The sequence below is a fragment of the Bacillus daqingensis genome, from assembly GCF_042654445.1.
GTDB classification, from domain to species: Bacteria; Bacillota; Bacilli; order Bacillales; family Salisediminibacteriaceae; genus Alkalicoccus; species Alkalicoccus luteus.
On record NZ_JBHSGK010000021.1, the window covers coordinates 114,757 to 226,748 of the forward strand.

117 protein-coding genes, 3 tRNA genes, 1 other RNA gene and 1 riboswitch (2 of these 122 only partly in view) are annotated in these 111,992 nt (G+C 47.6%); of the genes, 26 read left to right on the plus strand and 95 right to left on the minus strand.

From position 1 onward, the window contains the following. Positions 1-979, minus strand: the start of a protein-coding gene (locus ACFO4L_RS16070) for a vitamin B12-dependent ribonucleotide reductase (RefSeq protein WP_377910952.1). 1,577 nt of this gene lie to the left of the window's left edge; only the first 979 of its 2,556 coding nucleotides appear in the window; its start codon is at positions 977-979; its stop codon lies beyond the left edge, outside the window. Positions 980-1,255: 276 nt separating this feature from the next. Beyond that, positions 1,256-2,086: a lipoate--protein ligase family protein gene (locus ACFO4L_RS16075; RefSeq protein ID WP_377910677.1), complete on the minus strand. Its 831-nt coding sequence runs from the start codon at positions 2,084-2,086 to the stop codon at positions 1,256-1,258. A gap of 132 nt (positions 2,087-2,218) precedes the next feature. Here ACFO4L_RS16075 and ACFO4L_RS16080 point away from each other — a divergent pair, with 132 nt between their 5' ends. Further along, positions 2,219-2,593, plus strand: coding sequence for a rhodanese-like domain-containing protein (locus ACFO4L_RS16080; protein ID WP_377910678.1), 375 nt, complete (start codon positions 2,219-2,221; stop codon positions 2,591-2,593). 60 nt (positions 2,594-2,653) lie between these two features. Here the strand turns inward: ACFO4L_RS16080 and gcvPB are convergent, their stop codons facing one another. The 11 genes from gcvPB to ACFO4L_RS16135 all read right to left on the minus strand — a co-directional run bounded on the left by gcvPB (position 2,654) and on the right by ACFO4L_RS16135 (position 12,100). Further along, entirely contained in the window at positions 2,654-4,129 is a 1,476-nt protein-coding gene (gene gcvPB, locus ACFO4L_RS16085) for an aminomethyl-transferring glycine dehydrogenase subunit GcvPB (protein ID WP_377910679.1), read from the minus strand. Further along, positions 4,126-5,472, minus strand: coding sequence for an aminomethyl-transferring glycine dehydrogenase subunit GcvPA (gene gcvPA, locus ACFO4L_RS16090; RefSeq protein ID WP_377910681.1), 1,347 nt, complete (start codon positions 5,470-5,472; stop codon positions 4,126-4,128). Before gcvPA ends, gcvPB begins: the two co-directional genes overlap by 4 nt. Position 5,473: 1 nt before the next feature. Next, positions 5,474-6,562 (minus strand): glycine cleavage system aminomethyltransferase GcvT, encoded by a 1,089-nt coding sequence (gene gcvT, locus ACFO4L_RS16095; protein ID WP_377910683.1) that lies wholly within the window; start codon positions 6,560-6,562, stop codon positions 5,474-5,476. Positions 6,563-6,762: 200 nt separating this feature from the next. Then, a riboswitch (glycine riboswitch) is annotated at positions 6,763-6,854 on the minus strand. Between the two features lie 103 nt (positions 6,855-6,957). Further along, complete coding sequence (locus ACFO4L_RS16100) at positions 6,958-7,470, minus strand: shikimate kinase (protein WP_377910685.1); 513 nt, start codon at positions 7,468-7,470, stop codon at positions 6,958-6,960. Next, entirely contained in the window at positions 7,463-7,831 is a 369-nt protein-coding gene (locus ACFO4L_RS16105) for a hypothetical protein (RefSeq protein ID WP_377910686.1), read from the minus strand. Before ACFO4L_RS16105 ends, ACFO4L_RS16100 begins: the two co-directional genes overlap by 8 nt. Further along, the gene (locus tag ACFO4L_RS16110; protein WP_377910687.1) at positions 7,828-8,352 is read right to left on the minus strand and encodes a competence type IV pilus minor pilin ComGF; all 525 of its coding nucleotides are present in this window, start codon (positions 8,350-8,352) and stop codon (positions 7,828-7,830) included. The genes ACFO4L_RS16105 and ACFO4L_RS16110 overlap by 4 nt, the downstream gene beginning before the upstream one ends. Positions 8,353-8,675: 323 nt before the next feature. Then, positions 8,676-9,113: a competence type IV pilus minor pilin ComGD gene (gene comGD, locus ACFO4L_RS16115; protein WP_377910688.1), complete on the minus strand. Its 438-nt coding sequence runs from the start codon at positions 9,111-9,113 to the stop codon at positions 8,676-8,678. Then, entirely contained in the window at positions 9,097-9,402 is a 306-nt protein-coding gene (gene comGC, locus ACFO4L_RS16120) for a competence type IV pilus major pilin ComGC (protein ID WP_377910689.1), read from the minus strand. The genes comGD and comGC overlap by 17 nt, the downstream gene beginning before the upstream one ends. A gap of 16 nt (positions 9,403-9,418) precedes the next feature. Continuing rightward, a complete protein-coding gene (gene comGB, locus ACFO4L_RS16125) occupies positions 9,419-10,447 on the minus strand; it encodes a competence type IV pilus assembly protein ComGB (protein ID WP_377910690.1) in 1,029 nt (342 codons plus the stop codon). Next, positions 10,444-11,511 (minus strand): competence type IV pilus ATPase ComGA, encoded by a 1,068-nt coding sequence (gene comGA / locus ACFO4L_RS16130; protein ID WP_377910691.1) that lies wholly within the window; start codon positions 11,509-11,511, stop codon positions 10,444-10,446. The genes comGB and comGA overlap by 4 nt, the downstream gene beginning before the upstream one ends. 130 nt (positions 11,512-11,641) lie before the next feature. Next, positions 11,642-12,100 carry a YtxH domain-containing protein gene (locus ACFO4L_RS16135; protein ID WP_377910692.1) on the minus strand — a complete coding sequence of 153 codons (459 nt, stop codon included), beginning with the start codon at positions 12,098-12,100 and terminating at the stop codon, positions 11,642-11,644. A 228-nt stretch (positions 12,101-12,328) separates the two neighbouring features. On the opposite strand from ACFO4L_RS16135, the gene ACFO4L_RS16140 reads away from it, so the two are divergent. Further along, positions 12,329-12,571, plus strand: a complete 243-nt coding sequence (locus tag ACFO4L_RS16140) for a DUF2626 domain-containing protein (protein ID WP_168006401.1) — start codon at positions 12,329-12,331, stop codon at positions 12,569-12,571. A gap of 53 nt (positions 12,572-12,624) precedes the next feature. On the opposite strand, the gene ACFO4L_RS16145 is transcribed toward ACFO4L_RS16140, so the two are convergent. After that, the gene (locus ACFO4L_RS16145) at positions 12,625-13,263 is read right to left on the minus strand and encodes an MBL fold metallo-hydrolase (protein ID WP_377910693.1); all 639 of its coding nucleotides are present in this window, start codon (positions 13,261-13,263) and stop codon (positions 12,625-12,627) included. Between the two features lie 175 nt (positions 13,264-13,438). Here ACFO4L_RS16145 and ACFO4L_RS16150 point away from each other — a divergent pair, with 175 nt between their 5' ends. Further along, on the plus strand, positions 13,439-13,624 hold the full coding sequence (locus ACFO4L_RS16150; protein WP_377910694.1) for a DUF2759 domain-containing protein: 186 nt from the start codon (positions 13,439-13,441) through the stop codon (positions 13,622-13,624). Between the two features lie 18 nt (positions 13,625-13,642). Here the strand turns inward: ACFO4L_RS16150 and ACFO4L_RS16155 are convergent, their stop codons facing one another. From ACFO4L_RS16155 to ACFO4L_RS16170, 4 genes are all read right to left on the minus strand, one after another. Further along, positions 13,643-14,323, minus strand: coding sequence for a hypothetical protein (locus tag ACFO4L_RS16155; RefSeq protein WP_377910695.1), 681 nt, complete (start codon positions 14,321-14,323; stop codon positions 13,643-13,645). Further along, positions 14,320-14,859 (minus strand): hypothetical protein, encoded by a 540-nt coding sequence (locus ACFO4L_RS16160; RefSeq protein WP_377910696.1) that lies wholly within the window; start codon positions 14,857-14,859, stop codon positions 14,320-14,322. Before ACFO4L_RS16160 ends, ACFO4L_RS16155 begins: the two co-directional genes overlap by 4 nt. 7 nt (positions 14,860-14,866) lie before the next feature. After that, positions 14,867-15,838: an ROK family glucokinase gene (locus ACFO4L_RS16165; RefSeq protein ID WP_377910697.1), complete on the minus strand. Its 972-nt coding sequence runs from the start codon at positions 15,836-15,838 to the stop codon at positions 14,867-14,869. Between the two features lie 76 nt (positions 15,839-15,914). Next, positions 15,915-16,109, minus strand: a complete 195-nt coding sequence (locus ACFO4L_RS16170; RefSeq protein WP_377910698.1) for a YqgQ family protein — start codon at positions 16,107-16,109, stop codon at positions 15,915-15,917. A gap of 143 nt (positions 16,110-16,252) precedes the next feature. Here ACFO4L_RS16170 and ACFO4L_RS16175 point away from each other — a divergent pair, with 143 nt between their 5' ends. Next, positions 16,253-16,657, plus strand: coding sequence for a YueI family protein (locus ACFO4L_RS16175; RefSeq protein WP_377910699.1), 405 nt, complete (start codon positions 16,253-16,255; stop codon positions 16,655-16,657). Positions 16,658-16,689: 32 nt separating this feature from the next. Here ACFO4L_RS16175 and ACFO4L_RS16180 read toward each other — a convergent pair whose 3' ends face one another. The 15 genes from ACFO4L_RS16180 to ACFO4L_RS16250 all read right to left on the minus strand — a co-directional run bounded on the left by ACFO4L_RS16180 (position 16,690) and on the right by ACFO4L_RS16250 (position 27,945). After that, positions 16,690-18,279: a rhomboid family intramembrane serine protease gene (locus ACFO4L_RS16180; RefSeq protein ID WP_377910700.1), complete on the minus strand. Its 1,590-nt coding sequence runs from the start codon at positions 18,277-18,279 to the stop codon at positions 16,690-16,692. A gap of 105 nt (positions 18,280-18,384) precedes the next feature. Then, complete coding sequence (locus tag ACFO4L_RS16185) at positions 18,385-19,344, minus strand: L-lactate dehydrogenase (RefSeq protein WP_377910701.1); 960 nt, start codon at positions 19,342-19,344, stop codon at positions 18,385-18,387. Positions 19,345-19,439: 95 nt separating this feature from the next. Continuing rightward, complete coding sequence (locus ACFO4L_RS16190) at positions 19,440-20,204, minus strand: DUF92 domain-containing protein (protein ID WP_377910702.1); 765 nt, start codon at positions 20,202-20,204, stop codon at positions 19,440-19,442. Continuing rightward, positions 20,201-20,746, minus strand: a complete 546-nt coding sequence (locus ACFO4L_RS16195; RefSeq protein ID WP_377910703.1) for a 5-formyltetrahydrofolate cyclo-ligase — start codon at positions 20,744-20,746, stop codon at positions 20,201-20,203. Before ACFO4L_RS16195 ends, ACFO4L_RS16190 begins: the two co-directional genes overlap by 4 nt. A 99-nt stretch (positions 20,747-20,845) precedes the next feature. Beyond that, complete coding sequence (rpmG, locus tag ACFO4L_RS16200) at positions 20,846-20,995, minus strand: 50S ribosomal protein L33 (protein ID WP_168006422.1); 150 nt, start codon at positions 20,993-20,995, stop codon at positions 20,846-20,848. Positions 20,996-21,105: 110 nt separating this feature from the next. Continuing rightward, a complete protein-coding gene (locus ACFO4L_RS16205) occupies positions 21,106-21,597 on the minus strand; it encodes a hypothetical protein (protein ID WP_377910704.1) in 492 nt (163 codons plus the stop codon). Positions 21,598-21,629: 32 nt separating this feature from the next. Further along, the gene (locus tag ACFO4L_RS16210) at positions 21,630-21,923 is read right to left on the minus strand and encodes a hypothetical protein (RefSeq protein ID WP_377910705.1); all 294 of its coding nucleotides are present in this window, start codon (positions 21,921-21,923) and stop codon (positions 21,630-21,632) included. A 216-nt stretch (positions 21,924-22,139) separates the two neighbouring features. After that, positions 22,140-24,194 carry a peptidoglycan D,D-transpeptidase FtsI family protein gene (locus ACFO4L_RS16215; RefSeq protein ID WP_377910706.1) on the minus strand — a complete coding sequence of 685 codons (2,055 nt, stop codon included), beginning with the start codon at positions 24,192-24,194 and terminating at the stop codon, positions 22,140-22,142. 91 nt (positions 24,195-24,285) lie between these two features. Continuing rightward, positions 24,286-24,471, minus strand: a non-coding RNA gene (ssrS, locus tag ACFO4L_RS16220) — 6S RNA. 190 nt (positions 24,472-24,661) lie between these two features. Then, positions 24,662-25,270: a superoxide dismutase gene (locus ACFO4L_RS16225; RefSeq protein ID WP_168006427.1), complete on the minus strand. Its 609-nt coding sequence runs from the start codon at positions 25,268-25,270 to the stop codon at positions 24,662-24,664. A gap of 115 nt (positions 25,271-25,385) precedes the next feature. Continuing rightward, positions 25,386-25,607: an iron-sulfur cluster biosynthesis family protein gene (locus tag ACFO4L_RS16230; RefSeq protein ID WP_377910707.1), complete on the minus strand. Its 222-nt coding sequence runs from the start codon at positions 25,605-25,607 to the stop codon at positions 25,386-25,388. Between the two features lie 297 nt (positions 25,608-25,904). Next, positions 25,905-25,997: transfer RNA gene (locus ACFO4L_RS16235), tRNA-Ser, on the minus strand. Between the two features lie 9 nt (positions 25,998-26,006). Continuing rightward, positions 26,007-26,083: transfer RNA gene (locus ACFO4L_RS16240), tRNA-Ile, on the minus strand. Positions 26,084-26,098: 15 nt separating this feature from the next. Next, positions 26,099-26,175 (minus strand) — tRNA-Met (locus tag ACFO4L_RS16245). 129 nt (positions 26,176-26,304) lie between these two features. Beyond that, a complete protein-coding gene (locus tag ACFO4L_RS16250; RefSeq protein WP_377910708.1) occupies positions 26,305-27,945 on the minus strand; it encodes a Na/Pi cotransporter family protein in 1,641 nt (546 codons plus the stop codon). Positions 27,946-28,476: 531 nt separating this feature from the next. Between ACFO4L_RS16250 and ACFO4L_RS16255 the strand changes: the two genes are divergently transcribed. The 3 genes from ACFO4L_RS16255 (at position 28,477) to ACFO4L_RS16265 (ending at position 30,071) form a co-directional block, all read left to right on the plus strand. After that, the gene (locus ACFO4L_RS16255) at positions 28,477-29,253 is read left to right on the plus strand and encodes a DUF1189 domain-containing protein (protein ID WP_377910709.1); all 777 of its coding nucleotides are present in this window, start codon (positions 28,477-28,479) and stop codon (positions 29,251-29,253) included. Between the two features lie 129 nt (positions 29,254-29,382). Then, positions 29,383-29,718: a helix-turn-helix domain-containing protein gene (locus ACFO4L_RS16260; protein ID WP_377910710.1), complete on the plus strand. Its 336-nt coding sequence runs from the start codon at positions 29,383-29,385 to the stop codon at positions 29,716-29,718. 131 nt (positions 29,719-29,849) lie between these two features. Next, positions 29,850-30,071, plus strand: a complete 222-nt coding sequence (locus ACFO4L_RS16265; RefSeq protein WP_377910711.1) for a helix-turn-helix domain-containing protein — start codon at positions 29,850-29,852, stop codon at positions 30,069-30,071. Positions 30,072-30,210: 139 nt separating this feature from the next. Here ACFO4L_RS16265 and ACFO4L_RS16270 read toward each other — a convergent pair whose 3' ends face one another. Together ACFO4L_RS16270 and ACFO4L_RS16275 are read right to left on the minus strand one after the other, a co-directional pair. Next, positions 30,211-30,879 (minus strand): NfeD family protein, encoded by a 669-nt coding sequence (locus tag ACFO4L_RS16270; protein WP_377910712.1) that lies wholly within the window; start codon positions 30,877-30,879, stop codon positions 30,211-30,213. 360 nt (positions 30,880-31,239) lie between these two features. Continuing rightward, complete coding sequence (locus ACFO4L_RS16275) at positions 31,240-32,139, minus strand: DUF1002 domain-containing protein (RefSeq protein ID WP_377910713.1); 900 nt, start codon at positions 32,137-32,139, stop codon at positions 31,240-31,242. 257 nt (positions 32,140-32,396) lie between these two features. Here ACFO4L_RS16275 and ispG point away from each other — a divergent pair, with 257 nt between their 5' ends. Next, entirely contained in the window at positions 32,397-33,506 is a 1,110-nt protein-coding gene (gene ispG / locus ACFO4L_RS16280; RefSeq protein ID WP_377910714.1) for a flavodoxin-dependent (E)-4-hydroxy-3-methylbut-2-enyl-diphosphate synthase, read from the plus strand. Positions 33,507-33,664: 158 nt separating this feature from the next. After that, complete coding sequence (locus ACFO4L_RS16285) at positions 33,665-34,246, plus strand: hypothetical protein (protein WP_377910715.1); 582 nt, start codon at positions 33,665-33,667, stop codon at positions 34,244-34,246. A gap of 73 nt (positions 34,247-34,319) precedes the next feature. Here ACFO4L_RS16285 and ACFO4L_RS16290 read toward each other — a convergent pair whose 3' ends face one another. The 4 genes from ACFO4L_RS16290 to ACFO4L_RS16305 are packed head-to-tail and all read right to left on the minus strand — an operon-like array spanning position 34,320 to position 37,262. Beyond that, entirely contained in the window at positions 34,320-34,751 is a 432-nt protein-coding gene (locus ACFO4L_RS16290) for a Fur family transcriptional regulator (protein WP_377910716.1), read from the minus strand. After that, complete coding sequence (locus ACFO4L_RS16295; protein ID WP_377910717.1) at positions 34,748-35,602, minus strand: metal ABC transporter permease; 855 nt, start codon at positions 35,600-35,602, stop codon at positions 34,748-34,750. Before ACFO4L_RS16295 ends, ACFO4L_RS16290 begins: the two co-directional genes overlap by 4 nt. Next, entirely contained in the window at positions 35,587-36,447 is an 861-nt protein-coding gene (locus ACFO4L_RS16300) for a metal ABC transporter permease (RefSeq protein ID WP_377910718.1), read from the minus strand. The genes ACFO4L_RS16295 and ACFO4L_RS16300 overlap by 16 nt, the downstream gene beginning before the upstream one ends. After that, the gene (locus tag ACFO4L_RS16305) at positions 36,444-37,262 is read right to left on the minus strand and encodes a metal ABC transporter ATP-binding protein (protein ID WP_377910719.1); all 819 of its coding nucleotides are present in this window, start codon (positions 37,260-37,262) and stop codon (positions 36,444-36,446) included. Before ACFO4L_RS16305 ends, ACFO4L_RS16300 begins: the two co-directional genes overlap by 4 nt. Positions 37,263-37,433: 171 nt before the next feature. On the opposite strand from ACFO4L_RS16305, the gene ACFO4L_RS16310 reads away from it, so the two are divergent. Then, a complete protein-coding gene (locus tag ACFO4L_RS16310) occupies positions 37,434-38,981 on the plus strand; it encodes a Ppx/GppA phosphatase family protein (protein WP_377910721.1) in 1,548 nt (515 codons plus the stop codon). A gap of 110 nt (positions 38,982-39,091) precedes the next feature. Beyond that, positions 39,092-41,155, plus strand: coding sequence for an RNA degradosome polyphosphate kinase (locus ACFO4L_RS16315; protein WP_377910723.1), 2,064 nt, complete (start codon positions 39,092-39,094; stop codon positions 41,153-41,155). Between the two features lie 211 nt (positions 41,156-41,366). Here the strand turns inward: ACFO4L_RS16315 and ACFO4L_RS16320 are convergent, their stop codons facing one another. The 5 genes from ACFO4L_RS16320 to ACFO4L_RS16340 all read right to left on the minus strand — a co-directional run bounded on the left by ACFO4L_RS16320 (position 41,367) and on the right by ACFO4L_RS16340 (position 46,241). After that, entirely contained in the window at positions 41,367-42,074 is a 708-nt protein-coding gene (locus tag ACFO4L_RS16320) for a lytic transglycosylase domain-containing protein (protein WP_377910724.1), read from the minus strand. A gap of 87 nt (positions 42,075-42,161) precedes the next feature. Beyond that, entirely contained in the window at positions 42,162-43,046 is an 885-nt protein-coding gene (locus ACFO4L_RS16325; RefSeq protein WP_377910726.1) for a metal ABC transporter permease, read from the minus strand. Continuing rightward, positions 43,043-43,795, minus strand: a complete 753-nt coding sequence (locus ACFO4L_RS16330) for a metal ABC transporter ATP-binding protein (protein WP_377910727.1) — start codon at positions 43,793-43,795, stop codon at positions 43,043-43,045. The genes ACFO4L_RS16325 and ACFO4L_RS16330 overlap by 4 nt, the downstream gene beginning before the upstream one ends. Positions 43,796-44,022: 227 nt before the next feature. Further along, positions 44,023-44,937 carry a deoxyribonuclease IV gene (locus ACFO4L_RS16335; protein ID WP_377910728.1) on the minus strand — a complete coding sequence of 305 codons (915 nt, stop codon included), beginning with the start codon at positions 44,935-44,937 and terminating at the stop codon, positions 44,023-44,025. Then, entirely contained in the window at positions 44,937-46,241 is a 1,305-nt protein-coding gene (locus ACFO4L_RS16340) for a DEAD/DEAH box helicase (RefSeq protein ID WP_377910729.1), read from the minus strand. Before ACFO4L_RS16340 ends, ACFO4L_RS16335 begins: the two co-directional genes overlap by 1 nt. Before the next feature lie 146 nt (positions 46,242-46,387). Here ACFO4L_RS16340 and ACFO4L_RS16345 point away from each other — a divergent pair, with 146 nt between their 5' ends. Both ACFO4L_RS16345 and ACFO4L_RS16350 read left to right on the plus strand, forming a co-directional pair. Then, positions 46,388-46,882, plus strand: coding sequence for a CarD family transcriptional regulator (locus tag ACFO4L_RS16345; RefSeq protein ID WP_377910730.1), 495 nt, complete (start codon positions 46,388-46,390; stop codon positions 46,880-46,882). Positions 46,883-46,967: 85 nt separating this feature from the next. Next, positions 46,968-47,924, plus strand: coding sequence for a 4-hydroxy-3-methylbut-2-enyl diphosphate reductase (locus tag ACFO4L_RS16350; RefSeq protein WP_377910731.1), 957 nt, complete (start codon positions 46,968-46,970; stop codon positions 47,922-47,924). Between the two features lie 48 nt (positions 47,925-47,972). Here the strand turns inward: ACFO4L_RS16350 and ACFO4L_RS16355 are convergent, their stop codons facing one another. The 34 genes from ACFO4L_RS16355 to lepA all read right to left on the minus strand — a co-directional run bounded on the left by ACFO4L_RS16355 (position 47,973) and on the right by lepA (position 82,092). Then, positions 47,973-49,091 (minus strand): Nif3-like dinuclear metal center hexameric protein, encoded by a 1,119-nt coding sequence (locus ACFO4L_RS16355; RefSeq protein ID WP_377910732.1) that lies wholly within the window; start codon positions 49,089-49,091, stop codon positions 47,973-47,975. Next, the gene (locus tag ACFO4L_RS16360) at positions 49,088-49,792 is read right to left on the minus strand and encodes a tRNA (adenine(22)-N(1))-methyltransferase (protein WP_377910733.1); all 705 of its coding nucleotides are present in this window, start codon (positions 49,790-49,792) and stop codon (positions 49,088-49,090) included. Before ACFO4L_RS16360 ends, ACFO4L_RS16355 begins: the two co-directional genes overlap by 4 nt. Before the next feature lie 308 nt (positions 49,793-50,100). Further along, positions 50,101-50,478 (minus strand): c-type cytochrome, encoded by a 378-nt coding sequence (locus tag ACFO4L_RS16365; protein WP_377910734.1) that lies wholly within the window; start codon positions 50,476-50,478, stop codon positions 50,101-50,103. Positions 50,479-50,633: 155 nt separating this feature from the next. After that, on the minus strand, positions 50,634-51,356 hold the full coding sequence (locus tag ACFO4L_RS16370) for a glycerophosphodiester phosphodiesterase (protein WP_377910735.1): 723 nt from the start codon (positions 51,354-51,356) through the stop codon (positions 50,634-50,636). 26 nt (positions 51,357-51,382) lie between these two features. Then, entirely contained in the window at positions 51,383-51,883 is a 501-nt protein-coding gene (locus ACFO4L_RS16375) for a hypothetical protein (RefSeq protein ID WP_377910736.1), read from the minus strand. 140 nt (positions 51,884-52,023) lie between these two features. Continuing rightward, a complete protein-coding gene (gene rpoD / locus ACFO4L_RS16380) occupies positions 52,024-53,139 on the minus strand; it encodes an RNA polymerase sigma factor RpoD (RefSeq protein WP_377910737.1) in 1,116 nt (371 codons plus the stop codon). 35 nt (positions 53,140-53,174) lie between these two features. Continuing rightward, on the minus strand, positions 53,175-54,974 hold the full coding sequence (gene dnaG, locus ACFO4L_RS16385) for a DNA primase (protein WP_377910738.1): 1,800 nt from the start codon (positions 54,972-54,974) through the stop codon (positions 53,175-53,177). After that, on the minus strand, positions 54,971-55,399 hold the full coding sequence (locus tag ACFO4L_RS16390) for a DUF188 domain-containing protein (protein ID WP_377910739.1): 429 nt from the start codon (positions 55,397-55,399) through the stop codon (positions 54,971-54,973). The genes dnaG and ACFO4L_RS16390 overlap by 4 nt, the downstream gene beginning before the upstream one ends. A 252-nt stretch (positions 55,400-55,651) precedes the next feature. Then, the gene (locus tag ACFO4L_RS16395; protein WP_377910740.1) at positions 55,652-56,470 is read right to left on the minus strand and encodes a pyruvate, water dikinase regulatory protein; all 819 of its coding nucleotides are present in this window, start codon (positions 56,468-56,470) and stop codon (positions 55,652-55,654) included. A gap of 15 nt (positions 56,471-56,485) precedes the next feature. Beyond that, a complete protein-coding gene (locus tag ACFO4L_RS16400) occupies positions 56,486-57,115 on the minus strand; it encodes a helix-turn-helix transcriptional regulator (RefSeq protein WP_377910741.1) in 630 nt (209 codons plus the stop codon). 31 nt (positions 57,116-57,146) lie between these two features. Further along, on the minus strand, positions 57,147-59,228 hold the full coding sequence (glyS, locus tag ACFO4L_RS16405; RefSeq protein WP_377910742.1) for a glycine--tRNA ligase subunit beta: 2,082 nt from the start codon (positions 59,226-59,228) through the stop codon (positions 57,147-57,149). After that, positions 59,221-60,105: a glycine--tRNA ligase subunit alpha gene (gene glyQ, locus ACFO4L_RS16410; protein WP_377910953.1), complete on the minus strand. Its 885-nt coding sequence runs from the start codon at positions 60,103-60,105 to the stop codon at positions 59,221-59,223. The genes glyS and glyQ overlap by 8 nt, the downstream gene beginning before the upstream one ends. A gap of 272 nt (positions 60,106-60,377) precedes the next feature. After that, positions 60,378-61,154, minus strand: coding sequence for a DNA repair protein RecO (gene recO / locus ACFO4L_RS16415; protein WP_377910743.1), 777 nt, complete (start codon positions 61,152-61,154; stop codon positions 60,378-60,380). Between the two features lie 21 nt (positions 61,155-61,175). Then, positions 61,176-62,084, minus strand: coding sequence for a GTPase Era (gene era / locus ACFO4L_RS16420; protein ID WP_377910744.1), 909 nt, complete (start codon positions 62,082-62,084; stop codon positions 61,176-61,178). After that, complete coding sequence (locus ACFO4L_RS16425; protein WP_377910745.1) at positions 62,074-62,475, minus strand: cytidine deaminase; 402 nt, start codon at positions 62,473-62,475, stop codon at positions 62,074-62,076. Before ACFO4L_RS16425 ends, era begins: the two co-directional genes overlap by 11 nt. Positions 62,476-62,485: 10 nt before the next feature. Next, positions 62,486-62,881, minus strand: a complete 396-nt coding sequence (locus tag ACFO4L_RS16430; RefSeq protein WP_377910746.1) for a diacylglycerol kinase family protein — start codon at positions 62,879-62,881, stop codon at positions 62,486-62,488. After that, a complete protein-coding gene (ybeY, locus tag ACFO4L_RS16435; protein ID WP_377910747.1) occupies positions 62,862-63,323 on the minus strand; it encodes an rRNA maturation RNase YbeY in 462 nt (153 codons plus the stop codon). The genes ACFO4L_RS16430 and ybeY overlap by 20 nt, the downstream gene beginning before the upstream one ends. Positions 63,324-63,325: 2 nt before the next feature. Further along, positions 63,326-65,515, minus strand: a complete 2,190-nt coding sequence (locus ACFO4L_RS16440; protein ID WP_377910748.1) for an HD family phosphohydrolase — start codon at positions 65,513-65,515, stop codon at positions 63,326-63,328. Between the two features lie 24 nt (positions 65,516-65,539). Then, positions 65,540-66,508, minus strand: a complete 969-nt coding sequence (locus ACFO4L_RS16445; protein ID WP_377910749.1) for a PhoH family protein — start codon at positions 66,506-66,508, stop codon at positions 65,540-65,542. Between the two features lie 246 nt (positions 66,509-66,754). Next, entirely contained in the window at positions 66,755-67,273 is a 519-nt protein-coding gene (locus ACFO4L_RS16450; RefSeq protein ID WP_377910750.1) for a hypothetical protein, read from the minus strand. 20 nt (positions 67,274-67,293) lie between these two features. Continuing rightward, positions 67,294-68,304, minus strand: a complete 1,011-nt coding sequence (floA, locus tag ACFO4L_RS16455; protein WP_377910751.1) for a flotillin-like protein FloA — start codon at positions 68,302-68,304, stop codon at positions 67,294-67,296. Positions 68,305-68,323: 19 nt separating this feature from the next. Continuing rightward, complete coding sequence (locus ACFO4L_RS16460; protein ID WP_377910752.1) at positions 68,324-69,664, minus strand: NfeD family protein; 1,341 nt, start codon at positions 69,662-69,664, stop codon at positions 68,324-68,326. A gap of 238 nt (positions 69,665-69,902) precedes the next feature. Then, on the minus strand, positions 69,903-70,223 hold the full coding sequence (locus ACFO4L_RS16465) for a hypothetical protein (protein ID WP_377910753.1): 321 nt from the start codon (positions 70,221-70,223) through the stop codon (positions 69,903-69,905). Positions 70,224-70,455: 232 nt separating this feature from the next. Further along, a complete protein-coding gene (locus ACFO4L_RS16470; protein WP_377910754.1) occupies positions 70,456-70,905 on the minus strand; it encodes a GatB/YqeY domain-containing protein in 450 nt (149 codons plus the stop codon). 14 nt (positions 70,906-70,919) lie between these two features. Then, the gene (rpsU, locus tag ACFO4L_RS16475) at positions 70,920-71,093 is read right to left on the minus strand and encodes a 30S ribosomal protein S21 (RefSeq protein WP_377910755.1); all 174 of its coding nucleotides are present in this window, start codon (positions 71,091-71,093) and stop codon (positions 70,920-70,922) included. A gap of 82 nt (positions 71,094-71,175) precedes the next feature. Next, the gene (mtaB, locus tag ACFO4L_RS16480) at positions 71,176-72,531 is read right to left on the minus strand and encodes a tRNA (N(6)-L-threonylcarbamoyladenosine(37)-C(2))-methylthiotransferase MtaB (RefSeq protein WP_377910756.1); all 1,356 of its coding nucleotides are present in this window, start codon (positions 72,529-72,531) and stop codon (positions 71,176-71,178) included. A gap of 5 nt (positions 72,532-72,536) precedes the next feature. Continuing rightward, entirely contained in the window at positions 72,537-73,280 is a 744-nt protein-coding gene (locus tag ACFO4L_RS16485) for a 16S rRNA (uracil(1498)-N(3))-methyltransferase (protein WP_377910757.1), read from the minus strand. Continuing rightward, on the minus strand, positions 73,280-74,227 hold the full coding sequence (prmA, locus tag ACFO4L_RS16490; RefSeq protein WP_377910758.1) for a 50S ribosomal protein L11 methyltransferase: 948 nt from the start codon (positions 74,225-74,227) through the stop codon (positions 73,280-73,282). Before prmA ends, ACFO4L_RS16485 begins: the two co-directional genes overlap by 1 nt. A 28-nt stretch (positions 74,228-74,255) precedes the next feature. After that, a complete protein-coding gene (gene dnaJ, locus ACFO4L_RS16495; protein ID WP_377910759.1) occupies positions 74,256-75,377 on the minus strand; it encodes a molecular chaperone DnaJ in 1,122 nt (373 codons plus the stop codon). 124 nt (positions 75,378-75,501) lie between these two features. Next, on the minus strand, positions 75,502-77,334 hold the full coding sequence (dnaK, locus tag ACFO4L_RS16500) for a molecular chaperone DnaK (protein ID WP_377910760.1): 1,833 nt from the start codon (positions 77,332-77,334) through the stop codon (positions 75,502-75,504). Positions 77,335-77,362: 28 nt separating this feature from the next. Further along, complete coding sequence (gene grpE / locus ACFO4L_RS16505) at positions 77,363-77,917, minus strand: nucleotide exchange factor GrpE (protein WP_377910761.1); 555 nt, start codon at positions 77,915-77,917, stop codon at positions 77,363-77,365. Positions 77,918-77,947: 30 nt separating this feature from the next. Continuing rightward, entirely contained in the window at positions 77,948-78,973 is a 1,026-nt protein-coding gene (gene hrcA, locus ACFO4L_RS16510; RefSeq protein WP_377910762.1) for a heat-inducible transcriptional repressor HrcA, read from the minus strand. 103 nt (positions 78,974-79,076) lie between these two features. Next, positions 79,077-80,210, minus strand: a complete 1,134-nt coding sequence (gene hemW / locus ACFO4L_RS16515; protein ID WP_377910764.1) for a radical SAM family heme chaperone HemW — start codon at positions 80,208-80,210, stop codon at positions 79,077-79,079. Positions 80,211-80,268: 58 nt separating this feature from the next. Next, positions 80,269-82,092, minus strand: coding sequence for a translation elongation factor 4 (gene lepA / locus ACFO4L_RS16520; protein WP_377910765.1), 1,824 nt, complete (start codon positions 82,090-82,092; stop codon positions 80,269-80,271). 621 nt (positions 82,093-82,713) lie between these two features. Here lepA and rpsT point away from each other — a divergent pair. Then, positions 82,714-82,989, plus strand: a complete 276-nt coding sequence (rpsT, locus tag ACFO4L_RS16525; RefSeq protein ID WP_377910766.1) for a 30S ribosomal protein S20 — start codon at positions 82,714-82,716, stop codon at positions 82,987-82,989. 51 nt (positions 82,990-83,040) lie between these two features. Here the strand turns inward: rpsT and holA are convergent, their stop codons facing one another. Then, positions 83,041-84,078, minus strand: coding sequence for a DNA polymerase III subunit delta (holA, locus tag ACFO4L_RS16530; protein WP_377910767.1), 1,038 nt, complete (start codon positions 84,076-84,078; stop codon positions 83,041-83,043). Positions 84,079-84,375: 297 nt separating this feature from the next. Between holA and ACFO4L_RS16535 the strand changes: the two genes are divergently transcribed. Beyond that, positions 84,376-84,507, plus strand: a complete 132-nt coding sequence (locus ACFO4L_RS16535) for a YqzM family protein (protein WP_377910768.1) — start codon at positions 84,376-84,378, stop codon at positions 84,505-84,507. A gap of 137 nt (positions 84,508-84,644) precedes the next feature. Here the strand turns inward: ACFO4L_RS16535 and ACFO4L_RS16540 are convergent, their stop codons facing one another. The 11 genes from ACFO4L_RS16540 to ACFO4L_RS16590 all read right to left on the minus strand — a co-directional run bounded on the left by ACFO4L_RS16540 (position 84,645) and on the right by ACFO4L_RS16590 (position 93,422). Then, the gene (locus ACFO4L_RS16540) at positions 84,645-86,876 is read right to left on the minus strand and encodes a DNA internalization-related competence protein ComEC/Rec2 (RefSeq protein WP_377910769.1); all 2,232 of its coding nucleotides are present in this window, start codon (positions 86,874-86,876) and stop codon (positions 84,645-84,647) included. A gap of 17 nt (positions 86,877-86,893) precedes the next feature. After that, positions 86,894-87,460, minus strand: a complete 567-nt coding sequence (locus ACFO4L_RS16545; RefSeq protein WP_377910770.1) for a ComE operon protein 2 — start codon at positions 87,458-87,460, stop codon at positions 86,894-86,896. A 45-nt stretch (positions 87,461-87,505) separates the two neighbouring features. Then, a complete protein-coding gene (locus ACFO4L_RS16550; RefSeq protein WP_377910771.1) occupies positions 87,506-88,117 on the minus strand; it encodes a helix-hairpin-helix domain-containing protein in 612 nt (203 codons plus the stop codon). 152 nt (positions 88,118-88,269) lie between these two features. Beyond that, entirely contained in the window at positions 88,270-89,001 is a 732-nt protein-coding gene (locus ACFO4L_RS16555; RefSeq protein ID WP_377910772.1) for a class I SAM-dependent DNA methyltransferase, read from the minus strand. A gap of 72 nt (positions 89,002-89,073) precedes the next feature. Further along, positions 89,074-89,430: a ribosome silencing factor gene (rsfS, locus tag ACFO4L_RS16560; protein ID WP_377910773.1), complete on the minus strand. Its 357-nt coding sequence runs from the start codon at positions 89,428-89,430 to the stop codon at positions 89,074-89,076. Between the two features lie 83 nt (positions 89,431-89,513). Then, positions 89,514-90,089 (minus strand): bis(5'-nucleosyl)-tetraphosphatase (symmetrical) YqeK, encoded by a 576-nt coding sequence (yqeK, locus tag ACFO4L_RS16565; RefSeq protein WP_377910774.1) that lies wholly within the window; start codon positions 90,087-90,089, stop codon positions 89,514-89,516. Then, complete coding sequence (gene nadD / locus ACFO4L_RS16570) at positions 90,076-90,660, minus strand: nicotinate-nucleotide adenylyltransferase (RefSeq protein WP_377910775.1); 585 nt, start codon at positions 90,658-90,660, stop codon at positions 90,076-90,078. The genes yqeK and nadD overlap by 14 nt, the downstream gene beginning before the upstream one ends. A 14-nt stretch (positions 90,661-90,674) precedes the next feature. Next, on the minus strand, positions 90,675-90,968 hold the full coding sequence (gene yhbY / locus ACFO4L_RS16575; protein ID WP_377910776.1) for a ribosome assembly RNA-binding protein YhbY: 294 nt from the start codon (positions 90,966-90,968) through the stop codon (positions 90,675-90,677). Positions 90,969-90,970: 2 nt separating this feature from the next. Continuing rightward, entirely contained in the window at positions 90,971-91,798 is an 828-nt protein-coding gene (gene aroE, locus ACFO4L_RS16580; protein ID WP_377910777.1) for a shikimate dehydrogenase, read from the minus strand. Between the two features lie 14 nt (positions 91,799-91,812). Next, entirely contained in the window at positions 91,813-92,919 is a 1,107-nt protein-coding gene (gene yqeH, locus ACFO4L_RS16585; RefSeq protein WP_377910778.1) for a ribosome biogenesis GTPase YqeH, read from the minus strand. After that, positions 92,904-93,422 (minus strand): YqeG family HAD IIIA-type phosphatase, encoded by a 519-nt coding sequence (locus tag ACFO4L_RS16590; RefSeq protein WP_377910779.1) that lies wholly within the window; start codon positions 93,420-93,422, stop codon positions 92,904-92,906. The genes yqeH and ACFO4L_RS16590 overlap by 16 nt, the downstream gene beginning before the upstream one ends. A gap of 355 nt (positions 93,423-93,777) precedes the next feature. Here ACFO4L_RS16590 and ACFO4L_RS16595 point away from each other — a divergent pair, with 355 nt between their 5' ends. The 7 genes from ACFO4L_RS16595 to mnhG are packed head-to-tail and all read left to right on the plus strand — an operon-like array spanning position 93,778 to position 99,542. Then, entirely contained in the window at positions 93,778-96,204 is a 2,427-nt protein-coding gene (locus ACFO4L_RS16595; protein ID WP_377910780.1) for a Na+/H+ antiporter subunit A, read from the plus strand. Then, the gene (locus ACFO4L_RS16600) at positions 96,201-96,626 is read left to right on the plus strand and encodes a Na(+)/H(+) antiporter subunit B (protein WP_377910782.1); all 426 of its coding nucleotides are present in this window, start codon (positions 96,201-96,203) and stop codon (positions 96,624-96,626) included. Before ACFO4L_RS16595 ends, ACFO4L_RS16600 begins: the two co-directional genes overlap by 4 nt. Further along, positions 96,626-96,964: a Na(+)/H(+) antiporter subunit C gene (locus tag ACFO4L_RS16605; protein WP_168004817.1), complete on the plus strand. Its 339-nt coding sequence runs from the start codon at positions 96,626-96,628 to the stop codon at positions 96,962-96,964. Before ACFO4L_RS16600 ends, ACFO4L_RS16605 begins: the two co-directional genes overlap by 1 nt. After that, entirely contained in the window at positions 96,957-98,441 is a 1,485-nt protein-coding gene (locus ACFO4L_RS16610; RefSeq protein WP_377910783.1) for a Na+/H+ antiporter subunit D, read from the plus strand. The genes ACFO4L_RS16605 and ACFO4L_RS16610 overlap by 8 nt, the downstream gene beginning before the upstream one ends. A gap of 3 nt (positions 98,442-98,444) precedes the next feature. Next, positions 98,445-98,921, plus strand: coding sequence for a Na+/H+ antiporter subunit E (locus ACFO4L_RS16615; protein WP_377910784.1), 477 nt, complete (start codon positions 98,445-98,447; stop codon positions 98,919-98,921). After that, complete coding sequence (locus ACFO4L_RS16620) at positions 98,921-99,208, plus strand: Na(+)/H(+) antiporter subunit F1 (protein WP_377910785.1); 288 nt, start codon at positions 98,921-98,923, stop codon at positions 99,206-99,208. Before ACFO4L_RS16615 ends, ACFO4L_RS16620 begins: the two co-directional genes overlap by 1 nt. Then, positions 99,192-99,542 carry a monovalent cation/H(+) antiporter subunit G gene (gene mnhG / locus ACFO4L_RS16625; protein WP_377910954.1) on the plus strand — a complete coding sequence of 117 codons (351 nt, stop codon included), beginning with the start codon at positions 99,192-99,194 and terminating at the stop codon, positions 99,540-99,542. The genes ACFO4L_RS16620 and mnhG overlap by 17 nt, the downstream gene beginning before the upstream one ends. Before the next feature lie 60 nt (positions 99,543-99,602). Here the strand turns inward: mnhG and ACFO4L_RS16630 are convergent, their stop codons facing one another. Beyond that, the gene (locus ACFO4L_RS16630) at positions 99,603-100,382 is read right to left on the minus strand and encodes a phosphatidylserine decarboxylase (RefSeq protein WP_377910786.1); all 780 of its coding nucleotides are present in this window, start codon (positions 100,380-100,382) and stop codon (positions 99,603-99,605) included. Between the two features lie 82 nt (positions 100,383-100,464). Here ACFO4L_RS16630 and ACFO4L_RS16635 point away from each other — a divergent pair, with 82 nt between their 5' ends. Then, positions 100,465-103,029, plus strand: coding sequence for a CBS domain-containing protein (locus tag ACFO4L_RS16635; RefSeq protein WP_377910788.1), 2,565 nt, complete (start codon positions 100,465-100,467; stop codon positions 103,027-103,029). A gap of 72 nt (positions 103,030-103,101) precedes the next feature. Further along, positions 103,102-103,812, plus strand: a complete 711-nt coding sequence (gene deoD, locus ACFO4L_RS16640; protein WP_377910789.1) for a purine-nucleoside phosphorylase — start codon at positions 103,102-103,104, stop codon at positions 103,810-103,812. 75 nt (positions 103,813-103,887) lie between these two features. On the opposite strand, the gene ACFO4L_RS16645 is transcribed toward deoD, so the two are convergent. Continuing rightward, positions 103,888-104,877: a lipoate--protein ligase gene (locus ACFO4L_RS16645; RefSeq protein ID WP_377910790.1), complete on the minus strand. Its 990-nt coding sequence runs from the start codon at positions 104,875-104,877 to the stop codon at positions 103,888-103,890. Positions 104,878-105,004: 127 nt separating this feature from the next. Between ACFO4L_RS16645 and ACFO4L_RS16650 the strand changes: the two genes are divergently transcribed. Beyond that, entirely contained in the window at positions 105,005-105,829 is an 825-nt protein-coding gene (locus ACFO4L_RS16650; RefSeq protein WP_377910791.1) for an aldo/keto reductase, read from the plus strand. Positions 105,830-105,956: 127 nt separating this feature from the next. Here the strand turns inward: ACFO4L_RS16650 and dapF are convergent, their stop codons facing one another. From dapF to ACFO4L_RS16665, 3 genes are all read right to left on the minus strand, one after another. Further along, a complete protein-coding gene (dapF, locus tag ACFO4L_RS16655; protein ID WP_377910792.1) occupies positions 105,957-106,928 on the minus strand; it encodes a diaminopimelate epimerase in 972 nt (323 codons plus the stop codon). A gap of 31 nt (positions 106,929-106,959) precedes the next feature. Next, on the minus strand, positions 106,960-107,934 hold the full coding sequence (locus ACFO4L_RS16660) for an aldo/keto reductase (protein ID WP_377910793.1): 975 nt from the start codon (positions 107,932-107,934) through the stop codon (positions 106,960-106,962). 596 nt (positions 107,935-108,530) lie between these two features. Then, complete coding sequence (locus ACFO4L_RS16665) at positions 108,531-110,201, minus strand: glycoside hydrolase family 13 protein (protein ID WP_377910794.1); 1,671 nt, start codon at positions 110,199-110,201, stop codon at positions 108,531-108,533. 155 nt (positions 110,202-110,356) lie between these two features. On the opposite strand from ACFO4L_RS16665, the gene ACFO4L_RS16670 reads away from it, so the two are divergent. Further along, positions 110,357-111,992, plus strand: the 5' portion of a protein-coding gene (locus tag ACFO4L_RS16670; protein WP_377910795.1) for a prolyl oligopeptidase family serine peptidase. 287 nt of this gene lie beyond the right edge of the window; 1,636 of the gene's 1,923 nt are visible here — the first part of the coding sequence; the start codon lies at positions 110,357-110,359; its stop codon lies beyond the right edge, outside the window.

Sequence of the window (111,992 nt, forward strand, 5' to 3'; positions counted from 1 at the left end):
TATAATTAATGATGCTCTGGTACATTGCCTCTTCCAGCTCTGTGAACGGCGTGAATTTCAGTTTGTCTTTTATAAGAGATGCAATTTGATCATCCTCTGTCTGCTCGAGCAGATAGCGGAGAATCCGCGGATTCTGCATTTTTGAAATAATAAACTCCAAAATATCCGGGTGCCAGTCTGCGAGCATTATCATCTGTGCTCCTCGCCTGGACCCTCCCTGCTCAACGAGATGCGTCAGCTTAGCGATATCATCGAGCCAGGATACTGAACCGGAAGACTTCCCGTTCACTCCTCTTGCAAGCGCGTTTCTTGGACGAAGCGTAGATCCATTCGTTCCCACACCTCCGCCGCGGCTCATGATTTCCATGACTTGTTTGCGGTGATCGGAAATTCCCTCTCGTGAGTCAGCTACGAAAGGCATGACATAGCAGTTAAAATACGTAACGTCTGTTTCGGAGCCTGCTCCGTAAAGAACCCGTCCTGCAGGAACAAAATTCATGTTCACGAGCTGCTGGTAGAACTTTTCAAACCATTCACTGCGCTTCTCTTCTGTTTTCTCAACGGAGGCAAGACCGCGAGCATTACGCTTAGCAATCTGTTCATAATAAAGCTCAAGCGGTTTATCGATCGTCGCTAGTGAGCGCTCAACGATGCCGGTCTTTTTCTCTTCAGGAGAATCAAGCACACCGAGGAATTCTTCTTCAACCGCAATTTTAGCGGTTCCCGCTTCCCAGTTAATGCTCGTCACAAAACCGTATCCCCGTGCTGGAAACTTTGGATCGTTCTTAACGGTCAGTACGACAAAATCTCCTGCTTTTAACGTTACTTTTTCTGTATCCTTGAACGTATAACGATCCAGCATCACCAATCTGGAAACTCCGCTTTGCTGACGGTGCATATCCGGAGTTACCGGAAATACCTGTGGAAACTGCTCAATGTCCTTATTCAGCTGATCGAGATCAATTCGTTTTTCTGACATATACGTAGTCACTGGCCTCGCTCCTTCTCGTACTTTTGATAATGCTGAGCATCATTGTCCGGGCAAAAAGAAAGGAAGCCCGGCAAGGCTCCTTATGAAATTACGTAAGCATGACGCTATATATAGTGTTTTCAGTGAAATAAGCAACTATATATAGGATATATTGCTATTCTATACCCTGGTCGTCAGCTTGTAAACGCAAAAGTTATGAAATTAATATGCCGTTTTTCGAGGAGCCGGCGGGCGCAAGGCTCTGCTCGAAAAAATAGGTATATACTAGTATTTGTAATTCCACTCATCCGACGCGTATTTACTTATAGCCAGATGGCTGACCTGCTCTTTCAGCTCTTGATTGAGCTCCCACTCTTTAAGCTGAATGCCAAGATCCTCTTCAAACCCGCGCACAAAAGCAGCCCTCATATCTTCTGGAGATGGAATGCGTTCCATGAGCTCCTCCATTGGCGTCGCTTTACTGCGGAAGCCTGCCTGCATTCTCCGGCGAATTCGTTCACTCTTAAATAAAAACATATCAAATAATTTTTCCTCATCAAACCGCCGAATAATTGATCCGTGCTGCAAAATAATTCCTTTTTGTCTCGTTTGGGCACTCCCGGCAATCTTTCGACCGTTTACAACCATCTCATACCAGGATGGTGCGTCAAAACAGACGGCGGATCGCGGTGATTTTAAATCTGCTTTTTCTTCTTCCGTCCGCGGAATGGAAAATCCCGCTTCCAATCCCATGTTTTTAAATCCGAGCAGGAGACCTCCTGAAAGGACTCTGTATGCTTCGGTGATGCCGGCGGGAATACCGGGATGATCTTCCTTTACGATGATGCTGTACGTCAGCTCATCTTCGTGCAGGACAGCTCTGCCGCCTGTCGGCCTCCTGACAAGTCCTGCTTTATGCCGTTTAACAGCCTCTAGATCAATATCCCGTTCCACTCGCTGAAAATAACCGAGTGAAAGCGAGGCCGGATTCCATTCATAAAAGCGGATAACCGGAGGAATTCGCCCTTCCCGGTGCCAATCCATCAGCTTTTCATCAAGCGCCATGTTGTAGGCGGGACCGGCCGGACCTGAATTTATGTAATACCATTGTTCCATACGAGCAACCTCCCAACCATTCTATCATACAGAAAAACAGACTGAAGAACAAAGCAGAAAGAGAAACATTGCACAAAGACCTGATAACGTTTATTATTTAGTATGGTAAACGTCATGTAAAGGGGTGTCAGAATGGAACTGTGGATACTGATTGCAGTAACCGTCTTGCTAATTGTGTTTCTCATTTTCCGTATGAAAAAACCGTCGTACCTGTCGGTTTTGACACAGGAAGAGTTCACTAAAAATTACCGAAAAGCACAGTTGATTGATGTCCGTGAAGAGCGGGAATTTAAAACCGGACATATTCTGGGTGCACGAAATATTCCGCTTTCTCAAATGAGGATGCGAAACTCAGAGATTCGGCCGGATAAGCCTGTTTATTTATACTGTCAAAACGGATCCCGATCTGTACAGGCTGCCAAGATTCTCCGCAAAAAAAGAGATGCCGAAGATCTGAACATGCTTAAAGGCGGCTTTAAAAAGTGGACAGGCAAAGTAAAAAAATAAGATTTCCCTGCAAAAAGCCTTCCGGAGATGGCTCCCCGGAAGGCTTTTTCTTCTTTTAAATTAAACGGTTGCTTCTTCTTTCGCTTGCCAGCGCAAGATTGGCTTACGGGCTGCCTGTGTTTCATCTAAACGGCTTACGACCGTCGTATGAGGAGCCTCCTGAACAATCTCAGGATTCGTTTCTGCTTCTTTAGCAATTTGAATCATCGCATCGCAAAATTCGTCCAGTGTTTCTTTCGATTCTGTTTCAGTCGGTTCAATCATGAGGCATTCCTCGACGTTAATTGGGAAGTAAATCGTCGGCGGATGATAGCCGAAATCAAGCAACCGCTTTGCGATATCCAGCGTTCGGACGCCAAGTTTCTTTTGTCTTTTCCCTGACAATACAAACTCGTGCTTGCAATGCTGCTCATATGGCGTGTCAAAGTACGGCTGCAGCCTGCGCAGCATATAATTTGCATTCAGCACTGCCTGACGGGAAACCTGCCGCAATCCTTCCGGGCCCATCGTTCGAATATACGTATAGGCACGTACATTAATTCCAAAGTTACCGTAGTATGGCTTCACTCGGCCAATCGTATCCGGAAACTCCCAGGCAAACCTGTAGCTGTCGCCCTCTTTTGCAACGATCGGAGCTGGTAGATACGGAACAAGATCCTGCTTAACCCCAACCGGACCAGAACCAGGTCCTCCTCCACCGTGTGGAGTTGTAAACGTTTTGTGCAGATTTAAGTGTACGACGTCAAATCCCATATCACCGGGACGAGTCATGCCTAAAATTGCATTGGAGTTAGCTCCGTCATAGTATAATTTCCCGCCCGCTTCATGAATAATGGAAGCCATTTCAACAATATCGCGTTCAAACAGCCCCAGCGTATTTGGATTCGTCAGCATCAGCGCCGCTGTGTCCTCGCCTGCCAGCTCACGCAGGTGCTCGAGATCTACCAGTCCTTCTTCATTGGAGCGAACCGTAACAGCGTCAAATCCAGCTACGACAGCAGAGGCAGGGTTCGTGCCGTGTGCCGAGTCTGGAACAATGACCTTCGTACGGCCGTAATCGCCGTTCGCCTCATGATAAGCGCGAATCAGCATAAGCCCGGTCCACTCACCGTGCGCCCCCGCTGCAGGCTGAAGCGTCACTTGATCCATACCTGTTACAGCTTCAAGAGACCGCTGCAGTTCGTACATTAATTCAAGCGCACCCTGAATCTGTGACTCCGGCTGATACGGATGCAAGTGAGCAAAGCCCGGATATCGCGCTACATCTTCATTGATTTTCGGGTTGTATTTCATCGTACACGACCCGAGCGGATAAAAGCCGGAATCTACTCCATGGTTACGGCGTGATAAAGCCGTATAATGTCTGACGAGTTGAAGCTCGGAGACCTGCGGCAGTTCAGCTGGTTCTTTTCTGCGATACTTAGATGGCAGCAGCTCCTGCTCTTCAACCGGATCGATATCCAGTTCCGGGAGGCTGTGACCTATTCGACCTTCTCTGCTCAGCTCGAAAATGAGCGCCTGTTCTTCCGTTCTCATTTTAATCCCTCCAGTCCTTCTGCGAGTGCTTCAATTTCTTCCTTCGTACGAAGCTCTGTAACTGCAATCAGCATGTGATGATCGCGTCCTTCGTAAAATCTGCCTAGATCCAGTCCGCCGATGATGCCTTTCTTAAACAGTGCCTCATTTACTCGTTCGCACGGTGCAGGCAGGTTAATCACAAACTCGTTAAAGAACGGGCCATCATGAACCAGTTCAAAACCAGCCTGCTGAAGGCGCTTTTTCGCGTAGTGGGCCTTTTGCATGTTCTGAGAAGCCATTTCCTGAAGACCATATTTTCCGATCGCGCTCATGGCCACAGATGCAGCGAGCGCATTCAGTGCCTGATTGGAACAAATATTGCTGGTAGCTTTGTCGCGACGGATATGCTGCTCCCGAGCCTGAAGCGTTAAAACAAACCCTCGTCTTCCGTCTTCATCCACTGTTTCACCAACAAGTCTGCCCGGTACTTTACGCATCAGCTTTTTCGTCACAGCAAAGTAGCCGCAGTGCGGTCCTCCCAGCTGGGTTGGTATGCCGAACGGCTGAGCGTCCCCTACTACAACATCTGCTCCAAATTCTCCGGGCGGCTGCAGCATGCCCAGGCTCAGCGGATTGGATGAAACAATAAAATGTGCTTTTTTGCTATGAGCAATTTTTTCGATCTCTTCCAAATCTTCAATTTGGCCGAAGAAGTTCGGATACTGCACGATGACACAGGCTGTATCCTCAGAATAGCTGTTTTCCAGCGCAGTCAGGTTTGTTTGCCCATCTTCTGCCTCGACAACGACGACTTCCAGGTTTTGGCCCTTTGCATTCGTTCGCAGTACTTCCACAGCTTCCGGGTGAACGGCCTCCGAAACGAGAATATGCTTCTTCTTAGTCACACCGCAGCTCATCATCGCTGCCTCAGCCAGAGCCGTAGGACCGTCGTACATCGAAGAGTTAGCGAGATCCATGCCGGTGAGCTCAGCAATCATCGTTTGAAATTCAAATATCCCCTGCAGCTCGCCTTGAGAAATCTCAGGCTGATACGGCGTATAGGCTGTGAAAAATTCTGAACGGAGCAGCATATGGTTTACGACCGATGGAATGTAGTGCTCATACACACCAGCCCCCAGAAAGGAAGGTACATCTTTCACGTTCGTATTCTTTTCAGCGAGCCGCTGCATTTCTTTGATTAACGCTGTTTCCTTCAGTGCTTCTGGAACATTCAGTGCCTCTTGAAACCGAACTTCCTCAGGAACGTCTGCAAATAGCTCTCCTAACGAATCAATTCCAATCGTTTCCATCATCGCTTGCTGATCTTGCTCTGTTGACGGCAGATACCGATGACTGCTCATGTTAGTTTCCTCCTTTAGATCGTTTATAAAACGGGGTTTCAACGACAACAGCTTTCAGTTTTTTCTTTCTGACCTGCACCACTACTTCTGTACCAATTGCGGTCCAGTCAGCCGACAGCAAAGCCAGACCGACATTTTTACCCAGGGTGGGGGACTGTGTACCGCTTGTGACAAAACCGATTTCCGTTTCCTCGCCAAACACCTTATAGCCATTCCGCGGAATGCCTTTATCGATCATCTCGATCCCGACAAGCTTTCTCGGGGGCCCATCTGCTTTTTGTTGTTGAAGCGTCGCTTTTCCTAGAAAATCCGACGGTTTATCTGTTTTAACAGCAAACCCGATTCCAGCTTCAATCGGAGTAATGTCCGCAGAAAGCTCCTGACCATAGAGCGCAAGCTTTGCTTCAAAACGCAGCGTGTCTCTTGCGCCAAGACCGATCGGAGCTGCTCCTTGATCAATGAGCGTATCCCAAAGTTCAGCTGCCCGATCTTGATGAAGATAGATTTCAAACCCGTCTTCTCCAGTGTAGCCAGTTCTTGATACAACTGCGTTTACACCGTCAATTTTCACTTCTCGAAAGCGAAAAAAGGAAATATCGGCAAGATTCGTGTCACTGAGCTCCTGCAGCAGTTCTTCTGCTTTAGGACCCTGAAGTGCAAGCTGGGCCGTTTCCTCTGACTCATTTGTTATCGTGACACGATCATCTGCGTGCTTTCGCAGCCACTCTTCATCTTTTTCAATGTTCGCAGCATTTACGACGAGCAGCACATCTTCGGAGTTGAACCGGTAAATTAACAGATCATCGACCGTTCCTCCATCTTCATAGCACATTGCTGTGTACTGACACTGTCCATCAGCCGCCTTTTCCACATTGTTTGTGAGCATTTTCTGCAGAAAATCCAGAGTTCCTTCACCAGTGACACGAATTTCTCCCATATGCGAAACATCAAATAAACCGGCTTTTGTCCTGACAGCTTCATGCTCTTCTTTAATCGAACTAAACTGAACCGGGAGATCCCAGCCTCCAAAATCAATCGTTTTGCCTCCGTATGCTGCATAACGGTCGTAAAGCGGTGTACGTTTCCCCATGTTTTCCACCCCTGATTCTGAATTATGTTATGTATTGACTGGTCGCAAAGAACGAAAAAGGACAGAGTGCATACGGATGCCTCAGCACCTGTACGCCTCTGTCCTGTTGACCTGAGAGTTTACCTTTCCACTGGAGCATGCGGCTCCGGGGAAAGTTTCCCCATCGGTGACCCATTCCTGCACGGGTCTTTCCAGAGATGCGTCCAACAAGAGTCTGCTTTGCCTGAGAGATTCACGATAATTCGCTTGCTCCTTCGGCGACGGTGATTCCGTTCTCTCCCCTTGCTGTCATTCGCATTATATCTTTCTCACATGTCGTTCCTGCGTCTTTATCGTACCACTATTCTCTTTTTTCAGGCAAGTCATTCCTTTAGAAACAGGCGCATTTACAGCCATTACATGGGATCGCGTTTATGAAGCATCCCGGCAAGCTTTTCACACAGCTCTTCAGGTGTCAGTTTCTCGGAATCAATGCAGTACCCACACTCTTCATATAGCGGCACCCGCTTATCGTATCGTTCCTGAAGTTTCGGTTTTTCGAGCAGGGCGAGCGGTCTTGAGGCATCCCCTTCGATTCGTTTAAACAGTTCTTCAAAAGGGGCGCTCAAATAAAAACAGCTGTTTTTAGACAGAAGGTTTCGAGCTTCGGGAGTTTCCACTATCCCCCCTCCTGTCGAGACTACTGCAGCTGACCCCGATACCGTCTTCAACGCATCCAGTTCCCGCTTCCGAAAACCAGCTTCTCCCTCTTCAGCAAATATAGCTGGAATTGACTTTTTGTGATGCTTCTGAATCCAGTCATCCAGATCAATAAACGGCAAGCTCAATTTTTCGGCAAGCAGCTTGCCGCACGTGGTTTTACCAGCGCCCATAAATCCGGTTAAATAAACCGTTTCCCTTTTAGTCATGACTCCATACGCGCTCCTTCCAAGCTGAAATCTGTCGGCTTTCCTCATTATAGACAAACTCTGCCTCTCTTGTATAGGAGCCGGATGTGACAGTTATGAAAAAACGATTTTCTTCAAGCGGATCACGCTGCACATGAATTTGATCTTTCCTGTAGCTCCAGGTTAATTCTTCTGAAAATCCTGAATGGATAAGCGATTCTAACGCTGACTGCTGGAGCATTGCTGTGTTTTTTCTTTTCATTTCCTGTTCATGAAGGGCATGCATATTCTGTATGTCAGCAGTGATGACGAGGACAGCCGTGCTCATCATCAGCAGTAATAGCATCGCATAAAGTAAAGCGAACCCTTTCTCGCTGTTCAATTGCTGCTCCTGTCAACCAGGCAGACACCTTGTGTGAGCGAATTCCGATCGGGCAGGCACGATTCATCACGTTTCAAATCGCCAGGCTTGTTAGTATGTTTTATCTGATAAGAACGATGTAATAAACCCCCGGGATACAGCAGAGCTGCGCGATGTGTTCTTCCGGAACCGGTCGCTGCAACAGTTACCGATTCATCACTGACGGTAAAGGTAAAGCTGGATACCTGCTGCAGCATCATCTGATGGCCCGTGTAATTAACACGCCTTCTTATCCCTGATCCATAAGGCTCGTATGTTACAACCGCTCCATCAGCCGTCATCACCAGCCGGTCGCCGCCAGGCGAAACGGATAACGAGTCCGCTTGCTTGATTTCCTGTTCAAGCTGGGAGCTAAACACTGCAAATTCATACGGATGAAAGCCAGGCTCTTCTGTCAGAGTCATCACCAATACCGCATAGCCTGCTGTAAAAAGCAGAATGATTATCATGAGAGCCAGGAACCCCGCGAGGACCTGAATCATAATTCCACCTCTGGCTTTGCGGTCCGCTGAAAAAATATCTGCAGTTCCGAATCTCGCGTTTATGCGTTTTATTATATAAACAGACTTCCGTAAAAGGCTCAGCATTGTAACTGGCAACCTTCCATTGCACCCCCTCCACATCTAGCACTGTTTTAGCTTCAGCATCCGCAAGTGACAACTGGGCAAGGTACGCTGCTGCCGTTTTTTCAAGATGACGGCTATCCCGTTCCATCCCGTAGGCTCCTATTACAGCAGAACAAACAAGAGCCGCAGCTGCGAGAATCAATAAAGCAAGAGAGACTTCCAGCATGATGTAGCCCCGCTCAGACAGCTTCCACATAAAATCTGCCACCTCCGATCATAAACACAATCCGGTAGACTTCGTCCTCTATTTCCATTCGCAGCTGTCCGAATTTCCGAATGTTTCCGTTAGGTAAAAATACAACTTCGTGGAGCCCCAGCGTCAACCGTTGAAACGTAACGTTGGGATGATGTTTCCTCGTAAGTTGACCCGACGACGTTCTTATTTCATATGAGCCGTCAGGAGAAAATCTGACGTTTACCTCTTTACCGGTGTATACTGCGTGATGCTGAGCTTTGAGCAAATCTGTTCGTAATTCGTAAATGATTCGCTCTTTATTCAGCTGAAAAACCGTTTGTTCCACCGCTAATATTCCAATGGAGATAATGATTGAGATCACTGCGAGCCCAACCATCGTTTCCATCAAGGTAAACCCATGCTGCTTAATTGGACGAAACACTGGCCCGGTAACCGTTTATGGTGATAGGTGAACCGTCCGGACACGTATCTGAATCGAGATAGTCACCTTTCAGATCTGCAATGGAGCTTGGCAGTGTTCCATGATCGGCTTTATACGCTAAAATCTGAGCTTCCGTAAGCTCCAGTACTGCTTCACAGCTTTTACTGTTGGCAACCCCCTGGTTTTTAGTCAAGTTTGGAATGAATACTAGCAGCAGAATGGAGATGATGACGAGAACAACCATCACCTCAATCAGCGTAAATCCTTTTTCCGATAATCGCTTTTTCATGTCTTTTTCCTCCTTTTTAAAATGATTCCATAATGGAAAATACTGGCATCATCATTGATAAGAACAAAATCATTACGACCGTCCCTACGAGAATAAACACAGCGGGCTGTATAATACGAATCATGTTTCCTGTCTGCAACTGAATTTGCTGCATCATATAATTAGCAAATGCCTCCAGCTCTTCTCCAAGCTTTCCTCTGGATTCACCAAACGTCCAGACGTTTCCCAGTTGGGGCACATAGTAAGATCGTTCAGCAATCAGCTCCGTCATCGGCCTCCCACTCGTTAACCCCTCTCTCAGCGATGCTGCCTCCCCTTGAAAAAACCGTATTTCTGCGTCTTCCTCAAGCGTCAGAAGAGATTCCTGCAGCGACATCCCTCCGCGCAGGAGCGGCCCTGTCTGGGCACAAAGAAAGTACGTTAGCAGCTGCTTCACATATGTACGCAATCCCGGCAGTTTTAACAGCAATTGAATTTTCCGGCTCACAGGCAGCCGCTGAAACCATATCCCGGTCAGCAGCAAGGCTACGCTGAATACTAAAATGAATGGAATACGCACCCATTCAATTAAAAACAGCAGCACTTTCGTGTAGACAGGCAGTTCACTCCCCATTGCCGCAAAAAATTGTTCGAATTGAGGCAGAATCCCCTCCATTAAAACAATGCCGAGGACAACGACAGCAGCTATGAGTACTATTGGATAATATAGAACATTTCTTACTTCCTTCTGCATTTCCGCCCGCTTCACAAGCAGCCGCCCGCTGTTTTCCATTCCGTTTTGAAAGGACCCGTGAAGCTCCATCATTTTCAGATAACTAACAATTTCACCTGTGAAACCGGCCTCTGAAAGCTGTTCGCTGAAGAGCTCTCCCTGATGCAGCTGTTCTTCAGCATCTTCCAGCCATGCCTTTGCCCGACCGCTTAAGAACGACCCATACAGACCGATCGCATCAGTCAGCATATACCCTTCTCGTAACAGCTCAGAAATGCCGAGCAGCATTCTGCCGCGTTCCATATCGTTTCTAAACCCGCTCCGCTTTTTCAACGAACCGAACCTTTTCGTTTCTGCTTCCAGGCGCTGAATGGAATGTAGCCGAGTGCCGTACCTTTAATAAGGAGTCTCTGCATATCGATGCGTGGGACTGAAGCAGGAACCCCTGTCTCAAGCTGATGAAACGCATCTTGCAGCTCCTGTTCCATAAGAATTTCGAATATCGCTTTCCTTCTGACTTCACGCCTGCTTCTGCAATAAATAGAGCACGAACTGTTGCAATATGGGCAGGCAAGATCTGCAAGCCGCTGCGACACAGTACCATGCAGCACTTCCTGCAAATCAGCCCGGTCAACACCCAGGTCCAGCATCCGCCTGACTGCAGCTGAAGCGGAACTGCAGTGAAGACTGGAGAGAACGAGGTGACCGCTCATCGCAGCTTTCACTGCTACAGCCGCTGTTTCTTCATCTCTGATCTCACCAATGACGATCAGATCGGGATCATGTCGAAGTAAACTGCGCAGACCGGCAGCATACGTAACGCCCGCTTTTTCGTTTATTTCCATTTGCAGCAGTCCTGATTCTTTGCGCTCTACAGGATCTTCAAGTGTCATAATATTTTCTGTTGCATATGTCATTCTGTCTTTCAGTAGGGAGTATAGTGTAGTAGTCTTTCCGGAACCGGTTGGACCGCATATAAGAATGAGTCCGTGCGGGCAATGGATTAATTTCTGAAGGGAGGCTGCCTGACTGGGGAATAGCGTCAGGTTCAGCAGGCCGGCTGAAGATTCGACCGGATAAATACGAAGTACAAGTGTTTCGAGCAGTGCTGATGGAAATGTGGACAGTCTGACAAAAATCGTTTGTCCTTGAAGCGTCACTTCCATTCTCTTATTCTGCGGACGGCGCCGTTCACCAATATCCATACCAGCAATAAACTTCATATGGGAGACAAGCTTTCTTCCTGAAGAGAACGGAATCTGTCTGATGTCCAGCAGAACTCCATCGACGCGGTACCTGATTCTAAGACCATTTTCTGCCGGAATAAGGTGAATATCAGAGGCTTTCAATTTAACAGCATCAGCCAGCAGTTGTTTTAACGCTGCAGGTGCTTCCATAAACCACCATCCTTTTCTATTAGGCTATAGAACATATATTCGACACCCATTCGAAAATTCCTGCTTTTATTTTCCTGTTGATCGGAAAGTAAAAAAGCCGCCTCAAGATCTTTCTTAAGGCGGCTTCTATCTACTGCTTGTTTTTTTCTTCTGTCTTAAGAGCTTCCACGTCGCTGCGCAGACGCTGCTTCGTTTCTTCAATTTCCTGAACAACCTGTTCAGCGAGCTTTTTTCCTTCTGTCTTTTCTGTTTCCATAATGCTCTTTACATCTTCAGCCAGCTCTTCGCCCATATCAGACGCTTTGTCCTTTACTCCAGAAGCTTTCTCTGCTACTCGCTCAAATTGTTCTTTGGCAGCACTAGTCCATTCATCAGACTTTTGCTTGGCAGTTTGAGAATATTCCGCTCCTTTTTCTTTTGCTGTGTTTGTCCATTCGGACGTACGATCAGCTACGCTGGAAGCTTTTTCGTTAATATCCGTACGAAGCTCACGCCCTGATTTTGGCGCATACAGCATCGCTGCCGCTGCACCTACGACTGCACCTGCAAGTGCCCCTATAATAAAGTCTTTCGTGTCCATTTTACTCATTCCTAACATCCTCCTTTTAAAAGTACGTATGTAAGTTTGTTCTACATAATTTGTCTAATTCCTTCTATTTCGGAAAAATAAACATGATTTTCCGTTTGGATGCAACGTAATGTTCACAAACGTTTTCATGACATCAGTTTACAAACCGTATATGAAAGATTTATAATAAGGTGAACTTACTTTCGTTCATACTTATTTGAAGCTACTACATAGAAGGAGGGGAAAAGCATGGAGCGCATGTTTCGGGTTCTCGGTTTCTGGACCGGAATTTTTGCTGTTTTGTTTCTGGTCGGGGACATGCTGGAAGCTGCTATTTTATTCTTTGCTCAAACGGCAGTCTTTATCGCGCTGAGCTATCTTAACCTGTCTGAACGGGCCTATATTTATATTTTCGGAGCATACTTAACGGTCTTTTTCGTCGGCTTTACTTATTACACGACATTCATCATGGTACCAAGCGTCGGACACTGATGCAAAACCACCCGGTTCATGCCGGGTGGTTTTTATTGTTTTATTATTGTCGGCTACCAGCCGAATCCGTTAATAAAAGGGTTCGTGTCCATTTCAATACCAATTACCGTTTCCGGTCCGTGTCCGCTTAAAACCTTCGTGTCCTCCGGCAGGGAAAGCATCGTCTCATGAATGGTCTCCATCAGTAAGTCGTGATCACCTTCATATAAATCTGTCCTGCCTACTCCACCTTTAAACAGAACATCACCTGAAACCGCTGTTTGAAGCTGCGGGAAGTAATACGTTACGCTTCCGGGAGAATGGCCAGGGGTGTGCATGAGAACGAATTTGAAATCTCCTACGCTTTTATCTCCGGTATCTGTCCAGAGCACGTCTGCTTCTGAGGCAGTGACATGAACGATACCTGGAAACTTAGATGAACCGTTTTTATCCGGATCTCCAAGCCACTCCTTCTCAGCTTCGTGCAGATAAACCGGACAATTCCACGTATCTGCGGCTTCCTGTAAAGCACCAATATGATCAAAGTGGGCGTGTGTCAGCAGAATAGCCTGAACAGTGACATCAAGCTCGTGAATCCGGTTATTCAACTGGTCAAAATTACCGCCCGGGTCTACGACGATTGCACTGCTTTTCTCATAGATAATATAACAATTTGTCTGCAGCGCACCGAGTGGCAGCTGTTCAATTTTCATATCGATTCCCTCCATTATTGTCAATGTATTGTCACATTCTCCTTTACGCCCGATGGAAATGCAAGACTTCTCTCGACAAATCTGCAGAAAAAAAGTAAAATAAAATATGGAAGCAGTTTCGTATTTTCAGGCTGCTACATATTTATTGTCAGCTTGCGAGAAGGAGGTTACATGCATGTTTCTTGGACTCATAACTCTTGGTGTTACTATTTTATCTTTACTTGGCATGATTAAAGAGATGAAGCGCAAAAATGTGTTTGGAGCTGGATTTGCCTTTGTTTCAGTAGCCGTATTTGGATGGTTCTCTGTCCGTACACTTTTTGCAGTCATCTTTACAGGCGGCGGCGGCGTTGTTGCCTGACGCTACGACAGACACCGGTTAGCGCGATTTCGCGCTGACCGGTGTTTTTTCGCAGTTTATTAATTTTTCAAGACTTTCCACCGCACACGCCACAGCAGCCTGATTTGGAAGTGCTGTTGTAGCATTCTTCTGCAGGCTGCCTGAGACCCGCGTGAGAAAGAACAAGCGCTCAGGAAAGCGCCTTCGCAGCAGTTCTGTGAGCAGGGCCGCTCCGAGTGCAGCTGCAATGAGCAGAAAACCGTGCATTTCAAGACCGTGCACTGGCAGCAGCACAGCAAGATACAGGCATGCCGTAAAGGCAGGAGCAGTGGAACAGCCGGCGTTTCGTACGTCGGCTTCCATCCATTTTGCCTGCGGCAGCCGCTGTCTGCGAATTGTAAATGCCATATGCTCTGCACCGTGATAGCGCCTCAGCTGCTGAGGAAACCAGAAATGAAACGAGATTAGATAAAGGATCGCAGCATGCAGCCAGAACCATTCCTGCTGCCACACTCCTGCCGCGAGAAAAACAGCTGTCGGCAGCAGGATAGCGGCCTGGAACGGCAGCGAGAGGCTCCGCCATGCCTTCATTAACAGCTCCAACTGCCATAGAGCTGTTTTTTTTACAGGCTCATAGACCGTCGAATCTTTTACCTCCGAGATACTTGTTGGACCAATAAAGAAAATACCTCTGGCGTGTGACAGCCCAGAGATTTTCACAGCTCCTCCCCCGATAGCCGCTTCGTCCAGGAATTAGCTGGAAGCAAATCGGCAAGCTCTGCTTCCAGATCAGGAGTATCTTCGTCTATTTCTGCGTCAGCCCACGTATGATGATAACGAACTTCATCCATCATTTCTGGTTCCATTCCGCCAAACTCTACCTGGCCGAGAGCTCCGATTATCTGTTCACCATCTGTATAGGTTGGAAACGCAACCGCAAAACCATGCTCTGTCTGAAACCAGGAGCTGCTTTCGTACAGCGTTTCATCACCGTGCGTAAGTGTCAGATTGACCGAATCAGGCTCCGATTCAGAGATAATTTCTACATAATCCTGCCCTGCGATTCCATCCTCTGGAAAACTTCCCCATTGCCAGTTCAGCTGAAGCGGCGCCTCCTGGCGAACCGTAAGCTCCAGATTTTCTTCCAGATCGGTGTTTGTAAATCCGCCTGTTCCGCTCATCGACACATAACCAAATACGAAAAGCATAGCCATGACGGCAAGAGGCAGAAAGATAACTGTTTTATTCCCCTTCATAAAGCTGTCATGCCCCTTTCAAGAACGTTTTAGATGCTAACCATGCTGCACCAATCACACCTGCATCATTACCGAGCACGGCAAGGTGTATTTTCGTCTTTTCACCGATTACCGGTATGGCAAACCGCTTAAAATGACGGGAAATAGCATCTGTCAGAAACGTTCCTCCCTTAGATACACCTCCACCGACGACTATCACTTCAGGATTTAATGAGTTACAGAGATTAGCAAGCGCAAAGCCTAAGTGCTCCGCTGCTTCTTCAAAAACACTTTCTGCGTCCGGATCACCTGCACGGGCACCATCCAGTACATCCTTGGCAGAAATCGTTCCCTGTTCGGCTAATCGTTCCTGCAGATACCCGCGGCGTTCTGTTTGCACTTTCTCCAGTCCCAGCCGAGCTATGCCAGTTGCCGAAGAAACCGTTTCAAGACAGCCGTTCTTCCCACAGTTACAGCGTGCTCCGTTTTCCCGGACAGATTGAATGTGTCCGATCTCACCAGCCATGCCGAATTCGCCGTGAATGATTTCTCCGCCGGCAATTATGCCTCCGCCGACGCCCGTTCCAAGCGTGACGGCAAGCAAATTAGACGCCCCGGCGCCGGAGCCTTTCCATTTTTCACCCCCGGCAGCGAGGTTAGCATCGTTATCGACTACGACCGGCACATGCAGGAGCGCTTCAAGCTCCTGTTTTAGTGCATAGTCTTTCCATCCGACATTAACTGCTTCGGTGATGATGCCATGCTCAACATCAATGAAGCCGGGTGCCCCCACGCCAGCTGCAACAATCGACAGATTATCCTGTTTTAATTTCGCCTTAATAGAAGCCGCAGTCTCCTCCATAATATAGGCACCTTGCGCCTGCTGATTCGTAGGAATTTCCCATTTCTGATGAATGGTGCCCTCCTGATCAATCAGGGCTATTTTCACCGTCGTTCCTCCTACATCTATCCCCGCTACCAATGACTCTAACTTTCCCATCCGTATTCCCCTCTCTTTTAAACAAAAAATCTGTATATGTATTGTCGTGTATTTTTTCTTCAGCAGGAAACTGCATCTATGTTGTTGACAGCCGATTTCTCTTCTCGTAGACTGCCTGCATCGCCTCCCGATAAAAATCGCTATCAATAATACCTAGTTGATATTGTTCCTTCAGTTCATCTGCTATCATCTCGAGATCGGCTCTGGCATCGCCAGTATAAACAATCATGTGGTATGTGCGTAGATGGGAAAGCAGTTCCGCATACGTCAACGTTCAACCCTCCTGACCAGTGTCATTATATCAGATTCTGTATTCACGTTCACGGCAGGATTCCTTGAATAGAGCATTGAATAATCTCATAAAGCATGATATGATTAGTTTGTTCAGTATTTCACAAATTGGAGGATTTACTCATGAACGACACTAAATTAGCACAAATCATAAAAGAAGGTATATATGGAAAGCCTGAGCTTCGTCCAGAAGAAAAGCATCTGTTTCTAGGTACGTTTGCAGAACGGGTATATCTGGCATTGACCAACGGCCAGGTTTATAAAGCAGGAATGTATGATGAAGCCGTCGAGCTGATGAAGCGTCACTCCGATATCAGGCTTCTGATCAATGGGAATCTGCCCTACACATCTTACAGCAATTATGTAAAAGAGGCCGGCAGACTTAACGTGCCATTCACCGTTCACAATGACTTTCACTCAACACCGCTGGGAATTGTACTCACGTCCCAATATAAGCCTGTTCATACATCTTCCATTTATATTGAGGATGACATTTTCGATCAGGATATGGAAGAAGCCGACCGGTGATATGTACGATTGACGATGTCAAAAAAGCGGAATCATATCTCGGACGAACCGGTGATTTGATCCCGCAGTTCCACATAGTCTTCCTCGTTTCTCACTTCAATCGCACGATCAATTGATTCCAGTGCCAGTTCATATTCCCCGCGCTCGTACTGGAGCAGCGCCAGGTTGTAAAATGCTTCGTGGAAATCATCGCGGAGCGCGGTCGCCTGCTCCAGATTTTCTTCAGCCTGCTCATATTGCTCTTCCTGAATTTGTGCATACGCTAGCAGAAAATATGCATTTGGCAGCAGCACATCTGCCGGGATTGGTCCGTTTTCCGGAGGATCAAAAGACAGTGCGGTCGTTAAATACTCCTCAGCCTGATCAAACTGCTCTGCCTCTACCGACTCTCTTCCAAGTTCATAGTATACCGCTTGAAGCTGGCTGCCATCTACTTCTTGTCCGAAGCCGACAGCCACGAGGATACTCCCGGCTGCAGCCATCGTGAGCAGACCTGCAGGGCGCAGCCAGCTTCCCTGTCTGTTTGGCAGACCTGCTGCTGAGGCTGCGAGAAACCCGCCTGCCAGTCCGCCAAGGTGGGCACCGTTGTCAATCATAGGCACGCTGAAACCGAATACAATGTTAATGACGAGAATCACCAGAATGCTCGTTCCAAATGTCCTGAAAAAAAGCTTTTTATTTCTGACGCCAAAATAGAGCAGCGCCCCGAACAAGCCGAAAATTGCTCCGCTGGCACCGGCCGATATATTGTCATTAAAGACAAAGCTCGACAGTGACCCGGCAAGGCCGGCCGCAAAATAAATCCAGGCAAACCTGGCTGTGCCAAAAATCCGTTCGACGGCTGTTCCAAGATAAAACAACGCCAATGAGTTCATAAACAGATGGAGCATTCCGATGTGCAGGAACATAGCTGAAAAGAATCGCCACCATTCCCCTTCCAGTATAAGCGGATCAAATTTTGCTCCAAATTCAATCAGCGTAAGGGTACTCATAGAAGACCCTTCCAGCTCCATAAGCAGAAAAACAGCCGCAATGGAGGCAAGCAGGAAAAAGGTTAGTCGCGGCTTTCCATAAAAGAACACTTCTTTCGCTTCGTTTTGACGCGTCTCATATCGTTTCTTCACACGCTGCTTCAGCTGTTTGACATACATCTCGTGATCATCTGCAGCTCCTGCTCCTGAGAAATCAGGCATATGCTCAAGCTTCCATTCAACTGCTAACGGAAACAGCTTCTCTTCGAGCTCAGATGAAGGGATCAGTATGGTTCTCATCTGATTTTTACCACCTGCAGTAAGCGGAAGCGGCTTTGAAACATCTTCTTCATAGCTGTCTACGGGAGTAAATGGAGCGAGGATCACATTAATCACGTTCGCCGAACGCATTTTCAATCGTTTGCGAACCGTTTTCGCTGATTCATAGGTCCGGTTTATATCATTGCGAAGCTGCCTGCTCCAATCGTAGCTTTTTAATTGCAAACGAATCACAGAGCCGGGCTTTTTTCTATCATCTTCCATCCAAACAATCGGACCGTCTTCATTAACATGCACAATGTTTAATCCTTCCGATCCGGAAAGGTGATCAGCCAGCTCCCAAAACTGTATTTCTGCCTGCAGCGCATCCATGCTCAGCCCCCCCTTCACCCTGACTCTTTATCTATCGTGCGAACATCGTATGGAACCCCCACCCGTCCGGGATGGGGGTGCAGCAGGACATCCGCCTTCTATTTATTATTGTACATGAAATACAGGCTTCATTGCCTGCTTCAGGACTTCAGCAGAATGTTTGAGCTGTTTTTCCTCTGTTTCTGAAAGATCAATCTCTACGATCCGTTCGATCCCCTTACGGCTCACGACCGCAGGGACTCCGATATACAAATCATGCAGCCCATATTCCCCTTGCAGAAGCGTGGAAACTGTTAAAATAGAATGCTCATTTCTTAAGATCGTTTTAGTCAACCGAGCAAGGCCCATTGCAATTGCATAATGGGTTGCCCCCTTGCGCTCAATAATGTGATATGCCGCATCTCTGACGTTTATAAATATAGTGTCTAAATCCTCCTGCGTTCCCTCCGGCTTATACTTACTCATGTACCGGTCGATATGTTCGGAGCCTATTCGCGTCTGGCTCCATACCGGAAGTTCAGTATCCCCATGCTCACCCATGATGTAGCCATGCACATTACGAACATCGAGCTGAAAATACTCGCTAAGCATGAAACGGAATCTTGCAGTATCGAGAATCGTTCCAGATCCGATGACGCGTTCCATCGGCAGCCCGGAGTATTTCCAAACTGCGTATGAAAGCACGTCTACCGGGTTAGTTGCAATTAAAAACAGGCCATCGAATGAAGCACCCATCACGTTATCAACAATCGACTTAAATATAGCAGCATTTTTTTCTATCAAATCCAGCCTTGTTTCGCCAGGCTGCTGATTTGCCCCAGCTGTGATCACAACAATATCTGCCTCTTTGCAATCTGCATATGTTCCTGCCCACACTTTTGTAGGAGCGCCAAATGGAACGCCGTGGTTCAGGTCCATAACGTCTCCCTCTGTTTTTTCTTTGTTTAAATCGATCAGTACAAGCTCATCCGTGATATTTTGGTTAATTAACGAAAACGCATAGCTGGAACCTACAAATCCAGTCCCGATCACGACGACGCGGGAAGGTCCTTTTGAAATTGTCATGACGATGACCCCCTTCAGTATTGTGAATTTCTTCACAATTAATTATACCGGATGCTGGTCGTTTTGAGAAGCGGATAAATAGCATTTGCTTTTTCTTATGTGAACAACAAGACACAAAAGCCGGCTAGAAACGCGGCACTGCAGGTAGCAATCATGTTCACAGCGTCATTATTTATACCGCGTATGCCTTTAATCACAAAGGTCGGTTTCCCGCAGTGCTGCTCTTTTTCAGTTGCTTCACCGCAGACGGGGCAGGTATAGAGAAGCTGCAGTTTTTCGCCGACTGCAGAGTCAATCAGCTGGCCTGTGAACCCCGCTGCAGCAATGATTAAAGCGTGCAGGGCGGTTATATCTGCAAACAGCAGATATGCTGCAGCCGCAGTTAATACAGCACCTCCAAAAGCCCAGCTTGAACCTTTCGCAGTGACTGCTCCGGATACTCCAGCCTTTACCCGTTTACGGGAAATGATAAGCACTGCAGTCCCCGCCGTACGTTTACCAGCTGCAGACGCCCACGTATCGGACGTTGCAGCAGCTAACGATGCTGCAAATGCGGCCATGATGAATGCAGCAGGAAAAACACTGTAAACGAGACCTGCGACAGCAGCCGCACCTCCGTTCGCAGCCACTTGGGCGGCATCACGCCTTGACCCTTTGGCCTCCACTTCTTCAGCAGGACGAAACAGCCGCTCCAGCAGGTAGGAGGACCCGAAGAAAAAACCAAGCAAAAATAGACCGTTCCAGCCAACCAGCGACACCGAAATACCGACGGCAAGAGACGCAGCCAGACCGCTTCCTGTAAGCAGCCCGCCTGCAAATGCGCCTGCAGCAGCCAGACACGCTGCGAGGATCGTCATCATGTTTTTTCTTCCGCGGCGATGAGAAGTTTTTCTACCGGTACATCAAACGATTCAACAGGCAGCGACTCTACAAGCTGAAATGGATAAACGAGTGAAACTGTCCATCCTTTATAATCAATCAAATATCGATCAAAATAACCCCCGCCATAGCCAAGCCTGTATCCGCTGTCATTAAAAGCAAGCCCCGGCACGATCAAGAGATCCAGCATATCTTTTGAGACCGCTTCGCCTGCGGCTGGTTCAAGCAAGCCAAAAGAAGCTTTCTTCAGTTCACTTTTGTTCGAAAAGCCGCGGAATACCATCTCGCCCCTTTCGATTACAGGCGCCGCCGTACGCTTTCCTTCCAGCCACGCGCGCTTGAAAATTCCTGCTGTATTCGTCTCCGTCCCGACAGAAATAGTGAGGCCGATAGTCTTCGCCTCAATCCAGCAAGGATGCTGAAAAAGGCTCTGTTGCAGCTGGCGGTCGAATCCCATCCGAGAATCGGCCGGCATTTTCTGGCGCGCTGCCTTCATCTCTTGTCTCAGTTGAGCTTTATCCATATTCTTCACACCTTTCCTCCACTAAAGAACTATGTGAACGATTATCGCATAAAAAAACCCGGATTTCCCTGTCGGGAAAATCCGGGTCCGTTTCAGCCGTTACTTCGTTTCACGGTGAAGCGTGTGGCGCTTAAGACGCGGGCTGTACTTTTTCAGTTCCATACGGTCCGGGTTTGTACGCTTATTTTTTGTGGTAATATAGTTACGGTCACCTGTCTCAGTGCAGGCAAGAGTCACTTGTACACGCATGTTAATACCCCTCCAAACTCATTTTTACTCATACTATAAAATAATAGCAGACTCCTTTTCACTTATCAAGAGAATCCGTAAAGGAATTTTCCTTTATACAAATTTTAAGCTCAGGATGGGGAAGAGGTAAAGGTTTCAATCATTTCTAAGTACTCCATGCTGCTATTCAGTTCAAACCTTCCCTGCTGCAGCAGCTCTTCTCTGCCGCTCTCTCTCCATTGGTCGCGGAACTCGCTCTCCTCTTCGACCAGCCCTGTCTGGACTAAAAAGTCGGTTACGTCACTCGTTGTCATACCTGACTCTACTGTTAAGAAAGCGATGATTCGCTCTTCCCCGGGCTCGTGATCAGCTTCCTGCAGCATGGCATTCGCTTCTTCTGCCTCGGCAAGTTCGTTACGAAGCTGTTCAAGCTCCGCTTCCATAGAAGCTGTTAACTCCTCGTCTGGCGCAGGCTCAGCTGCTAATTCTTCCGTTTCTGTTTCGTCATTTCCCTGTTCTGTTGACGGAGATATCCAATCCGTCGACAAATACATGTTAACCGCTAAAAAAATACCAGCCGCAAAGGTAATAAAGCCAGCACCTTTATAGAAATCGTTCGTCATTAGTAGAAACCCTCTCTGCCTTAAGCGTACATTTATCCTGCAAGAATTCGTTCGATATCCTTTACAGAAACTCCCGTTTTATGCGAAATCGATTCTGGAGAATGACCCTTTTCCTGTAAAGTAAGCAGCTCATCTCTGGAAACATCAGGACCATCAAGACGCGCTTCAAGCTGTTCAATTTTCTTTTTAAGTAAGTATACTTCCTGCATCATTTGAATAGACTGCTGCTCGAGCTGCCGATCCAGCTGTTTGTAAGGATCTTTTTTGAAAAATGCTACCGCGAAAAACAGCGCAGATAGAGAAAAAACGCCAATCAAAATCCACATACATCGGTCATCCTTTACGATTTAATTGTAGGTGTTGTGCAAAACCGTTATCTATTATAGCGAAGAATGCTCTAAAATGCACCACTCATTCTGTACAAACAAGAATAGTACTAGAAGGCATTTCTGGCGAAGCGCTCGTCTCCCGCTGCCAAACAACGAACATGCAGGCTGCCGCCGTTATCTGGTGACAGCCTGCATGAATGCTGGCATTTTCAATTAATCTGCAGGATCATTGTCCGGCTCGTCTACTTCCGAACCGCCCTCTGGTCGAGCCGGGCCGCTGCGTTCTTCTTTAAGCTCATAAAACGCTTCTAATGATTGTTCAGCGATCGTATTCGCGATACCGGAAGCATCAGAGTCTGAGTCCGCACCCGGCACAAGGACGGCGAAGGCAATCTCCGGATCGTCATACGGTGCATAGCCGGCAAAAGTCTGATTGTTCGCATCTTGTCCGTCTACGCGCACTTGCGCCGTACCGGTCTTGCCGGCAACTTCGACATCGAGGTCCTGAAAGTAGGCTCTTGCCGTTCCCTGAGTTCCGTTTACAACCCTGTAAAAGCCTGTCTGAATTCGATCGAAGTACTCCTGATCGACGTTAATCGTATTTAATATCTTTGGCTCAAACTGATGGGCAATTGTACCAAGCCCTCCGCTTTGAGGATCCGGCTCCAAAATCTCACTCACCACTCTTGGCGCTACCCGTACTCCATCGTTTGCAATAACAGACGCATACTGTGCGAGCTGCATAGGTGTATACGTATCAAACTGGCCAAAAGAGAGGTACAGCATATTACCAGGGAATAACGGATTACCCCCGTTAATACCCGCTGATTCACCCGGCAGGTCGATGCCGGTTTCAACACCAAGCCCGAACTGTTGGTAATAAGAACGAAGAATGTCATAGCCCCGCGTAAAGTTGCCCCAGTTTCGACCGGATACTCCCGGTACGTAATCAACAAGTCTCATCGCTACTTCCACCATATAAATGTTGGAAGATCGTTCAAGCGCTGTCAGATCATCTACATAGCCCAAATTGTTTACAGAGCTGATTGTCGGAGAATCGGGCAGATTAAGTGGACGGTCATACACGCCTGACCCGGGAGGCAGCACTCCTGTATCATATCCTGCAAGTACCGTAGCTCCCTTCATAGCTGACCCGACTTCGAAGCTGGCATTAAATGTGCGCAAATCTGCAGAGCCACCGCCAGCTCCTGCCATCGCCAGCACTTCTCCAGTCTCTGGTTCCATCATGACGACATACGCATCCGGGTCACCAACAAAATCTCCGCCACGATCGTCCAAAACATCATCAATGACGCTGCTGACGCGCTGGTAGAGCTCCATATCAACCGTGAGCTTTAAATCCTGACCGCGGCTCCCCGGATTTTCCGAAGGCTGCCGGACTGCACTGCCGCTTCCGTCCAGATAACTTTCACGCTCACCTTTACGGCCGCGCAGCACTGATTCATACTGTGCTTCTAAGTAGCTGTTTCCAACTTCCTCGTTTCGTTCATAGCCCTGAGCGAGATAGGCGCTTAAATCATCCCGTTCGATCGAGCCGACAGAGCCAAATACGTTTCGCAGCTGGTCACCGTAAACATAGCGTCGCACGGAGTCACGAATAATGTCTACACCTTCCAGCTGGTCGATATGTTCCATGATCCTGGCAGCTTCTTCATACTCTACCCCGCGCAATACTTTATGCGGCACATCGTTATACCCCGCGTTCAGCTCTCTCCAGATCATAAATACTTCATAATCCGTTTCACTGAACGTTGCAAGCTCTTCTTCTGTAATGGATTCAATTCGATACTGGTGTGCTTCACCATCTGACAGATCAGCTTCGCTTTGCTCTTCCAAAGACAGCTTCTCAAGAAATGCTTCTTCGTTCAGGAGCGCCCAAAATTCACGGCGGTCTCGGTCGAATCTCGATTCTACGCCTTCTGTGTCAATGGTGATGAATTCGTTCAAGCGTTCGGCAGTATCCAGCAGTGCTTCTTGAGGACGGTTCCGGTTCGTATATGTAACAGTTAACTGGAGTTCGTTGTCCACCAGCTTGTTACCGTAGCGGTCATATATCAGGCCCCTGGGTGCCTCTACTGCTTCACTGGTGCTGACCTCTCCTTCCAATTGTTCCTGAAACCCTTCCCCCTGCACGATCTGTACCACGCCGAGCCGGAGAACAAGCACCGAAAACAACAGAAACACGACGAAGAAAAGAATGTTCAGCCGAATAGACAAATGTGATTTATGAATTAATTTATCGCTCATATAAACCCTCAATTCACTCATAATGTACGCTGGCAGCGATGGAAAAAAACGCTCTAAAAAAGACTGCCGGTTCAGCACCGCAGTCAATTAGGACAGCCCGCATGTGCGGTTATCTTCAAGATTTCACGAACCCGCCCTAGGCAGGTGGGTGCCTGCAGAAAGGCATTCAGCTTCCCTGATGACAGGGCATGCTGGCCGCTTTTCAATGTAAGGCTCCCAATGTGAATTGGTGTTCGGTTCGAATTAAACTGGAAGTTCACCAACACCGCAGGCATGTTTAGTATGTAATTCTATTATACAATAGCGGCCCAGCAGCCGCAATACTGGTTTGATCAGGAAGGATGTACGTTGTTATTGCAGGTATCCTCGCTTTCCTTTGAAGCGCCTGCATCAACCATGCTCTATTTGGCAGAAGTCCAGCCTATTATACAAAAAAACCCGCCGAATAAGCGGCGGGCTTCCATCTATTACTTGGCTTCCTGATAACGTTTTTCAACTTCGTTCCAATCAATAACATTGAAGAATGCTTCCACGTAATCTGGACGCTTGTTCTGATACTTCAAGTAGTAAGCATGCTCCCAAACATCGACACCGAGCAGAGGTGTTTTGCCTTCGCTGATTGGTGTATCCTGGTTTGGTGTGCTTGTAATTTCAAGCTGGCCGCCGTTTACGACTAACCACGCCCAGCCAGAGCCGAAGCGCGTCAAGGCTGCATTTTTGAACTCTTCTTTGAACTTGTCAAAGCTTCCGAATGCAGAATCGATTGCTGAAGCGACATCACCGGATGGAGTTCCACCGCCGTCTGGAGACATCAGCTTCCAGAATAGCGTATGGTTATAGTGACCGCCGCCATTGTTGCGTACCGGGCCGCGAACACTTTCCGGAAGAGAGTTCAGGTCTGTGAGAAGGTCTTCAATGCTCTTGCTCTGAAGATCACTGTGTCCTTCCAGTGCATCGTTCAGCTTGGTAACATACGTGTTGTGGTGCTTGCCGTGATGAATTTTCATTGTTTCTTCATCAATATGCGGTTCAAGCGCATTGTGGGCATAAGGTAGATCTGGTAGTGTAAAAGCCATTCTTATCTCCTCCTGTTTTTCTAATAAAATCGGCGCAGGTACGATGAATCAATTGTACCTGCCTCACATACATTATCAAATATTCCACCCATCATCAAATGTTAAACCTCGCATTTTAATTCCAATTCTGAAGCTTTATGGAAGGGCTTAGCATTTCTGCTGCTGATTTCAGCTGGAACCATTCTTTTTCAGGACGGTAATCTAAAATGAGCTCATTCTCGTAAAGCCAATCCGGCCCTTTCTCAATCGCTGCAGGAAAACCGGTGTTTGTTTCAATCATTTCTGCCTTTTCCGGCAGGTCTGTTACGGCAGCCAGCCTGACTACCCCATTTACCACTCAGCCTGTTCCTTTCGTGTCATACCAGATGTAGAGCGTCTGCTGATCACTCATCTGCCGATGCAGCTGGTTGTCAGCTTCATGTCTGATTACGAGCTTCATATGACCTGTCTCCTCTCCGTTTATCCTACGTTTCTAACAGTATACGCCCATAATAGAAAAAGAGCCAAGAAAGACCGCTCACATCGTTATCCTTAATCCCCAGAAAACAGCAGTACCCATTCTTTATGCTGCCATTCTAAGCTAGATAAACGTAAAAAAAGAGCCCGCATCAGGCGGACTCTTGAACATTATGTATGGAGGAGGAAGAGGGATTCGAACCCCCGCGGGCTTTGACACCCCTGTCGGTTTTCAAGACCGATCCCTTCAGCCAGACTTGGGTATTCCTCCGAAATATGATGGTGGACCCTGCAGGACTCGAACCTGCGACCGGACGGTTATGAGCCGTCAGCTCTAACCAACTGAGCTAAGGGTCCAGCAAATCTATGTATTGGTAGCGGCGGAGGGGATCGAACCCCCGACCTCACGGGTATGAACCGTACGCTCTAGCCAGCTGAGCTACACCGCCATTTGAACAAAGACAAGATATATCTTAGCATGAGAAAAATCATATCGTCAACCGATTTTTTACAAAACGTTTAAGTTCCAGTAATAAGCAGCGCCGTCCCTCGGGACGGCACCGGCTCTTTTTCTTCCATTAATTCTCTTCCTCTGCCACTGCTTCTGCAATGTTCACTGCATGGTCACCGATCCGTTCCAGGTTACTGATCATATCGACGAATACAATTCCTGCAGAACCGTCACAAAGGCCTTCATTCAAACGCATGATGTGTTTTTTGCGAAGCTGACGCTCCATTTTATCAATTTGATCTTCTTTTAAAATAGCAGATCTTGCGACGAGAATATCATCGTTTTCCAGCGCCGCAAAGGACTCTTTTAACGTATCAATCGTTAATTCGAACATTTCCTTCAAGTCATCCATAGCAGCTGAGGATAGCTTTACTTTATTCGTAATCTGATACTCTTTGAGCTCGACCAGGTTTTCCATATGATCCCCGACACGTTCAATATCACGGACCGTATCCATGAGCATGGAATGGTATCTGGAGTCGGCTGCCGTCAGTGAATTCGTCGAGATTCTTGTTAAATAGTCCGTAATCTTGCGGTCAAGGTTATTAATCGCATCTTCAAACTGATACGTAAGCTCAGCATGCCGCTTTTGATTGGTCATGACAAATGAGGAAGCTTCTTGCAGCCCCTGTGCAGACAGTTCACTCATACGCAATGTCTCCTTTTTTGCCTGACCGAGTGCAATGGAAGAAGACTGCGAAATAATGCTCGGGTCCAAATGCTGTGCTTTATATTCAATAACCGTTTCGTTGCCTGGAATCAGCTTTGTCACAATCAGGGCAAGCACCGCTACAAACGGCAGCTGAATCAGTACGTTAGATACGTTAAAGATACCGTGCGCAAATGCAATTGTCATCTCTGGGTTTAAAACCAGAGCCTCCTGAAGGTAAGCAACAAGATTTGTAAACGGTACGAGCAAAATCATAACAATTACCGTGCCGACGACGTTAAAAATAACGTGTGTGAGCGCGGCGCGCTTAGCAGCGATAGAAGCTCCGAGTGCTGCAAGAACTGCTGTGATTGTTGTTCCGATATTATCACCGAACAACACTGGAAGTGCGGCATTCAAATCCATTGCATCCTGGGCAAACAGCTGCTGCAGCAGCCCAATAGCGGCTGAAGAGCTTTGTACACTGACGGTAAAGATTGTCCCGATCAGCACGCCAAGGAACGGATTATCACTCATGCTGACCGTTAAATCAGCAAAAGCCTGGAGTTCACGAAGGGGCCGCAGTCCATCCCCCATCAGATTCAAGCCGTAAAACAGAGCCCCGAATCCGAAAAATACCTGGCCGAAATTGTTCGCTTTTTTATTTTTAAAGAAAAATATTAAAAATGTTCCAACAGCAATTATCGGAAGTGCGTATTCCGATATGTTAAGACCGATGATAAATGCCGTGATCGTCGTTCCGATATTGGCACCCATAATGACTCCTATTGACTGCCTCAGCGTCATAAATCCTGCGTTAACAAGCCCGATCGCCAAGACCGTCGTGCCTGTGCTCGTTTGAAGCAGGACGGTAACAATAATACCGGCAAGCACACCCATAACAGGATTGCTGGTAAACTTATCCAATATATCACGGAGCTTATCGCCTGCAACTTTCTGAAGACCGTCCCCCATATATTTAATTCCAAATAAGAAGATCGCCAGACCCCCGAAAAACATAAACAGTAAATCCCGCAGTTCCAGTTCCAACAACAACATCCCCCTGATTTTCAGTCATTAATCAATTCTGAACCGTTCTACATGCTACGCACTAATTGTTAATTATACGTTAACGTTTTGTAAAGATTTTATTAAGTTTATAAACAAGCTCATCTATATCATTAATGCTGCGTTTTTTAAGTCTCTCGACGATTAACTGGTGTTGATAAACCAGACCGCGGCTTTTTTTCTTCGTTTGCCGCGAAAACATCCTGTTATTATCCCTTCCTTGCGGCGTGAAGAATTTGCACGCGTTCTTTCCTCAAACGTCCGCCCTGCCCTCGATTTGATTAATAGAAAAAAACGGGAATGAGACGATCCCGCTTTTTTCTTTGTAAAACCGGCAGAAGCCTGTTCATGTGCAAGCTGAGAAGATTCCTCAGCACAGCCGCGGAGCTCATTTACAATCATGACGTTCGCTCTTACATTCATGCTGGTTATGTAGAGTTTTCATTAAAGGACGTTTGTTGTAATTACACGCAACGAATTGTAAAATGTATAAGCATGGAAAAAAGCAGGGGGGACAGCAACATGAATATATTCCAACAGCTGATAAAAAGTACATATTCACCGGAAACGATCGCTAAATTTCGCATGGCTAAAATCGGAAGAACCATTCTTTACGTCTTTTTGCTTATGCTTATTGCATCATTGCCGGCTTTTATCGGTTTGTCCATTACAATCAGCAGCTTATTTCAAGCTGGAAACGATTATTTAGATGAAATCCCGGACTTTGATATTGAGAACGGTGTCTTGCAGTCTGACTTAGATGAGCCGTACATCAATGATGAGAATGATATGACACTCGTGTTTGACTCCACAGGAGAACTTGGAGCTGAAGACGCTGATCAGTACGGTAACGTTGTCGCTTTGCTCGAACGGGAGTTGGTTTTTTCTGCTGGAGGCCAAGCTGACCGATTCACATACCAGGAAATCGGACTGGATTTATCCAAGCAGGAAATTGAAGGGTTCTTTACCACGCTTGATGACGTTTCACTGCTGATCATATCTATTGTGCTAGCAGGCTTTTATCTATTCAATACCGCCTTAAAATTCATAGGAATTTTCGCATTATCTGCTGTCGCTCTATTATTAAAACGAAATAAAGCAGATCAACTACGCTATCGTCACTGCTGGGTGCTGGCTGCCTACACCGTGACATTGCCGACTTTGCTGCTGGCACTGCTGGAATTGATTGGATTCCCGCTGCCATTCCCAATTTCCTTTATTGTCTATTGGGCGATTGCCATCATCATGCTGTATAACGTATTCAAATACGTTCCAAGTCCTAAAAAAGCACCTGAATAATCGCCGGCTTCAGCGAAAAATGCGTTATAACGAATTATTTTCCTTATTTCGACGGTTATTAGTTTTCCGTTCGGGATGAATGAGGTATATTATAAAGTACAGGATGAGCAATAATGGAGGTGACCAGATGTGATTGGAGCACGTGTAAGACAGCATCGCACTGCCCGGGGATTTACGATGAGTGAACTTGCGGAGCGTGCAGGAGTAGCAAAATCGTATTTAAGTGCGATCGAACGGGATATTCAGACCAATCCTTCCATTCAATTTTTGGAAAAGATTGCAGCTGTCCTAGATATTGATATGAACGTCCTCTTAAAAGACCCTGCAGATTCGACCGCAGAAGAGACTGCTGCTTTGGATGATGAGTGGCAGAGCTTAATCGCAGAAGCGATGCATTCGGGCGTTTCTAAGGAAGAATTTCGTGATTTTCTGGAATACAACAAATGGAAAATGAAACAAAAATAGCTGCCGCTTATCTCGGCAGCTTTTTTCTTGAACGATCGTTCTTTATTTCGTACATTTTTGAGCAAATCGCTGGACGCCTTAAATATTGTGCGATATAATGAACTTATTCGTCACAGGAAGGTGGGTTTACGATGAGCATTGGCGACTTGATTCGGCACGAGCGCAAGCGTAAAGGCTGGACTCTTTCCCAGCTGTCACGCAGGACTGGCGTCTCCAAATCATATTTGAGTTATCTGGAGCGAAATCAAAAGAAAAATCCTTCTATTACTATTGTTAAACGGCTTTTCGTCGTTTTAGATATTCCTCTCGATAAAATTATGGATGAGGATGAACAGAAAGCCGACCACTCTTGACCGGTCTCCATCCGGGAAGGTTTCAGTTTACATGCTGAGGCCTTTTTTTCATATGTCAAAAATGAAGCTACAAAGAACCGGGGCAGCAGTTGGAAGATCATAAAAAACCGTCCTGCACCTATGGCGCAGAACGGTTTTGTTACGAGCTTTCTGACGTGGACTCTTGTTTCTCGCCAGTCTCTGATACAGGGGTAATGAGGATGCGGGTTCCATCTGCTGAAAGGACCTTCACCCGTGTCCCCTCTTTCACCCAGACATTGTCAGACGTAGCACTGTAGTACTTACTGTCGATCTCAACCGTTCCAGTAGGTCTGAACGGCGTTTTAGCAGTTCCTTCTTTTCCAACGAGCTCTTTGTAGGAATCATTCATGGAGTTGTAGCCATCCTCGCTGGACAAACTGTCTTTTAACATCATTTTGTCCCACATGTTTCTGGCAGGAAAAACTTTTGTAAACAAATATGATGTTGGTGCTGCAAATAAGAATGCCATTGCTACGAGAATACCATACGTTAAATCTGGAGCTGGGAGGGCCAGTCCAAAAACCATCAGCAGTACGCCGACCCCGGCAATCGTTCCATCGGTCGTTACTTTTCCGTCGAAAATAATGAGAGCAAGGCCTGCCGCATAGAGAAGAATCACCCACATGCCGTCCGTCCCATCGAGGTGATACGTGAAGTAAAGCGACATGATTACAATTCCAATGACAGCAAACAGTCCCCGGGCTCTCACCATCACTTCACCAAATAAAAAGAGTGTGGCAAGAAAAACAACGAAAAACCCTATAACCGCCATATCAAGAAATTCCATATTGTGTCACTCCTTTAAGCGTTTCCGCTTTCATAATCTATTCTACCAGATTAGCATGTCTCTTATCACGTACGAGTAACTGGCTGAAAAAGTTTCATTTTCCTGCTATCATTTTAGCACGGTTGAGCAGATATATTCGAAGATCACGTTTGAGCAGTGACAGGAACAACGCTTTAAGAGCGGTCATGTTTCGTCGCCTTGGATAAACACCAGCAATAACCAGTATCCGCGATGGAGCCGGCTTTTATAAAAAGGAAAGAGTAACGCTCGTTTCTTTCAGACTGTGAAACGATAATAAGCCTGCTTATTAACAAATATCGCTACTAAAAAAAGACCGGATCGCTGTCCGGTCTTCTCTTCTTATTCTTGTGATGATTCTTCAGATCGGGATTGGAACCAGCTTGTCACTGTATCGAGCAGCCGGTTGAAAAAATCGAGAATCGATTGAATTATAGACTGCCCTTCATCACTGTCGACGAAATCCCCTATATTAGTGCGGATGCTGTCAATTTGGGTGCGCACTTGATTCCAGTCAATATTTAATCCGCGAATCCGGTCAAACAAGGATACAAGGCCATCAAGCTCATCATCAGTCAGGTTCATTCCCAGTTCCTCTGCAATACGCTGAATCAGGGCACGAAGATCCTCTTCTGATTCGACATCCTCTTCAGCAAGCGCTTCTTTAATGCGGGCCATTAGCTCAGTCGCGTCCTCTACCCCGTATTCTTCACCCAGCTCTGCTGTTTTAACAAGTTCTTCATTCGCTGCCTGCTTCTGTTCTTCAGGAATATCCTCATCTGTTGATTCCTCATACGCCTTAATTAATCCGGTCAAGGCTCCAGTACCTGATACATCGAATGGAGCTGTTACATAAATATCAGCATCTTCTACACCGGCTGTGATTAATGCGTTGGCGTACATCCCTTCAGATACCCACGTTATTCGATTCGTTTCCACGTCAATTCCTGAGCCGGGCTCGCCCATCGTAATTTTCGACGAGGACAGTGCTCTCGTCCCAATCACAGATGCGTCAATATAATCTCCTAAGTACTGATGCTCTTCATCGTTCGACACAGTGACGATATCAACGTTCCCTTCTTCCACGTTCATCTCCTGGAGCAGTTCCTCGCGCTGCTGCGGATTCAGATCTTCCCCAAGTGTCACGATTTCCGCACCGGTAACGGCATCGGCGGATACGACGGATGTCAATCCGAACCAAATTGCAAAGCTTGCTGCTGCTGTTTTCCACAAATACTTCATCTATGACCCCTCATTTCTTTTCGTTCTTCACGTTCCACTTTAGTAGACGCTGCTTCTTGAAGAAAGTTTCACACTCTCCTTTTACATGTGCAAGGTTACCTTTATTCTTTCTTAACGAAACTTTAAGAATACGCGTCTTTATAAAATCTTTACAGAGCCCGGGACGGGAACGCTTGTAGTTTCTCTGGGGCGTTGTTACAATGTAGTGTGAATCAGACGTTTATTCGTTCGATATTGAAGAAGGAGCGATGTTTAACATGACGCAGATCACCCATAGAAAAAATACACGCCCGGTAAAAGTAGGACCGCTGACGATCGGCGGACGGGATGAAGTTATTATGCAAAGTATGACGATGACTAAAACACACGATGTAGAAGCTACTGTAGCGGAAATTCTGCGCCTGGAAGAAGCAGGCTGCCAGCTGGTACGGGTTGCTTGTCCGAATATGGAAGATGCAGAAGCGATTCCTGAAATTAAAAAGCGCATTAACATCCCTCTATGTGTTGATATACACTTCGACTATAAGATGGCGCTTAAGGCAATTGAAGGCGGAGCTGATAAAATCCGCATCAATCCAGGCAACATTGGCCGGCGCGAGAAAGTAGAAGCTGTTGTAAATGCCGCAAAAGAAAAAGGAATTCCTATCCGGATCGGTGTTAACGCAGGTTCACTCGAGAAGCGGATTCTTGATAAATACGGTTATCCAACAGCGGATGGAATGGTCGAAAGTGCGCTGCACCATATCAAGATTCTTGAGGATCTCGATTTCCACGACATTATCGTCTCCATGAAAGCTTCTGACGTTCACCTTGCTATTGAAGCATATGAAAAAGCGGCACAGGCATTTGATTACCCGCTTCATTTAGGTATTACGGAGTCCGGTACGCTTTTCGCAGGAACGATTAAAAGTTCGGCTGGTCTCGGTGTGCTGCTTCATAAAGGAATCGGCAATACGATGCGAATTTCTCTGTCCGCAGATCCAGTCGAAGAAATCAAAGTACAAAAAGAGCTTTTAAAGAGCTTTGGACTGGCTGCTAACGCAGCAACTCTCGTTTCATGCCCGACCTGCGGCAGAATCGAGATTGATTTAATCAGTATCGCGAATGAAGTCGAAGAGTACCTTCAAAACATTCACGCGCCGATTAAAGTATCCGTACTCGGCTGTGCCGTTAACGGTCCGGGAGAAGCAAAGGAAGCAGATATTGGCATCGCCGGGGCACGAGGAGAAGGTCTCCTGTTTATGAAAGGTAAAACGATTCGAAAAGTTCCGGAAGAAACCATGGTGGAAGAACTGAAGAAGGAAATTGATAAGCTCGCTGAGGAGCATTATGAGAAGCAGCGGCTTGAACAGGAACAGAACGCATAATCTATCGAACACGCAAGTCCGGACCGGGCGTAATGCCTGGTCCGGACTTTTCTTGTCAGATGAGCTGATGACAGCCTTCTTAGGTATTGATTTTAGCAGACGAGACGTGCACAATAGACACTAGTAATGAAAAGCTTCGTGCAGAAAGGGCGATCTCATTGGCTCACTATCGGTTTGGAATTGACATCGACGGAACTGTCACTCACCCGGGAACATTCCTTCCCCACCTGAATAAACATTTTAATAAAAACCTGACGCTGGATGATTTAACAGAGTATGATTTAACAGGCGTGCTGGGCGTAACAGAGGCAGAGTTCTGGAAATGGATGCAAAAGCATGAATCAACGCTTTACCGCCAGTCCGTGCTTGCCGACCAAGCGCTGGAAACGTTAAACAACTGGAACCGGCAGGTTGAGCTTTTTTACATCAGCGCTCGTCCTGATTATTTATACCATGTAACAGAAGAATGGTTTGAACGGCTTAACGTGCCCTATGATCATATTGAACTTCTAGGACAGCACGATAAAATCGAAGCGGTTCGGGAGCATCAGGTCGACACTTTTTTTGAGGATAAACACGATAATGCTGTTAATATCGCAGAAGAGTTTGGCATTCCCGTTATTTTAATGGATACCCCCTACAATCAAAAAGCGATTCCTGATAACGTTCATCGGGCGAAAGATTGGACGCACGCGCGAAGCATCGTCAACGGCCTGTTTACGCCAAGCGTCAGCCGCTGAGTGCAGCATGCTTCCTTCACTAAAACGGAGCCAAAGATCGTATGACGATCTTTGGCTCCGTTTCGTATTGAATCTATCCGACCGCTGTATCCTTTTTGGCACTGCACTGTTCACAATAGCCGTAAATTTCAAATTTGTGTCCCGTTACCTGGAAGCCTGGAGCACCAGGGGTATCGTTCATTGGACAGTGGTGTATATGCTTTGTCTTTCCGCAGTCGAGACATATAACGTGGTGGTGGTGGTGATCGGTGGAACAGCTGAATCGAAACCGCTTCTCCCCTTCAAGCTCCGTTGCTTCTAAAATGTTGAGCTCAGTAAACAGAGACAAATTTCTGTAGATCGTATCAAAGCTCATTCCTTCGTACGTTTCCTGCATATGGTCCAATACATCTTTTGCAGCTAAATACCTGCTTTCATCTGAAAACAGCTGAAGCATATCTTTTCGTTTGTCCGTGTATTTATAACCGTTCTCCTTTAATTTATCCATTGCTTCCTGTACATTCATGCGGCATGCTCCTTTCGCTCTGAACGAATCCAGAGATTTTGCAGCTTCTTCACAAAAAATGCTGCTGCCAACAGAAGAACCCCTATCACGACGATGGCTCCTCCTGTAGCAATATTCAAATAGTACGAAGCGGTAATGCCACCAATTACAGCTGCCTCTCCAAATAGGATACCAAGAATAAGAACTTGACGAAAGCTTTTTGCAAAAAGGATAGCTGCTGCAGTAGGAAGTGCAATTAATGCCCCGACCAGAAGAATTCCGACTACCTTCATGGACATCGAAATAACGAGGGCGGTTAACACAGAGAAAAGAAAGTTTATTTTTTTTACGCTAATGCCCGAGCTGGAAGCAAATTCAGGATCAAACGATATCGAGACAAGCTCTTTATAAAACAAAAGAATGACGAGCAGCGCTAAAGCACCTGTCAGGAAGATAAAGCCAAGATCTCCTGTCGTGACCGTTATGATGCTGCCAAATAAGTAGGCATACCACTCTGTATAGCCGGTATCTGCGAGACTGATGAGCAGAGCGCTTACCCCCACTCCGCCGGACAAAATAATCGGGATCGCCAGCTCTTCAAAATGACGATATACCTGCCGCAGCTTTTCGATTAACAGTGAACCTCCAAGTGAGAACAAAAACCCCGCATAGAGAGGGTTAAACCACGGAGCGACTTGTGTTACCAGCACTCCTGCCGTGATCCCTGTCAGCGTAACGTGTGAAAGCCCTTCTGAAATGATGGTCATCCGCCTTACAAGCAAAAAGGCGCCGATGACTGGACTGATGAATCCGATCAGCAGCCCCGCTGCAATGCCACGTTCAAGAAAGGAAAGATTCAAGAAGATATCCATACCGGTTTCTCCTTTCGCGTCAGGAAGCGGTCAGCAACCAAGACCGCCGCAAGTATGAGCAGATTAATCACGACGATCATGCCTCCCGGAGCTGCATCCGCATAAAAGGCAGCTGTCATGCCAGCTACAACCGACAGTTCTCCAAACAGGACTGCATAGAAAAACAACTGCTTAAATGATGCTGCAATTCGCATGGCTGCCGCTACCGGAAGCGTCATCAGCGCAGATACAAGCAGGATACCGACAATCTGCATCGATATCCCGATCACAACAGCCGTGATTACGATAAACATAAAGTGCAGCGGCCGCGCCGGAATGCCGGAGAGAACCGCTTGTTCTTCGTCAAAGCTGAGAAAAAACAGCTCTTTGTAAAATAGCAGCAGGAGCAGCGCCACCGCTGCGGTTAGGACAGCAACGACAGTGAAGTCATCTCTCGAAACTGCAGCGACACTCCCAAATAGATAGTTAAACAAATCTGTAGTAAAGCCATCTGCAAGGGAGATAAACACAACGCCTGTCCCAATGCCTGCTGATAAAATAACCGGAATAGCCAGTTCTTTATAATAAGCATAGGATTTTCTCAGCTGTTCAATCATTAAAGATCCCGCGACCGCAAAGCCCATACCGGTATAAACTGGATTAACAGCTGCAAAAGCCGGATAATAACGGGCCATGAGCATGCTGAATGCGATCCCCGTCAGCGTGATGTGAGACAGCGTATCTGCCAGCAGCGCCAGCCTTCTGACCACAATAAAAACGCCGACTAACGGCGCCAGAATGCCGATCATTAATGATGTGTAAAAAGAATACCGGAGAAAATCATATTGAAAGAACACATCGATCATTTCACTGCCTCCGTATGATCATGATCGTGATGATGATCATGGTGCCCGTGATCGTGATTGTGTTCAATGACCGAAACATCATGACCGTACATAGCCCGCATCATCTCATCTTTATTTGATATAAACTCACGTGTTGCACCGTGAAAATGCAGACATTTATTCAAACAGGCCACATCGGTAACATAGTCGCTCATGGCGCCGATATCATGCGTGACGAGCAGCAGTGTAATTCCTTTCTCCCGGTTCAGCTCTTTTAGCAGCTCGTAAAAGTTTTTAACTGAGTCTGCGTCAACCCCGACCGTCGGTTCATCAAGGATAAGAAGCTCCGGTTCGCTGACAAGCGCTCTCGCAATAAAAACTCGCTGCTGCTGGCCTCCAGAGAGCATGCCGATCTGTCTGCCGCTGTATTCCTCCATGCCCACGAGACGGAGTGCTTCCAGGACTCGCTTTTTATGCTTCTTTTTCATAAACCGGAATAACCCGATTTTTCCATACAGCCCCATCGATACCACTTCAAAAACCGTTGCCGGAAAACCACTGTTAAAGCTGCCTGCTTTTTGCGAAACGAAGCCAATCCGGTTCCAATCGCGAAATGTCTGTACCGGCGTGCCAAACAGCTTTATTGTTCCGTGATCAGCCTCAAGCAGTCCCAGCAGAAGCTTCATGAGCGTCGATTTACCGGACCCGTTAGGACCTACTAATCCCAAAAAACTCCCTGGTGCTACACGTAAATGTATATCTTCCAGTACAGGTCTGCTGCTATAGCCGAATTGGACCCCTTGAAGTTCCAATACGGCTTCATCTTCAGCATTCATGATCATCAGCCTGCCCTTCATTTAGTAATAATTACGATTTATCTTCTGGTAGTATAACGCACAAATCAGGGTAAAGTAAACAAGTAGAGCTGACAGCAGCAGGCGGCACCCGCTATACTGGAGTAAAGAGCTTCCAGGCTAGTCCGCGTTCAACTTGAAGGAGGAGATACTATGAATAGTCAGCAGATCGGTATCATCGATATGGGATCCAACTCAGTGCGGTTCGTTATTTACGAAGTTGACAGATACGCCTGCTTTCGCGAAGTGCAAAATTTAAAAGTTACCGCGAGACTCAGTACATATATTGACGATGAAGGCTCCATGAACGAAGAAGGTATCCAGCTGATTTTGAATATTCTGGAACGCTTTGAAAAAGTGGCAGATAACTACTCACTCACCTCGATCAAGGGAGCTGCTACAGCAGCTGTCAGAAACGCTGCTAACCGCGATGAGATCATGGCCGCTGTAATGGAAGGGTCTTCCTTCCCCTTTGATGTACTCTCTGAAGAGGAAGAAGCTTACTACGGCTACCTCGCTGTCACGAATTCTACGGACATCGAAGAGGGCGTAACGATCGATATTGGCGGCGGAAGCACAGAAATCACCTATTTCAAAGACCGTGAGCTCCAACAGTCCATCAGCTTCCCTTTCGGGGCACTGACGTTGAAAAAGCAGTTTATCGAAAGTGATACACCTGACGAAAAAGAATGGAAAAAGCTAAAGCAGTTTTTGGCGAACTCGTATGAAACACTTGAATGGCTTGCTGACAAAGATGTTCCTGTTATCGGTATCGGCGGATCTGCTCGAAACCTTGCGCTCGTCCATCAGGAGATGATCGGCTACCCGCTTTCCGGCCTCCATCAATACCGCATGTCCAACGATGAAATGAAAGAGACGATTGACAGCCTCCTCGATATGTCGATGAAAAAACGGGAAAAGATCGATGGTTTATCCAAAGATCGGGCCGACATCATTCTTCCTGCAGCAGCAGCCATGCAGATGCTGATGAAGGTCACTGGCGGCGGTCCCTTTATCGTAAGTACAAAAGGTCTTCGGGACGGGATGTTCTTCGAAGAGATGCTTCGTTCAATTGAAGTAACGCACTTCCCCAACGTTAAAGAAGAAAGCTTTTACCAGCTGAGCAACCATTATCGGCTAAACAATGCTCATCAGAGAAGAATAACAATTTTATCCGCCTACCTTCTCAACGAACTGCAAAAGCGCGGCGCAATCGAGGTGAACCCGGAGCAGGCCAGACTTTTACGCTTAAGCGCTTCGATTTTTTATATAGGTGAAAAAATACATCCTGAATCGAAAAGCCAGCACACGTTTTACTTGCTTACAAATCAGTCCATTGATGGAATGACGCATCAGGAACGGCTTGCCGTAGCATTTACTTCTTCCTTTAAATCGAAATCTTATTTAAAGCAGTTCGCGAATCCCTTCCGGGAATGGATCAGCAAAGATGATTTAAAACTGTATGAGCTGCTCGGAGCAATCAACAAATTCAGCTACGCGTTAAATATCTCGGAACAAAGCTCAATAACAAAAGTGGAAGTGGTGAAAATGAACAAGTCATCTCTTACTCTGCAGGTATATTATCAAGGCGATATCTATTTTGAAGCAGAGCAGGCAAACAAATACAAAAAGCATTTGGAACGGCCGCTGAAGCGCAATATCGACCTCGTTTTTACTCAGGAGGACCCACCTGCTTCCTGACAGATCATGTGTCTGTTCCCATGGAGCTCGTAAATCTTTACAAGCACTTTACATTTATTTGATAGGCTTAATAAGAACGCGATCATGACAGGTAAAGGGTGAAGCATTGTATGGCAAAAAAACAAAAATCTTTTCATCAGCCGGAATATTACCTGAATCGGGAATTAAGCTGGCTTCGATTTAATGAACGAGTGCTTGAAGAAGCGCAGGATACGGCAAACCCGCTATTGGAGCAGCTTAAATTTCTTGCTATTTTCAGTTCCAATTTAGACGAGTTTTTCATGGTGCGGGTCGCCGGCTTGAAAGACCAGGTAACGGCCGGTTATAACCGGCCCGATAACAAAACGGCTCTGACACCAAAACAACAGCTTGAGCAAATTGCAGCGGTCAACCGACTGCTGACGGAAAGGCAGTATACTCATTTCAAAAAAACCATTCAGCCTAAGCTGTCAAAAGAGGGTATTGAAGAAAAACGAGCTCAGGATTTAAGTACCGACGAATACCGCAAACTGGAAAAGCATTTCAAAAATTATATTTTGCCTGTACTTACGCCGATGGCAATCGATGCATTTCGTCCTTTCCCGAAGCTGTCTAACAAAAGTCTTAATTTGGCGGTTGTGCTGGAATTCGGATCGGAGCGTAAACTAGCCATCGTTCAGGTGCCTGCTGTGCTGAACCGCACTGTCTTTATCAGGGACTCCTCTTACATCATGCTCGAAGATGTGATCAGTGAGTTTATCGGGATTTTGTTCAGCGGAAGCCGTGTGATCAGTGTCTCCCCTTTTCGAATTACCCGCAACGCCGATCTGACGATACATGAGGAAGGTGCCCGCGACCTGCTTAGGGAAATCGAAAAGGAACTGAAAAAGCGTAAATGGGGCGCTGCTGTCCGTTTTGAATATATGGAGAAGCGTATGGACAGCGACGTATTGTCTTTACTGATGAAAGTGCTTGAGCTTGAGGACCAGGATTTGTATCAGCTCGACGGGCCCCTTGATCTGACGTTTTTGTTTAAACTGTACAAAGAGCTGGAGCAGGAGCATGAACACCTCGTCTTCGAAACCGCTATCCCGCAACCGCCGGCGGATCTGCATAATGACAATGTGATGAATGTCCTGCAGGAACGGGACGTATTTCTGCATCATCCATACGAGTCGTTTCAGCCAGTGGTAGATCTTATGATGCAGGCCGCAGAAGACGAGAATGTGCTGGCAATCAAACAGACGCTTTACCGTGTCAGCGGAGACAGTCCCGTCATTGCAGCGCTGGCCCGTGCTGCAGAAGCCGGAAAGCAAGTTACCGTACTCGTCGAACTGAAGGCTCGTTTCGACGAAGAAAACAATATTCAGTGGGCTAAGCAGCTGGAGAAAGCAGGCTGTCATGTGATTTACGGCATCACCGGTTTAAAAACGCACAGCAAAATTACGCTGATCGTCCGGCACGAAGAGAATCGCATTCAGCGTTTTGTGCACCTTGGCACAGGCAACTATAATGATTCTACGGCAAAGCTGTATACCGATATGGGGATGCTGACAACGAAGGAATCATTTGGAATTGATGCGACAAACTTCTTTAATTACTTAAGCGGCTACAGCGCGAAACCGGAATGGAAGGAAATTGCCACAGTCCCTTTTGAAATACGTGAAGCGTTTTTAAAGCAGATCGACTTAGAAATCAAATCCCATAAAGAACACGGTGATGGACAAATTATTGCTAAGATGAACTCTCTTACAGATAAGCCGCTGATTATGAAGCTGTATGAGGCGAGCTGTGCAGGTGTTCAGATTGATTTGATCATCCGCGGAATCTGCTGCTTAAAACCTGGCGTGAAAGGAGTCAGCGAAAACATTCGCGTGACAAGCATTCTCGGACGCTTTCTGGAACACAGCCGGGTATTTTACTACCGTCAGCATGGCGCAGACAAGATTTATTTGTCCTCTGCCGACTGGATGACACGCAACATGGAGAAGCGGATTGAGATTGTCTTTCCTGTCTATGACGACGACATGAAAGCCCGCATACTCGACGTGCTGCACATTTCTTTACAAGACAATCAGAAGGCGCGCCGAATGCACTCTGACGGTTCCTATCATTATGTGAAAAATGATCATCCTCCTGTTAACAGTCAGGTGCTCCTTCAGGAAATGGCTCAAGGTGAATCAGAGGACAGCTGACCACTGGCGTTCCGATTGTAAAAAAGGACCGGTCAGCCGCAGTATTGCGGTTGACCGGTGAGGTTGTTTAATCATCATGCTTGTTATTTATTCATTTCTGTACATGCTTGCTGCACTTATCCAGCCTGCCGTGGGAACAGGAGGCGGATAAGGAGTACAATCGAACAACTAAACGTTCTACTTGCTCAACAATCCAATTGATCCTGCTGATTTACCTGGAAGCCGTACGCTCTGCTTCTTCCTGAATTTCTACTGCATACCAGCTTGCAGGATCTCCATTTTCCTCCACATAAGCTTCCATTCCACTCATTCCCCGATGGTAAGCGGTCAGTGCATAATCCCAGTCTCCGTATTTCTCATACAAATAATCGAGGTACGTGACTGAAAGCTGAATCGCATAGTGCGGATCAAACAAGAGTTCTCTCTCATACGGCAGTCCCGCTTTCTCCGCGATCCACGGCCCCGTATTTTCCATAAATTGAGCCAGGCCATACGCATGGCCATATTTCGTTTCCGGCCCTACGAGATCAGGATCGAACGTATCACCTGTTTCCACCCGAAGCAGCTCGTACACGAGCAGTGGACTGATGTCATGCTTCTCTGCTTCAAGTGCAAGAAGCAGTCCCCAATCCTTTTGAAACTCTCCGTCGCTGTCTTCATACAAAAGCGCAGCTGTTTCTTCAGCTTCCTGCCAATTTACAGCACCTGATACTTCATACCTTTCAGGCAATTTATTGATTTCTTCTTCTAAAGAAAGAAAATGTTCGTCCAGTTCCGTTTTGCTTTCCCCTGCTTTACGGTCTGCACTCGTCTGCGTAGATACTTCCTGTTTCGATTCTATATATCCGCTTCCAAGTAAAAAAGTCGTTCCAATTAAAAATATAGTCGCAGCAAGCATTGTTAAAAAAGAGCGGTTCAATCTATGTTCCTCCTTCGTTTCGTCAACCATCATCTGGCACAATGCATCATGATAACGAAGGCAGGCACAAATTGCAAGCCATTGTGTTTATGAAGTCATTCCTGCTTCATTCCCGGTACCTGGGCGTCTAAGCAGCCGGACGAGATACCCTCTCTTTGGTGCAAAAAAGAACGCCAGGGCAAAGAAGCAGGAAGCTGCAAGCACAATTGATCCGCCGGAAGCTACGTCGTAGACGACCGAGGCGAAAAGGCCGATGACCGACGATAGAACACCGAACATAGCCGACAAGGCAATCATGACCGGGAAACGGTCAGTGAGCAAATACGCAGTAGCCCCGGGAGTGATCAGCATAGCTACAACCAGTATAATACCGACTGTTTGCAAGGAGGCAACCGTGACGAGTGATAACAGAAACATAAACATGTAGTGGATCCGCTTTACAGGAAATCCTGCTGCCCTCGCCATCGTTTCATCAAACGTGCTTAACAGCAGCGGTCTGTAAAAAATAACAATGCTGACCAGTACGACGGCTCCGATAGCAAGAGTTGTATAGAAATTAGCTGACGATACTGCGAGAACATTACCAAACAGATAGTGCATTAAATCAACAGAAGTGCCCCTCAATGATGTCATGACGACGATTCCGAGTGCGAACATGGCTGTAAATAAAATACCGATAGAGGCATCGTCTTTAATTCGGCTGTTTCTCGAAACGAAACCAATAGCGAGGGCCGTTGCTACCCCTGTAATAAATGCGCCGATAAACATGCTTGTCCCGAGCATGTATGAAAATACCACACCCGGCAGAACGGCATGGGAAATAGCATCTCCCATCAGGGCCATTCCCCTCAAAATGATAAAACATCCTGTTACACCGCAGATGATCCCTACAAGAATCGAGGTAAATAATGCATTCTGGAGGTACGGATATTGAGCAACCTGCTGAATAAACATGCTGATTTCATTGATCATGGTCCAACAACCACCATTTCTTTATCAGACTGCAGAACCGCAGCATGATCTCCATAAGCAGCTTTAATGGTCTCTGCCCGGAAGGATTCACGAACAGGTCCTGCTGCAATTAATCGTTCGTTAAGCAAAATCAGCTCATCGAAATATGTTTCTACTTTACTTAAATCGTGATGAACGACAAAGATCGTTTTTCCTTCATTTTTTAATTTTTTCAAGAGACTGACAATGATCTTTTCTGAATTCATATCGATGCCGACAAACGGTTCATCGAGGAAAAAGTAGTCTGCATTTTGAGCCAGCGCTCTCGCGATAAATACTCGCTGCTGCTGACCGCCGGACAGTTCTCCAATCTGTCTGCCGGCAAACTGCTCCATTCCGACCTGGGCAAGTGCTTCAAGCGCCTTTTTTTTATCTGACTGCGCGAGCCTCCGGTACCACGGCACATGAACGAAACGTCCCATTGTCACCACATCCTTGACAAGTACGGGAAAGTCCCAGTCAATATCTGATCGTTGAGGCACGTAGGCTATATTGCTGCGGTGTTTGTCCACCGCATCTCCGGAAAACTCTACGGTTCCACTGTATTTTTCCAGTCCCAGCATGGATTTCATTAATGTAGATTTGCCAGCTCCGTTTGGTCCGACGATTCCGATAATACGACCTGCGCCGATTTCAAACGAAATGTGATCCAGCGCCTGCTTTCCGTAATAATGAACGGAGAGGTCTTTTACTGAAATTGTGTTTTGCATTTGCAGCACCTCCTGTACGAGTCCCCAAAAGTTGCACTAAGGAAACTTTTTTATCATAACTCAATTATAAGGCAGAAGAGAGCTAGATGCAATCGATCTTTCCCGTTTGAATGCAGCAGTTAATCAGCCTTGATAAGGGTTCCGAATATGTCTGGCTGGACAGCCTTTTTCTTCTGTAACTTTAAAAAATCCGTCTGCTCGTTTGAACAGACGGAACACATTTCCAGTTAAAGCTGTTGAATCTTATCCTTCAGCGAGCTGTCAAACTGACGATTTTTAATCATATCGATTTCATGCTTATACGGAGCTTTTTTATTTTTCTTGTCTTCACCAACGTATGGCGTTTCAAGAATTTTCGGGACAGTGCTGAACACATCGTGATAGATAATCCGTTCCAGCGCATCAAACCCTATATGCCCGAATCCAATGTTTTCGTGACGGTCTTTGCCGGCTCCACGCTCATTTTTACTGTCGTTGACGTGAACGACTTTGATTCTGTCCAGTCCGACGGTGCGGTCAAACTTTTCCAGTACGCCGTCGAGATCATGAACAAGATCATATCCTGCATCATGTACATGGCACGTATCAAAGCATACGGACAGTTTTTCGTTATGCGTGACTCCATCCATAATCGCAGCTAATTCCTCAAAGGTACGGCCGCATTCAGACCCTTTGCCAGCCATCGTTTCAAGTGCAATCTGTACGTCTTGATCCGGATTAATCACTTCATTAAGTCCTTCAATAATTTTCTGAATGCCCGCCTCAGCGCCTGCGCCGACATGCGCTCCCGGGTGAAGCACAATTTGTCGAGAGCCCAGTGCCTCTGTACGGTCAATTTCACTTCGTAAAAAATCGACCCCCAGTTGAAAGGTTTCTGGCTTTACTGTATTTGCAATATTAATAATATAAGGAGCATGCACGACAATGTTGGACATGCCGTTTTCTTCCATATGAAGGCTCCCCGCCTCAATATTTAACTCTTCGATCGGCTTTCGGCGAGTATTTTGCGGTGCTCCGGTATAAATCATAAACGTTGAAGCACCGTAGGAAGCTGCTTCTTCGCTTGCTCCCTGGAGCATTTTCTTCCCATTCATTGATACATGTGATCCAATTAGCAACGTGTTGTCCTCCCTTGCGTTCATTACTTGCGGCCGCGGGATTCTTTCGCTGTACTGCGGCGTTCAATTCTGCGTTTCCGCTTGTGCTCACGCTCTGCTTTAGCACGAGCTTTTTTCTTATAGGCAGGCTTTACCTTCGTACTCTTGCGCTTCATTGGCATCGGCGCCTGCTTGGAAGGCCGGTTATCCGAACGGCGCTCCACCGTAACCCAGCTGCCCTGTTTCCACTCTTTGTACTCAAACGTAATGCCTTTTTGCCTCAGCTTCGCAATTGATGCTTCATCGCTTCTGCTGAAGAGCGTGATACTAAGCCCGTCCCACCCTGCTCTCGCAGTTCGTCCGGATCTGTGAATGTAATAATCAAGTTCTGTAGGAATTTCAGCGTTAATAATATGGCTGACTCCCGTGATATCAATGCCTCTTGCAATGAGGTCTGTTGCTACCAGGTACTGTACATCCGCCTCCTGCAGTCGTTTCAGCACCTTTTTCCGCTTCCTCGGCGCAATTCCGCCGTGCAGAAGGTCGACGTTCAGTCCCTTATCAAGCAGCACGGAGTAAATCGCATCTGCTGTCTCTTTCGTATTACAGAATACAATAGCAAGAAACGGGTTTATCCGCTCTGTAAGCTTAACGATCACCTCTTCTTTTGGACGATCCTTATCGCTGATCAGCCAATGCACAAGGTTTTCCGGGGAAAGCTCTTTCGGCTTCACTTCAATCTGCTTAGGCTGGCTCATGTACTTTTTGAGAAAAGGCATAAGGCTTTCCGGAATGGTTGCAGAAAAGACCATCAGCTGCGTATTCTCATGCAGAGAAGCAGCAATCCCGTTCACTTCTTCTAAAAAGCCAAGTTCGAGCATTTGATCCGCTTCATCGACGACAAATCCCTTCACGGTGTCTGTCTTCAACGCCTGTTCGCGGATCATGTCGAGCACTCTTCCCGGGGTGCCAACGATAATATGCTGACCTCCTGCTACTTTATCCAGCATTCGAACCCGGTCCGTTCCGCCTGTCACCAGCAGGGAAGTCACGTTTTCAGGCGCGAAATCCTGTAATACTCCGTATAACTGGGAAGCGAGTTCACGTGTTGGTGCTGTTATAATATACTGCGTCTTTTTTTCTGCGGGATCGACGTTTGTCAAAATAGGAAGCAGAAAAGCAAGCGTTTTTCCGGTTCCTGTCTGTGATTTTCCGATCACGTCCTGGCCTCGCAGAATAGACGGAATAAGCCGCTCCTGAATTTCTGTTGGCTGAGAAATATCCTTCTTTTTTAATCCATCAATCAGTTCCGCTCTCAGCTGAAACCGTTCGAAATTATGACCTGTCATGTTCTATCATCCTTTGCTTTGTATAGCCGTTTCTAACCTAACAGTTTATTTTAGCACGATTCTCAGCTCGGGACTATAGGTTTTCGTGTGCTTTTTACCATTATATGATAAACTTAAAGCACTATGGAAAGAATGGAGGAACGCTGATGTTTACAGTTGGTGATAACGTTGTCTACCCGGGCCACGGTGCGGGAAAAGTTAAAGACGTATCCAGAAAAACAATTCTCGACGAAGAACAGTTCTACTTTGTCATTTTCTTTCCTCTTCAAAAAATTACGCTCAGTCTTCCGGAGAAAACGATTCAGGAATCCGGACTGCGACCTGCGAATACTCAGACGGAATGCAGCTCCCTGCTCGCTTCTCTTTCAGAACGCGATCCCGTCAACGAATTTCCCAAACCATCAGGACGTCAGGATGAGCGCCTTCGTTCCGGCTCCATGGATGATTGTGCAGACGTTTTCTTCGAATTGACGTGTAAAAAGACAATTCACCAAAAGCTTCATATGCAGGAGAAAAAAAGCTTGGAGCTTTCAAGAAAGCTGTTGATCAGCGAACTGATGCTGGTACACGACGCATCGGAAACAGAAGCAGCTCTTATGCTCGACAGCCCAATGGACACGTTATTGAAAGAGCGGCTGTAATCTCCATCTCGGTGTTTGTCAGGGAAGCCCTCTCGTATTATAATAGGGTGCAGTACGAAGTTATACCGGAGGAGGAGTACCGCCAATGGAAGTTATGAAAATCTCACCTCGAGGTTACTGCTACGGTGTAGTAGATGCGATGGTGATGGCAAAAGAGGCAGCTGCAGACCCAAATCTGCCGCGTCCTATTTATATTTTAGGCATGATCGTGCATAATAAGCACGTGACAGATGCATTTGAAGAAGATGGTGTGATCACGCTCGACGGACCTAACCGTCTTGACATACTTAAAAAGGTCGAAAAGGGAACGGTAATTTTTACCGCTCACGGTGTATCGCCTGAGGTTCGCAAACTTGCTGCCGACAAAGGCCTTAAAACAATTGATGCTACGTGCCCGGATGTAACGGTTACCCACGATTTAATCCGCGGCAGAAAAGACCAGGGATATGAATTTATTTATATCGGCAAGCGCGGCCATCCGGAGCCTGAGGGAGCAATCGGTGTTGCACCTGATATTGTCCACCTGGTGGAAAACATGGATGATGTTGAAACGCTGCAGATTGATTCCGAAAAAATCATTATTACCAACCAGACGACGATGAGTCAGTGGGATGTCCGCCATTTGATCGAAGCCGCTCATAACCGGTATCCGCACGCTGAGATTCATAATGAAATTTGCAACGCGACACAAGTTCGTCAGGAAGCCGTTTCCGAACAAGCAGGAGAAGCTGATCTTCTTCTTGTTGTCGGGGACCCAAAAAGCAATAACTCGAACCGGCTTGCACAAGTATCAAAAGAAGTAGCCGGTACAGAGGCTTACCGGATCAGCAACGTCAACGACATTAATCTGGAATGGCTGAAAGGTATCAATAAAGTCGCAGTCACAGCAGGGGCCAGCACCCCTACTCTGATTACAAAAGAAGTCATCAAATTTTTAGATCAGTTTGATGAAGACGACCCCCATACCTGGGATACGACCAGCACCGTAAAACTTTCTAAAATCCTGCCGAAAATCCGAAAAAAACGGACTGCTGGAAAATAAGAATCCATTTAAGAAAGCCCGAAGACACTTTGTCTTCGGGCTTTTCGACTACATAAACTGGAAAGGATCCGTATTTATTTCTGACACAATGACCTCTGTCGTGCTTTTCTGATCTCTAAGCCAAGACGAAAGCTGTTCAGCAAGCGCCTGTTTCATGATCTGTTCAACATGATGGCCAGGATCAATCATTGTCAGTCCTTCCATCCAGGCATCATGAGCCACGTGGAAATAAAGATCACCTGTTACGTATACGTCTGCTCCTTGACGAAGCGCGTGCATCGTATATTTATTGCCGTCTCCGCCTAACACAGCTGCCTTTGTAATCGTTTTATCTAAATCGCCTACAACCCTGACTCCATTAACCCCAAACGCTTCTTTTACACGCTCTGTAAATTCCCGAAGCGTTACCGATTGATCCAATTTTCCAATCCGGCCTAATCCGTAGGTCCTGCCTGGATTATCAAGTGAATAAATATCGTAGGCTGCTTCTTCGTACGGATGCGCATCCAGCATCGCCCGAATTACCTTCCGTTCTAATGATGCCGGGAAGATCGTTTCGATTCGTTCTTCTTCGGGCCGCTCCATCCTTCCCTTCGTACCAATATATGGATTCGCGCCGCTTCCCGGGATAAAGGCTCCTTTGCCCTCTGTTGAGAACGAACAGTGGCTGTAGTCGCCGATATGACCGGCACCAGCTTGACCAAGTGCATTTCTCACTGCATCCGCGTGATCGTGCGGAACAAAGACGACCATTTTTTTGAATTTCTCTTCGGTTACGGGAGCCAGCGCTGCCGTATCACGTATTCCGAGTGCGTCAGCCATCATGTCATTAACGCCACCCTCTGCCACATCGAGATTCGTGTGAGCAGCAAAAACGGTAATATCGTGCTTAATCAGCTTTTCCACCGCCCTGCCATAGGACGTATCCGTGTTCAGCTGCTTGAGGGGACGGAACAGAAGCGGGTGATGCGCAATAATCATATCTACACCATTTGCTACAGCCTCATCTACAACCGGTTCCAAGACATCTAATGTTATCATGATTTTCGATGCTCTTTTTTTGACAGAGCCAATTTGAAGACCAATTGGATCTCCTTCGACTGCTAATCGTTTTGGAGCATGCTGTTCCATAAACTGCAGTACTGTCTGAACATGTACATCCGTCATCCCAATACCTCCTCCAGCCAGTTTAGCTTCTGTGTCATTTCTTTCTGCCGGTCTTCGGTCCGTGCATTTTCTGCCATCTGCAGCTGTGCCTTAATTCGTTGCAGCTGATCGTATTCTTTTTTCCATTTATTCATAAAGGCTTCATTACGCTGTTTTATTAAATACGGACCCAGCCACATCTGCTTTTCCAGGTCGTCCTTACTGTATGGGTTAACGCCGGACCGGTCCGCACAGAGTACTTCGTAAACATGCCCATCCTCTTCAACAGCTGCTTCTTCGATCAGCGACCAGCCGTTTTTATACAGCCAGCGCCGTACGTGATCTGAGGCAATATTCGGCTGAAGAACAAGCCGCTTTACATCCGGGAGATAGGCTTGGCCGTTTTCCAGAATATCAGCGATTAACGGTCCGCCCATTCCTGCAACTACGACTGTATCTGCTTTGCGCCCCTCTAAAACCTCTAGTCCGTTCCCCAGTCTAGCTTCTACCTTATCCTGAAGCTGATTCTGCATAATCTTTTCTCTCGCAGAAGCAAGAGGGCCTTCGTTCACTTCTCCTGCTATTGCATATTCACAAATCCCGTTTCCTACGAGGTACACAGGCAAGTACGCATGATCTGAACCAATATCTGCAATTGTTCCTTCATGCAGGACATATTCTGCGACTTTCTCCAGCCGCTTGGATAAATGCTGTTCGTTCACCACTGTCACCTTATTTCCTTATCTTTTTTATCGCTTCTATCAAAAGATGATATCATACAATCTTCATGCACGCAGCCGCAGCAGCGGAGAGTCGTTAGTTTGAGCGTAAAAGTGCAACGCATAAGCTGAACCCTATCGTAACAAACATCTTACCTAAAACAAACACCTGACGAAGCGCCTTTTAAACAGCTGGGGCCGGTAGTTGAAAAAAGCCTCAGACTCCATTGCAGTCTGAGGCTTTTGCCACGTTAAGGTAATCATACAGCAGGGCTGCTACCATTGAGGGAGGCAGCCCAAGCCGTTCATGCTTATTCCTGGGACAGAATATACTCTGCCACAGCTTCTGCTTCTTCTCCGTCCTCAACAAGGCCTGCAGGCATTGATCCTGGTCCTTCATTGATCGCAGCTACAATCTCTTCCTCGGAGTAAGCTCCTCCGTCCAGTGCTGGACCTGTGCCGCCCTCCAGATCACCGCCGTGACAGGAAGCGCAGTTTCCTTCATACAGATGCTCTCCGAGTTCAATCGGGTCATCAAATTCTTCTTCCTGGGCATTTTCTTCGTTTTCGTTTCCATTTTCAGCAGCCTCTTCCCCGCCGATGTTAAGTCCGACAAGAGAAAGGAAGAAAACGAGCAGAAGACCCAGCGCAGCAGTTGCTGCGAATGGAAATAATGGTCCACCTCTCATAGCTATGTACCTCCCTTACGTTCCAGTACGATAAATTAAGGCTTTATATAAGTGCCCGAGCTCAGCTCTCTTTTATTGTATATGAAATATGAAAAGATGAAAAGAGATTTCAAAAGAAGCTTTCCAGCTTTTGAAAGCGGTTGTTCACAAAATGCTCATAGTTTTAACAGACTGGTCATAAGGGCAGGGTCATCTGTAATGACCCCTGTCAGGCCGCTCCGCCTGCACCTGGAAAAATCCGCTTTGGTTTTGCAGTTATACGCTCTCACAGTAAGCCCCTGCTTCATCCAGGGCCGGTAATACATGGACGACTGCACGCCGTGACGGATGTGGATGCCATCTGCCTGAACCTTTTCGGCATATTTTCCGCCTCGGCGGAATGGTGTCTTTGTCAGCAGCGCTGTGCTGATCGTCGGCTGTCTGCGCTTCACTTCCGCGATATAGGAATGATAGAACGTTGAAATGACAGTTCGCTCGACGAGTCCATGCTTTCGTAAAACAGCCAGGCATCCGTCCGCAAAAACGCCTGCCTTTACATGTACCTGCTGCTTCAGCTCTAAATGAAGCGTCAGATTTGTAGCTGCGATCCACGTACACAGCTCTTCAAGTGATGGGATTACAGCATCCGGGTAGCGGCGGTCATACTCCTTATCAGCGCGCAAATGTATCAGCTCTTTTGCCGAGAACGTATTCACGTTACCGCTTTTATAGGTCGTCCGGTCGACGGTTGGATCATGAATGATGAATGGAACGCTGTCACTGGAAAAATGAACGTCGCATTCAATTCCGTCAATCGGATACTCAGCTGCTTTTTTAAAAGACAGCATTGTATTTTCCGGATATTGCCGTTTAAACCCCCGGTGTCCGATAATTTCCATCTGTCTGACACTCCCTTTCTGATTGGTTACAAACCGGCCAGGATAAAAAACAGCAGCACAGCAAGCCCGGCTCCACCGGCAGCAATCAAATACACCCGTTTAAAGAACAGACCCGCTGCCAGCCAAACAGCAGCCGCAGCCCCGGTCATCATGCCGGTTTGTCCTGGTGTAAGCATCATCCATGCACTCCATTGAATCGCTGCTGCTAAAAGGAACAGAGCCGCAGCAGTCGTAAATAGATGATGGAGCATGCCTCTTCCCGCTCTTGTGTGGTAGGCTGAGACCCCTGCTGCCAAGGTGGCTGCTGAGGCTGTTAGCGCAGCCGGAGGCACCGGCAGCAAGAAAACGGCAGCAATGAGCAGCATAAAAAATGCCGTCCAGGCAGCTGCTTTCCCCCATGGCTGTTGCTTTGCCGCAGCAGGTTCGTCTGCGTAAAGCTTCAGAAGAAACTGACAATAGTGCTCTGGAAGCATCCGATTCTTCTGCCATTTTCGTATTTCTCTTACGATAACCTCTTTATCTGTCATCTCATCCTGCTCCCCTTTTCCAGAAGGATTTTCTCTCTTTCTGGTGGAACCGTCTTATAAGCAGCCCTTTCTTTATCGAGAAAACGCTCTGTAAAAAAACACCCCTGCTGCTTTAAGCGGCAGGGATGCAACAAACACCTTTATTCGAGAAAATCCTTCAGACGCTTGCTTCTGCTCGGATGCCGCAGCTTACGCAGAGCTTTGGCTTCAATCTGACGAATTCGCTCACGAGTAACACCAAATACTTTACCAACTTCTTCCAGTGTCCTCGTTCTGCCGTCGTCCAGACCGAATCGAAGTCGAAGAACATTCTCTTCCCGGTCAGTAAGTGTGTCCAGCACATCCTCCAGCTGTTCTTTTAACAGCTCATATGCTGCAGCGTCGGACGGTGCCAGCGCTTCCTGGTCCTCAATGAAATCTCCAAGGTGAGAGTCATCTTCTTCGCCGATAGGAGTCTCCAGTGAAACAGGCTCCTGTGCAATCTTCAGAATCTCCCGGACTTTATCCGGAGTGAGATCCATCTCTTTGGATACTTCTTCCGGTGTCGGCTCACGGCCAAGGTCCTGCAGCAATTGTCGCTGCACACGGATCAGTTTATTGATCGTTTCCACCATGTGCACCGGAATTCGAATTGTTCTGGCCTGGTCGGCAATAGCACGGGTAATCGCCTGTCTGATCCACCATGTTGCATAGGTACTGAACTTAAAGCCTTTGTCGTAATCAAACTTTTCCACAGCTTTGATCAGACCCATATTTCCTTCCTGAATCAAATCCAGGAAGAGCATCCCCCGGCCGACGTAGCGCTTTGCGATACTGACAACGAGTCGCAAATTCGCTTCTGCGAGCCGTCGCTTCGCTTCTTCATCTCCATCTTCAATCCGTTTCGCCAGCTCAATTTCTTCGGCGGCTGACAAAAGCGGAACGCGGCCGATTTCTTTCAGATACATTCTGACAGGGTCATTAATCTTAATGCCCGGCGGTACGCTGAGATCGTTTAAATCGATTGCTTCTTCCTTCTGAACCTGCTGAATGCTTGGCACGGATTCACTCTCGTTAATGATTTCAACACCCTGCTCTCCAAGGTATTCAAAGAAATCATCCATCTGCTCCGAGTCCTGATCAAATGCTCCCAGACGCTCGGTGATTTCAGCGTATGTCAATGAGCCTCGCTTTTTCCCGGACTCCAGTAACTGTTCCTTTACCTGATCGATGGTCAAATCGCCTTCCGTCAGCGGACGGATTGGTTTCTCAGCCATACGACCCCTCCTTCCTCATGATCACAACGGCATGATCAGCTGTGAAGCTTTGACTTCAGCTCCACAAGCTGGTTAATATACTGCTTAAGCTCTTCTACGTCAGACGTGCGCTTCATCAGATCCTGAAGCTCTTCAATCCGCCGCTTAATCGGCGCCCGATGAAGAATCTGATCAGCGTAGTCTTCAAGCACCTGCTCCGGCAGGTCCTGGTGAACCTGTTTCATTGCAAGTGCTGCTGCTTCTTTTTTCAAACCAGGATCTTCAACAGAGCTGATAAAGGCAGCCGGATCGCTCTCATGGCCGGCTGCATAGTAACTGTATAACAACGCTGCCAGCGCCTGATACGTTTCCTGCTGGAAGGACGCGCCAACTCGCTCCTCTACAAAAGCTGCCGCATCCTGAGAATGCATCATAAAGCTGATTAAATCACTTTCTGCCCGTTCATCTGCGGTCATCAGCCTGCGTCCGGCATGCTGCTGTGTTTCCATTTGTATAGCAGCTTTCTTTTGCTTTGTACGGGCTTTAACAGTATTCTTGATCTTCTCCCCTAATTCCTGCTTCAAAACGTCATACGAGAGAGAAAATTCTTCCTGGAGCTGTCGCAAGTAATGATCCTGTTCAATCGCCTTTGGAAGAGCCGCAATTTCCTTGAGCATTTCTTCGACATATTTCAGCTGATCGGCTTCCAGCTCCATGTTCTTATTTTCTTTTAAGAATACAGATTTAAATTCCATCATAGTCAGAGGTCTGCCGATGATAGTTTCAGCGAATCGTTCGGGACCATGATGTTGAATATAGTCGTCCGGATCCATTCCTTGCGGCAGCACAGCTACGGCAACTTCCAGTCCGGCAGCCTGAAGAATGTCCGCATTTTTCCACGAAGCCTGACGTCCGGCTTTGTCTCCGTCGAAGCAGAGAACGACCTTATCGGCATTTCGTCTGATCATACGGGCCTGTTCCTGTGAAAGTGCCGTCCCGAGTGAACCTGTACCATGTTCTATACCCGCGCGATAAGCGGAAATAACATCAACGTAGCCTTCAAACAGCACCGCTTCATTTTTACGTCTGATTGCAGGTCTTGCTCCGTGAAAATGGTACAGCAGACGGCCTTTATTGAACACATCGGACTCCGGACTGTTTAAATATTTCGGACTGCCCTCATCCAAAATCCGTCCGCCAAACGCAATAATTTTCCCGCGCTTATCCCAAATCGGGAACATAATTCTCCCACGAAAACGGTCGAAGGCTCTGCCTCCATCGGCTTTACGGGCAAGCAAACCTGCATCAGCCATATCATCAGGTTCAAGTCCACGCTTTTTCAAAAAGTCGGTAAGAAAATTCCAAGATTCCGGTGCAAACCCGATTTGAAAGGTTTCAATCATTTTTCGAGTAAAGCCTCGAGCTCTTAAATACTCCCGGGCCCTTTTTCCTTCAGGAGACTCTAATAACAGGTGATGATACAGCTTAGCCGCAAGCTCATGCCCTTTATACCAGGCGGAACGAGGGTTTTGCTCTTCTTCATCCTGACTGACTGCCTCTTCCGGAAGTTCAACGCTCGTTTTTCCGGCAAGCTGCTGGACGGCCTCAGGAAATGACAGTCCTTCATACTCCATGACGAACGTCACAACATTGCCGCCAACGCCGCAGCCGAAGCAGTGGTAGAGCTGTTTATCCTGAGAAACAGAAAAAGAGGGAGTTTTTTCCCCATGAAAAGGACACAATCCTGAAAAATTGCGTCCCTGCTTTTTTAAATCCACGTATTCACTGATCACGTCTACAATGTCGAGTTCTTTCCGGACTGCTTCTACAGTCTCTTCCGGGATATGACGGCTCATCCTTCGTCCCCGCCTTCTCTCAATGCTTTCAACAGTTCGACAAAATGATTTTCAAATTGTACGTCAGCAGACCGTTTGCGCTTGGAAGGACCTTTCCCATATATGCCTCGGCGTCTGGCCTCTTTCTTCGCATGCCGCCATTCAAGCACAGCATCCGCTGCTTCCTCCCTGAAGCGGATACCATTCGAATGAATAACGTAAACGCCTCTTGCCGAAAGAATAGAGGCTAAGCCAAGATCATCAGTTACAGCAATATCGCCAGCAGCTGTTTCGCTGATCATTCGAAAGTCCGCTGCATCAGCCCCCTGATCGACGATGATCGTCTTCACCCTCTCCGGCAGTGAGGAACGGGTGTGGGCATGTGAGTGAACCAGCACCAGCTGAAAGCCATACTGTTCTGATAGTGTTATAAGCTGAGGTACCACGGGAATTGAATCCCCGTCTGCGAAAACATGTAAATGCTTCATAGTAGTATATTCGATCCCCGCCTCGTTTTTCCTGCCTGTTTACATGAAATAAACGGGAAACCGTTTTGCCGGCATCTGGCAGCGAATGACTGTATGCCGACAAGGAGGGTCCGTTTTCTTTTCAACCTGTCGTTCTGCGAAATATTTCAAGTAACCACAATATTTCATTATAATTGATTTTTATTGGTTTGGAAAGAAAAAAGATTACTATCAGGAGGATCTTGTTTGTACCATCTGGTAAATAATGTTTGCTGTTTCCTCAACTGCTTTTGTGGAAACGTCGAGTACCCGGCACCCGATCCGGTCCATGATGGTATCCGAATAGGCGAGCTCTTCCTCAATTCGCTGAATCGTTGCATAGTTCGCTTCTGCTTTCAGCCCAAGCGCTTTCAACCGTTCTGCGCGTATCCCGTTCAGCTTTTCCGGACTGATCTTCAGCCCGATTATTTTTTCGGGCTGGATCGAAAAGAGCTCTTCAGGAGGCTCCACCTCCGGTACGAGCGGAACGTTTGCTACTTTCAGCCGTTTGTGAGCCAAATACTGTGACAGAGGCGTCTTGGAGGTTCTCGACACGCCAACCAGCACGACATCTGCACGCAGAATGCCTCGCGGATCACGTCCGTCATCATATTTTACAGCAAACTCGATCGCTTCTACTTTTCGAAAATAGTCCTCATCAAGCGTGTGAATTAAACCGGATTCATTTTTAGGCTTTGTCTGCAGCCTATCTTCCATCAGCGTGAGCAGCGGGCTTAATATATCATAAACCGGGAGACCTTCTTCTGCGGTGCGCTTCAGTACATACTCACGCGTTTCCGGGATCACAAACGTGAATGCAATCAGCCCATTGTTCTCTTTTGCTTCGGCGATTACCTCATCTACTGTGCCCGTATCCTCCACGTAGGGGATACGCCGGATCGAGGTCATCGATTCCTCAAATTGACTGATGGCCGCCTTAACGACCAGCTCAGCTGTTTCACCAACTGAGTCAGACATCACATATACGGTGACATGATCCTGTTCCTTCATGCGCCTCCACTCCTTTTATCCATCTTCTCTGCTAAGCTCCACGAAAGCCTTGGTAATATTGGTTTTCGTCAGGCGCCCGATGACATCCAATTTTCCATCTGCATCCTGTTTCACTACCGGCAGACCGTCAATTTGCTTGCTGATCAGTTTATTGGCTGTTTCAAGCATGGTTTCATCTGGATAACATACCGTTACATTTGGCATTCTCGTCATAATAATGCTGACAGGGATACCCTCCAAGTCCTGCTTTCCCATACTGGCACGCAGCAAATCCTTGCGGGAAACGATACCGACAAGCTTATTACGGCCATCTGTTACAAAAAGCGTACCGACATCTTCTAAGAACATAGATACAATCGCGTCATATACGGAAGCTGCTTCAGGTATGACAACAGGTATAGACTGAAAATCCTTGACCTTCAGCTTCAGCAGCTTGTCTTTAAACAGCTGTCCGCCGGTTTTGCCGGTATAGTAGTACCCTACTCTCGGACGGGCGTCGAGATAGCCGGACATGGTCAACACAGTGAGGTCAGGCCTTAGAGTTGCCCGCGTTAATGCGAGCAGCTCTGCGATTTTTTCGCCGGTAATCGGCCCTTTTTCTTTCACAATTTCTACAATTTTCTGCTGCCTTTCGGATAGTTCCATGATGCCACCGCCTCTCTTATCGCTGACGCTGTTATTCAGAGTGAAATACGATCTGCTGGAAATCAGCAAACTGTCTGATCAGCGAAGCCGTCTGATGCATGTGGAACAGTCGGTTTTGTTTCAGCTGCTCATCTTCCGCCATTACCATCACATGATCAAAGTAGTCATTGATGACCGGAACGATACTCTGCAGCTGGCGGTAGGCCTGCTCTACATTTCTCTCATTAAGAGAGGTTTGGAGCGGCTCTTCCACTTGTATGCAAGCTTCAGCAAGGCTGCTTTCCTGATCCTCCTGAAATAATGCAGGGTCAGGACGCCCCGGAGAACTTTTTTTCGAGATGTTCGTTACGCGGCTGAAGGCTTCCGTATCTTTTTTAAACGATTCCTTATCCAGCTGGTTCATGAGAAAGTCACTTTTCGCAACTGCCTGAGCAGGAACGTTCCAGCCGGAACGGATAACGGCATCTGTTACGTCATAGCGAATGCCTCTATCTTTCAGCAGCTGACGGAAGCGAAGTTCAAAGAAATCTTTGACGTCTTTAAACACCTCTTCGTGCGGTCTATTCAGCAGCTTGTTTTCATCGAGCATCCCGAGCAGCTTCTGAATAAATGCAAAAAGATCAAAGGACCAGTTTCCGTCCAGGTAAATTTGCAATACCGCTGCAGCCTGTCTTCGCAGACCATACGGATCCTGAGAGCCCGTAGGGATGCGCCCGATGCCGATGCTTGTTAAGATCGTATCAAGCTTATCCGCTGTACTGACGATTCTTCCTGCTTCTGTTTCCGGGAGTGAATCTCCTGCATGCTTTGGAAGATAGTGCTCACGGATCGCTTTCGCTGTATCCGGCTGCTCTCCGTCGTGGATCGCATAATATTCTCCCATCAAACCTTCGAGCTCTGGAAATTCATCGACCATATGCGTGACGAGATCTACTTTGGACAGTCTGGCCGCCCGCTGAACGGTCTGCTGAAGGCTTCCTTCCCCATGCAGTAGCGAGGCGAGCTGCAGGGCTCCTGCTTCAATGCGTGCTGTTTTATCTGCCATCGTACCAAGCTCTTCGTGGTAGACGATTGATGCCAGCTTCGGGAGTCGTGATTCGAGAGAGCCTTTCAGGTCTTCTTCATAAAAGAATTCGGCATCTGCAAGTCTTGCGCGCAGCACTTTCTCATTGCCTCGACGGACATTATCCAGGTGAAGGTGGTCCCCGTTGCGTACAGTAATAAAGTGAGGCGCCAGCTTCCCTTGTTTGTTTTTCACTGGAAAATATCGCTGATGCTCCCTCATCGAAGTAATGAGCACTTCGTCCGGCACGTTCAAAAAGCTTTCGTCAAAAGACCCGGAAAGAGCTGTAGGGTATTCGACCAGGTTCGTTACTTCTTCAAGCAGCCCTTCGTCGATTGGGATTTCCCAGCCTTCCTCTGCTGCAATGTCCTGAATCTGCGTGCGGATTGCTTCTTTTCGCTTGTGAGGGTCTACGATAACATGCTGGCTCAGCAGCTCTTCCTCGTATACGTCCGCGCTGGTAAGATCAGCAGCGTCGCCGAGAAAGCGGTGTCCGTGTGTGATCTTTCCTGTTGGAATACCTGTGATCTCAAACGGAATCACCTCAGACCCAAACAAGGCTGTCAGCCACTTGACCGGCCGGACATAACGAAGCTGATAAGAGCCCCACTTCATGTTTTTCGGGAACGTGATAGCAAGCAGCACGCCGCGAAGCTCCGGAAGAAGCTCCATTGTGCGCTTACCTGTCGTCTTCTTTAAGGCAAATACGTAACGTTCCCCTTTTACCTCTTTCAAGTACAGATCCTCTGTTGATACTCCCTGCCCTTTTGCAAATCCGAGAGCCGCTTTCGTCCATTCTCCGTCGTTTAAGGCAATTTTTTCAGAAGGTCCGCGAGCTTCTGTTTCCATATCAGGCTGCTGAACGGGAACGTCATTCACCTTTACCGCGAGTCGTCTTGGAGTAGAAAAGCTGGTAACCGCCGAATATGTCAACCGCTTATCTTTAAGCCAGGCCTCCACTTTGCTTTGAAGTTCCTGTCTGGCACTTGTTACGAACCTGGCCGGCATTTCCTCCAGACCGATTTCAAGCAGCAGTGTCGATTTACTCATGGCTCAGTTCCTCCTTCAACATTGGAAATCCTAGTGTTTCTCTCGCAGCATAATACGTTTTCGCACATTCTCTTGCCAGGTTTCGAACGCGTGTAATGTAGCCGCCCCGCTCCGTAACAGAGATAGCTCCCTGGGCGTCGAGCAGGTTAAAGACGTGTGAACATTTCAAAACATAATCGTAAGCTGGTATTACAAGCTCTTCGCGCAAGCAGGAAGCAGCCTCTTTTTCGTACGTGCTGAACAAGTCAAACAGCATGCTTCGGTCGGCAGTTTCAAATGCGTATTTTGATTGTTCATATTCGTTTTGCCTGAATACATCCCCGTAAGTAAAACCATCCACCCACTCCAGGTCATACACGTTCTCTTTATCTTGTATATACGAAGCGAGCCGTTCAAGACCGTACGTAATTTCAACCGATACCGGACTTGCATCCAGACCGCCTACTTGTTGAAAATAGGTGAATTGCGTAATTTCCATCCCGTCCAGCCACACTTCCCATCCGAGGCCCCAGGCCGCAAGCGTCGGTGCTTCCCAGTTGTCTTCTACAAATCGGATATCGTGCTTCAACGGATCAATCCCGAGCTGACGCAGGCTTTCCAAATAAAGCTCCTGGATATTATCAGGTGAAGGTTTCATGATTACCTGAAACTGGTGGTGCTGATAGAGCCGGTTCGGATTTTGGCCGTACCTGCCATCTGCGGGTCTTCTTGACGGTTCTACATAGGCTACGTTCCACGGTTCAGGGCCGATGCTTTTTAGAAACGTCATTGGATTCATTGTGCCTGCACCTTTCTCCACGTCATAGGGCTGAAGCAGAAGACAGTTCTGTTCTCCCCAGAATTTTTGCAGCGTCAGAATCATTTCCTGTACATTCATCATGCATTTCCCCCTTGTTAGTCTGCTCTCGTATCGGTGCAGGAACGAAAAAACTCCCGTCCCTATATCCGCACCAGTTACGGATATAGGGACGAGAGTCGTTGTCTCCCGCGGTTCCACCCTATTTGCGCCGGTTCAGCGCCTCTTTCAGCTAGCCTGCTCCGAAATGCCTTCACTAAGGAGGGTGTCATCCGGCTTCCACTGTTCCGGATTCGCTGTAGGACGTATCTCTCAGCTACTACTTTTCTTCTACGCAGTATCGTTTCTAAATCTTACGAAAGATCATCGTTTCTGTCAACATAAATATCATCCATCTTTTCCAGCTGCTCCAAAAAGCGTTTCGATTTGACATAGACGCCGACATACTCATCATAATACGCATCGAGGAGCACCTTCAGCTGTTTTTTCGTTTCAGGCTTTACGGATGTTTTCCCGATTCGCGAGGGACTGATCTGTTGAAACAGACGCATCAGTCTGACAGCTGCCGGTCCTACTGGAAGAGTGTAGCGGCGCAGATGAATACAGTCTCTGCACAGCACCCCCGCATGCTCCAGAGAAAACTGCAGCTGCTCGTCAACTGTTCCACAGTTGACGCAGGCGTGAAGGGTTGGCGCTGCGCCGGTTACGTAGAGCATCTTCGTTTCAAAGAGCCGGATCAGCACCTCCGGATCTTCTTCCCCGTTCATATGCTGCAGCACATGATACAGCAGCTCGTACAGACCGGGATACGTTTGATTGTCTTCCGTCAGTTTATCCAACAGCTCCACTGCGTACGAAGCATAAGCGGTTTTAATCAGATCGCTCCTGATATGACGGTGGGAATCAATAATGTCTGCTGACGACAGGCTTCCCATCCCTCTTCCCTTTGAATACACAAACACAGCCTGTATAAACGGCTGGGCAGCGGGAGCGAAGCGGCTTTTCGTTTTTTTAGCTCCTCTTGCCATCAGCGCAGCTTTACCTGATTGTTCGGTAAATACCGTCACAATTTTATTGGTTTCTCCGTAATCTGTTGTCCGGAGCACGATTCCTTCCAGTTTATGAAGCACGTAAACTGCCTCCCTCAGCGGTCAGTATTCATCCTGATCATAGCCGAATCCGCGCAGCTGCTTTGGCTTATTGCGCCAGTCTTCCTCTACTTTGACCCAAAGCTCAAGAAAAATTTTCGAGCCGAGCATTGTTTCAATATCCTGACGGGCGAGCTTGCCGATTTCCTTGAGCATCCGTCCCTGCTTGCCGATAATGATTCCTTTTTGGGAACTCCGTTCGACTACAACCACTGCCCCCACATAAATCGTGTCACTCGTCTCCCGTTTTTTTATTTGTTCGATTTCCACTGCTACTGAGTGGGGGATTTCTTCGTGTGTTAAATGAAGCACCTTTTCACGGATCATCTCAGACATTAGAAACCGCTCCGGGTGATCCGTGACCTGGTCTTCAGGATAAAACTGCGGTCCCGCTTCGAGACGCTCGAACACCTGAGTCACTAGAGCATCTACATTGTTTCCGTCTTTCGCGGATACCGGAATCACTTCGGTGAACGAGTGCTTTTTCATATATGATTCGATAAGCGGAAGCAGCTTGTCCGGATGAACCAGATCTATTTTATTGATAACAAGATAAACCGGAGTTTCTACACCTGCGAGGCGGTCCATGATAAATTCATCGCCTTTTCCCATGCCAGCCTCTGCGTCTACAAGAAACAGAATGATGTCCACCTCTCGAAGCGTTGTTACAGCGGTTTTTGACATAAAATCTCCGAGACGGTGCTTCGGTTTGTGAATCCCTGGCGTATCTATGAAGACAATTTGTCCCCGTTCTTCCGAATAGACACCTTGGATCCGGTTCCTTGTCGTTTGCGGTTTGTCGCTCATGATCGCGACTTTTTGGCCGAGAAGCTGATTTAACAGGGTCGATTTCCCCACGTTTGGTCTGCCAATTAAGGCGGCAAAACCAGACTTATAGTCGTTATTTTCCATGTAAATCATCCTTTGAAAAAGCTCCGGGCAGCAGGTCTGCAACGGTTGTTTCCTGCACATCTCCCTTTGTATTTGTTAAATAAACCGCTGTTTCCGGCTGCAGCAATTCTGCCATGACCTGCCTGCATGCACCGCACGGCGAAACGGGCCCTTCGGTATTCGCTGCTACTGCAATCGCCTGAAAGTCGCGCTCCCCCTCCGAAACCGCTTTAAAGATCGCTGTCCGCTCACCGCAGTTACACATGCTATATGCGGCATTTTCAATATTACATCCTGTATAAACAATTCCTTGAGCGGTCTGCAGGGCTGCCCCTACCGGAAATTTGGAGTACGGAACATAGGCCCGCTCCATCGCTTCAACTGCTTGATTCATTAACATTTCTTTACTCATAGTAACCACCTCACTGCAAAACAAGTTCTGCTATTTTTGGTATGAAAATCAAACATCCGATCAGCGCAGCAGTACAGGAAAATACGAGTACTGCTCCGGCTGCTGTATCTTTTATAATTTTAGCTCGTTCGTCATATGTCTGAACAATTAAATCGGTGATGTGTTCAATCGATGTATTAAGCAGCTCAAGACAGAGCACGGCTCCAATCGCAGCGGCTAAAACCGCCTGCTCAAGCAGAGGAACGCTGAGCAGCTGGGCCGCGATGAAAACGAGCACCGCTGCCGTAGTGTGTATCCGGAAATTCTGTTCGTGACGCCACGTATAGCGGATCCCGGCTGCAGCGTACCGGAAGCTCTGCTTAAGCCTGTTGAGAGAAATAAATGGACTATTGTTTTTGGATGCCATGCTGATGGAGAATATCCTTTTGCTTGTCGATCATCTGCTGCTCTGCTTGCTCTGTATCGTGAACATAGCCATTCAGGTGCAGAAAGCCGTGAACGGCGAGGAAGCAAATTTCTCTCTCCAGGCTGTGTCCATATTCCTCTGCCTGACGAACGGCTGTGTCTACCGATATAATGATATCGCCAAGCATCAGCGGCATATCTTCCGGAAAAAATGCCTCTTCCTCTTCCATTGGAAAAGATAGAACGTCTGTGGCGGTATCTTTATCGCGGAACTCCCGATTCAGCTTTCGAATTTGGTCGTCTCCGGTAAATGTCACCGACAGCTCTGCTTCCTCTGGAACATTTTCACTGCTGCATGCTGTTTCCAATACATTTTCAAGCGTCTTTAGCAATTCGTCATTCAATTTATTCGTTTCATCATAGATATCGATGGTCCAGCTCATGCTTAATCCCCTCCTGTCTTTTTAAGCTCCTTCTCATCAGGATAGTCGATCCGCGAATGGAACGTTCCTTTTAGCGTTTCACATATCGATGCGTGAACGGCATGCAGCTCCTTAAGCGTTAAATCGCAGTCATCAAACTGTCCATCGTTGAGCCGGTCTTTAATAATCGCACGCACCAGCCCCTCCATCTTTTCGTACGTCGGCGCCTGCATCGAGCGTACCGCAGCTTCCACACTGTCAGCTATACCGACAATGGCACTTTCTTTTGAGGCTGCCTTTGGTCCCGGATACCGGTACGAGGACTCCGTCACACTGCCGTCTTTTTCTTTCGCCTTCACGTAGAAATACTTTAAAAGCGTGGTTCCGTGATGCTGTTCCGCAATATCAATAATTTCTTTTGGGAGCCTCTCTTCACGAAGCATAGCAGCTCCGTCATAAGGGTGGGCAATGATAATTTCCGCACTTTTCTCCGGTGGAAGCTTGTCATGAGGATTGGCAATTCTCATTTGATTTTCAATAAAAAACTGCGGCCGTTTCGTTTTGCCGAGGTCATGATAATAAGCGCCGACTCTCGCAAGCAGACCGTCTGCTCCAATCGATTCACAGGCACTTTCGGCTAAATTGGCAACTACTACACTGTGGTGGTAGGTTCCCGGCGTTTCAAGCAGAATTTTCCGAAGCAAAGCGTTATTCGGATTTGACAGTTCAATCAGCTTTGCAGGGGTCAAAACCCCAAATCCTGTTTCAAAAAATGGAAGCAGTCCGGCGGCCAGTACGACTGCCACATAGCCTCCAAGAGCTGCTGCAGCTGCGTAAAGCGCATATTCGCTCCATACAAAAGGCTGATTTTTAATGAGCAGTATACTGATGACCACACCAGTGTTAACAAGCGCAATCCACGATCCTGTTTTCAGCAGTTTTTTCGTTCGCGCAGTCTTATCCAGAAAAAATACGCCTGAAAGAGAGCTGAAAAAGACAAACAGTCCAACGCCGAATTCAAACGTCTGCGTCGTATTTTGATTGAACATAATAGAAGCTGCTACCGCCAGAAAAAAACTCATAAACACGGCAACGCGTGCCTGAATCAGTACCGCTGTAAGAATCGTTCCTAACGCAGCCGGCACAAGATAGGGTAATCCGGTTATTTCCAGCGGCTGAAGCAGACTGACACTTTTCATAACGGCAAGGGTGACCATTGTGAGCAGTAGAAAAAGCAGTAAGAGCGTATTGTTCTCGCGCAGTGGAGTTCTCGCCTCCCGCAGGTAAATGGCCAACATCCAAACAAGGAAGAAAATAACCAGACCAAGACCAGCTAGAGGGGGCAGGTCTGAGGTTTCTTCCGTCAGACCTGCAAGCGCCATCTGTTCATATATTTCCGCAGTGATCACTTGTCCCTCTTCTGCGAGAAGCTGGCCTTCACGAATCAGCACAGGTTCAACAAGATCTTCTGCTGAATTTCTGGCTTCAGCTGTCGCATCCTCATCGATCATATAGTTTGCAGTGATGCCGCTTCTCGATAATTCCGCGAGCGCATCAGACAGTTCAGCGCGAAGTGCGGCAGCCCTGACTCTTTGTTCTGCCCGATCCCGCGCCTCGTTCACTTCATCAAGTGCTACTTCATCCGTCATAACATCAAATACTGCACTTGTGGTAGCTTCTTCAGCAGTCTGGAGCTCTTCTGCATCTGATTCCAGCAGCGTAACCAGGGAGCCGTCGCTCATCTGTTCTTCTATTTCAGGCGAAAGGCGATCTCTCAGCTCAACTGTCTGTTCGTTCATCGTCCAGACTTCCTGCTCTTCAGTTCCACCTTCTTCATCTCCAGGACTGCTTAATTCTCCTGCCTGCCCACGTACTTCGAGCTGCACCAGCCGAACAGATTGAAAAACATCCTGAACCCGCTCCATTTGGTTATCGGCGTATCTCGGCTTCAACGAATATACCGGCTCAACGCTGTCCGCAGCTTCCTGCTGCAGCCGCTCCGTTTCTTCTTTGTTCTCAATTGTCACCGGAGACCGCACATCCTGACCGGAGACACTTCCGGGCTCAAGATCGAGATCCTCGGTTAACACATTTGGTACCAGCATGACATACAGGATCAATCCGAGCAGCACAAACAATGCAAAACGGATGTATCGGTGCCGCTTTAGTTTATTCCAGATTGGATGCTGCTCAATAGATGATCGTCCCATCATGTCTTTCCTCCTGTTTTGCCGGTCTTATCCGCGGTCCTCATCATCGTCATATGCTTCAATCATCCGCTGAACAAGGGAATGGCGGACTACGTCTGCAGGCTGTAAATAGATAAAGGAAAGTCCTTTAACGCGCGTTAAAATCCGCAGAGATTCCTTCAGCCCGGATAATTTTCCTTTCGGCAGGTCAATCTGTGTAAGATCACCGGTTACAACCATTTTCGAGCCGAAACCAAGTCTTGTTAAAAACATTTTCATCTGCTCTTTTGTTGTATTCTGAGCTTCGTCCAAAATAACAAATGCATCATCGAGCGTCCGGCCTCTCATATAAGCAAGAGGTGCTATCTCAATTGTACCGCGTTCCAAGAGGCGGGCCGTATGCTCCGTGCCAAACAGATCATGCAGCGCGTCGTAAAGCGGCCGCAGGTACGGATCCACCTTTTCCTTTAAATCGCCAGGTAAAAAACCGAGGCTTTCTCCGGCCTCCACAGCCGGCCTCGTCAGTACAATTTTTTTAACCTGCCCTTCTTTTAAGGCATGGACAGCAAGCACCACAGCTAGATAGGTCTTCCCTGTACCGGCCGGACCGATACCAAAAACAATATCGTTTTTTCTGATAGCAGACACGTAGTGGCGCTGGCCAAGTGTTTTAGCAAGAATCGGCTTTCCTTTAGCTGTCACCGTGATTTGATCATTATAAAGATCGAGCATCTCTCCCAGCAGGTCTTTTTCTGACAGCTGGGCCGCATACACGACGTCCCGTTCGGTGATTCGAATTCCACGGCGGATCAGCTGAAGCAGCGTCAACAGGATCTTTTCGATCTTGTCTGCGTTTGCTTCGCTCGTATCAACAGAAATCTCCTGCCCCCGCGTGACAAGCTCTGCTCGAAATGCATCTTCAAGTCTTTCCAGGTGTTTATCATTTGGTCCAAAAAGCGCCTGGACTTCATTTGCGTCCTGCGCTGGTATCGCAATTGTACGGTTCATATATGTCATCAGTCTCCCTGCTGCATACTGTGTTTGGCACGTGACGCTGCGCCTGATTTCACTTTACCACTACTGTAACCTGCTGCCAACATAATATGTCCGTTTTCTGGCAGTCGATGCTTGAGGGATTGAAGCTATTCCGCAGTCGGCCCCTTAGTGCGCTGGATGCGTTAAGGTTTCGTCACACGTTAAAGGAGGAAAAAGGGCTGCCCCACCCAGTGCAATTATGCCTGGAGGAACAGCCCTTTTGTGCTATTACCGGGTCATGCGTCTGTTACGATTACGTCCAGCGGCAGCTTTTGGCTTGCCGAGAACTTCCGCCCAGACGATCCCTTTCACAACATCCTGTTTCGTCATATTGTTGAAATCAATCGTAACCTTCTGCTCTGCGGTAGCAGTAATATCCTTCTTGACGATTGGAGACTTCTGCAGCTTCGAGGCCGATTTTTCTGCCTGCCTCTGTTTTTTGCGAAGCTGCTCATAATGCTTTTCCATTTCCGTTTGAGCCGGTGAATCTGTTTGTGCCTTCTCCTGCCTCTGCGGCTGCTTCTCTTCCTGTTTTTCTTCTGTTTCAAACAGGATATCCCGCCAGTCAAACTCCTTTTCAGAAGCTTCCCTGTCCGACTGCTCCTGCCTTTGTTCAGGAACACGCGGCTGCGAATTCTCCTCCTGCTTCTGTCCGGACCTGGACTGAATGAAGCTGAAGATAGCAGCGAGAATGAAGAACAGCAGGAGCGGAGATTCAAACAGCAAATTGATAAAACTGAGCATCATCATCGCTCCTCCCTGCGGCATCAGCGCTTAGGATGGGTTTCCGTAGTCTCCTCATCCTCCGGTCCATCGCCAGTCGCTTTGCCGATGGAGTCGCGCATGTCGGTATCTGCTTTCACGTTGTTAAAGTTGAGGTAGTCCATCACGCCGAGGTTGCCCTGGCGAAGTGCTTCGGACATTGCAAGCGGTACTTCCGCCTCTGCTTCTACAACCTTCGCGCGCATTTCTTCTACGCGGGCTTTCATTTCCTGCTCCTGCGCGACTGCCATAGCACGGCGCTCTTCCGCCTTAGCCTGGGCAATCTTTTTATCCGCTTCAGCCTGGTCCGTCTGAAGTCCTGCACCGATGTTTTTACCGATATCAATATCAGCAATATCAATCGAGAGGATTTCAAATGCTGTTCCGGCATCCAGACCTTTCTTAAGAACAGTCTGAGAAATCATATCCGGGTTTTCAAGCACTTCTGCATGGTTTTTTGCAGAACCAATAGTGGAAACAATCCCTTCACCGACTCGGGCGATAACCGTGTCTTCTCCGGCACCACCGACGAGACGGTCAATGTTGGCTCGGACCGTGATTCGGGCTTTTGCCTTCACTTCAATACCATCCATTGCTACACCGGCGATAAATGGTGTTTCAATAACCTTTGGATTAACGCTCATCTGAACTGCTTCGAGCACGTCACGGCCTGCAAGGTCAATCGCTGCGCATCGTTCAAACGTCAACTCAATATTGGCGCGCTGGGCAGCAATCAAAGCGTTAACAACGCGGTCTACGTTTCCCCCTGCGAGATAGTGCCCCTCCAGCTTGTTCGTGCTGATATCAAGCCCTGCTTTTACTGCTTTGATCAGCGGGTTGACGACTCGGTGCGGGATAACCCGGCGGAGTCTCATCCCTACAAGCTGGAAAATACCGACTTTGACTCCTGCTGCCCATGCTGAAATCCATAGTGCGACAGGTACGAACGTAAACAGGATTACGACACCGACGAGTATGACCCCGATGACGATATAAATTCCTATCTGGTCTGCCATGTACATCTTCCTCCTTCAATTAATCAGTCTCACTGCCGGAAATGTCCCGAACTACTACCCGGGAACCAGAAACAGCAATGACCTTTATTTTCCTTCCTTGTTCAATATAGCCTCCCTCGGATACCACGTCAAGGCGTTCCTCGCCAATCATGGCACTTCCGGAAGGCCGGAGCACTGTGAGAGCCGTACCGGTCTGTCCTTCCAGTTCGTTTCTCGTTTCATTGGAAATATAACCAAGTTCCGTCGTTGTTGCATCCTGAAGCACAACACGTTTCATCGGGCCAGCCCGATCAATGTACTTCATAAGCACGAGCATTCCTGCGATCGTTACAATAATTGCAATTACGAAGGACACGATAATATAAAACGTTGAAAACGAACTCAGAATCAAACTGGTAAGAATTGCTCCGAGACCCAGAATCCCAAAAATTCCAAAGCTCGGAGAAAAAACCTCGAGGGCAAGAAGTCCAGCTCCTACGATAAATAAAATCATCGCTTCCCATCCTGCAAAGCCAGCCACCGTGTGGCCGAAAAAGAACAGGAACAAAGCGGAGGCTCCCATGATGCCCGGGATTCCAAATCCTGGAGAATAAAGTTCCAAAATAAGGCCGAGTGAGCCGACGGACAACAAAATCGGAATGACAATTGGATGGGTGACAATTCGGGCAATCTGCTCAGCTGCACTAAGCTCAAATTCTTCAACTTGTGCATTTTCCATGTTCAGGTATTCCAGAAGTGCTTCCCGGTCATTAACCACAGCTTCTGCATATCCTACTGACTCAGCTTCAGATGCTGTAAGCGTAAGCAGCTCTCCCTCGCCGAGATTCAGCTCCTCGATTTCAATCGACGGATCTGCCATCGCGAGTGCATAAACCGGATCGCGATCATTGAGCTCGGCTGCAGACCGCATGTTCGCAAGCCAGGCAGACTGAGCTTTATCATCAGCAGCGCTTCCTGTTCCATCTATGACCTGCGCTGAGCCCATTTCTGTACCAGGCTGCATAACGATCTCATCGGCATTCAGCGAAATATATGCTCCGGCTGACATTGCCTCTCTTACGACAAATGCTGTAGTCGGAATCTCGGTCTCCCGAATAGTCCTTGCGATCTCTCCGGCGGCATCCACCCGCCCTCCCGGAGTGTTCAGTTCAAACACTATGTGATCGACGCCCTGTTCTTCTGCAGATTCAACAGCACGTTTCATAAAAGCCTGCAGCCCCCGCTCAACGGTTTCTTCAACTGGAACAAAGTAAACAGTCTCTCCGCTGCCTTGTTCCTGAGCTGATGATACAGGGAAGATGAGCAGCAGCACACCAGCTGTCAGAAGGATTGAGTATAGGAGCATTCTCCAGTTTTTCACAGCACCGGCCTCCTTCCATGAGGTTCTACATACAGTATATCTTACGTACTGGCACCCCGGAAAGTTTCACGCCCTCACATTTTTCATTATATCTTGCTTCTTAACATTTCCTGATCCCTCCCTCTTTCAAAAGAGCATCTTTATGCATACAGGTGATCCATCTTTGGGCGTATTAAAATCAAAAAAGCAGGACCGCACGTCTACATAACGCGGGCCCTGATTTGGGTCGAAACTGCCGTCAGTTTTGATTGTACATTTCTTCAAGTCTTTTCCTGGTTGTCTCCGATCCGTACGTGTATATTTTATGGAACAAATTATCTTCATCATCACCAAGCTCAATCTTATCTTTTTCATCCCGGGTCTCGTCAAATGGCGAAACAAAAATATGTTCCGGCATGACGTCGCCGTCCTGGACTTCAGCCAGCTTGGACTCCAAGTCCGCTTTCGACTCCCGGTCAAGCAGTACTTCATAGTGGATCAGCTGAGTGTCTGGAAGCATTGGAGATAGTTCGACATCGGTGCCGCTCCTCCAGATAACGAAATATTGTTCTTTTGACATGCTATCCCTCCTCTTTCTGATTTCCTATACCCGTCCTATGTTTAACTTATTCCTGAAATTTGTCAGATGATCAGCCTTCCATCAGCCAATTGTGATTAAAGCCTGCTCCTGCCATCCTGCTGCTTTCAAGCACCCAGGAAAGCCTTTATGCATGAATAAATCCGTTATACATGATGTGGAAAAGCAAAAAGGCGCAGTCTCTCACAGAGACTGCGCCTTGACGGCAAAAGGTTTATTGAAGTTGTTCTTGGACAATTTGACGAACGAGAGTGCCGTCTGCGCGGCCTTTCACCTTCGGCATCACTGCACCCATGACCATGCCCATATCAGCCTTGGAAGACGCACCCGTTTCCTCAACTGTTTTGGCAACCATGTCTTTGACTTCCTGCTCGGAAAGTTGTTCCGGCAAGTAGTCCTGCAGGACCGAGATCTCACTGTTCATTTTCTCAACCAGATCACTTCTGTCTGCCTTATCGAATTCCTGGAGGGATTCCCGCCGTTGTTTCAATTCACGGTTCAATACCGTGAGTGCTTCTTCTTCAGAGAGCTCGCGCCCAAGTCCAATCGCTTCATTCTGCATCGCTCCGCGTACGGAACGGATAACAGAAAGACGAATCTTATCCTTATCGCGCATTGCCTGTTTCATATCCTGCTGAAGCTTTTCAACTACTGGAGCAGTCATGAGGCCGTCTCTCCTTAGAATTTGCGTTTTCTAGCTGCTTCTGATTTCTTTTTACGGCGAATACTTGGCTTCTCATAGTGCTTACGTTTACGCACCTCTGCCAGAGTCCCTTCTTTAGACATCGTTTTCTTAAAACGACGAAGAGCAGCATCGAGATTTTCATTCTTACGAACGCGTGTTTCTGCCATTCTATATCCCTCCCTCCGGACAACCAATAAGACATGCGCACGGGCATGTATGGTTCGATTATATAGGATTAAGGATTCACGGTCAATGCCCGATTTGTTCCGGCTGGCGTGATTTTGTACCTGCAGCGTCGGCAACTTTGACAAACGTTCCTTCATTGTATGGATATCCTGCTTTATCCAGTTTTACTTTAATTATGCTTCCAATGTAAGATTCATCCAGCTCTACTTTAACGCGAAGATAGTTATCGGTGTATCCTACGAGCAGATTTGGTTTGTCATTATCCGCTTCTTCCGGAATCATTTCAAGGACGGTTCCTTCAAAAGTTGACGCATATTCTTTTGCCTGCTGATCGGACAAATGGATCAGCTGTTTGACTCTTGTATGCTTCACATCATCCGCAACCTGGTCCGTCATACGGGCAGCTGGTGTGCCTGTACGCTTGGAGTAAGGAAAAACATGAAGCTCGGAGAAGCCGATTTCACGAACAGAATCAAACGTCTCCTGAAATTCGCTGTCGGTTTCACCAGGAAAGCCAACTATAACATCGGACGTCACTGCAAGCCCTGGAAGAGCTTCCTTTAACCGGTCCACACGCTCTTTGTAAAACGCCATCGTATATTTTCGGCGCATCCGCTTCAGTACAGTATCTGATCCTGACTGCATGGGCACATGCAGATGGCGAACGATCTTATCCGAGCGATCAATCACCTTTATAACGTCATCTGTAATCTGGCTTGCCTCAATAGAGGAAATGCGGATTCGTTTCAATCCTGCTACCTGCTCAAGCTCCCCGAGCAGGCGGGCAAGACTGTAATCCTTCATATCCTCTCCGTAGCCGCCTGTATGGATGCCAGTCAGCACAATTTCTTTATAGCCTGCTTCGACCAGCTGATGCGCCTGCTTCATGACATCTTCCGGCTTACGGGAACGGAGCAATCCTCTGGCCCACGGAATGATGCAAAACGTGCAGAAGTTATTACAGCCTTCCTGGATTTTTAGTGAAGCCCGTGTGCGGTCAGTAAAGGCCGGCACATCAAGCTCTTCGTAAACACGGGTTTTCATAATGTTCCCTACACCATTGATCGGCTCCCGCTCTTTACGGAACTGTTCAATGTAAGGGAGCATTTTGTGACGGTCCTGTGTACCGACAACAATATCCACCCCTGGGATCGCCATTATCTCGGCTGGTGACGTTTGGGCATAGCAGCCGGTCACACAAATAACCGCGTCCGGATTCCGGCGGACTGCTCTCCGGATCACCTGTCTGCTTTTTTTATCCCCTGTATTTGTTACCGTACAAGTATTAATAACGTACACATCTGCCCGATCGTGAAACTCCACTTTCTCATACTCTTCCTGCTTAAAAAGCTGCCAGATAGCTTCTGTCTCATAGTGATTTACTTTACACCCTAAGGTATGAAACGCAACCTTGCTCATGTTGTTCACCTCGATAGTTCAATATGATAGGAGAGCGCCGACAGCATATAGAGCGGCGCTGTCTCTGCCCTCAAAATTCTAGGTCCGAGTCCGCAAAGAACCGCTCCGCTGTCTTCAAGCATGTCTGCTTCCTCCGGTGAAAAGCCACCTTCAGGCCCGACGATTACTAAAACGGATTGTCCCGGCTTAAGTTCCTTTACCGCATCAAAGAACGCACGCCCTTCTCCCGTTTTCGCCCGCTCCTCGTATGCTGCTATCACGAGGTCAAACGCTTTGAAACGTTGCACCAGCTGAGCAGCGGAAGCAGAATCGTTTACCTCCGGCAGGATCCTTCTAGCTGATTGTTCGGCCGCCTCCTTGACGATTTTTTTCCATCTAAGCAGCTTTTTTGCTTCTTTCTTTTGGTCGAGCTTTACGACAGAGCGCTCTGCCTGAAAAGGCTGAAAAGCAGCAGCACCGAGCTCTGTTCCTTTTTGCAGCACAACCTCAAGCTTGTCTGCTTTAATTAGCGCTTGAGCGACTGTCACCTGAAGCGGGAGCTCCCGGTCCACCTCTTCTTTTTCGAGAATAGTTGCTCGGAGAGGTTCTCCTTCGTTCAGTTTCGCTCGATAACAGTTTCCTTCTGCACAAACGATCACTTCATCGCCGCTCTGCATCCGCATAACCGCTCGGATGTGACGGTCACTTTCCTTATCAAAAACGACTGGCTGGTCCTGAACAAGCTTTGCTTCCAAAAAATAGCGCTGCATTAATCGGCCTCCGGCTTCTTTGCCGTAAACGACACCCAGTCTTCCATTTCTGTCGTCTCCAGAATGGAAAAGCCTGCATGGTGCAAGGATTGCTTCACGAGCTCTTTTTTCGCCTGAATGATGCCGGAGGTGATAAACACACCGCCCGGCTGCAGTGCTTTCCAGGCATCCTCTGTCATCGTCGTAATGACTTCGGCAAGAATATTTGCTGCAATTAGGTCATATGTACCTGTGCTTTCAGCAAGAAGATTTGCTTGTCTCACAGATACCGCGTGCTCCACGTGATTATGACGAACATTTTCATCAGCTGCTTTGACAGCCACTTCATCAAGATCAACGGCATCTACTGAGCCAGCCCCGAGCTTTGCAGCGGTAACAGCAAGCACACCAGAACCTGTGCCGACGTCGAGTACTCGTCTGCCCTGCTTGATGTGCTTTTCCAACGCTTGAATGCAAAGAACGGTTGTCGGATGCGTACCTGTACCAAATGCCATACCCGGATCCAGCTCTACAACAATTTCGTTTTTCTGGACGGGCTTATAGTTTTCCCAGCTTGGAGCAATCGTAATAGAAGCCCCTACTTTTACCGGCTTGTAATATTTTTTCCAGGCTGTAGCCCATTCTTCTTCATCCACTTCATTCAGCGTTACAACACCGCTGCCTGTATCGATCCCAAAATCCGTCAGGCGGATGACAGACTGACGGATCTCTTCGACAGCATCTCCCAGAAAGCTGTTCACCGGTAAATAAGCTTTTAACAGGACACCCTGTTCCGGATAGTCGGCTTCAGAGAGCTCAAAAAGCTCTCCGAATACCGGTTTGCGTTCTTTGAAAAAATCGGCTTTGTCTTCGATAACGACGCCGCCCGCTCCCGCTTCGTGCAAAATATGGCTGACCGGTTCTACTGCTTCCTGTGTCGTATGGACGCTGATTTCTGCCCATTTCATAGCTCCATCTCCCTGTAGCGGCATTCCATCAGCCGAAATTTTTGAAAGCGCGCTTCACTTTCGCAAAGAAATTCTCACTTTGTTCATCTGGTGCAATTGTACCGCTTTCCTCGGCAAATTCCCGCAGAAGCTCTCTTTGGCGGTCGCTCAGTTTTTTTGGTGTAATAATTTTCACTTGAATGTGCTGATCTCCCTGTCCTGCACCCCGTACGTTTGGAACGCCTTTGCCACGCAGTCTGAAGTGTGTGCCAGTCTGTGTTCCAGCCGGAACTTTCAGCTTGACCTTCCCTTCAAGGGTCGGCACTTCAATTTCATCACCAAGAGCTGACTGTACGAACGTAATTGGCATTTCACAGAAAATATCATCACCATCACGCTGGAAAAACTCATGTTCCTTTACGTTAAAGACGACATAAAGGTCTCCTGCCGGTCCTCCGTTGATTCCGGGTTCTCCTTGGCCTGCTACGCGAATCTGCTGGCCGGTATCTACACCTGCCGGAATTTTAATGTGAATTTTCTTGCGTTTTTTCACTTTTCCAGCCCCGCCACACGTGCGGCACTTATCTTTAATCTGCTGGCCCGTTCCGCTGCAATTGTCACATACCCGGCGATTAACAACTCGTCCAAACGGCGTATTCTGCTCTACGTTCAGCTGGCCTGCGCCGCCGCACTTTGAACATGTTTCCGGACTCGTTCCCGGCTTTGCTCCCGAACCATCGCACGTCTGGCAAGGCTCTTCACGAGGAATCTCGATATCGGTTTCTTTGCCGAAGACTGCCTCGCGGAATTCCAGCGTCATCGTATACTGCAGATCAGATCCTTGGCGTGGCGCATTTGGATCTCTTCTTCTGCCACCGCCGCCGAAAAACATATCGAAAATGTCGCTGAATCCCCCGAAGTCTCCGCCTCCTGCTCCGCCAAATCCTTGGTTGGGATCAGTATGACCAAACTGATCGTAGTGCGCACGCTTATTCGAGTCGCTAAGCGTATCGTACGCCTCTTTTACTTCTTTAAACTTTTCTTCTGCATCTGCTTCCTTGTTTACATCGGGGTGATACTGACGTGCCAGCTTTCTGTAAGCTTTTTTTATGTCTGCTTCATCAGCACCCTTGTCCACTCCTAAAACATCATAGAAATCACGCTTGCTCATAGTCTACCACTCCTGATTTTTATCCATAACGAATATGTTATCATCTGGCCTCTGGTCCGTAAAGAAGAGACGGCGTGAAAAAAGTCAAAGACAGGTTCCCCTGACTTTGACTTTTCTCCTGCTGTTACTGATCTTTCTTGTCTTCGTCTACTTCTTCGTATTCTGCATCAACGACATCATCGCTGTCCTGGCCTGCTTCCTGCTCGCCGCCCTGCTCCTGCTGCTGCTGAGCAGCCTGCTCATACAGCTTCGTTGTCAGCTGGGTTACGATTTCCTGCAGTTCGTCTTTTGCTGTACGAATCGCTTCAAGGTCTTCCCCTTCAAGCGCTTGTTTCAGCTTATCTTTTGCAGCTTCCGCTTTTTCTTTTTCAGAAGCTTCTACGTTTTCCCCTAGGTCTGTCAGTGTCTTTTCTGTAGAGAATACGAGCTGATCAGCTTCGTTGCGGAGATCTACTTCTTCACGGCGCTTCTTATCGGCTTCTGCGTTTTCTTCCGCATCCTTCACCATCTGCTCAACTTCTTCATCAGAAAGTCCGGAGCTGGATGTGATGGTGATTGACTGTTCTTTATTCGTGCCGAGATCTTTTGCGTTTACGTTTACAATACCGTTGGCGTCGATATCAAACTTCACTTCGATCTGCGGAACACCGCGTGGTGCCGGCGGGATATCTGTCAGCTGGAAGCGGCCAAGCGTTTTGTTGTCTGCGGCCATCTCCCGCTCACCCTGCAGCACGTGAATATCTACAGAAGGCTGGTTGTCTGCAGCAGTTGAGAATGTTTGAGCTTTTGACGTTGGAATCGTTGTATTGCGCTCAATCAGTTTCGTAAATACGCCGCCCATCGTTTCGATGCCGAGGGAGAGTGGTGTGACGTCAAGCAGTACAACGTCCTTTACATCTCCTGTCAGAACACCGGCCTGGATTGCAGCGCCAAGCGCAACAACTTCATCCGGATTTACGCCTTTATGCGGATCTTTTCCAGTGATCTGTTTAATCGCTTCCTGTACAGCCGGAATCCGTGTAGAGCCGCCTACAAGCACAACCTTATCGATTTCACTTGCAGAGAGGTCCGCATCTTTGAGCGCCTGGCGGGTAGGTCCCATTGTACGCTCCACAAGCTGTGAAGAAAGCTCTTCAAATTTAGCACGGGTAAGCGTCAGTTCAAGGTGCTTTGGTCCGGACTGATCTGCTGTAATAAATGGCAGGCTGATCTGCGTTTGAGACACACCGGAAAGGTCCTTCTTCGCTTTTTCCGCTGCATCTTTCAAACGCTGAAGGGCCATTTTATCCTGGCTTAGGTCAATGCCGTTTTCTTTCTTAAACTCGTTTACGAGGTGATCGATGATAACCTGGTCAAAATCGTCCCCGCCAAGCTTATTGTCGCCGGAAGTTGATTTTACCTCAAAGAATCCATCTCCAAGCTCAAGGATCGATACGTCAAACGTTCCACCGCCTAAGTCGTATACAAGAATAGTCTGATCCTCTTCTTTTTCAAGACCGTATGCAAGTGCAGCTGCTGTCGGCTCGTTCACAATTCGCTCTACTTCAAGTCCAGCAATTTTACCGGCATCTTTCGTTGCCTGACGCTGGGAGTCATTAAAGTAAGCAGGGACTGTGATAACAGCTTTGGTTACTTTTTCACCCAGATAAGCTTCTGCGTCCGCTTTCAGCTTCTGAAGCGTAATCGCTGAGATTTCCTGCGGCGTGAATTCTTTCCCTTCAGCCGTTACTTTATAGTCTGTGCCCATGTGACGCTTAATGGACGTAACCGTATCAGGGTTTGTGATCATTTGACGCTTAGCTACTTCCCCGACTTGACGCTCTCCGTCTTTAAAGGAAACTACTGACGGTGTTGTACGGGAACCTTCTGCGTTTGTAATGACCGTTGCCTCGCCGCCTTCCATAACAGCAACGCAGGAGTTTGTTGTACCTAAATCTATTCCGATTACTTTACTCATGTAAATTCCTCCTAAACAGGTTATCTTCTTATGCGTTTACTTTTACCATAGCTGGTCGAATCACTTTATCGTGAAGCATGTAGCCTTTTTGGAGTTCTTCTACGATAATATTTGAATCAAATTCATCTGTTTCCACCTGCATCACGGCTTCGTGCTTATGAGGATCAAATGGTTGTCCCACCGTCTCCATCACTTGGATGTGCTCGGATTGAAGGGCTTCCTCCAGCTGGCGATACACCATCTGCATTCCTTGCAGCAGATTTTTTGCCTCATCAGATTCCGGCTCCATCATCAGTGCACGCTCAAAATTATCAAGCGCCGGAAGCAGGCTGTCTGCCAGTTTCTGAGATTTATATTTCGCCGCCGCCTCTTTTTCCTGCTTCGTACGGCGCCGGAAATTATCATAATCGGCCTGGAGACGAAGCAGCTTATCCTGCATCTCTTCCAGTTCACGACTGTGCTCATCCATTTCAACAGGGGCCTCCTCTTCAGGTGCTGCCTCTGCTTCGTTTGTTTCTGCCTGCTCTGAGGCTTCCGTTTCCTTGCTTTCATCGCGCAGTTCTTCCTTTTCTTCGTTTGACACTGCGTTCACCTCCTTTAGTAAATTGAATGCTTATTCGTTATTGCGGTCGAGCAGCTTGCTCATGTCTTTTGAAAAATGATTAAGCAGGCTGATGACCCTCGGGTATTCCATCCGTGTCGGACCTAATATCCCAAGCGTGCCGATATACTTGCCGCCAAGCGTATAGGTCGCGGTAACAAGACTGAGATCGTCAAACGGTTTAAAGTCGTTCTCTTCTCCGATCCTGATTGTTAAGCCGGTGTTATCCGTGCGAATCTGCCTGGAAATTAACGAATCTTCCTCAAACAAATTTAAAATAGCGCGCACACGCTTAACATCGTGAAACTCAGGCTGGCTCAGAATGTTTGTCTTTCCGCCGTAATAAACCTTTTCCTGCTTTTGCTCGGCAAATACATCGCGCAGGGCGGTATACATTGTTTCATAGCGGTTGACATGCTGCTTAAGCACTGAAGAAATCTCCTGAGAGAGTCTGCTTTGCAGCTGATAGATCGGAACTCCCTGCAGTTTTTCATTAAGGATATTTACGACTTTTTCAACGTCAGCTGCTTCAACAGTTTCAGGAAACTGAACAGTCTGATTTTCAACGTGTCCGGAATCTGTCACGATGATGCATACGGCCTGATCGTTGGAAATCGGGATCATTTGAATTTGCTTCAGCTTTGATTCGAAAACTTCAGGACCTAATACAATTGATGTATAAGAGGTAAGCTGAGACAAAATCTTAGCTGAATGCTGAATAATCTGCTCCGATTCATGAAACTTCACAGCCAGCTGCGAACGGATGTCCTGCATATCTCTCACTGACAGCTGTGCTGGTGAAAGCAGATGATCTACATAGTACCGGTAGCCTTTTTGTGAAGGAATTCTGCCGGCTGAACTGTGCGGTTTCTCTAAAAATCCCATTTCTTCCAAATCCGACATTTCGTTACGTATTGTAGCGGGGCTGAACGACATATCGCTCCGCTTTGAGATCGTACGGGATCCAACAGGCTCTGCATTGGTTACATAATCATCCACAATCGCCTTCAGGATTGACAGCTGGCGTTCCGTCAACATACTGCATCCCTCCTGTTAGCACTCTTATAACCCGAGTGCTAAATCTATACTATAAACTATCAGGATGCGTGCCGTTTGTCAACGAGTCTGCCAGATTTCTGTATTACGGAAGTAAAAAAGCTTCAAATACTTCATTGCCCAGCAGTAAGCCTTGTCTAGTCAGCCGAAATTGATCGTTCTCTTTTTGCAGAAGGCCTCGATCCTGAAGCTTACTGACAATTCCAGGGAATGCTTCTTCCACAGTCAGTCCGTACCGGCTCTCAAACCGTTGCCCATTAACTCCTATCCGTTTCCGAAGCCCCATAAACATTTCTTCTTCCATCTGTTCTTTTACCGGAACTTCGTGCGCCTCAAGCCAAGGCTTCTTGCCAGCTTCAACTGCTTTTAGATATTTCGGAAGCGGCCCGTGGTTGCGATGCCGCACACCGTCCACATAGCCATGCGCTCCGGCCCCGATCCCGTAATATCCGTCGTTGTTCCAATACGCTTGATTGTGCAGACTTTCATAGCCTGGTTTCGCAAAATTACTGATTTCATAAGCTTGAAAGCCTTTCTCGTGCAGATACTCATATAACCAATCGTACATTTCAGCTTCGATGTCCTGGCCCGGAAGAGTGAGCTGCCCCTTATTCCACATTTGATAGAAAACCGTTTTAGGTTCAATCTTAAGTGAATAGGCGCTGACGTGTCGGATCGGCAATGAAACCAAGCGCTTCAATGACTGCTTCCACTGCTCCATCGTCTGCCCAGGCAGACCGAACATCATATCGATCGAAATATCAGAAATGCCTGCATCACGTGCCAGCTCGATGCTCGTCTCCACATCTCCTTCTCCATGGTCTCGGTTAATCACCTTCAACAAGCCTGGATCAAACGTCTGGGCGCCAATACTCAGGCGGTTAACCCCGTACCGCCTCATCATGGCAAACGTTGCTCCCGAGGCGCTTCCCGGGTTTACTTCCACCGTAAATTCGGCATCGGGCTTCACAATAAAATAGGTGTGAATCAGTTCCAAAAGCCGTTCAAGCTGTTCGTCTTCAAGCGCGGTCGGCGTTCCTCCTCCGATATAGATGGTGTCAATCGGGGTTTGTGCCTGAGCCATTTTCATTTCATGACCGCAGGCTTCTATATAGTCGGCCACCGGCTGGTTTTTCAGAAAAAACTTATTGAAATCGCAATAGTGACAGATCTGCTCGCAAAATGGCACGTGCACGTATAAAGAAGATGGGTTTTTCATCGTCGCTCATCCTTTCAAGGCAAACAAAAAGGGCAGCGGAGCCGCCCTTTTGCACCAGTCAGTCTTCATCCATGCTGAGAACTGACATAAATGCTTCCTGCGGCACTTCAACACTGCCGACACTTTTCATTCGCTTTTTACCTTCCTTCTGTTTTTCCAGAAGCTTTCGCTTTCGCGAGATGTCCCCGCCGTAACATTTGGCAAGTACGTTTTTTCGCATCGCTTTAATTGTGGAACGGGCAATGATCTTCTGACCGATACTTGCCTGAACCGGAACTTCGAACTGCTGTCTCGGGATCAGCTTTTTAAGCTTTTCTGCTATGATTTTTCCTCGGTCATAAGCAGAATCGCGGTGAACGATAATCGAGAGTGCATCGATTTTTTCAGCATTCAACAGGATGTCCATTTTGACTAGATTTGACTCTTTATAGCCGATCAGCTCGTAATCAAAGGAAGCATATCCTTTTGTACTCGACTTGAGCGTATCAAAAAAGTCATAAACAATCTCAGAAAGCGGAAGCTGATAGATAATGTTCACCCTGTTTTCATCGAGGTATTTCATATCCACGTAGTCTCCCCGCTTCCGCTGGCACAGCTCCATCACAGCTCCAACATAATCGTTTGGCACCATGACCTCCGCTTTAACGTAAGGCTCCCGAATATGATCAATCTGCTGAGCATCCGGCATTTCCGATGGGTTATCTATGAGCACCTGCTCCCCATCCGTTTTCGTCACTTCGTAAATAACAGATGGCGCTGTCGTAATCAGGTCAATGTTATACTCACGTTCAATCCGCTCCTGAATAATTTCCATATGAAGCAGACCTAAAAATCCGCAGCGGAACCCAAAACCTAAAGCTTGAGACGTCTCCGCTTCGAACTGAAGCGCTGAATCATTTAGCTCCAGCTTTTCCAGGGCGTCACGCAAATCGTTATAATCGTTTGTATCCACTGGATAGAGCCCGCAGAATACCATTGGATTCAACTTACGGTATCCGGGAAGCGGCTCAGCAGTTGGTCTCGATGCATGAGTAATCGTATCTCCGACCTGGCTGTCTCCAACATTTTTAATTGAAGCGATCATATAGCCAACGTCTCCAACGCTTAGCTCTTCTTTTGAAACCGGTTTAGGAGTAAACACACCGATTTCCTGAACTTCAAATTCCTTTTGACCCTGCATCATTCTGATTTTTTCGCCGGGCTTTACAGATCCTTCAACGATTCGGATATATACAATAACTCCCCGATATGGATCATAAATAGAATCAAATATCATCGCTTTCAGCGGCGCTTCCGGATCTCCATCCGGAGCAGGAACCTTCTCTACAACTGCTTCCAGAATTTCTTCGATCCCGATCCCTGCTTTTGCAGAGGCTGGTATACAGTCCTCTCCCGGAAGACCGATCACATCTTCTACTTCCCCGCGCACCCGTTCCGGATCTGCACTCGGAAGATCAATCTTGTTAATAACCGGAATAATTTCAAGCTCATTATCCAGCGCCAGGTAAACGTTAGCCAGCGTCTGCGCTTCAATGCCCTGGGCTGCATCGACAATCAGCAGTGCCCCCTCGCAAGCGGCCAGACTTCTGGACACCTCATAGGCAAAATCGACGTGTCCTGGTGTGTCGATTAAATGGAAGATGTACTCTTCCCCGTCTGCTGCCGTGTATGTAAGCTGGACAGCGTTTAATTTAATGGTAATGCCGCGCTCTCGTTCCAAGTCCATAGCATCAAGCATCTGATCCTGCATCTCACGCTGAGTCAGTGCACTCGTCTTTTCAAGAATTCTGTCGGCAAGCGTAGATTTGCCGTGGTCGATATGGGCGATAATCGAAAAGTTTCTGATTCTGTCGCGCCGTTTTATTCGGTCTTCGGGCTTCATGATATAATCACTCCTGTATACTGCTTCCGTTCTTAACACCGTTCTTCATTATACCAGCTTCTGGGCAGGCTGTTCAATCGTTGTCACCGTTTATTTCATGCATAGACGCTTCGATAATTCACGACTATTTGTCAGAAGGCTCAGTAAATGACGTCTGTTCGGATTAAGAAAATACGACTGCGCCTCCTTTTTCTTTCCTTGCCTTGGAGAATCCTTTCGCTTTCTCTTCCCAGCGTAGATAAGGAGCTGCACGCTTTTTTATCAGCTGACATCTGTCATGTCTTCGCTTTTCCCGATAGAAAAAGGAGGAAAAGAAACATTCTCATTCAGCAGCTTTGTTAAATAAGCGGATCTCACGAAAACCGTTGGACGCCAGCAGGAAAACGGAGGCGCTTGTCCACAGTAAGCCTGCCGAGCTGCCAAGATATCTTCTTCTGTCATTCATCTTGGTACGTTCCTGAAGCTTTTAAGCAAACGATCCTTCTCCTCATGACAGGCACTTACCCTTGACACAAAATCATATTGCTTTTTAAACGCCGGTTTGATAAAATCTCTATTGTTGCAGAGACAGACCGGCGTACTGATAAACATGCCGTCTGGAACCGCCGTATCCTATAGGAGGTGAACGAATTGGCTAATATTAAATCCGCTAAAAAGCGTGTACAGGTTAACGAACTTGCCCGTCAGCGCAACTATGCTTTTAAATCCGACCTTCGTACTGCTGTAAAGGCATTCTATGCAAAAGCAGAAGAGAAGGATGTTGAGCTTGCAAAAGAATATTTTGTAAAGGCAACAAGCAAGATTGATAAAGCTGTCAACAAAGGTCTTTATCACCGCAATGCTGCAAACCGCCGTAAGGCACGTCTTCAAAAGCGTCTTGACGAAGTAACAGCATAAAAAGATTCCCGGAAGTCATCGTGACTTGCCGGGATTTTTTTATGCGTTCTCTTATGTGAGGCGCCGGTCTTCGGGCACAGAACGCCCAAGCAAATAAAGTTCTACACCTAGAACGTCCTCCACTGCTCCGGACTTTATACGGAAGTCGAGCTCAGCCAGGGCATCAATCTGGTCCAGCAGGACATCGGAACTGAAGTTGCGCACTTGCTTTCCGGCCAGCTTTACCGCAAAAGGATGCAGCTTCAATCTGGAAGCGATCATCTTCTCCCCGTACCCCTGCTGCATCAGTTGTTTAACCTGGTACAGGATCCGGAACTGCCGGACCATCAGAGAAGCGATCTTAATTGGCGCTTCTTTCTGCTTAATCAAATCTCTGTAAATCCGGATCGCTTTTGCAGTCCGTTTTTGTACGACGTGATCGACGAGCGCAAAGATATCGTGCTCCAACGATCGTGCTGTCAGCGCCTCTACCTGTGCGGCTGTGATCGAGCCATCATCTGAATGTACGGAAAGCTTATTCAATTCAGAAGTAAGCATCAGCAGGTTATCGCCGGTAAGCGAAAGCAGCTTCTCCTTTGCCGTATCATCGATAACCGCACCGAGAGTTTTCGCCCTCGTATCAAGCCAGCTCCTCAGTTCTTTGTCAGTGAGCGGCGCCGCTTCCATAACTGCGGCATGCTTTCGAAGCTGCTTCACTGCTTTTTTGCGCTCATCCAGTTTTTCATAAGGAGCCTGTACGATGAAAATAGTTTCTTCCGGCTTCCGCTCGGCATAATCAGCCAGCTGCTGCAGATCGTGCTCTATTTTTTCTTTCGGCTTTTGACCGGTTAAAAAATAAGGGTGCTGAATAATGACAACTTTTGTGCCCCCCATAAATGGGAACGTATATGCTTCTTCAATAGCAGTCTCGACAGGAGTTTCTCTCATATCAAAGCGCATGAGCTTCATGTCACGTTCGTCCGGATCGAGCACCCGGCTGATAATTGCCTGAACAATGTCTTCAATCAAATACGTTTCTGACCCGTAGCAGAGATAAAGACTGTGTATTTCTCCTTTTTTTATTTGCTTCCACGTTTCTATGTAAGACATCGCTCTGCTCCTTTCCTTACCTGCTCCCTATCCTAACCTATGCCGGTATGAAACTCAATACAGCCTCTTTTGCCGAACGCAGCAATGCATCAACAAGCTTTTGAAGACGTTCGTATTGCATGGTAAAACGGAATACCCTTGTTGTTCGTAATCTGCTACGTTTCTACCGGCTGCTAAGCATTGACACTTGCTCAGCGGCCGTCCCTGTCTTTTTTACATGAACCGTGCACGGAGAGTAATCCGTGATAGATTTTTTCTGTAAAATAATTTATACTTTTTATGACAGGAGGGATAGATATGAACGAGTTCGAAAAAGATGTCCAGTCGAATCGGAATGACGCGATCGACAGTGCTATTGGATTCATTGCTTCGTTTGTCTTCTTTATGGGGATATTCTCGATCGGGCATATCGTCGATCTCTTTTTCTAAACCGTTCTATCAGGAGCGGCTCTTAGAAACTGCAGGCGATCAGCTTGGGCTTCCGCATACGGAAGCCTTTTTTATGTTGGGCGGCAGGCTATCTTCGACTTTTCTTTCCATCACGTGGCGCCTGCCAGGCTCAATTTCTATTGCGTTTCCGTGAGAAAAGGGTCGGTCACATACCCTTGCTCGGTCACGATCACACGAATACTGCCGTGCTCATCCGTTCTAAAAATGTCTGTATCGATCGTACGGAAGCGACCAAGTACGTCGGCATGAGGGTGGCCGTGCCTGTTTCCTCGTCCAACTTGTATGATGGTTGTATCCGGCTGTACAGCATGAAGAAATGCCTCATCTGATGAAGTAGCACTGCCATGATGAGCCGCCTTTAAAATACTTACGTGCCTTAATTCCCCTCGCTCAAGCAGCTCGCGTTCTGCCTCTTCCTCTATATCCCCCGTAAACAAAAACGTCGTATCATAGATCCCGGCCTCGATTACAATCGAGCGATCGTTTTCAGTAGCAGCTTCCGGTCTCGACGGATGCAGGACCCGAAAAACATGGTTCTCCTTTTCCCATGTCATCCCCGCCGAAATTAATTGTATTTCAGCCCCGTGCTGGTGTAGACATGCAAGCTCTTCTGAAATACCTTCTTCCAATGTTGTATGAATCGGATAATAGACGAGACGGACAGGTATTTCTTCTGCTATGCGGCAGGCCTCACCGTAATGGTCGAAGTGACCGTGCGTGATAATCAACTTGTCCAGTGATTTCACCCCTTCTCCCCGCAGATAGGGGAGTATGGTACGAACAGCAGGGCCTCTCTTTTTGCGCTCAGCTCCTTCATCTGTAAACGTCAACTCTCCTCCGGTATCGATAAGGTAGCTCTCTTGTTCAGCCTGCATCCGGATCAGCACTGCGTCTCCCTGTCCTACATCCAGAAAGGTGACGATCGTTTCCTCCTGTTTGATCGTGAAGATAATGACCCCTGCTACAGCAGCTGAAACCACTGCTGCTGTTTTCCTTTTCCCTATTGTCAGCAGCGTAAGGAGTCCTGCGCTGACTAGAGTCCCGGCGGTCAGCACTGATGGCGTCAGCGCTCCTGTCACAAGCATATGTCCCTCCAGCATGTCCAGCAGCTTCAGTGCCCTTAAGGCCGGGATCAGCAATACGTCCATAAAAGCAGTGACAGCATAATCGAATCCGACTGTGATTCCTGCCGCAGCTGCAAAGGAGAGCGGCAGCAGAAACAGCGCTGTCAGCGGTATAAAGAATGCATTAGCAGCTAAAGACAAGAGCGACAGCTCAAAAAAATGATACAAAACTGCCGAAGCTGAGATAAGCTGCGCTGTCAACGTCAGCTTCCACCAGACACCGCCGTTAGCAAGAAAAGGTCTGGATAGCAGAATGGCAAAGCTTGTCAAGAAGGAAAGCTGAAATCCGATGTGAAACAAAATGTAAGGGTTCCAAATCAGCATCGCTGTACCGACGATCGCACATAATTCAACGAGCGGCAGACGCTTCATGCAAGCCGCTAATACAATTGCAGCTGCTGCAGTTGACGAAGCCCGAAGAACCGACGGGGCTCCGCCGGCCGCAATCGCATATACCGGCAGAAAAATCAGCAGAATCAAGAGCGAGGTCCTTCTCGACAACCCCGCTCTCAGGAGCATCATCCAAACAACTCCGGAAACCAAGCCGACATGCATACCGGAAACAGCGAGCAAATGAATGACCCCCATCCGCTGAAAGAGATGGAGCTGTTCTTCAGGTATAAAAGACCTGTCACCGAAAACGAGTGCTGCCGCCAGCGGGCCTGATTCTGCACCGCTTGTTCCTAACGCTGTGATAGCAGTATCCCTTCTGTTCCAGTAGTCCGGCACACCCTCTGCACATTCCGCCTCCTTTTCGTACAGAATCGCACTGATCCGGTTTTTTTTGATCATATCAGTCCGATCAGCTTGATGCCAAGAGGTAAGCTGTTCTTCATTGAATACAAAACCGGAAACTGAACACCATCCGTATCCAGTTTGTTCGCCGTAAACTCGAACCACTCCATAAGCTGGTGTTCTGAGGTGATAATAGTTTCCGTGTACACCCGAGTCGACAATACTTCGCTGTCCTTCAAGCTCGACATCAAAACCGGCCGGAAGCTCTTCATAAGCTGGCTCCAGCGCAAGCATCAGGACAGCTGCAGCTGCGCCGCTCACCGCCGCAGCCGGCTTAATCCAGACGGCTGCAGCAAACAAGGCTGCTGCCGGAACAGCAAGCTTTGAATCTACTCCTGCTGCAACTCCGGCAGCTAATCCCAGAAAAAAACTAAAAAACGGATACAAAACAGTCTCCCTCTCTCCGGCTGACCGCTTTGTATCCGTCATGATCGTTTGCCGGCCCCTTAAATCTGAGTAAAAAGAGCGTCGGCTTTGCTTCTCATCTCTTCCAGTTCTGCTTCAGAGGCCCCGGACCTTTCTAACTTCTCCAAAAGCTCGGCAGTAAACGCCAGCTTTTCCGTGTTGCGGCGATCTAAGATCATTTCTTCAAGCTCCACCTGCTGAGTGCTTACACCAGCTTCTTCAAACAGCTGAGCTGCAAACGGATGATTTTTGTAATCTGCTGCATAATAGAGCCGTTTAATGCCCGCTTGAATCAGTGCCTTACAGCAGTTCAGACATGGAAAATGGGTCACGTAAATATCTGATCCCTCTGTCGCAACACCGAACTTCGCACATTGAATAATTGCATTTACCTCAGCATGAACGGTTCTTACACAGTGGTTGTCCACGACATAGCAGCCATCCTCCGAACAATGGCTTCCACCGGATATAGAACCGTTATACCCTCCGGCAATAATCCTGTTATCCCTTACGATCGTAGCGCCGACCATTAGTCTCGTACATGTGCTTCTCAGCGCCAGCAGGTGACTTTGAGCCATAAAATACTGATGCCATGATATTCGCTCCATCTTCAGCTCTCCTTTATGTACCAATGACGTCATTGTAGCCGGACGTCAATGAAGCGTCAATAGCGGAGCGATAGACTCCAGTGTTTTTTCTCCGATTCCGGGGACTTGCGTTAATTGGTCCAGCGAGGCGAACGATCCGTGCTCTTCCCTGTATTGAATGATTGCTTCTGATTTCGCAGGGCCGATTCCAGGCAGCGTCTGAAGCATGTTTGCATCAGCCTGATTCAGACTTACAGTCCCGCCGGACGCTTCAGCCGCTGGATCGGCAGGCGCCTGTTCACTCATGCTCTCATCCAGCTGAGACGGCACGTGAATGCTCATCTCATCCATCAAAACAGCTGCAAGGTTCACTGCGAGCAGGTCTGCCTGCTCCGTATGACCGCCAGCAATCTCGACTGCATCTACGGTCCGGCTGCCGTACGGCAGCGTATAGACTCCCGGAGATACGACTTCCCCTTTAATTTCGATCACGACCGGTCCGTCTTCAGGAGCTGGCTCTGAGGCGGATTCCGTTTGCTCTTCATTATCTGCGGATTGAACACTACCCTCCGGACCCGCATCAGTCTGAAGCAGAAAAACAGCTGCCAGAAGCGCAGCACAAACTGCCGCAGCTTTGATCAGAAGCGGTCGTTCCAGTTCTTTCAGCCGATCTATCATTGACATTCCTCCTTTTTAAGCACAAAAAAGCCGACTGGTCTGCTGACAGTCGGCTGCTCATGTTAGCTGCTTATCTCCGTAAGTGGAGAATAAAAGGCGGAATCACATTACATTCTATTGCTTATCTTATCACAGGTCGCAAAAATCGGCGACTATTTTTTGACAGCGGCAATAAAACAGCGGTCGTCCTCCGCTTCTAGCGGACGGCTGCCGAAATCCGCCGATAGCTGCACCTGATCAAATCCGGCTTCCTCCAGCCACTGTTTATACACCTCTGGAGAGTACGTACGCTGATAGAGCTCTTCATCCATTCTTTCATAAAAACCTGACTGCGTGCGCACGAAAAACGTTAGCAGATGTGTCACGCTGAGCGGTTCATCAGACGGCTCACAAAACCAGAGATATGAAATTGATTCACTGTTTTCGCCGTACAGCTGGTTATCAAAAACGTGCTCCATTTTGTAAGGCGTATGCACGTCAAACAAAAAGACACCGTTTTGCTTCAAAGCACGATACACAGAAGCAAACGTCTGCTTCACATCCTCATCATGCTTCAGATAGTTCAATCCGTCACAATAAAGCGTGACAGCATCCAGCTCTGAAAATCCGTCCACAGTTCGCATGTCCTGTTTAAAGAAGCTCGTACTCTTCCCTTCATTCCTGCCTTTACGCTCTGCTGCTGCGAGCATTTCATCTGAAATGTCTGCTCCGGAAACGTGATAGCCGGCTTCTTCAAGCATCAGGGTAAAGGTTCCGGTTCCGCAAGCGAGATCAAGAACCGCTCCCTCATTTTTAATACGCGGCACCGTGTAATTCATCCAATCTTCATAGGGGGCATCTTCCATCAGTACATCATAAAGCCCCGCGAAATGAGTGTCGCTCATCAGCACCCCTCCATCATAAACGCATGCAGCTTCAGCTGATACCGTTTATACGAGTATTCAAGGCTCTGCTCGTCATCCGAGCAGCTTTTCGATATCAACGGACGGTGCATCTCCCCAAAGCTTTTCAAGCTGATAGTAATCACGGTCCTCCTTATGGAAAACATGGACAACAATATCGCCAAGATCGATCAGGACCCACCGTGCTTCCTTCATACCCTCGATCCGTTTCACATCAAAGCCCGCTTCTTCTGCTTTATTTTTAATTTCACGTGCAATCGCTTCGACCTGAGTCTCAGAATTTCCGTGGCAAATAATAAAGTAATCTGCGATAGTGGAAACTCCGCTCATGTTAAGTGATCGAATCAATTGTGCATTTTTTTCATCTGCCGCTTTGACAGCTACATCCAGCAGCTGGTTATCAGTCGTCATGCTTTATCACTCCTTTAGTCCGCTTCGCGGACGTCCTGTTTTCATTATACCTTTTTGTTGGCGAGTTTACCGTATGCCCGCCTTTACCTCTCAGACAGCTGCATGAAGGCAAATTCGTTGTACGCTTCAAACGTGTGCGGAAAGATCGGCAGTCTTCGTCCTGACAAAAAACGAATCGTTTCAGCACAGGCTTCCAAACATCCTGCCTCCAGACTGTGCCGGGAGGCTTCGCGTGCTTTCTCAGCACCCGGGAAGGTGCGTCCAGGTTCAATATAATCAGCCAAAAATACTATTTTCTCTTCAAGGGACATGCCTGCTCTTCCTGTCGTGTGAGAGGCAATCGCCTGGAGGATAACGGAAGAACGGATGTTTAATTCTTTTTCCACGAGCAGGGCCCCCGCAAACGCATGCAGAATTTCTGTTCCATAGCCTTCGATATCGTACGCAAACATGCCGGAACGGTTGATCTCCTGCAGCATTTCTTCCGGATCCCTGTACTTTGCATAATCGTGAAGCACAGCAGCCATCTGAACAGCATCAGCATCACCGCCGTATTTCGATGCAAGCTCCCCAGCCGTTTCGGCAACCCGCATCGTATGCTCAAATCTGCGAAGTGGCAGTGCTTCTTCCACTGCGTTCACCGCTTCAGTCAGCTTCATAAAGACCGTGCTCCTTTATTACCGAATCAACACCTTCAGGAACTAAAAACGCGTTCCAGCTGCCTTCTTTTCTTTTTCTGCGAATCGATGTAGAGGAAATCGTCATCTCCACGCCTTCGATAAAGGATAAATCAGAGAATTCATCCAGTCTTACTTCCGGAGCGGGACCTCCGGGCCGGTTCATCACGATAAATCCGAGGCGTTTCTGAAGCTTCTGGAAATCATTCCACTTATGAAATCCAGCTAATGAGTCTCCGCCCATAATAAAAGAAAATTTATCTTCCGGATGTTCAGACAGTAAACGGGAAACCGTTTCAGACGTATAAGACGGCCCTTCCCTCTCCATTTCTTTGAGACAGAGCCGGTAGGCACCGGACAGCTGCACGACTGATTTCACCATTTCGATACGGAACTGTTCCGGCGTATTTGTCATTTCTTTGTGGGGAGGAATCCGATTTGGCATCCACCAAATTTCATCGAGATGAAATTGAATCCTGGCCTCCTCAGCCATAATGACGTGGCCAATGTGCGGAGGATCAAACGTACCTCCGAGAATGCCGATGTGCTTCATCCAATGTCAGCTCCTTATTCGGGCAGCGTAATCTGCTTGGATTCTTTGGATTCTTTATATAAAATGATCGTATTCCCAATGATTTGTACGATATCCGCTCCAGCGCCTTCCGCAATCTGGCGTGCAGTATCTTCTTTATCTTCCGCATTATTTTGCAAAATGTTAAGTTTAATTAACTCTCTCGCTTCAAGCGCCTCTTCCGTCTGTTTGACCAGGTTGGCACTCACACCGCCTTTTCCAACTTGAAATACCGGCTTTAAATGGTGCGCTTCTTTACGTAAAAAGCGCTTCTGCTTCCCTGTAAGCATGGTTAGTTTCCTCCTTTCAATTTAGACATGACTGCCCGGAGCATCGCTTCGCGCGGGGCTTCCATTCCGGTCCAGCGTTCAAATGCCAGTGCTCCCTGCTCAATAAACATACCTGTGCCATTTACAACGGTAGAACCCTGCTTTGCTGCCGCCTTTAAAAAGGCCGTTTCAAGCGGCGTGTAAATCATGTCGCTTACGACGGTATTTCGGGAAAGCTTATCAAGCGGCAGAGCCATACTTGCAAGATCCGGAGTCATGCCGATCGATGTTGAATTAATGATCACGTCAAATGATGTCAGCTGAGCCTGTGCTTCCTGCATAGAGCAAACCTTCACCTTATTTCCGCACGCTTGAGCAAGAGAGGCTGCGCGTTCGACCGTGCGATTGGCAATTGTAATCTCTGCTCCTCTGTCATAAAGGGTCATTGCAGCCGCTCTGGCTGCTCCTCCTGCTCCGATGATCAGAATCCGGCACGAATCAAGTTTGCGTCGCAAATTCGGTTCGAGTGAGCGGACATATCCTTCTCCATCCGTGTTACAGCCAATCAGTCGGTCGCCCTTACGAGCAATCGTGTTCACGGCACCTATTCGCTTTGCGGTTGGATCAAGTTCATCCAGATAGGCGATGACTGCTTCTTTATGAGGAATAGTTACATTAATCCCCGTCATTCCAAGACCTCGAACGCCGCGTATCGCATTTTCGAGCTGTTCCGGCGGCGTATGAAAAGGCAGATAGGCCGCCTCTATTCCCGCTTCCTTATAAGCAGCTTCGTGCATGACAGGCGACAGTGAATGGCTGATTGGATCGCCGATTACACCGAAAATCTTCATGGAATGATGACCTCCTAATAAATCGATTCTCTTATAGATGCTTGTACGCCTTCCGGAACATGCAGCATCACCTCTGCTCCAGGTGCGTGAACGGTAATCCAGCCTAATCCGGAGATCACAAGGTCCGTTTTTTCTGCAGGCAGCTTCCATGATGATTTCTTAAATTCGGGAAAATTGCTGCTGTCGCCAGATGGCGGTGCAAGCATATCTCCCGCATGTTTTTCATAAAGCCGATCAGCATTTTCCAGCTTCGTCCGGTGTACGTGCAGGTCGTTGGACATATTAACGACAAACGACCCCGGCTCGCCATTCAGAAAATCCATGCGCGCCAATCCGCCGAAAAAGAGCGTCTGACCAGGATTCAACTGATGGATCAGCTGCTTGATTTCTTTTTTAGGCGAAATCGTCTTTAAATCATCTTTGTTTAAAAGATGAGCAATCTGATGACGATTAATGATGCCCGGCGTATCATAAAGCGTGCTTGTTTCATCAAGTGGAATATCAATTCTGTCCAGCGTCGTGCCGGGAATATTTGACGTAGTGATGTCGACGGTATTTTCATCATTTGAGAACCTGCGGATCAGCTGGTTGATAAACGACGACTTGCCTGTGTTGGTTGCACCAACGACATACACGTCTTTTCCCTTTCGAAGCTTGTCGATCCACGCTGCCGTTTCTTCCACACCATCTCCGGTCTGCGCACTCATCAACAGCGTTTCTGCAGGTTTAAGGCCAAATTCCTTCGCCTGTCGCTTCATCCAGTTAATGACTTTCGACTTTCGTACTGATTTAGGCAGCAAGTCGGACTTATTACCGACAAGGAGTACGTCATTACTGCCGGAAAATCGTTGGATGCCGTCCAGCCAGCTCCCGCTGAAATCAAAAATGTCGACAATTTTTACAATCAGCGCCTCTCGTGACGACAGTTCATTTAAAATCTTTAAAAAGTCGTCATCTGTAAGGTGCACATCCTGCACTTCATTATAATGCTTCAAGCGAAAGCAGCGCCTGCAAATCACTGTTTCCTTTTGAAGTGCCTGCGGCGGGGCATAGCCTGCCCGGCTGCTGTCTTCGGTCTGCAGTTCAATTCCGCAGCCTGCACATGTTACTCCCGATCCCATTCTATCAATCCCTTCTTCTTCATCGCCCGGAACACGCGCCGTTCTACCTGACGGTTAAACTTCGTCAAAATTCCATCTGTTTGTGCGACTGGAACGACAAGTATCGTTCTGAAGCCGGCACGGTTGCCCCCAAGGATGTCTGTCAGCAGCTGATCGCCGATAACAACTGTTTCTTCATGCTTTAACTTCATCAATTTACAGGCAGCACGGAAAGCACGGCTGAACGGTTTTTTGGCGCTGTGAATAAACGTCAGGCCGTGCGGTGCCGCGAATGTATGAACGCGTTTCTCATTATTATTAGACACAATAACGACTTCAAACCCTTCGTTGCGAAGCATTTCAAGCCAGTTCAGCAATTCGTCCGTAGCCTCTTTGCGGTCCCACTCTACGAGCGTATTGTCAAGATCCGTTATGATTCCGCGGATCCCCAGTTTCTTTAAATTAGCTGTATCAATATCGTAAACAGACTGTACATATTCATTCGGGATGAATTTTTTTAACAAACCGTTTCCCCCTCCTGCACGATGGCTGGCGCGATTTTCAGGCTTCAACTAGGATACACTATTTTTCATATACCGTAAATGCTGCCTCTGTTAAACACCATGCTTCGGATAAGAGACAGCTTTGCCTGCTACATTTTTCCATAAATATGAAAATACTAGTCTGCAACTGGGATGACACGTGCGGTTTCCAAAAAAAATTTGCGTCAATTCCTACATATTACTATCACTTTCCCCACCCATAAAGGTAGACTTGAATTAATGCAACAAAATATATTTTATATTATAATCGTTAAGGATTGTGAGCTGGTATACACATTTTGGCATGAATATTATTTTTATAAGGGAGGTACCTCACTTGTCATTGTTACATTTCGTTGTACTTGCGCCATTTGTTATGGCAATCTTTCTGCCATTTCTTTATTACAAATTCCGCAGTATACACACAGGATGGTTCCTTCTGCCGCTGCCGCTGATCTTATTTATTTACGTGGCTACATACATTCCCTTTGGAGGCGGGGGGATGGAGGCAGTCGAGCATACCGTTCAGTGGGTTCCCTCTCTAGGGATTAATTTCACTGTATATTTAGACGGACTGAGCATGCTGTTTGCGCTGCTGATCACCGGGATCGGTACGCTTGTCGTGCTCTATTCTATTTTCTACATCACTAACAAGCCTGATGAGCCGTTAAACAATTTTTACGTTTATCTGCTTATGTTTATGGGTGCGATGCTCGGTGTCGTTCTATCCGACAACCTGATTGTCCTCTACGTATTCTGGGAGCTTACAAGCCTTTCTTCTTCCTTATTAATTGCCTACTGGTTTCATAAGGAGAAATCACGCTACGGTGCCCAGAAGTCCATGCTGATTACGGTTAGCGGCGGTTTCGCGATGCTTGCCGGCTTTGCCCTTCTTTATATCATTGCAGGAAACACCTTCAGCATTCAGGAAATTATCAGTCAGGCTGATGCAATCGTACAGGATCCGCTTATCCTTCCTGCGATGCTGCTTATCCTGCTGGGGGCCTTCACGAAATCGGCTCAATTTCCATTCCACATCTGGCTTCCTGATGCGATGGAAGCACCAACGCCAGTAAGTGCCTATCTTCACTCTGCAACAATGGTTAAGGCAGGGATTTACCTGGTTGCCAGACTCACACCGGTATTCGGTCTGACGGCTGAATGGTTCTGGATATTAGTTATCTTCGGACTGACAACACTTTTATGGGGTTCTATTTCAGCGGTTCGCCAAACCGATTTGAAGGGAATACTCGCCTTTTCAACTGTCAGTCAGCTCGGCTTGATCATGTCGCTGCTCGGTATGGGAGCTGCGGCGCTGCACTACGACTTCATTGAAACGGAGACGATGTATTACACAGCGACGATGGCTGCTGTTTTTCATCTGATTAACCATGCTACCTTTAAAGGTGCCCTCTTTATGGCAGTCGGTATCATTGACCATGAGACCGGCACGAGAGATGTTAAACGACTGGGCGGACTGATGGCTATTATGCCGATTACCTTTACAGTCTCTCTGGTCGGGTTAGCAGCGATGGCTGGCCTTCCGCCTTTTAACGGCTTTCTAAGCAAGGAGATGTTCTTTACAGCCACGTTGAACGTTGCTTCACTCGATATTTTTAATCTGGAAACACTCGGAGTCTTTATACCGATCATTGCCTGGATTGCCAGCGTGTTCACCTTTGTATACAGCATGATGATGTTTACCAGAACGTTCACAGGTGAATTTAAGCCGGAAAATTATGAAAAAGAAGTACATGAAGCTCCGGCGGGACTGCTTATTTCCCCGATCATTTTAGGCTCTCTTGTTATTTTGTTCGGCCTGTTCCCTAACCTGCTCGGCTACACGCTGATTGAGCCGGCTATGCAGGCAATACTGCCAGGCATCACGCCAGTTGGCGAACAGTTCTACGTGAATATTTACCACTGGCACGGTATAAATACTGAGCTGCTGATGACCGTAGCTGTCGTTTTATTCGGTCTTGCGATTGCATTGAATTTGAAAAAGTGGCAGGAAGCTGCTTTCTTCCAGCGAGAGCGCGATCCGCTCAACCGTGCCTATGATTTCGGATTGGACCAGCTCGTGGTGCAGTCCCAGAATGTAACGAATGCGCACATGACAGGCCGTCTGCGTGATTACATGCTTTATATGGCAGTTTTTATAGTCGGTCTTGGGTTGTTTACGTTTTTCCGCTATAACTCACTCGATATCAATCTGGAAGGTCAGGGAGGTATTCCGGGCTACGCAATTCTCGTAATCGGAAGCCTGCTTGCTGCGACACTGGTGCTTCCGTTCGTTCACAAACGGATTACTAATCTCGTTCTTCTCGGGGTGATCGGGTTTTTAGTAGCACTGCTGTTTGTGATCTTCCGTGCTCCCGACCTGGCACTTACGCAGCTGCTGGTTGAGACCGTGATGGTCGTGCTGTTCCTGCTTGTGTTCCGGCATATGCCGGAAATCACAAAAGAGAAAAAAGCGCCTCTTACTACGGCTTTTAAAGCGGCTGTTTCCGGTGCTGTCGGCGTGTTTGTCATTTTGACCGGCTTGTCTGTACACGCACTCCGGGCCGAAAGTGACATTACGCCAATATCAGATTTCTTTATTGAAAACTCTGTTCCACTGGCCGGCGGATATAACATGGTAAACGTCATCCTGGTTGATTTCCGCGGTCTTGATACACTGCTTGAAGTTCTCGTGCTGGGGGTTGCTGCCCTGGGAATTGTCACGTTGATTAAGCATCGCTTGAAAGGGGATGAAGACGTATGAAAACGAACTTCTTGATGCTCCATACGATCACTCGAATCGTCTCCTTTATTGTCCTTTCTTTTTCTGTCTATTTGTTCTTCGCCGGGCATAATGCCCCCGGCGGAGGATTTATCGGCGGTTTGATGATGGCTGGTGCCTTGATCTTGCTGTATGTAACATTTGACGTTGAGCGTATCAACAAGGTGCTCCCTTTTGACTACACTGCCATCATTGCCATTGGTCTTCTTCTCGCGATCCTTACAGGACTGAACAGTTACTTGTTTGGGGATCCGTTTTTAACGCAGTACTTTGAGTATTATCAGATTCCGTTTGTCGGAGAAGTAGAGCTGACAACCGCACTTCCTTTTGACCTCGGAATTCTGCTCGTCGTTGTAGCAGTTGCCCTGTTAACGATTATTTCGATTGCAGAGGATGTTTCGTAATGGAAATACTAATGATCTTTACATCTGGAATAATCATCGCCGTCGCTACGTATCTGTTTATGACTCGCAGCCTTCTGCGAGTTGCGTTTGGGGTTGTCATGCTGTCACACGGAGTTCATTTGCTCATTCTGACTTTGTCAGGATTGGAAACCGGGGCTCCGCCGCTGCTCACTGAAAATGCCGAAGCCTACACCGATCCGCTTCCTCAGGCGGTTATCCTGACAGCGATCGTTATCAGCTTCGGAGTGACAGCATTTTTGCTCGTACTCGCCTATCGTACGTATAAAGAGCACGGCACAGAGGATTTAGAAGAATTGAGAGGTAATGCCGATGAATAATATCGTCCTGCTCCCGGTTCTTATTCCATTTATTGCCGGAGCCGTACTCATTTTGTTTCGCAACTTTCCAAAACTCCAGCGTATATCCAGTGCGGCTGTCATGCTCATTATGCTGGCAGCATCTGTGCTGCTTGTCTATTCTGTTTATCAGGACGGCATTCTTACTGTAGAGCTTGGAAACTGGCCCGCCCCGTTCGGGATTGTGCTGGTCGGTGACTTGTTTGCTTCACTGATGGTGCTGTTGAGCAGCATCACTGGGGTTACCTGCTTGTTTTTTGCCTTTCAGACAATCGCAAAAGAACGGGAAAAATACTTCTTTTATCCGTTTTACTTCTTTTTGCTGACTGGTGTTAACGGGTCCTTTTTAACAGGAGACTTGTTTAACTTGTTCGTCTTTTTTGAGGTGATGCTGATCTCCTCCTTTATCTTAATTGTCACAGGGGGAACAAAATTTCAGCTGCGCGAATCATACAAATATGTGGTTATCAATATCTTTGCCTCTATGATGTTTCTCGCCGCGCTTGCCTACATTTACGGACTGACGGGTACCCTTAACCTGGCACACATTGCCCAGCAAATCGAGGAAATCGGTCAGACCGGCGTAGTCAATACGGCTGCTATCATGCTGTTAATCGTTTTCGGGATAAAAGGGGCTTTATTTCCCCTCTACTTCTGGCTTCCGCAGTCATACTACGGACCACCAGCCGCGATCGCAGCATTGTTTGGCGGATTGCTGACCAAAGTCGGGGTCTATGCGATTTTCAGAACCTTTACGCTTATATTCGTGCACGATATATCGTTTACTCACACGGTTCTGCTCGTGCTTGCAGCGCTTACGATGGTGCTCGGGGTTCTTGCAGCAGTCGCCCAGTTTAATTTTAAAATGATTTTGACATACCATATAATCAGTCAGATCGGTTATATGATCATGGGGCTTGCGATTTTCACTCCCCTCGCTGTAGCGGGTGCTATTTACCACATCGCTCACAATGTGGTCGTCAAGTCAGCGCTCTTTCTGTTTGCAGGGGCTACACAGAAAATTACAGGCACGAATAATTTGAAAGAAATGAGCGGTTTGCTGAAAACCCATCCGGCGCTCGCCTGGTTATTTTTCATTGCCGCTGTTTCTATTGCCGGCATTCCTCCGCTTAGCGGATTTTTCAGTAAGTTCGCACTCGTCTTATCAGGTCTGGAAGCTGAAATGTATGTGATTGTCGCCGTTGCTCTGATAGTTGGTGTCTTTACTCTCTTCTCCATGATGAAGATATTCATTTATGTGTTTTGGGGGTCACCGTCTCTTCAGCGGTCGGATTACAGCCACATTAAACTGGCGCCGCTGCTGATGCCAATCGTGCCGTTTATCGTCCTGACGATTGCAATGGGACTTTTTGCAGAACCGGTGTTCACGTTCATACAGCTGACGGCCGACCAGATCCTCGATCCGTCAATTTACATTGACGCCGTACTGGGGGAATAGATTATGCAATTTCAAATTTTATTAAACATTGTCATTGCGCTTATCTGGATGCTGCTTCAAAACTCGTTCACGTTTGTGCATTTCGTATTCGGTTACATTGTAGGCCTTGGAATGCTCTTCTTTTTGAGACGCTTCCTCCGCTTTGATTTTTATTTCAGAAGAGTGTATGCGTTTATGAAGCTGCTTCTTCTGTTTGCCTATAAATTGGTAGAAGCGAACTGGGACCTGATAAAAATCATTCTCAGACCAAAAATGGACATCACTCCGGGAATTATAGCCGTACCGACGGTCCTTAAAACCGATTGGGAAAAAACACTTCTTGCAAACTTAATTTCTCTAACTCCCGGTACGCTTACGATGGACTTTTCAGAGGATGGAAATACGCTTTTCATACATGCCATAAACGTTCCGGATAAAGAGCAGGCCATTCGGGAAATTCACGAATCATTTGAAAAAGCGATTCTGGAGGTGACGCAGTAATGATTTTGATCACCGCACAGATTACGCTCGTTCTGCTTGCTGTTTCTATCATTCTTTGTGTCGTTCGTCTTGTTAAAGGACCTTCGATGGCAGACAGAGTAGTCGCACTTGATACGATTGGGCTGAACTTAATCGGCTTTATCGGACTGATCATGATGGTACAGCAAACTATTCTTTATGCAGAGGCGCTCCTGATCATCGCTATTCTTGCCTTTATCAGCACAGTTTCCTTTGCTAAATTCCTGGAAGGAGGGGTTGTCGTTGATCGTGATGGAAGTTCTCGTTAGTCTCCTCCTCATTACAGGCGGTCTGCTGAGCTTTCTGGGGTCGATTGGAATCCTTCGCTTCCCGGATGTTTACGGACGGCTGCACGCTGCGACGAAAAGCGCCACCCTTGGCGTTATTGGTATTTTAACCGGCACCTTTCTTTACTTTTTGGTGATGCACGATATTTTTGTCGGGAAAGTTCTGCTGGGAATCATCTTTGTATTCCTGACAGCTCCTGTTGGGGCCTTCATGATTTCAAGAGCTGCGTACCTAACTGGAGTGCCGCTGTCGAAACTGACAGACCAGGATGATTTAAAGAAAGCCCGCAGCGAGGCAGAAAAAATTGAATCATAGTGAAAGCAAAAAGGGGAGGCGCCTGTTCTGCGCCTCCCCTTCTCTTTATTTTTCTAGTTGTTAACGCTGCCCTTCTACTGCAACTGCTTCCCCCTGTCTCACAAACGTTCCTGCTTCTTTTTTCCATTTAACATCAGGACGCTCGTACAGAAGGACAACACTTGATCCGAACCCAAAGGCTGCCATCTCGTCGCCCTTCTCAAATGATTCCTGCAGACTTGAGGGAGTAATACTATTCACATTAAGTGCGCCTATTTTAGCAGTGATATATCGGCCTGCCTCTCCCTCCATTTCCGTCATAAGCCTGTAGTTATCGGCAAGCGGTGTTCGTCCCAGCAGAAACGCCATGTCATTGACTGGCTCGGAATACTCACCGGCGGCCCACCGTCTCAGCACTCGGCCAGCCGAAGCAGCATGTATCCGGTGGTATTCTTTCGGAGACAGATAAAAAACTGCAAAGCTGCCGTTCTGGTAACGCTCTGCTGCGCCTGTCACGGCAAGAAGTGTTTGTGCGCTGTGCCTCACTCCCTTTACTTCAAAGGAGCCGTCGCCGCTTAGACTGCCGCATGCAGTCAATACACCATCAACAGGACTTGCGATCGTTTTTTCAAGCATGGTCACCGGCCGGCTTCCTTCCAGCGTCCTGCGCGAAAAAAATTGCTGCAGCGATCGATAGGAGCCGGGATCCTCCAGGTAGTCGGTCATATCGACTTGAAACGTTTTGATAAAGCCGGGAATCAGCAGGCTGCTCGCCCGTGAAGACACGAAAGAACGCAGCAGCTTCGCGTAAAGCGGATTATGTGTTAATTCCAGCATGGTTGTGTAAACTCGTTTATTCATCATCATCACTCCAGCGGTTTCGTATGCTATCCTTATTGTAGCAGAGAACGATCTGATGCGCCTCTGATGAAAGGAGATCGCCATGCAGTTGATCATGTCGCACAACAACCTCGATTTTGATGCGCTTGCCTCCCTGATTGCCGCTAAAAAGCTGTATCCGGAAGCTGAGCCTGTTCTGCCCTCCAGATTGACATCGGAGGTCGAGCATTTTATTACGATTTACAAAGATATATTCCCGTTCATCAAAATTCACGAAGTAGATTGGAGTCGTGTGAAAGAATTGATCCTCGTAGATGCTTCCTATCTGGATCGTCAAGCTGGAGAAGGGGCCGATGCTCTTCCTGTCACGATTATTGATCATCATACGAATGAAAAGGCAGCATTTACGAATGTCCAATCCGTCCAGAACGAGGCCGTCGGAGCCTGTGTTACACTGCTGGCAGAGCATATTCATGCGAGGTCGATTCCCATCTCTCCTTTGGAGGCAACGGTTTTTGCACTCGGTCTTTATTCCGATACAGACTCCTTTACTATCCCGGGGACGACCGCCCGGGATTTAGAAGCCGGTGCTTATTTTCTGCGTGCAGGTGCAAATCTAAAAGTTGTGGACCAGTTCAGAGAAACACCGCTCTCAACTGATCAGCAGCGGCTTTTTCAGGAACTGCTTGAGAATGGCGAACAGCATACAATTGATGGGATTGACATTATGCTTAGTGCTTCTGATCAGGATTACTATACCGGCCACCTTGCGCACATTTGCAAAAAGCTTCTCCAGGTAACCGGTCTGGACGGCGTCATCGTTGTATGCGGGATGGGAAACAAGACGTTTATTACGACGAGAGGCCAATCTGAGCAGGTCGATTTCCGTGCGCTTGTCGATCACTTCGGCGGCGGCGGTCACGCTCAAGCAGCTTCGGCTTCTGTCAAAGGGATGTCTGCGGCAGAAGCTGCCGAGAAGATCAAGTCAAAGCTTGCCGAAGCAGTGGTTCCGGCTTTAACAGCTTCTGATCTTATGTCGTCTCCGGTACGAGTTATCGCGCCGGAAACAACAGTCGAAACGGCTGTCAAGATGATCTACCGTTACGGCCACAGCGGTTTTCCGATTGTGGAAGACGACCGTCTGACCGGCATTATCTCTCGGCGGGACCTTGACAAAGCACTTCATCACGGGCTCGGTCATGCCCCGGTTAAAGGGTTCATGCAGCGAAATCCCGTATGGATCGACGGCTCTGTCCGACTCGATCAAATCCGCACAACGATGATGGAAAAACAAATTGGCCGTTTGCCCGTTCTTCAAGACGGCAGACCTGTTGGCATCGTATCCCGTTCTGATATTATTCAGGCCATGCACGGGCGCCAGCCTTCCTCCAGCAGCATCCGCAGTGGAGGACCTGTAAAGCGTCAAGTCGCTAAAACGATGGAAAAGCAGTTTCCGCCTGAGCTGTTAACGATTATCAGCTCTATCCAAAAGCTGGCAGATGAACAGCGTATCCCTGTGTTTATTATCGGCGGTATTGTTCGAGACCTGTTTCTCAACATTCCAAATGAAGATCTCGATATTGTGCTTGAAGGCGATGCTCCCTCTTTCGGCGCTTCCCTCGCTGAAGCCTACGGTGGACGTTTAAAAGTTCACGAAGCTTTTCGTACAGCAACATGGACAACCGTGGAAGGCAGCAAGGTCGATCTGACAAGTGCTCGAACGGAGTACTACGATTTTCCTGCTGCGCTGCCGCGCGTGGAGCTTTCTACGATACGGGAGGATTTGTACCGCCGGGACTTCACGATTAATACGCTTGCGGTTCAGATAAACCGATCCAGGTATGGAGAGCTGACCGATTATTTTAACGGACTCGAGGATCTAACCAACCGAAAGCTTCGCATTCTTTATAACCTAAGCTTTGTCGAAGATCCGACACGTATTTTGCGGGCGGTCCGTTTTGAAACTCGTTTTATGTTCCAAATGGAGGCCCAGACGAAATACTTAGCAGAAGAAAACAAGGAACTGCTTGCCTCTGTCAGCCACTTTCGCCTGTCTGAAGAGCTTTACCGGCTTTTTACGCAAAGTGAACCTTTAAAAGGTCTGGAACGCTTGTTTTCCTTCCAGCTTCAGAAGATTCTTCTGTCCGCTCCGGAAGAGCCAGCAGTCGTCCGTCGCCGGCAGCGCCGTATGAACAGGTACAGACGGATATTTCAACAACAAGGCGTCGCATTTCCCGAAGCGGCGTGGATGGCAACGATGCTGTTCATGACGTCTTCCAGCTCCTCTTCGGTACAGAATGTCCGCTCTTATGCGATGAACCGGCAGGAGGAAAAAGCATGTGATGCATGGCTGTCTCTTTGGAGCTATACAGAAGGAAAAAGGATGCCTTACCGGGATGCTCACGCTGCCGCATCCCACATACCTGACTGGGCTGCTGTCGCCTTTGCAGCATTCTCCGAAGAACCTTCACTTGCCCGCTACGTTTGGAGACGGCTTGATGCGAGGCATGCATTAAAAGGGAAGGATTTGATTGAAGCAGGATTCCATCCTGGTCCGGTTTTTTCAGACATGCTCTTCGAAGCGGAAATGCGCAAGCTTGAGAATCCATCTCTTACGAAAGAAGAGCTGCTTGCTCCATTCATAAAAGCCGGTCATGCCAGCATGTGAGGTTTACCGCCAGTTGCTCTATCTGATAAGATAGCTTAGTAGACCATATTTTTTACGAAAGGGCTGAACACAATGAGTGTACACATAGGCGCACAAAAAGGGGAGATTGCAGAGGCGATTCTGCTGCCGGGAGATCCGCTCCGGGCTAAATATATCGCCGAAAACTTTTTAGAGGACGTCACGCAGTACAATGATGTACGCGGAATGTACGGCTATACAGGGACATACAAAGGCGAACGGGTTTCTGTTCAAGGAACGGGCATGGGTGTTCCATCTATCTCCATTTATGCACACGAGCTGATTAACAGCTACGATGTGAAAAAGCTGATCCGTGTCGGCACTTGCGGTGCTATTCAAAAGGACGTTAACGTTCGTGACGTCATTATTGCGATGAGTGCAGCGACAAACTCCGGCGTTAACCAGCACTATTTCAAAGGAGTTGATTTCGCTCCAACAGCAGATTTCGATCTGTTGAAAAAAGCATACGACGGTGCTCAGGCTCAAGGCCTGAACGTTAAAGTCGGCAGTGTCTTCACTAGCGACGTTTTCTATAATGAGGATGAAACACTGATTCCAAACTTGGCTAAGCATCAAGTGCTTGCAGTGGAAATGGAAAGCTCGGCGCTTTACACGATTGCTGCCCGCTTCCAAGTACAGGCCCTTTCTGTCCTGACGGTCAGTGACCATATTATTACGGGAGAGGAAACGTCCTCTCAGGAACGCCAGGAAACCTTTAATGAAATGGTGCATGTCGCCCTTGCCGCAGCTGTATCTGACAGCTGATCCCCTTTTTTTAACAAAGCAGCCGGTCCAGAAGCAAATCTGACCGGCTGCTTATTGATTTACGCGTTCTGCCTCTTAATAAATTAGATCGATGAATCCTTCACGCGGAACCGGCCCAAAGTAATATGTCATATCTGCATTTTCGACTGCCTGAAGAATCGCATTCCGCTCATATTTGACCCCTCGCAGCTTATCCTCCAGGTCGGAAACTTCGCCAATACCGAAAAAGTCGCCGAAAATTTTGATATCTTGAATCGTGCCTTTCGATACATTTAATCGCACGTCTACGGTGCCTGCGCCTTCAAAACGTTTGGATCGTTCCAGATCAAACTTTGGCGATTTTCCGTAGTTCCAGTCCCAATTTTTATACCGCTTCTCTGCGAGAGCCTCAATAGCTTGCCAATCCTCCCTGCTGAAGCGGTGTGTCGGAATTTCGGCTCCTTCAAAAATATGATCAAGAATCAGCTGTTTCAGCTTCTCTACGTCGATCTCCTTTTCGGTGAGCTCGTTGATGTTAGCCACTCTCGCTCGGACCGATTTAATCCCTTTCGATCGCATTTTTTCCTCATTAACCTGAAGAGAATCCACAATGTTTTCCATCTTTACATCTACGAGCAGCGTTCCGTGGCTGAACATTTTGCCTTTAGTTGAATACTGGGCGTTCCCCGATATTTTTTTGTCATTTACATGTATATCGTTTCGACCACTCAGCTCCGCATCTATTCCGAGGCTTTTTAAAGCCTCAATTACAGGCTCCGTAAATTTTGCATAGTTGGAAAAGCTGTTGCCATCGTCTTTTGTCAAAAAGCTGAAGCTTAAATTGCCAAGGTCTTGATAGACGGCTCCGCCTCCTGACAGGCGGCGGACGACTTTAATATTGTTCTCGTCGACAAACGCTTTATTGATCTCCTGATGCGTATTCTGGTTTTTGCCTATAATAATACAAGGTTCATTTACGTAAAAAAGCAAGTACGTTTCCTCGGAAGGCAGCGTCTGCAGTGCATATTCCTCCAGAGCGAGGTTCAAACCCGGATCATGAATATTTTCATTATCGATATAGATCATATTATCAGCCTCCTGTTCAGTCTCTATCTATCGTACCATATCTCGTTTGTACCCGTGCTTATTACACCCGCTTGGAAAACGCTTTATGCTATACTGAACTCATTCTGCTTTAGGAGGGAATTTGACTATGGAATTTGTCACATTAAATAATGGAATACGTATGCCGCAGCTCGGTTTTGGTGTCTGGCAGGTGCCCGACGACGAGGCGGAGGAAGCAGTTACGAACGCACTTGAAGCGGGCTACCGCTCCATCGATACGGCAATGATTTACCAAAATGAAGCAGGTGTTGGAAAAGCACTGGCTAACACCTCGATTCCCCGGGAAGAATTATTTATCACAACGAAAGTGTGGAACGCTGACCAGGGCTACGATCAGACGCTGCAAGCGTTCGAAGCAAGTCTGGAACGGCTCGGCCTTGACTACGTAGATTTATATTTAATTCACTGGCCGACGCCTGAATTCGACGAGTACGTCGACACGTATAAAGCACTTGAAGCGCTGTACGACAGCGGTAAAGTAAAAGCAATTGGCGTTTGCAATTTTGATATCGAACACTTAGAGCGGCTGAAGCAGGAATGCTCTGTTACACCGGTCTTAAATCAGGTAGAGTGCCATCCGTTCCTCGCTCAGGAAGAGCTGCGGAACTACTGCGATACGAATAATATTTTTATTGAAGCGTGGAGCCCTCTCATGCAAGGGGGAGAGGTGCTGAACCATCCGGTTGTGCAAAACATTGCCGATGATCATCATAAAACAGGCGCACAGGTTATTCTGCGCTGGCATTTACAGCGGGGTAATATCGTGATTCCGAAATCCGTTACACCTTCCCGTATTGAAGAAAACTTCAATGTGTTTGATTTCGAACTGACGGATGATGAGCTGGAGATTATTAATAATCTGGACAGAGGTGTTCGAAAAGGCCCAAAGCCGGCGGAAATGAACAAGCGCTGATCCGATAATAAGGAGACAGCTTGCTCCCTTCTCCCCCGTTCATGTACTAATAAAAGAAGAAGCAGGCACCTATTGAGAGGTGCCTGCTTTCGTATAGTTATGACTCTCTGCTGATGACTTCCTGAGTTTACAAGGAGCCGGCCTTCTGTCTGGCGTACTTTTCCATGCGTTCGTATGCAGCTGTTTCATCTGGAAACGCCGTATCAACGTTCAGCTGAAAGCCGCTGAAATCCCCATCCTCGACCGTGATGGAGCCTGCCCACTCATAAGTGGCATTACCAATCAACCGCATCTCGTAAGCCTCACCGTGCTTTTCTGGAATAACATGAACCATGCCGCCCGGATTGTAAACCGTGAGCTTGGAGCCGAGCTGTTGTCCACCGTCAAGGCAGCTGACGAGAGCAGATGCTGACATTGCTGTCCCGCAGGCGTTTGTCAAACCTACCCCTCTTTCGTACGTGCGCACAAAAATACTTCCATTCGCAAGCTCTTTTACAAAGCTGACGTTTGTCCCATTTGGAAGCAATTCTTTTAATTCGTTTGCACGCTTTCCACATGCTTCCACTTCTTTATCCTCAAACTGATCGACTAAGGCCACGAGGTGCGGATTCGGCACGGATAAGGCTGTAAAGCGAGCAGTAGGATGAATCTCCGGAATCGCGGCAAGCCTGAGCTCCGACTCTGCTGCGACCGGCACCTCTTCCGGCTGGAAAGAGACCGGCTTGATCGCCACTTCATAGGTAGGAATCTGTTCAAAAACCGGCTCCTGAACCCCTGTAGCAAGCGGAGCTTTCATCGTTTCCACCAGGCTTTTCTGTAAACCTGTCTGCTCCAAAATATAACGTGCTGCACAGCGCAGGCCGTTGCCGCACATTTCCGCCTCTGAACCATCACTGTTCAGCATCCGCATTCGGGCTTTCGTTTCGGAGCCGGGAAGAATAAACAGCACACCGTCCGATCCAATTTTCCCGCCTCTGTCACTTAAGGCTACAGCCAGCTGCTCCCGCATCTCGTCTGTTAATTCCGGATTTTCCGTCCATTCATCGATAATGACGAAATCATTTTTTGATCCATGGCATTTCACTGCTTTTAGCTTCATTAGTACGTTCCTCCTGCATAAAAACTGATAGTTAAAGCTGCACGTCCCAGGACGCATTGGATATCTGCTCTGCTTCATCGTCGGTTAAGCGGACACTCAGCGCTCCTGCGTGCTCGATTGCATGCTTCTCAGATGACGCTCCCGGAATAGCAAACACGAGATCCCCGTGATATTGAATCATCCAGCTCAGAACTACCTGGCTGACTGTTGCCTCATATTTTGCTGCTGTTTCTTCAAGCAGCTTCATTAGCGGCCCTGTTTTTTCGAGATAGCCTCTCCGGAAGCGCCCCATCCATTTTCTCGGACCACGTTTTTTCTTAATGGCCTCCGGATCCTGATGGTATTTGCCTGTTAACAGCCCCTGCTCCAGAGGCGAATATGCAATAATGGAAATTCCAAGCTCCCGGCACGTGTCAAAAAGACCATTTATTTCGGCTTTTCGATCAAGAAGGCTGTATTTAATTTGGTTGGAAGCAAGTGGCACTCCCTCAGCATGGAGCGTTTTGTATGCCTCGAGCATTCGCTTTTCAGTAAAGTTTGAAACGCCTATTTCTCCGATTTCCCCTCGCCGCTTCAGCGCGAGCATCGCTTCCATCTCCTTGCGCACAGAAGAAAAAGAAAACGGCTGATGGATTTGGTAAAGCGCGATCGGACGCTGGTTTAAGGCGTCGCGCCTTGCCGCAATTGTTTTCTCAATAGAACGGGACGTCCGTCCCCCAGGCCACCATTTATCTGCAATATAAACCTCATCGAGTCCAGTCTCTTCCTGATCGAGCGCATCTGCAAGGGCACGTTCCGATGCCCCGTTTCCGTAAACCTCTGCTGTATCAAACCAGTTGATTCCTCCCGCCAGCGAGGAACGGACGATTGCCTGCATGTCCTCCGACTCTACATCATCCCAATAGCGGCCAACTGCGTTAGCCCCGCGGCTGAACTGCCAGCAGCCGATTCCAATTGGCGAGAGCATGGGTCCCTCTTTTCCGAGTTTTCTATTCTCATGATTCATACCGGCACCTCCTGCTTTACTAGCACTACTTTATCACGATTCCGTTTCAGATTGCACTTGTGATCCTTAAGCATTCCTGCGGGCAATTTAACATGTTTCGATAGCATTGAATACCGTTTTACGCCATTATAAACCGTCTTCTGCCTTCTTGAGAGATGAACAGCTCAAAACTTGTATGCACCGTATTAACAGCCTGTTTATAAAAATAATACGCCCCGGGTTGACCCGGGGCGTACCGTGTATTAGCAGCAGTCGCTTGCACTATTGTTCATGACCAGTCCGCCGCCGTCCTGCGTTTCTTTATACGCAAGCTCCAGCGCACGTGTGTGTTCATGAACCATTTTTTCAAATGCAACCTGAATGCCGTTTACTTCTTCGATAATATCATCTTCTGCCGGCGCATCCAGCGCCAGTCCAAGCTGAGGGCCTCCTCAGCCCATGCCTGAGGCAAAGATTTTGATGTTATCTGCCTGATGTTCATTCATCAGTTCCTGAATATACGTTTTCGCTTCGTTCGTAATTTGCACGATTATTCACCTCGTTTACAGATCGATTCTTTAAGCATTTTAACAGGTAAACGCTCATCTGACAACTACTCAGCTTCTTTCAGAAAGAACGGCAACAGCCTCATACGGCTGTAACGACATTCGGCCGGATGTCTTACGCTGATAGTTTGAAATCAGCACCGTTCCCTCTCCTGTGTCTACTGGTTCCAAGACTTGATCAGAAAAGCTGCAGCAAACAGTAAGCTGCTTATTACCAAGACGTCTTTTGTATGCAAAAATCGTCTCACTGTCTGGATAAAGCAGCTCATAGTCTCCGTAAACGATAATATCATGCTCTTTACGTAGGCGGATCAGCTTTTGATAGACATAAAACAGGGAATCGGGATCCTTCAGAGCCTGCGCCGCATTTATTCGAGGATAATTCGGGTTAACTGCCAGCCATGGAATTCCTGCCGTAAACCCTGCATGTTCAGTATCATCCCACTGCATTGGCGTGCGGGCATTGTCGCGGCCTTTGCTATATATTTTTTCCATCAGTGCATCGTGCGATACGCCGGCGGCGCGCTTTTCTTTGTACATATTTAACGTTTCAATATCCTCGTAGTCGTCAATCGACTTAAAGCGTACGTTCGTCATCCCAAGCTCTTCGCCCTGGTATACATAAGGCGTTCCTCTCATCATATGCAGCATGATCGCTAGCATGGAAGCAGATTGATACCAGTAGGTCTGATCATCACCAAATCTGGAAACGAGACGGGGCTGGTCATGGTTATTTAAATACAAGCTGTTCCAACCCTTTTCCATTAGCGCATACTGCCATTTTGATAAGTTTTCACGGAGCTTCGGCATGTTGAAAGGAAGAACGTCCCATTTCCCTCCAGGTCCGGAATCGAGATCCACGTGTTCGAACTGAAAGACCATATTCAGCTCCTTGCGCTCTTCCTCCGTGTAGTCGATCGCCTGCAGCTCATTTACACCAGGCATCTCTCCCACCGTCATCACATCGCGGCCGGCCATAACCTCCGCGTGCATTTCCTGAAGAAATTCATGCATACGCGGACCATTCATAAAGAAATCCGCTCCGGATGCAAGCTCTCCAGGAGCAGCGTGCGGATTATCAGGAAGTCCTGGCTCTTTAGATAGAAAGTTAATGACGTCCATGCGAAATCCGTCTACGCCTTTATCGAGCCACATGTTCATCATGCTGTACACATCTTTCCGCAAAGCATCATTTTCCCAGTTTAAATCCGGCTGCTTCTTTGAGAAGAGATGGAGGTAATATTCTCCTGTCTGCTGGTCATATTCCCAGGCAGAGCCGCTGAAGTTAGACTCCCAGTTGTTAGGAGGACCGTCCTGCTTGCCCTCCCTCCAAATATAATAGTCACGGTACGGATTATCTTTGGAGGAGCGGGACTCTGCAAACCAGGCATGTTCATCAGAGGTGTGGTTGACTACAAGATCCATTACAAGCTTGAGTCCACGCTTATGCATTTCAGCTAATAGCATTTCCCAATCCTCCATCGTGCCGAATTCATCCATGATGGTGGTGTAGCTTCGTATATCATACCCATTGTCATCGTTTGGAGAGTCGTAAACAGGGCTCAGCCATACAACATCTACCCCAAGCTCTTTTAAATAATCCAGCTTCTCTGTTATACCCGGAATATCTCCGATTCCATCCTGATTCGAATCGTTAAAGCTTCGTGGGTATATTTGATAAACCACGCTTTCCTTCCACCAGCGCCGTGTATTTCCTGACATAAAGCAGCACTCCTTTTATGTATAAAACCTTATTGCAAACGGTTGCACTAAAACCTTAGCACATCTTTCCACACCTTGACAACTCCCTATTTATTTCGCAATTCGAATAAATTTTTGCTACAGTGTAGGTAATACATACGTTTAGGAGTGATAGAATGAAGCAACCCGCAGGTATTCAAGACTTATTTCGGTTATCTATCGTAGAAAACCCGCAGCTGTCTCCGGACGGGACAAGTGTGCTGTTCGTTCGGCGCCAGCTGCTGGACGACCGCTACGCTTCTCAGCTGTTTGTGCAGCGTCTGGATGAACCAGAAGCGGTGCAATGGACATTCGGACCCGGAACGGTTTCATTCCCTGCCTGGTCCCATGATGGTAAGCAGATCGCCTTTATCTATCGAAAACCCGATGAGAAAGCAGCAAGACTTTGCATAATTGCTGCAGACGGCGGAGGAATACAGGAAATACTAACGTTTCCTGCGGGTGCCGGACCCTTGATGTGGACTGCTGAGAGCAAAGAGCTGATCGCAGCTGTAATGGAAGAAACGGCAGAGCAGGACGATACGCCCAACGCACGCTCCATCACTACGCTTGACTATAAATCTGATAAAGCCGGTATGCACGAAGGCACCTATACACAGCTGATGTCATCTGACCCTCTCACTGGAGAATGGACATCGCTGACAGCATCTGCTGCGGACAAATCACTGCTTGATGTATCAAAAGACGGGACCCGCATTCTGTATACTGCGAATGAACGTGGCGACGGAACACAGGGCTCCGATCTGTATATACTGGACCGGCAAACAGGCCAGTCTGATAAGATCGCACATGGCTCCTACAGCAGTGCCTCTTTTTCACCAGACGAGCACTATGTCGCCTTTATCGGACATGATCAGACACATCGCGGAGCAGGTCAAAGTCACGTATCCTTTTACGACCTGCACGCACGCAAGCTGGTGACAACAGTGTCTTCGCTGGACCGCTCTTTCTCCGATACGATGATCGGTGATATTCGCGGCCCCGCAGCAGATCAACGGCCGATCTGGACCCATCAGGACACTGTCTGCGTTCCGGTTTCTTCATGGGGCAGTGTTAATATGAAGACCGTTTCCATGTCGGGCGAGATTGCGGCCGTAACAACAGGCAGCCACCACGTTTTTGATGCATCTTATCACGATCATTCCGGTCTCATGGTTGTCGGCGTCAGTACGCCTATGTGTCCAGGAGAACTGTATCTAATACGCAAAGGAGAGCTGCAGCCTCTTACATCGCTTCAACAGAGCTGGAAGGATCAAGTGGAGCTCCTGTCACCTGAAGAGATCACGTTTAAACGCGATGGATATGAGCTTCAGGGCTGGGTGCTTAGTCCTGAACATGCTGATGGACGAGGTCTCTTGCACATTCACGGCGGACCGCACGCCATGTACGGCAATACATTTTTCCATGAAATGCAAATACTGGCTGCTGAAGGAACATCCGTCTTTTACATGAATCCGCGGGGAAGTCACGGCTATGGACAAGATTTCGTGAATGCCGTTCGTGGAGATTACGGCGGCGGTGATTTTGATGACCTGATGATGTTTACAGATGAGACAGTTTCCAAGTATTCCTCTATTGATTCAAACAGGCTTGGGGTGACCGGGGGAAGCTACGGCGGCTTTATGACGAACTGGATCGTGGCTCACTCTGATCGCTTTAAGGCAGCTGCCACTCTGCGCTGTATTTCAAACTGGATCAGTTTTTATGGCGTCAGCGATATCGGCTACTTTTTCACAGATTGGGAGCATGGTA

What these genes read in the sequence shown, in the direction of transcription:
- ACFO4L_RS16075 (WP_377910677.1), bottom strand. Translation starts at nt 2,086, where the DNA reads ATGGAACAATGGTATTACATAAATTCAGGTCCGGCCGGTCCCGCCTAC.
- ACFO4L_RS16080 (WP_377910678.1), top strand. Translation starts at nt 2,219, where the DNA reads ATGGAACTGTGGATACTGATTGCAGTAACCGTCTTGCTAATTGTGTTT.
- gcvPB (WP_377910679.1), bottom strand. Translation starts at nt 4,129, where the DNA reads ATGAGAACGGAAGAACAGGCGCTCATTTTCGAGCTGAGCAGAGAAGGT.
- gcvPA (WP_377910681.1), bottom strand. Translation starts at nt 5,472, where the DNA reads ATGAGCAGTCATCGGTATCTGCCGTCAACAGAGCAAGATCAGCAAGCG.
- gcvT (WP_377910683.1), bottom strand. Translation starts at nt 6,562, where the DNA reads ATGGGGAAACGTACACCGCTTTACGACCGTTATGCAGCATACGGAGGC.
- ACFO4L_RS16100 (WP_377910685.1), bottom strand. Translation starts at nt 7,470, where the DNA reads ATGACTAAAAGGGAAACGGTTTATTTAACCGGATTTATGGGCGCTGGT.
- ACFO4L_RS16110 (WP_377910687.1), bottom strand. Translation starts at nt 8,352, where the DNA reads ATGATTCAGGTCCTCGCGGGGTTCCTGGCTCTCATGATAATCATTCTG.
- comGC (WP_377910689.1), bottom strand. Translation starts at nt 9,402, where the DNA reads ATGAAAAAGCGATTATCGGAAAAAGGATTTACGCTGATTGAGGTGATG.
- comGA (WP_377910691.1), bottom strand. Translation starts at nt 11,511, where the DNA reads ATGGAAGCACCTGCAGCGTTAAAACAACTGCTGGCTGATGCTGTTAAA.
- ACFO4L_RS16135 (WP_377910692.1), bottom strand. Translation starts at nt 12,100, where the DNA reads ATGAGTAAAATGGACACGAAAGACTTTATTATAGGGGCACTTGCAGGT.
- ACFO4L_RS16140 (WP_168006401.1), top strand. Translation starts at nt 12,329, where the DNA reads ATGGAGCGCATGTTTCGGGTTCTCGGTTTCTGGACCGGAATTTTTGCT.
- ACFO4L_RS16145 (WP_377910693.1), bottom strand. Translation starts at nt 13,263, where the DNA reads ATGAAAATTGAACAGCTGCCACTCGGTGCGCTGCAGACAAATTGTTAT.
- ACFO4L_RS16150 (WP_377910694.1), top strand. Translation starts at nt 13,439, where the DNA reads ATGTTTCTTGGACTCATAACTCTTGGTGTTACTATTTTATCTTTACTT.
- ACFO4L_RS16160 (WP_377910696.1), bottom strand. Translation starts at nt 14,859, where the DNA reads ATGAAGGGGAATAAAACAGTTATCTTTCTGCCTCTTGCCGTCATGGCT.
- ACFO4L_RS16165 (WP_377910697.1), bottom strand. Translation starts at nt 15,838, where the DNA reads ATGGGAAAGTTAGAGTCATTGGTAGCGGGGATAGATGTAGGAGGAACG.
- ACFO4L_RS16175 (WP_377910699.1), top strand. Translation starts at nt 16,253, where the DNA reads ATGAACGACACTAAATTAGCACAAATCATAAAAGAAGGTATATATGGA.
- ACFO4L_RS16180 (WP_377910700.1), bottom strand. Translation starts at nt 18,279, where the DNA reads ATGGATGCGCTGCAGGCAGAAATACAGTTTTGGGAGCTGGCTGATCAC.
- ACFO4L_RS16185 (WP_377910701.1), bottom strand. Translation starts at nt 19,344, where the DNA reads ATGACAATTTCAAAAGGACCTTCCCGCGTCGTCGTGATCGGGACTGGA.
- ACFO4L_RS16190 (WP_377910702.1), bottom strand. Translation starts at nt 20,204, where the DNA reads ATGATGACGATCCTCGCAGCGTGTCTGGCTGCTGCAGGCGCATTTGCA.
- ACFO4L_RS16195 (WP_377910703.1), bottom strand. Translation starts at nt 20,746, where the DNA reads ATGGATAAAGCTCAACTGAGACAAGAGATGAAGGCAGCGCGCCAGAAA.
- rpmG (WP_168006422.1), bottom strand. Translation starts at nt 20,995, where the DNA reads ATGCGTGTACAAGTGACTCTTGCCTGCACTGAGACAGGTGACCGTAAC.
- ACFO4L_RS16205 (WP_377910704.1), bottom strand. Translation starts at nt 21,597, where the DNA reads ATGACGAACGATTTCTATAAAGGTGCTGGCTTTATTACCTTTGCGGCT.
- ACFO4L_RS16210 (WP_377910705.1), bottom strand. Translation starts at nt 21,923, where the DNA reads ATGTGGATTTTGATTGGCGTTTTTTCTCTATCTGCGCTGTTTTTCGCG.
- ACFO4L_RS16215 (WP_377910706.1), bottom strand. Translation starts at nt 24,194, where the DNA reads ATGAGCGATAAATTAATTCATAAATCACATTTGTCTATTCGGCTGAAC.
- ACFO4L_RS16225 (WP_168006427.1), bottom strand. Translation starts at nt 25,270, where the DNA reads ATGGCTTTTACACTACCAGATCTACCTTATGCCCACAATGCGCTTGAA.
- ACFO4L_RS16250 (WP_377910708.1), bottom strand. Translation starts at nt 27,945, where the DNA reads ATGTTGTTGTTGGAACTGGAACTGCGGGATTTACTGTTTATGTTTTTC.
- ACFO4L_RS16255 (WP_377910709.1), top strand. Translation starts at nt 28,477, where the DNA reads ATGAATATATTCCAACAGCTGATAAAAAGTACATATTCACCGGAAACG.
- ACFO4L_RS16265 (WP_377910711.1), top strand. Translation starts at nt 29,850, where the DNA reads ATGAGCATTGGCGACTTGATTCGGCACGAGCGCAAGCGTAAAGGCTGG.
- ACFO4L_RS16270 (WP_377910712.1), bottom strand. Translation starts at nt 30,879, where the DNA reads ATGGAATTTCTTGATATGGCGGTTATAGGGTTTTTCGTTGTTTTTCTT.
- ACFO4L_RS16275 (WP_377910713.1), bottom strand. Translation starts at nt 32,139, where the DNA reads ATGAAGTATTTGTGGAAAACAGCAGCAGCAAGCTTTGCAATTTGGTTC.
- ispG (WP_377910714.1), top strand. Translation starts at nt 32,397, where the DNA reads ATGACGCAGATCACCCATAGAAAAAATACACGCCCGGTAAAAGTAGGA.
- ACFO4L_RS16290 (WP_377910716.1), bottom strand. Translation starts at nt 34,751, where the DNA reads ATGAATGTACAGGAAGCAATGGATAAATTAAAGGAGAACGGTTATAAA.
- ACFO4L_RS16295 (WP_377910717.1), bottom strand. Translation starts at nt 35,602, where the DNA reads ATGGATATCTTCTTGAATCTTTCCTTTCTTGAACGTGGCATTGCAGCG.
- ACFO4L_RS16300 (WP_377910718.1), bottom strand. Translation starts at nt 36,447, where the DNA reads ATGATCGATGTGTTCTTTCAATATGATTTTCTCCGGTATTCTTTTTAC.
- ACFO4L_RS16305 (WP_377910719.1), bottom strand. Translation starts at nt 37,262, where the DNA reads ATGAATGCTGAAGATGAAGCCGTATTGGAACTTCAAGGGGTCCAATTC.
- ACFO4L_RS16310 (WP_377910721.1), top strand. Translation starts at nt 37,434, where the DNA reads ATGAATAGTCAGCAGATCGGTATCATCGATATGGGATCCAACTCAGTG.
- ACFO4L_RS16315 (WP_377910723.1), top strand. Translation starts at nt 39,092, where the DNA reads ATGGCAAAAAAACAAAAATCTTTTCATCAGCCGGAATATTACCTGAAT.
- ACFO4L_RS16325 (WP_377910726.1), bottom strand. Translation starts at nt 43,046, where the DNA reads ATGATCAATGAAATCAGCATGTTTATTCAGCAGGTTGCTCAATATCCG.
- ACFO4L_RS16330 (WP_377910727.1), bottom strand. Translation starts at nt 43,795, where the DNA reads ATGCAAAACACAATTTCAGTAAAAGACCTCTCCGTTCATTATTACGGA.
- ACFO4L_RS16335 (WP_377910728.1), bottom strand. Translation starts at nt 44,937, where the DNA reads ATGAACGCAAGGGAGGACAACACGTTGCTAATTGGATCACATGTATCA.
- ACFO4L_RS16340 (WP_377910729.1), bottom strand. Translation starts at nt 46,241, where the DNA reads ATGACAGGTCATAATTTCGAACGGTTTCAGCTGAGAGCGGAACTGATT.
- ACFO4L_RS16345 (WP_377910730.1), top strand. Translation starts at nt 46,388, where the DNA reads ATGTTTACAGTTGGTGATAACGTTGTCTACCCGGGCCACGGTGCGGGA.
- ACFO4L_RS16350 (WP_377910731.1), top strand. Translation starts at nt 46,968, where the DNA reads ATGGAAGTTATGAAAATCTCACCTCGAGGTTACTGCTACGGTGTAGTA.
- ACFO4L_RS16355 (WP_377910732.1), bottom strand. Translation starts at nt 49,091, where the DNA reads ATGACGGATGTACATGTTCAGACAGTACTGCAGTTTATGGAACAGCAT.
- ACFO4L_RS16365 (WP_377910734.1), bottom strand. Translation starts at nt 50,478, where the DNA reads ATGAGAGGTGGACCATTATTTCCATTCGCAGCAACTGCTGCGCTGGGT.
- ACFO4L_RS16370 (WP_377910735.1), bottom strand. Translation starts at nt 51,356, where the DNA reads ATGGAAATTATCGGACACCGGGGGTTTAAACGGCAATATCCGGAAAAT.
- ACFO4L_RS16375 (WP_377910736.1), bottom strand. Translation starts at nt 51,883, where the DNA reads ATGACAGATAAAGAGGTTATCGTAAGAGAAATACGAAAATGGCAGAAG.
- rpoD (WP_377910737.1), bottom strand. Translation starts at nt 53,139, where the DNA reads ATGGCTGAGAAACCAATCCGTCCGCTGACGGAAGGCGATTTGACCATC.
- dnaG (WP_377910738.1), bottom strand. Translation starts at nt 54,974, where the DNA reads ATGAGCCGTCATATCCCGGAAGAGACTGTAGAAGCAGTCCGGAAAGAA.
- ACFO4L_RS16395 (WP_377910740.1), bottom strand. Translation starts at nt 56,470, where the DNA reads ATGAAGGAACAGGATCATGTCACCGTATATGTGATGTCTGACTCAGTT.
- ACFO4L_RS16400 (WP_377910741.1), bottom strand. Translation starts at nt 57,115, where the DNA reads ATGGAACTATCCGAAAGGCAGCAGAAAATTGTAGAAATTGTGAAAGAA.
- glyS (WP_377910742.1), bottom strand. Translation starts at nt 59,228, where the DNA reads ATGAGTAAATCGACACTGCTGCTTGAAATCGGTCTGGAGGAAATGCCG.
- glyQ (WP_377910953.1), bottom strand. Translation starts at nt 60,105, where the DNA reads ATGAATGTACAGGAAATGATTCTGACGCTGCAAAAATTCTGGGGAGAA.
- era (WP_377910744.1), bottom strand. Translation starts at nt 62,084, where the DNA reads ATGGAAAATAACGACTATAAGTCTGGTTTTGCCGCCTTAATTGGCAGA.
- ACFO4L_RS16425 (WP_377910745.1), bottom strand. Translation starts at nt 62,475, where the DNA reads ATGAGTAAAGAAATGTTAATGAATCAAGCAGTTGAAGCGATGGAGCGG.
- ACFO4L_RS16430 (WP_377910746.1), bottom strand. Translation starts at nt 62,881, where the DNA reads ATGGCATCCAAAAACAATAGTCCATTTATTTCTCTCAACAGGCTTAAG.
- ybeY (WP_377910747.1), bottom strand. Translation starts at nt 63,323, where the DNA reads ATGAGCTGGACCATCGATATCTATGATGAAACGAATAAATTGAATGAC.
- ACFO4L_RS16440 (WP_377910748.1), bottom strand. Translation starts at nt 65,515, where the DNA reads ATGATGGGACGATCATCTATTGAGCAGCATCCAATCTGGAATAAACTA.
- ACFO4L_RS16445 (WP_377910749.1), bottom strand. Translation starts at nt 66,508, where the DNA reads ATGACATATATGAACCGTACAATTGCGATACCAGCGCAGGACGCAAAT.
- ACFO4L_RS16450 (WP_377910750.1), bottom strand. Translation starts at nt 67,273, where the DNA reads ATGATGCTCAGTTTTATCAATTTGCTGTTTGAATCTCCGCTCCTGCTG.
- floA (WP_377910751.1), bottom strand. Translation starts at nt 68,304, where the DNA reads ATGGCAGACCAGATAGGAATTTATATCGTCATCGGGGTCATACTCGTC.
- ACFO4L_RS16465 (WP_377910753.1), bottom strand. Translation starts at nt 70,223, where the DNA reads ATGTCAAAAGAACAATATTTCGTTATCTGGAGGAGCGGCACCGATGTC.
- ACFO4L_RS16470 (WP_377910754.1), bottom strand. Translation starts at nt 70,905, where the DNA reads ATGACTGCTCCAGTAGTTGAAAAGCTTCAGCAGGATATGAAACAGGCA.
- rpsU (WP_377910755.1), bottom strand. Translation starts at nt 71,093, where the DNA reads ATGGCAGAAACACGCGTTCGTAAGAATGAAAATCTCGATGCTGCTCTT.
- mtaB (WP_377910756.1), bottom strand. Translation starts at nt 72,531, where the DNA reads ATGAGCAAGGTTGCGTTTCATACCTTAGGGTGTAAAGTAAATCACTAT.
- ACFO4L_RS16485 (WP_377910757.1), bottom strand. Translation starts at nt 73,280, where the DNA reads ATGCAGCGCTATTTTTTGGAAGCAAAGCTTGTTCAGGACCAGCCAGTC.
- prmA (WP_377910758.1), bottom strand. Translation starts at nt 74,227, where the DNA reads ATGAAATGGGCAGAAATCAGCGTCCATACGACACAGGAAGCAGTAGAA.
- dnaJ (WP_377910759.1), bottom strand. Translation starts at nt 75,377, where the DNA reads ATGAGCAAGCGTGATTTCTATGATGTTTTAGGAGTGGACAAGGGTGCT.
- dnaK (WP_377910760.1), bottom strand. Translation starts at nt 77,334, where the DNA reads ATGAGTAAAGTAATCGGAATAGATTTAGGTACAACAAACTCCTGCGTT.
- hrcA (WP_377910762.1), bottom strand. Translation starts at nt 78,973, where the DNA reads ATGTTGACGGAACGCCAGCTGTCAATCCTGAAGGCGATTGTGGATGAT.
- hemW (WP_377910764.1), bottom strand. Translation starts at nt 80,210, where the DNA reads ATGAAAAACCCATCTTCTTTATACGTGCACGTGCCATTTTGCGAGCAG.
- lepA (WP_377910765.1), bottom strand. Translation starts at nt 82,092, where the DNA reads ATGAAGCCCGAAGACCGAATAAAACGGCGCGACAGAATCAGAAACTTT.
- holA (WP_377910767.1), bottom strand. Translation starts at nt 84,078, where the DNA reads ATGTCTTACATAGAAACGTGGAAGCAAATAAAAAAAGGAGAAATACAC.
- ACFO4L_RS16535 (WP_377910768.1), top strand. Translation starts at nt 84,376, where the DNA reads ATGAACGAGTTCGAAAAAGATGTCCAGTCGAATCGGAATGACGCGATC.
- ACFO4L_RS16540 (WP_377910769.1), bottom strand. Translation starts at nt 86,876, where the DNA reads ATGACGGATACAAAGCGGTCAGCCGGAGAGAGGGAGACTGTTTTGTAT.
- ACFO4L_RS16545 (WP_377910770.1), bottom strand. Translation starts at nt 87,460, where the DNA reads ATGGAGCGAATATCATGGCATCAGTATTTTATGGCTCAAAGTCACCTG.
- ACFO4L_RS16550 (WP_377910771.1), bottom strand. Translation starts at nt 88,117, where the DNA reads ATGATAGATCGGCTGAAAGAACTGGAACGACCGCTTCTGATCAAAGCT.
- ACFO4L_RS16555 (WP_377910772.1), bottom strand. Translation starts at nt 89,001, where the DNA reads ATGAGCGACACTCATTTCGCGGGGCTTTATGATGTACTGATGGAAGAT.
- rsfS (WP_377910773.1), bottom strand. Translation starts at nt 89,430, where the DNA reads ATGACGACTGATAACCAGCTGCTGGATGTAGCTGTCAAAGCGGCAGAT.
- yqeK (WP_377910774.1), bottom strand. Translation starts at nt 90,089, where the DNA reads ATGAAGCTGACTGAAGCGGTGAACGCAGTGGAAGAAGCACTGCCACTT.
- nadD (WP_377910775.1), bottom strand. Translation starts at nt 90,660, where the DNA reads ATGAAGCACATCGGCATTCTCGGAGGTACGTTTGATCCTCCGCACATT.
- yhbY (WP_377910776.1), bottom strand. Translation starts at nt 90,968, where the DNA reads ATGCTTACAGGGAAGCAGAAGCGCTTTTTACGTAAAGAAGCGCACCAT.
- aroE (WP_377910777.1), bottom strand. Translation starts at nt 91,798, where the DNA reads ATGAAGATTTTCGGTGTAATCGGCGATCCAATCAGCCATTCACTGTCG.
- yqeH (WP_377910778.1), bottom strand. Translation starts at nt 92,919, where the DNA reads ATGGGATCGGGAGTAACATGTGCAGGCTGCGGAATTGAACTGCAGACC.
- ACFO4L_RS16600 (WP_377910782.1), top strand. Translation starts at nt 96,201, where the DNA reads ATGAAAACGAACTTCTTGATGCTCCATACGATCACTCGAATCGTCTCC.
- ACFO4L_RS16605 (WP_168004817.1), top strand. Translation starts at nt 96,626, where the DNA reads ATGGAAATACTAATGATCTTTACATCTGGAATAATCATCGCCGTCGCT.
- ACFO4L_RS16610 (WP_377910783.1), top strand. Translation starts at nt 96,957, where the DNA reads ATGAATAATATCGTCCTGCTCCCGGTTCTTATTCCATTTATTGCCGGA.
- ACFO4L_RS16615 (WP_377910784.1), top strand. Translation starts at nt 98,445, where the DNA reads ATGCAATTTCAAATTTTATTAAACATTGTCATTGCGCTTATCTGGATG.
- ACFO4L_RS16620 (WP_377910785.1), top strand. Translation starts at nt 98,921, where the DNA reads ATGATTTTGATCACCGCACAGATTACGCTCGTTCTGCTTGCTGTTTCT.
- mnhG (WP_377910954.1), top strand. Translation starts at nt 99,192, where the DNA reads ATGGAAGTTCTCGTTAGTCTCCTCCTCATTACAGGCGGTCTGCTGAGC.
- ACFO4L_RS16630 (WP_377910786.1), bottom strand. Translation starts at nt 100,382, where the DNA reads ATGAATAAACGAGTTTACACAACCATGCTGGAATTAACACATAATCCG.
- ACFO4L_RS16635 (WP_377910788.1), top strand. Translation starts at nt 100,465, where the DNA reads ATGCAGTTGATCATGTCGCACAACAACCTCGATTTTGATGCGCTTGCC.
- deoD (WP_377910789.1), top strand. Translation starts at nt 103,102, where the DNA reads ATGAGTGTACACATAGGCGCACAAAAAGGGGAGATTGCAGAGGCGATT.
- ACFO4L_RS16645 (WP_377910790.1), bottom strand. Translation starts at nt 104,877, where the DNA reads ATGATCTATATCGATAATGAAAATATTCATGATCCGGGTTTGAACCTC.
- ACFO4L_RS16650 (WP_377910791.1), top strand. Translation starts at nt 105,005, where the DNA reads ATGGAATTTGTCACATTAAATAATGGAATACGTATGCCGCAGCTCGGT.
- dapF (WP_377910792.1), bottom strand. Translation starts at nt 106,928, where the DNA reads ATGAAGCTAAAAGCAGTGAAATGCCATGGATCAAAAAATGATTTCGTC.
- ACFO4L_RS16660 (WP_377910793.1), bottom strand. Translation starts at nt 107,934, where the DNA reads ATGAATCATGAGAATAGAAAACTCGGAAAAGAGGGACCCATGCTCTCG.
- ACFO4L_RS16665 (WP_377910794.1), bottom strand. Translation starts at nt 110,201, where the DNA reads ATGTCAGGAAATACACGGCGCTGGTGGAAGGAAAGCGTGGTTTATCAA.